This window comes from Cellulomonas sp. P4_H4, from assembly GCF_056400865.1.
Genome location: NZ_JBFUKL010000007.1, coordinates 1 through 114,466 on the forward strand (window position 1 = coordinate 1; position 114,466 = coordinate 114,466).

104 protein-coding genes, 3 tRNA genes, 1 pseudogene and 2 riboswitches (1 of these 110 cut by a window edge) are annotated in these 114,466 nt (G+C 70.7%); of the genes and pseudogenes, 43 read left to right on the plus strand and 65 right to left on the minus strand.

What is annotated here, in order from left to right; all coding sequences use genetic code 11:
* Positions 1–1,114 (minus strand): HNH endonuclease family protein (locus tag AC1DPN_RS17260; RefSeq protein WP_477086006.1); only part of this gene is annotated, 1,114 nt, incomplete at its 3' end.
* 102 nt (positions 1,115–1,216) lie between these two features.
* Here AC1DPN_RS17260 and AC1DPN_RS17265 point away from each other — a divergent pair.
* Both AC1DPN_RS17265 and AC1DPN_RS17270 read left to right on the plus strand, forming a co-directional pair.
* The gene (locus AC1DPN_RS17265; protein WP_477086007.1) at positions 1,217–2,659 is read left to right on the plus strand and encodes a multidrug effflux MFS transporter; all 1,443 of its coding nucleotides are present in this window, start codon (positions 1,217–1,219) and stop codon (positions 2,657–2,659) included.
* Positions 2,660–2,742: 83 nt separating this feature from the next.
* A complete protein-coding gene (locus AC1DPN_RS17270) occupies positions 2,743–3,159 on the plus strand; it encodes a hypothetical protein (RefSeq protein WP_477086008.1) in 417 nt (138 codons plus the stop codon).
* A gap of 27 nt (positions 3,160–3,186) precedes the next feature.
* Here AC1DPN_RS17270 and AC1DPN_RS17275 read toward each other — a convergent pair whose 3' ends face one another.
* The 3 genes from AC1DPN_RS17275 to AC1DPN_RS17285 are packed head-to-tail and all read right to left on the minus strand — an operon-like array spanning position 3,187 to position 7,773.
* Entirely contained in the window at positions 3,187–6,243 is a 3,057-nt protein-coding gene (locus tag AC1DPN_RS17275) for an AAA family ATPase (protein ID WP_477086009.1), read from the minus strand.
* Complete coding sequence (locus AC1DPN_RS17280; protein ID WP_477086010.1) at positions 6,243–7,391, minus strand: exonuclease SbcCD subunit D; 1,149 nt, start codon at positions 7,389–7,391, stop codon at positions 6,243–6,245. The genes AC1DPN_RS17275 and AC1DPN_RS17280 overlap by 1 nt, the downstream gene beginning before the upstream one ends.
* Positions 7,392–7,446: 55 nt before the next feature.
* The gene (locus tag AC1DPN_RS17285; RefSeq protein ID WP_477086011.1) at positions 7,447–7,773 is read right to left on the minus strand and encodes an STAS domain-containing protein; all 327 of its coding nucleotides are present in this window, start codon (positions 7,771–7,773) and stop codon (positions 7,447–7,449) included.
* A gap of 96 nt (positions 7,774–7,869) precedes the next feature.
* Between AC1DPN_RS17285 and AC1DPN_RS17290 the strand changes: the two genes are divergently transcribed.
* Positions 7,870–8,262: a PPOX class F420-dependent oxidoreductase gene (locus AC1DPN_RS17290; protein WP_477086012.1), complete on the plus strand. Its 393-nt coding sequence runs from the start codon at positions 7,870–7,872 to the stop codon at positions 8,260–8,262.
* Here AC1DPN_RS17290 and AC1DPN_RS17295 read toward each other — a convergent pair whose 3' ends face one another.
* Positions 8,263–8,748 carry an aminoacyl-tRNA deacylase gene (locus AC1DPN_RS17295; RefSeq protein WP_477086013.1) on the minus strand — a complete coding sequence of 162 codons (486 nt, stop codon included), beginning with the start codon at positions 8,746–8,748 and terminating at the stop codon, positions 8,263–8,265. It abuts the gene before it with no gap.
* A 74-nt stretch (positions 8,749–8,822) separates the two neighbouring features.
* Here AC1DPN_RS17295 and hrpA point away from each other — a divergent pair, with 74 nt between their 5' ends.
* Positions 8,823–12,980 (plus strand): ATP-dependent RNA helicase HrpA, encoded by a 4,158-nt coding sequence (hrpA, locus tag AC1DPN_RS17300; protein ID WP_477086014.1) that lies wholly within the window; start codon positions 8,823–8,825, stop codon positions 12,978–12,980.
* Positions 12,981–13,109: 129 nt separating this feature from the next.
* Here hrpA and AC1DPN_RS17305 read toward each other — a convergent pair whose 3' ends face one another.
* Together AC1DPN_RS17305 and AC1DPN_RS17310 are read right to left on the minus strand one after the other, a co-directional pair.
* A complete protein-coding gene (locus AC1DPN_RS17305; protein WP_477086015.1) occupies positions 13,110–13,895 on the minus strand; it encodes an ABC transporter permease in 786 nt (261 codons plus the stop codon).
* A complete protein-coding gene (locus AC1DPN_RS17310) occupies positions 13,895–14,794 on the minus strand; it encodes an ATP-binding cassette domain-containing protein (protein WP_477086016.1) in 900 nt (299 codons plus the stop codon). The genes AC1DPN_RS17305 and AC1DPN_RS17310 overlap by 1 nt, the downstream gene beginning before the upstream one ends.
* A gap of 83 nt (positions 14,795–14,877) precedes the next feature.
* Here AC1DPN_RS17310 and AC1DPN_RS17315 point away from each other — a divergent pair, with 83 nt between their 5' ends.
* From AC1DPN_RS17315 to AC1DPN_RS17340, 6 genes are all read left to right on the plus strand, one after another.
* On the plus strand, positions 14,878–16,098 hold the full coding sequence (locus tag AC1DPN_RS17315; RefSeq protein ID WP_477086017.1) for a TetR/AcrR family transcriptional regulator: 1,221 nt from the start codon (positions 14,878–14,880) through the stop codon (positions 16,096–16,098).
* Positions 16,095–16,715 (plus strand): DNA-3-methyladenine glycosylase I, encoded by a 621-nt coding sequence (locus tag AC1DPN_RS17320; RefSeq protein WP_477086018.1) that lies wholly within the window; start codon positions 16,095–16,097, stop codon positions 16,713–16,715. Before AC1DPN_RS17315 ends, AC1DPN_RS17320 begins: the two co-directional genes overlap by 4 nt.
* Before the next feature lie 202 nt (positions 16,716–16,917).
* Positions 16,918–17,133 (plus strand): hypothetical protein, encoded by a 216-nt coding sequence (locus AC1DPN_RS17325; protein WP_477086019.1) that lies wholly within the window; start codon positions 16,918–16,920, stop codon positions 17,131–17,133.
* A gap of 64 nt (positions 17,134–17,197) precedes the next feature.
* Positions 17,198–17,292: riboswitch (SAM riboswitch) on the plus strand.
* A 57-nt stretch (positions 17,293–17,349) separates the two neighbouring features.
* Positions 17,350–18,387 (plus strand): methylenetetrahydrofolate reductase, encoded by a 1,038-nt coding sequence (locus tag AC1DPN_RS17330; RefSeq protein WP_477086020.1) that lies wholly within the window; start codon positions 17,350–17,352, stop codon positions 18,385–18,387.
* Between the two features lie 5 nt (positions 18,388–18,392).
* Positions 18,393–20,717, plus strand: coding sequence for a 5-methyltetrahydropteroyltriglutamate--homocysteine S-methyltransferase (gene metE / locus AC1DPN_RS17335; RefSeq protein ID WP_477086021.1), 2,325 nt, complete (start codon positions 18,393–18,395; stop codon positions 20,715–20,717).
* A gap of 245 nt (positions 20,718–20,962) precedes the next feature.
* Positions 20,963–22,096 (plus strand): MalY/PatB family protein, encoded by a 1,134-nt coding sequence (locus AC1DPN_RS17340; RefSeq protein ID WP_477086022.1) that lies wholly within the window; start codon positions 20,963–20,965, stop codon positions 22,094–22,096.
* 17 nt (positions 22,097–22,113) lie between these two features.
* On the opposite strand, the gene AC1DPN_RS17345 is transcribed toward AC1DPN_RS17340, so the two are convergent.
* From AC1DPN_RS17345 to gcvP, 5 genes are all read right to left on the minus strand, one after another.
* A complete protein-coding gene (locus AC1DPN_RS17345; protein WP_477086023.1) occupies positions 22,114–22,545 on the minus strand; it encodes a (deoxy)nucleoside triphosphate pyrophosphohydrolase in 432 nt (143 codons plus the stop codon).
* 84 nt (positions 22,546–22,629) lie between these two features.
* Complete coding sequence (locus AC1DPN_RS17350; protein WP_028051171.1) at positions 22,630–22,863, minus strand: helix-turn-helix domain-containing protein; 234 nt, start codon at positions 22,861–22,863, stop codon at positions 22,630–22,632.
* Between the two features lie 281 nt (positions 22,864–23,144).
* On the minus strand, positions 23,145–23,519 hold the full coding sequence (gene gcvH / locus AC1DPN_RS17355; protein WP_477086024.1) for a glycine cleavage system protein GcvH: 375 nt from the start codon (positions 23,517–23,519) through the stop codon (positions 23,145–23,147).
* Positions 23,520–23,559: 40 nt separating this feature from the next.
* Positions 23,560–24,705, minus strand: coding sequence for a glycine cleavage system aminomethyltransferase GcvT (gene gcvT / locus AC1DPN_RS17360; RefSeq protein ID WP_477086025.1), 1,146 nt, complete (start codon positions 24,703–24,705; stop codon positions 23,560–23,562).
* Between the two features lie 10 nt (positions 24,706–24,715).
* Positions 24,716–27,622: an aminomethyl-transferring glycine dehydrogenase gene (gcvP, locus tag AC1DPN_RS17365; RefSeq protein ID WP_477086026.1), complete on the minus strand. Its 2,907-nt coding sequence runs from the start codon at positions 27,620–27,622 to the stop codon at positions 24,716–24,718.
* A gap of 272 nt (positions 27,623–27,894) precedes the next feature.
* Positions 27,895–27,999: riboswitch (glycine riboswitch) on the minus strand.
* Between the two features lie 122 nt (positions 28,000–28,121).
* Here gcvP and AC1DPN_RS17370 point away from each other — a divergent pair.
* Genes AC1DPN_RS17370 through moaA form a run of 3 tightly spaced genes read left to right on the plus strand, consistent with a single transcriptional unit; the run spans position 28,122 to position 30,123 of the window.
* A complete protein-coding gene (locus AC1DPN_RS17370; RefSeq protein WP_477086027.1) occupies positions 28,122–28,622 on the plus strand; it encodes a MogA/MoaB family molybdenum cofactor biosynthesis protein in 501 nt (166 codons plus the stop codon).
* Positions 28,619–29,035 (plus strand): molybdenum cofactor biosynthesis protein MoaE, encoded by a 417-nt coding sequence (locus AC1DPN_RS17375; protein WP_477086028.1) that lies wholly within the window; start codon positions 28,619–28,621, stop codon positions 29,033–29,035. Before AC1DPN_RS17370 ends, AC1DPN_RS17375 begins: the two co-directional genes overlap by 4 nt.
* On the plus strand, positions 29,032–30,123 hold the full coding sequence (gene moaA, locus AC1DPN_RS17380; RefSeq protein WP_477086029.1) for a GTP 3',8-cyclase MoaA: 1,092 nt from the start codon (positions 29,032–29,034) through the stop codon (positions 30,121–30,123). Before AC1DPN_RS17375 ends, moaA begins: the two co-directional genes overlap by 4 nt.
* Positions 30,124–30,132: 9 nt before the next feature.
* Here moaA and AC1DPN_RS17385 read toward each other — a convergent pair whose 3' ends face one another.
* From AC1DPN_RS17385 to moeB, 6 genes are read right to left on the minus strand one after another with little or no spacing between them, the layout of a single operon-like run.
* Positions 30,133–30,372, minus strand: a complete 240-nt coding sequence (locus tag AC1DPN_RS17385) for a MoaD/ThiS family protein (RefSeq protein WP_477086030.1) — start codon at positions 30,370–30,372, stop codon at positions 30,133–30,135.
* Positions 30,363–30,623 (minus strand): DUF6457 domain-containing protein, encoded by a 261-nt coding sequence (locus AC1DPN_RS17390; RefSeq protein ID WP_477086031.1) that lies wholly within the window; start codon positions 30,621–30,623, stop codon positions 30,363–30,365. Before AC1DPN_RS17390 ends, AC1DPN_RS17385 begins: the two co-directional genes overlap by 10 nt.
* On the minus strand, positions 30,620–31,210 hold the full coding sequence (gene mobA / locus AC1DPN_RS17395) for a molybdenum cofactor guanylyltransferase (protein WP_477086032.1): 591 nt from the start codon (positions 31,208–31,210) through the stop codon (positions 30,620–30,622). Before mobA ends, AC1DPN_RS17390 begins: the two co-directional genes overlap by 4 nt.
* The gene (gene moaC / locus AC1DPN_RS17400; protein WP_477086033.1) at positions 31,203–31,697 is read right to left on the minus strand and encodes a cyclic pyranopterin monophosphate synthase MoaC; all 495 of its coding nucleotides are present in this window, start codon (positions 31,695–31,697) and stop codon (positions 31,203–31,205) included. The genes mobA and moaC overlap by 8 nt, the downstream gene beginning before the upstream one ends.
* Positions 31,694–32,893, minus strand: coding sequence for a molybdopterin molybdotransferase MoeA (locus AC1DPN_RS17405; RefSeq protein WP_477086034.1), 1,200 nt, complete (start codon positions 32,891–32,893; stop codon positions 31,694–31,696). Before AC1DPN_RS17405 ends, moaC begins: the two co-directional genes overlap by 4 nt.
* 2 nt (positions 32,894–32,895) lie before the next feature.
* A complete protein-coding gene (gene moeB, locus AC1DPN_RS17410) occupies positions 32,896–34,017 on the minus strand; it encodes a molybdopterin-synthase adenylyltransferase MoeB (protein WP_477086035.1) in 1,122 nt (373 codons plus the stop codon).
* Between the two features lie 80 nt (positions 34,018–34,097).
* Between moeB and AC1DPN_RS17415 the strand changes: the two genes are divergently transcribed.
* Positions 34,098–34,826 carry a glutamine amidotransferase gene (locus AC1DPN_RS17415; protein ID WP_477086036.1) on the plus strand — a complete coding sequence of 243 codons (729 nt, stop codon included), beginning with the start codon at positions 34,098–34,100 and terminating at the stop codon, positions 34,824–34,826.
* A 19-nt stretch (positions 34,827–34,845) separates the two neighbouring features.
* On the opposite strand, the gene AC1DPN_RS17420 is transcribed toward AC1DPN_RS17415, so the two are convergent.
* Complete coding sequence (locus AC1DPN_RS17420; protein WP_477086037.1) at positions 34,846–36,006, minus strand: pyridoxal phosphate-dependent aminotransferase; 1,161 nt, start codon at positions 36,004–36,006, stop codon at positions 34,846–34,848.
* Between the two features lie 56 nt (positions 36,007–36,062).
* On the opposite strand from AC1DPN_RS17420, the gene AC1DPN_RS17425 reads away from it, so the two are divergent.
* Entirely contained in the window at positions 36,063–37,058 is a 996-nt protein-coding gene (locus AC1DPN_RS17425) for a magnesium and cobalt transport protein CorA (RefSeq protein ID WP_477086038.1), read from the plus strand.
* Position 37,059: 1 nt separating this feature from the next.
* Here AC1DPN_RS17425 and AC1DPN_RS17430 read toward each other — a convergent pair whose 3' ends face one another.
* Positions 37,060–37,545: a glutathione peroxidase gene (locus AC1DPN_RS17430; RefSeq protein ID WP_477086039.1), complete on the minus strand. Its 486-nt coding sequence runs from the start codon at positions 37,543–37,545 to the stop codon at positions 37,060–37,062.
* 110 nt (positions 37,546–37,655) lie between these two features.
* Between AC1DPN_RS17430 and AC1DPN_RS17435 the strand changes: the two genes are divergently transcribed.
* Positions 37,656–38,582: an NADP-dependent oxidoreductase gene (locus tag AC1DPN_RS17435; protein ID WP_477086040.1), complete on the plus strand. Its 927-nt coding sequence runs from the start codon at positions 37,656–37,658 to the stop codon at positions 38,580–38,582.
* Positions 38,583–38,592: 10 nt separating this feature from the next.
* Here the strand turns inward: AC1DPN_RS17435 and AC1DPN_RS17440 are convergent, their stop codons facing one another.
* Positions 38,593–39,084 carry a low molecular weight protein-tyrosine-phosphatase gene (locus AC1DPN_RS17440; protein ID WP_477086041.1) on the minus strand — a complete coding sequence of 164 codons (492 nt, stop codon included), beginning with the start codon at positions 39,082–39,084 and terminating at the stop codon, positions 38,593–38,595.
* Positions 39,085–39,212: 128 nt separating this feature from the next.
* On the opposite strand from AC1DPN_RS17440, the gene AC1DPN_RS17445 reads away from it, so the two are divergent.
* The 3 genes from AC1DPN_RS17445 to AC1DPN_RS17455 all read left to right on the plus strand — a co-directional run bounded on the left by AC1DPN_RS17445 (position 39,213) and on the right by AC1DPN_RS17455 (position 41,853).
* Positions 39,213–39,875, plus strand: a complete 663-nt coding sequence (locus tag AC1DPN_RS17445; protein WP_477086042.1) for a PadR family transcriptional regulator — start codon at positions 39,213–39,215, stop codon at positions 39,873–39,875.
* Between the two features lie 194 nt (positions 39,876–40,069).
* A complete protein-coding gene (locus AC1DPN_RS17450; RefSeq protein ID WP_477086043.1) occupies positions 40,070–41,071 on the plus strand; it encodes an ABC transporter ATP-binding protein in 1,002 nt (333 codons plus the stop codon).
* Complete coding sequence (locus AC1DPN_RS17455) at positions 41,068–41,853, plus strand: ABC transporter permease (protein ID WP_477086044.1); 786 nt, start codon at positions 41,068–41,070, stop codon at positions 41,851–41,853. Before AC1DPN_RS17450 ends, AC1DPN_RS17455 begins: the two co-directional genes overlap by 4 nt.
* Positions 41,854–41,907: 54 nt before the next feature.
* Here AC1DPN_RS17455 and AC1DPN_RS17460 read toward each other — a convergent pair whose 3' ends face one another.
* Positions 41,908–43,425 (minus strand): CoA-acylating methylmalonate-semialdehyde dehydrogenase, encoded by a 1,518-nt coding sequence (locus tag AC1DPN_RS17460; RefSeq protein WP_477086045.1) that lies wholly within the window; start codon positions 43,423–43,425, stop codon positions 41,908–41,910.
* 84 nt (positions 43,426–43,509) lie between these two features.
* Positions 43,510–44,274 (minus strand): type I methionyl aminopeptidase, encoded by a 765-nt coding sequence (gene map, locus AC1DPN_RS17465; protein WP_477086046.1) that lies wholly within the window; start codon positions 44,272–44,274, stop codon positions 43,510–43,512.
* Positions 44,275–44,592: 318 nt separating this feature from the next.
* Between map and AC1DPN_RS17470 the strand changes: the two genes are divergently transcribed.
* Positions 44,593–45,000 (plus strand): VOC family protein, encoded by a 408-nt coding sequence (locus AC1DPN_RS17470; protein WP_477086047.1) that lies wholly within the window; start codon positions 44,593–44,595, stop codon positions 44,998–45,000.
* Between the two features lie 187 nt (positions 45,001–45,187).
* On the opposite strand, the gene AC1DPN_RS17475 is transcribed toward AC1DPN_RS17470, so the two are convergent.
* The 4 genes from AC1DPN_RS17475 to aceA all read right to left on the minus strand — a co-directional run bounded on the left by AC1DPN_RS17475 (position 45,188) and on the right by aceA (position 49,525).
* The gene (locus AC1DPN_RS17475; protein WP_477086048.1) at positions 45,188–45,742 is read right to left on the minus strand and encodes a hypothetical protein; all 555 of its coding nucleotides are present in this window, start codon (positions 45,740–45,742) and stop codon (positions 45,188–45,190) included.
* A complete protein-coding gene (locus AC1DPN_RS17480; protein ID WP_477086049.1) occupies positions 45,739–46,407 on the minus strand; it encodes a pyridoxamine 5'-phosphate oxidase family protein in 669 nt (222 codons plus the stop codon). The genes AC1DPN_RS17475 and AC1DPN_RS17480 overlap by 4 nt, the downstream gene beginning before the upstream one ends.
* A gap of 168 nt (positions 46,408–46,575) precedes the next feature.
* Complete coding sequence (gene aceB / locus AC1DPN_RS17485) at positions 46,576–48,216, minus strand: malate synthase A (RefSeq protein WP_477086050.1); 1,641 nt, start codon at positions 48,214–48,216, stop codon at positions 46,576–46,578.
* Positions 48,217–48,229: 13 nt separating this feature from the next.
* On the minus strand, positions 48,230–49,525 hold the full coding sequence (gene aceA / locus AC1DPN_RS17490) for an isocitrate lyase (RefSeq protein WP_477086051.1): 1,296 nt from the start codon (positions 49,523–49,525) through the stop codon (positions 48,230–48,232).
* A 148-nt stretch (positions 49,526–49,673) separates the two neighbouring features.
* On the opposite strand from aceA, the gene AC1DPN_RS17495 reads away from it, so the two are divergent.
* Both AC1DPN_RS17495 and AC1DPN_RS17500 read left to right on the plus strand, forming a co-directional pair.
* The gene (locus AC1DPN_RS17495; RefSeq protein ID WP_477086052.1) at positions 49,674–51,125 is read left to right on the plus strand and encodes a helix-turn-helix domain-containing protein; all 1,452 of its coding nucleotides are present in this window, start codon (positions 49,674–49,676) and stop codon (positions 51,123–51,125) included.
* Between the two features lie 135 nt (positions 51,126–51,260).
* Positions 51,261–51,404, plus strand: a complete 144-nt coding sequence (locus AC1DPN_RS17500; RefSeq protein WP_477086053.1) for a hypothetical protein — start codon at positions 51,261–51,263, stop codon at positions 51,402–51,404.
* Positions 51,405–51,420: 16 nt separating this feature from the next.
* Here AC1DPN_RS17500 and AC1DPN_RS17505 read toward each other — a convergent pair whose 3' ends face one another.
* Both AC1DPN_RS17505 and AC1DPN_RS17510 read right to left on the minus strand, forming a co-directional pair.
* Positions 51,421–52,998: an AMP-binding protein gene (locus AC1DPN_RS17505; protein ID WP_477086054.1), complete on the minus strand. Its 1,578-nt coding sequence runs from the start codon at positions 52,996–52,998 to the stop codon at positions 51,421–51,423.
* Positions 52,999–53,116: 118 nt separating this feature from the next.
* Positions 53,117–53,461 carry a hypothetical protein gene (locus tag AC1DPN_RS17510; RefSeq protein ID WP_477086055.1) on the minus strand — a complete coding sequence of 115 codons (345 nt, stop codon included), beginning with the start codon at positions 53,459–53,461 and terminating at the stop codon, positions 53,117–53,119.
* Between the two features lie 264 nt (positions 53,462–53,725).
* Between AC1DPN_RS17510 and AC1DPN_RS17515 the strand changes: the two genes are divergently transcribed.
* Entirely contained in the window at positions 53,726–54,094 is a 369-nt protein-coding gene (locus AC1DPN_RS17515) for an HNH endonuclease (RefSeq protein ID WP_477086056.1), read from the plus strand.
* Positions 54,095–54,100: 6 nt separating this feature from the next.
* On the opposite strand, the gene AC1DPN_RS17520 is transcribed toward AC1DPN_RS17515, so the two are convergent.
* From AC1DPN_RS17520 to AC1DPN_RS17530, 3 genes and pseudogenes are all read right to left on the minus strand, one after another.
* Positions 54,101–54,538 carry a Rossmann-fold NAD(P)-binding domain-containing protein gene (locus tag AC1DPN_RS17520; protein WP_477086180.1) on the minus strand — a complete coding sequence of 146 codons (438 nt, stop codon included), beginning with the start codon at positions 54,536–54,538 and terminating at the stop codon, positions 54,101–54,103.
* 74 nt (positions 54,539–54,612) lie between these two features.
* A pseudogene (locus AC1DPN_RS17525) lies at positions 54,613–55,017 on the minus strand (SDR family NAD(P)-dependent oxidoreductase); the annotation flags it as partial.
* Between the two features lie 370 nt (positions 55,018–55,387).
* A tRNA-Leu gene (locus AC1DPN_RS17530) sits at positions 55,388–55,470 on the minus strand.
* A gap of 297 nt (positions 55,471–55,767) precedes the next feature.
* On the opposite strand from AC1DPN_RS17530, the gene AC1DPN_RS17535 reads away from it, so the two are divergent.
* From AC1DPN_RS17535 to pknB, 7 genes are read left to right on the plus strand one after another with little or no spacing between them, the layout of a single operon-like run.
* Positions 55,768–56,478 (plus strand): FhaA domain-containing protein, encoded by a 711-nt coding sequence (locus AC1DPN_RS17535; RefSeq protein ID WP_477086057.1) that lies wholly within the window; start codon positions 55,768–55,770, stop codon positions 56,476–56,478.
* Positions 56,479–56,487: 9 nt separating this feature from the next.
* A complete protein-coding gene (locus tag AC1DPN_RS17540) occupies positions 56,488–56,979 on the plus strand; it encodes an FHA domain-containing protein FhaB/FipA (protein ID WP_477086058.1) in 492 nt (163 codons plus the stop codon).
* Between the two features lie 3 nt (positions 56,980–56,982).
* On the plus strand, positions 56,983–58,221 hold the full coding sequence (locus AC1DPN_RS17545; RefSeq protein WP_477086059.1) for a Stp1/IreP family PP2C-type Ser/Thr phosphatase: 1,239 nt from the start codon (positions 56,983–56,985) through the stop codon (positions 58,219–58,221).
* A gap of 46 nt (positions 58,222–58,267) precedes the next feature.
* Positions 58,268–59,710: an FtsW/RodA/SpoVE family cell cycle protein gene (locus AC1DPN_RS17550; protein ID WP_477086060.1), complete on the plus strand. Its 1,443-nt coding sequence runs from the start codon at positions 58,268–58,270 to the stop codon at positions 59,708–59,710.
* Positions 59,707–61,158: a peptidoglycan D,D-transpeptidase FtsI family protein gene (locus AC1DPN_RS17555; RefSeq protein WP_477086061.1), complete on the plus strand. Its 1,452-nt coding sequence runs from the start codon at positions 59,707–59,709 to the stop codon at positions 61,156–61,158. Before AC1DPN_RS17550 ends, AC1DPN_RS17555 begins: the two co-directional genes overlap by 4 nt.
* Positions 61,155–62,465 carry a serine/threonine-protein kinase gene (locus AC1DPN_RS17560; RefSeq protein WP_477086062.1) on the plus strand — a complete coding sequence of 437 codons (1,311 nt, stop codon included), beginning with the start codon at positions 61,155–61,157 and terminating at the stop codon, positions 62,463–62,465. The genes AC1DPN_RS17555 and AC1DPN_RS17560 overlap by 4 nt, the downstream gene beginning before the upstream one ends.
* Positions 62,465–64,447 carry a Stk1 family PASTA domain-containing Ser/Thr kinase gene (gene pknB / locus AC1DPN_RS17565; RefSeq protein WP_477086063.1) on the plus strand — a complete coding sequence of 661 codons (1,983 nt, stop codon included), beginning with the start codon at positions 62,465–62,467 and terminating at the stop codon, positions 64,445–64,447. The genes AC1DPN_RS17560 and pknB overlap by 1 nt, the downstream gene beginning before the upstream one ends.
* A 71-nt stretch (positions 64,448–64,518) precedes the next feature.
* Here the strand turns inward: pknB and AC1DPN_RS17570 are convergent, their stop codons facing one another.
* The 4 genes from AC1DPN_RS17570 to AC1DPN_RS17585 are packed head-to-tail and all read right to left on the minus strand — an operon-like array spanning position 64,519 to position 66,919.
* Positions 64,519–65,157: an aminodeoxychorismate/anthranilate synthase component II gene (locus AC1DPN_RS17570; RefSeq protein WP_477086064.1), complete on the minus strand. Its 639-nt coding sequence runs from the start codon at positions 65,155–65,157 to the stop codon at positions 64,519–64,521.
* Position 65,158: 1 nt separating this feature from the next.
* Positions 65,159–65,317, minus strand: a complete 159-nt coding sequence (locus AC1DPN_RS17575) for a hypothetical protein (protein WP_477086065.1) — start codon at positions 65,315–65,317, stop codon at positions 65,159–65,161.
* A 13-nt stretch (positions 65,318–65,330) separates the two neighbouring features.
* Entirely contained in the window at positions 65,331–66,080 is a 750-nt protein-coding gene (locus AC1DPN_RS17580; RefSeq protein WP_477086066.1) for a class E sortase, read from the minus strand.
* Positions 66,077–66,919, minus strand: coding sequence for a DUF881 domain-containing protein (locus AC1DPN_RS17585; RefSeq protein ID WP_477086067.1), 843 nt, complete (start codon positions 66,917–66,919; stop codon positions 66,077–66,079). Before AC1DPN_RS17585 ends, AC1DPN_RS17580 begins: the two co-directional genes overlap by 4 nt.
* A 202-nt stretch (positions 66,920–67,121) precedes the next feature.
* Between AC1DPN_RS17585 and AC1DPN_RS17590 the strand changes: the two genes are divergently transcribed.
* The gene (locus AC1DPN_RS17590; protein ID WP_477086068.1) at positions 67,122–67,370 is read left to right on the plus strand and encodes a cell division protein CrgA; all 249 of its coding nucleotides are present in this window, start codon (positions 67,122–67,124) and stop codon (positions 67,368–67,370) included.
* A 134-nt stretch (positions 67,371–67,504) separates the two neighbouring features.
* Here AC1DPN_RS17590 and AC1DPN_RS17595 read toward each other — a convergent pair whose 3' ends face one another.
* Positions 67,505–68,158 (minus strand): rhomboid family intramembrane serine protease, encoded by a 654-nt coding sequence (locus AC1DPN_RS17595; protein ID WP_477086069.1) that lies wholly within the window; start codon positions 68,156–68,158, stop codon positions 67,505–67,507.
* A gap of 211 nt (positions 68,159–68,369) precedes the next feature.
* Positions 68,370–68,909: a peptidylprolyl isomerase gene (locus AC1DPN_RS17600; protein WP_477086070.1), complete on the minus strand. Its 540-nt coding sequence runs from the start codon at positions 68,907–68,909 to the stop codon at positions 68,370–68,372.
* A gap of 131 nt (positions 68,910–69,040) precedes the next feature.
* Here AC1DPN_RS17600 and AC1DPN_RS17605 point away from each other — a divergent pair, with 131 nt between their 5' ends.
* Complete coding sequence (locus tag AC1DPN_RS17605) at positions 69,041–69,895, plus strand: hypothetical protein (RefSeq protein WP_477086071.1); 855 nt, start codon at positions 69,041–69,043, stop codon at positions 69,893–69,895.
* Positions 69,896–69,965: 70 nt separating this feature from the next.
* Here AC1DPN_RS17605 and hisF read toward each other — a convergent pair whose 3' ends face one another.
* Genes hisF through AC1DPN_RS17630 form a run of 5 tightly spaced genes read right to left on the minus strand, consistent with a single transcriptional unit; the run spans position 69,966 to position 73,999 of the window.
* Positions 69,966–70,760, minus strand: coding sequence for an imidazole glycerol phosphate synthase subunit HisF (gene hisF, locus AC1DPN_RS17610; RefSeq protein ID WP_477086072.1), 795 nt, complete (start codon positions 70,758–70,760; stop codon positions 69,966–69,968).
* A complete protein-coding gene (gene hisH / locus AC1DPN_RS17615; protein ID WP_477086073.1) occupies positions 70,750–71,370 on the minus strand; it encodes an imidazole glycerol phosphate synthase subunit HisH in 621 nt (206 codons plus the stop codon). The genes hisF and hisH overlap by 11 nt, the downstream gene beginning before the upstream one ends.
* Positions 71,371–71,424: 54 nt before the next feature.
* Positions 71,425–72,243: an ABC transporter permease gene (locus tag AC1DPN_RS17620; RefSeq protein ID WP_477086074.1), complete on the minus strand. Its 819-nt coding sequence runs from the start codon at positions 72,241–72,243 to the stop codon at positions 71,425–71,427.
* Positions 72,243–73,076 carry an ABC transporter permease gene (locus AC1DPN_RS17625; RefSeq protein WP_477086075.1) on the minus strand — a complete coding sequence of 278 codons (834 nt, stop codon included), beginning with the start codon at positions 73,074–73,076 and terminating at the stop codon, positions 72,243–72,245. Before AC1DPN_RS17625 ends, AC1DPN_RS17620 begins: the two co-directional genes overlap by 1 nt.
* Complete coding sequence (locus AC1DPN_RS17630; RefSeq protein WP_477086076.1) at positions 73,073–73,999, minus strand: ABC transporter ATP-binding protein; 927 nt, start codon at positions 73,997–73,999, stop codon at positions 73,073–73,075. Before AC1DPN_RS17630 ends, AC1DPN_RS17625 begins: the two co-directional genes overlap by 4 nt.
* 101 nt (positions 74,000–74,100) lie before the next feature.
* Here AC1DPN_RS17630 and AC1DPN_RS17635 point away from each other — a divergent pair, with 101 nt between their 5' ends.
* Positions 74,101–74,754, plus strand: coding sequence for a GNAT family N-acetyltransferase (locus tag AC1DPN_RS17635; RefSeq protein WP_477086077.1), 654 nt, complete (start codon positions 74,101–74,103; stop codon positions 74,752–74,754).
* On the opposite strand, the gene AC1DPN_RS17640 is transcribed toward AC1DPN_RS17635, so the two are convergent.
* Both AC1DPN_RS17640 and AC1DPN_RS17645 read right to left on the minus strand, forming a co-directional pair.
* On the minus strand, positions 74,751–77,504 hold the full coding sequence (locus tag AC1DPN_RS17640; protein ID WP_477086078.1) for a cation-translocating P-type ATPase: 2,754 nt from the start codon (positions 77,502–77,504) through the stop codon (positions 74,751–74,753). The two genes, AC1DPN_RS17635 and AC1DPN_RS17640, sit on opposite strands and share 4 nt — an antisense overlap.
* 139 nt (positions 77,505–77,643) lie before the next feature.
* Positions 77,644–78,165, minus strand: a complete 522-nt coding sequence (locus tag AC1DPN_RS17645; RefSeq protein WP_477086079.1) for a DUF1990 family protein — start codon at positions 78,163–78,165, stop codon at positions 77,644–77,646.
* A gap of 87 nt (positions 78,166–78,252) precedes the next feature.
* Between AC1DPN_RS17645 and AC1DPN_RS17650 the strand changes: the two genes are divergently transcribed.
* On the plus strand, positions 78,253–78,963 hold the full coding sequence (locus AC1DPN_RS17650) for a copper homeostasis protein CutC (protein ID WP_477086080.1): 711 nt from the start codon (positions 78,253–78,255) through the stop codon (positions 78,961–78,963).
* Between the two features lie 65 nt (positions 78,964–79,028).
* Here AC1DPN_RS17650 and AC1DPN_RS17655 read toward each other — a convergent pair.
* From AC1DPN_RS17655 to dnaA, 11 genes are all read right to left on the minus strand, one after another.
* Positions 79,029–79,104, minus strand: a tRNA-Ala gene (locus tag AC1DPN_RS17655).
* Positions 79,105–79,133: 29 nt separating this feature from the next.
* Complete coding sequence (locus AC1DPN_RS17660; protein ID WP_477086081.1) at positions 79,134–79,253, minus strand: DLW-39 family protein; 120 nt, start codon at positions 79,251–79,253, stop codon at positions 79,134–79,136.
* Positions 79,254–79,276: 23 nt separating this feature from the next.
* Positions 79,277–79,350 (minus strand) — tRNA-Ile (locus tag AC1DPN_RS17665).
* Positions 79,351–79,423: 73 nt separating this feature from the next.
* Positions 79,424–80,320: a DUF3566 domain-containing protein gene (locus AC1DPN_RS17670; RefSeq protein WP_477086082.1), complete on the minus strand. Its 897-nt coding sequence runs from the start codon at positions 80,318–80,320 to the stop codon at positions 79,424–79,426.
* Between the two features lie 146 nt (positions 80,321–80,466).
* Positions 80,467–83,070 carry a DNA gyrase subunit A gene (gyrA, locus tag AC1DPN_RS17675; RefSeq protein WP_477086083.1) on the minus strand — a complete coding sequence of 868 codons (2,604 nt, stop codon included), beginning with the start codon at positions 83,068–83,070 and terminating at the stop codon, positions 80,467–80,469.
* A gap of 101 nt (positions 83,071–83,171) precedes the next feature.
* Positions 83,172–85,238, minus strand: a complete 2,067-nt coding sequence (gyrB, locus tag AC1DPN_RS17680) for a DNA topoisomerase (ATP-hydrolyzing) subunit B (protein ID WP_477086084.1) — start codon at positions 85,236–85,238, stop codon at positions 83,172–83,174.
* Positions 85,239–85,421: 183 nt separating this feature from the next.
* Positions 85,422–85,979 carry a DciA family protein gene (locus AC1DPN_RS17685; protein WP_477086085.1) on the minus strand — a complete coding sequence of 186 codons (558 nt, stop codon included), beginning with the start codon at positions 85,977–85,979 and terminating at the stop codon, positions 85,422–85,424.
* Positions 85,969–87,159, minus strand: a complete 1,191-nt coding sequence (recF, locus tag AC1DPN_RS17690; protein WP_477086086.1) for a DNA replication/repair protein RecF — start codon at positions 87,157–87,159, stop codon at positions 85,969–85,971. Before recF ends, AC1DPN_RS17685 begins: the two co-directional genes overlap by 11 nt.
* A gap of 10 nt (positions 87,160–87,169) precedes the next feature.
* A complete protein-coding gene (gene gnd / locus AC1DPN_RS17695; RefSeq protein WP_477086087.1) occupies positions 87,170–88,102 on the minus strand; it encodes a phosphogluconate dehydrogenase (NAD(+)-dependent, decarboxylating) in 933 nt (310 codons plus the stop codon).
* Between the two features lie 42 nt (positions 88,103–88,144).
* Positions 88,145–89,275, minus strand: coding sequence for a DNA polymerase III subunit beta (gene dnaN, locus AC1DPN_RS17700; protein ID WP_477086088.1), 1,131 nt, complete (start codon positions 89,273–89,275; stop codon positions 88,145–88,147).
* An 845-nt stretch (positions 89,276–90,120) separates the two neighbouring features.
* Positions 90,121–91,698 carry a chromosomal replication initiator protein DnaA gene (dnaA, locus tag AC1DPN_RS17705; protein WP_477086089.1) on the minus strand — a complete coding sequence of 526 codons (1,578 nt, stop codon included), beginning with the start codon at positions 91,696–91,698 and terminating at the stop codon, positions 90,121–90,123.
* Positions 91,699–92,281: 583 nt separating this feature from the next.
* Here dnaA and rpmH point away from each other — a divergent pair.
* The 8 genes from rpmH to AC1DPN_RS17745 all read left to right on the plus strand — a co-directional run bounded on the left by rpmH (position 92,282) and on the right by AC1DPN_RS17745 (position 101,263).
* Entirely contained in the window at positions 92,282–92,419 is a 138-nt protein-coding gene (rpmH, locus tag AC1DPN_RS17710; RefSeq protein ID WP_034620737.1) for a 50S ribosomal protein L34, read from the plus strand.
* Positions 92,420–92,430: 11 nt separating this feature from the next.
* Positions 92,431–92,796 carry a ribonuclease P protein component gene (rnpA, locus tag AC1DPN_RS17715; protein ID WP_477086090.1) on the plus strand — a complete coding sequence of 122 codons (366 nt, stop codon included), beginning with the start codon at positions 92,431–92,433 and terminating at the stop codon, positions 92,794–92,796.
* Between the two features lie 7 nt (positions 92,797–92,803).
* A complete protein-coding gene (yidD, locus tag AC1DPN_RS17720) occupies positions 92,804–93,100 on the plus strand; it encodes a membrane protein insertion efficiency factor YidD (protein WP_477086091.1) in 297 nt (98 codons plus the stop codon).
* Between the two features lie 25 nt (positions 93,101–93,125).
* Positions 93,126–94,175: a membrane protein insertase YidC gene (gene yidC / locus AC1DPN_RS17725; protein WP_477086092.1), complete on the plus strand. Its 1,050-nt coding sequence runs from the start codon at positions 93,126–93,128 to the stop codon at positions 94,173–94,175.
* Positions 94,176–94,197: 22 nt separating this feature from the next.
* Positions 94,198–94,710: a Jag family protein gene (locus AC1DPN_RS17730; protein WP_477086093.1), complete on the plus strand. Its 513-nt coding sequence runs from the start codon at positions 94,198–94,200 to the stop codon at positions 94,708–94,710.
* Between the two features lie 2,722 nt (positions 94,711–97,432).
* Entirely contained in the window at positions 97,433–98,110 is a 678-nt protein-coding gene (gene rsmG / locus AC1DPN_RS17735) for a 16S rRNA (guanine(527)-N(7))-methyltransferase RsmG (RefSeq protein WP_477086094.1), read from the plus strand.
* Between the two features lie 931 nt (positions 98,111–99,041).
* On the plus strand, positions 99,042–100,022 hold the full coding sequence (locus tag AC1DPN_RS17740; RefSeq protein ID WP_477086177.1) for a ParA family protein: 981 nt from the start codon (positions 99,042–99,044) through the stop codon (positions 100,020–100,022).
* Entirely contained in the window at positions 100,019–101,263 is a 1,245-nt protein-coding gene (locus AC1DPN_RS17745; RefSeq protein ID WP_477086095.1) for a ParB/RepB/Spo0J family partition protein, read from the plus strand. The genes AC1DPN_RS17740 and AC1DPN_RS17745 overlap by 4 nt, the downstream gene beginning before the upstream one ends.
* A gap of 60 nt (positions 101,264–101,323) precedes the next feature.
* Here AC1DPN_RS17745 and AC1DPN_RS17750 read toward each other — a convergent pair whose 3' ends face one another.
* The 8 genes from AC1DPN_RS17750 to AC1DPN_RS17785 form a co-directional block, all read right to left on the minus strand.
* Positions 101,324–102,274 (minus strand): D-alanine--D-alanine ligase family protein, encoded by a 951-nt coding sequence (locus tag AC1DPN_RS17750; protein WP_477086096.1) that lies wholly within the window; start codon positions 102,272–102,274, stop codon positions 101,324–101,326.
* A gap of 105 nt (positions 102,275–102,379) precedes the next feature.
* On the minus strand, positions 102,380–103,729 hold the full coding sequence (locus AC1DPN_RS17755) for an aminotransferase-like domain-containing protein (RefSeq protein WP_477086097.1): 1,350 nt from the start codon (positions 103,727–103,729) through the stop codon (positions 102,380–102,382).
* Positions 103,730–103,835: 106 nt separating this feature from the next.
* The gene (gene trxA, locus AC1DPN_RS17760; RefSeq protein ID WP_477086098.1) at positions 103,836–104,165 is read right to left on the minus strand and encodes a thioredoxin; all 330 of its coding nucleotides are present in this window, start codon (positions 104,163–104,165) and stop codon (positions 103,836–103,838) included.
* An 11-nt stretch (positions 104,166–104,176) separates the two neighbouring features.
* A complete protein-coding gene (gene trxB, locus AC1DPN_RS17765; RefSeq protein ID WP_477086099.1) occupies positions 104,177–105,157 on the minus strand; it encodes a thioredoxin-disulfide reductase in 981 nt (326 codons plus the stop codon).
* Between the two features lie 84 nt (positions 105,158–105,241).
* Positions 105,242–107,110 (minus strand): protein kinase family protein, encoded by a 1,869-nt coding sequence (locus AC1DPN_RS17770; protein ID WP_477086100.1) that lies wholly within the window; start codon positions 107,108–107,110, stop codon positions 105,242–105,244.
* 47 nt (positions 107,111–107,157) lie between these two features.
* A complete protein-coding gene (gene murJ / locus AC1DPN_RS17775) occupies positions 107,158–108,834 on the minus strand; it encodes a murein biosynthesis integral membrane protein MurJ (protein ID WP_477086101.1) in 1,677 nt (558 codons plus the stop codon).
* A complete protein-coding gene (locus AC1DPN_RS17780; protein WP_477086102.1) occupies positions 108,831–110,891 on the minus strand; it encodes a DUF6049 family protein in 2,061 nt (686 codons plus the stop codon). Before AC1DPN_RS17780 ends, murJ begins: the two co-directional genes overlap by 4 nt.
* On the minus strand, positions 110,888–111,442 hold the full coding sequence (locus tag AC1DPN_RS17785) for an NUDIX hydrolase (RefSeq protein WP_477086103.1): 555 nt from the start codon (positions 111,440–111,442) through the stop codon (positions 110,888–110,890). Before AC1DPN_RS17785 ends, AC1DPN_RS17780 begins: the two co-directional genes overlap by 4 nt.
* Positions 111,443–111,488: 46 nt before the next feature.
* Between AC1DPN_RS17785 and AC1DPN_RS17790 the strand changes: the two genes are divergently transcribed.
* Complete coding sequence (locus AC1DPN_RS17790; RefSeq protein WP_477086104.1) at positions 111,489–113,009, plus strand: CCA tRNA nucleotidyltransferase; 1,521 nt, start codon at positions 111,489–111,491, stop codon at positions 113,007–113,009.
* Here the strand turns inward: AC1DPN_RS17790 and AC1DPN_RS17795 are convergent.
* Positions 112,996–114,466 carry the 3' portion of a PP2C family protein-serine/threonine phosphatase gene (locus AC1DPN_RS17795; RefSeq protein WP_477086105.1) on the minus strand. The gene runs 179 nt beyond the window's last position, so only the last 1,471 of its 1,650 coding nucleotides appear in the window; its start codon lies beyond the right edge, outside the window — the gene reads right to left on this strand; its stop codon occupies positions 112,996–112,998. The two genes, AC1DPN_RS17790 and AC1DPN_RS17795, sit on opposite strands and share 14 nt — an antisense overlap.

A 114,466-nucleotide genomic window follows, 5' to 3' on the forward strand; every position in this document is an offset into this window, starting at 1 on the left:
CGGCTGGGGCGGGCGCGGCCGGCGCGGGGGCCGGCGCGGGCGCGACGACCGCGGGTGCCGCGGGTGCCTGGGCGACGGGAGCGGGCGGCAACGACGAACCGGTGGGCAGAGGCTCCAGCGGGCAGGTCGACAGGACGCGCACCATCGCGTCGCGCTCCGCCTGCGTGACCCACAGGCCGTAGGTGTACTTCACGCCGACCTGCCGCGCGACGTACGCGCACCGGTACGACCTGTTCGGCGGCAGCCAGGTCGCGGTGTCGCCGTCGCCCTTCTGTGCGTTGAGCGGCCCGTCGACCGCCAGCAGGTTCAGCCGGTCGTTCGCGAAGGCAGCACGTCGCGTCGCGTCCCAGCCCTGAGCGCCCTTCTGCCACGCGTCCGACAGTGCGACGACGTGGTCGACCTGGACCTGGGCCGACGTCTGCTCACCGCGCACGAAGGTGATCGCGCGGCCCGAGTAGGGGTCCTGCAAGGTCCCCCCGGCGATCACGCAGTCCTGGGTCCCCGGCTTCGCCACGAGAGACGTGAGGTCTCGGCGCAGGACGTCGTTGCGGGTGTCGCAGCCGTTGCGGTCCACGTCCTTCCACGCCTGCCCGAAGGCCTCACGGCTGTATCCCGTCTTGGGCGCCCGCCCCTTGACCTCGAGCAGGAGGGCCGCCGCGAGCGCGGTCTGCGGCTGGGCGGCGGACGCAACGGCGTCGACGTCGGCGACCGGGGCCGGCTCGGGCTCGGGCAGCTCGACGGCCTGTTCCTCGATCGACTTCCGCGTCTCGGTCGGCTTCGTCGCCGTCGGTGCGCTCGGAGCGAGTGTGCTCGGTGCCGCGGCATCCGGCGCAGCGTCGGGCGGGGTGGCCGTCGCGGCCCCGACGACCAGTCCGACGAAACCGGCCGTCAACAGCAGCACGCCGGCACGGCGGCCCATCGGCCCGAGCCACGACCGCTGACGCACGAGGGTCCAGACGGCGGTCGCACCCAGGTAGAGGGAGACGAACAGCAGGGCCCCGCCCGGGCCTCGGGACAGCCCGAGCAGCGCGGAGACCGCGAGCCCGACCAGTCCGGCGATGCGCCACCGGTCCCAGCTGCGGGCCGGCGCGTCGGCGTCCTCGAGGTTCGTCACAGGAACTGTTATCGGCATCTGAGCGCGAGACCTGACCCCTGGCGCGTCCCACAGAGTGGACGTCGCTGGAAGATCCTCGACGCCGACCGCCTTGCACCCCCTATGGCCCGGATCCCCGCGACGCGCGTGAGCGTCGGCTTCGTCCTCCTGCTCTCCGCGCTGACCGCGGTCGGCCCTCTGACGTTCGACACCTACCTCGCGGCGTTCCCCGAGATCGCCGACGACCTGAACGCGCCCGCGGCCGCCGTCCAGCTGACCATCGCCGCGTCGCTCGCGGGCCTCGCGCTCGGGCAGCTGACCATCGGGTCCATCTCCGACGCCTACGGCCGCCGACGCCCCCTGCTGGCCGGGCTGAGCATCTACGTCGTCGTGTCGGTCGCCCTCGCGATCGCCGACAACATCACGCTCTTCACCGGCCTGCGGTTCGTCCAGGGGTTTAGCGCCGCGGCCGGGATGGTCCTGTCGATGGCGATCGTCCGGGACCGGTACGAGGGGCTCGCGGTCTCCAAGGTGATGGCCCGACTGATGCTCGTCGTCGGTGTGGCACCGATCCTCGCCCCGACCATCGGTGCCCAGCTGCTCCGGTTCGGCTCCTGGCGGCTGATCTTCGTCTTCCTCGCCGTCGTCGGCGCGACCTTGCTCGTCGTCTCGATCTTCGCGCTCAAGGAGACGCTGCCGCAGGAGCTGCGGCGCACGGGCGGGACGCTCGGCGCGCTGCGTACCTACCGCGACCTGCTGACCGACCTGCCGTTCCTCGGCCTCGCGCTCATGTCCGCGTTCTACCTGGGCGCCATGTTCACGTACGTCGCGTCGTCGACGTTCGTGTTCCAGGACGGCTACGGGATGACGGCCCAGCAGTTCGGCTGGGTGTTTGCCGGCGGCGCGGTGGCGATCACCGTGGGCTCGCAGATCAACGGTGCGCTCGTCGGCCGGTTCACGCCCGAGCAGGTGCTCAGCGCCACCGTCCTCGTCGGTCTCGGCCTCTCGTCCGCTCTCTTCGCGACGACGCTCGCCGACGGACCGCTCTGGCTCGTCGTGACGCTGCTCGTGCTCACCCTCGGGACTGCGGGCTTCGTCCTGCCGTCCGCGCCGGCCATCGCCCTGGCGAACAACCCGCACCGCGCCGGGTCGGCGGCTGCGCTCCTCGGCGCGCTGCAGTTCGGGCTCGGTGCCCTGATCGCCCCGCTGACCAGCATCGGCGGAACCCCGACGGCCGAGTCGATGACCGCCGTCATGGCCGGCGTGATCCTGGTCTCGGCGGTGCTCCTGCTCGCCGTCCGCCGCTCGTGGAAGCGGGCGCCGGCCCCCTTCGACGAAGCGAGCCTGCGGGTCGGCACAGCCGGTGCCGTCGCGATCGGGGCAGCCTCGGTGGACGACGAGCTCGAGGCGCTCCTGCCCATCGAGTCGCTGGTCTCAGCCGACTCTGCGGTACCCGCGTTCGGGCTCGCTGCGCGCGGCCGCGCGAGGCTCGCGGAGGGCCCTCGGCCGGTCGACGACGTCGACTCCCTCGTCGACGTGTCCGACTCGGTGGCCTGCCCTGGGTGATCCTCAGCATTGGGTCGCCAATGCTGTGGCGTAGGTCACACCAGGCGACATAACCTGGCGGGAAGCGCGATGAAGGACGCTCCGTGACCTTGGTGCTCTTTGTCTTCCTGTTCTTCGTCCCGGCCCTGATCTTCCGACTGGCCTGGGGCATCATCGGCACGCCCGACGAGCCCGCCCGGTGGGAGCGGGCCGTGGCCGGCTGGCTGGAGCACGTCGCGTCGCGGCTCCGCCGGGAGCGGCCGCCGGTCTACGACCCGTTCCAGACCCTTCACCTGCAGACGCGCCTGAGCACGGTCGCGAACCACATGCGCGACCTCGAGCTGGACCCGCACACGTTCGCCCGTGCCGAGCGGCTCATCGCCTCGCAGCTCGCGTACGACCAGCTGCTCGCCGAGGCGTGCAAGATGGCCGGTGTCGAGGTCGAGGACCACCCGAAGGGCGACGGGGCCGAGCGGTTCCGCGAAGAGGTCGAGCTGGCCTCCCGCGGCTGGGCCTGGTGACGCAGACCGATCAACCCTGCGGACTGCTCAGCCCGCGCGGACCGTGAGCGTGCTCGGCCCTTCGGCGGTCTGACGGATCTCGATGCGGTCGGGGATCGCCTGCTTGAGCGTCTCGACGTGCGACACCACCCCGACAACCCGGCCACCGGCCCGCAGCCGTCCGAGCGCGGCCAGCACCTGGTCGAGCGTATGTGCGTCGAGCGACCCGAAGCCCTCGTCCACGAAAAGGGTGCCCAGGTCGATCCCGCCGGCCTCAGCCGTCACCACGTCCGCCATGCCGAGAGCGAGGCACAGCGACACGTAGAACGTCTCGCCGCCGGACAGCTGCCGCGGGTCCTGAGGGCGGCCGGTCCGGTGGTCGATGACGCGCATCGCCATACCGGTGTTCCGGGCCCGGACGTCCTCCTTCTCGTCGCTGCGCTCCAGCTCGAAGCGGCCGTCCGAGACCAGCAGCAGCCGGTCGTTGGCCGCCGCGACGACGTCCTCGAACCGGCGCATCAGCACGAACGTCGCCAGCGAGAGGCTGCGGGCGTTGTCGCTCCCCCCACCGGATGCGAGGTCAGCCAGCCGCGAGACAGGTCCGGCCTGCTCGATCCGCTCGGCCAGCACGCGGGCCGCGCCGACGACGTCCGCCCCTGCCGCCTGGGCCGCGGTCCTGCGTTCGTCGGCGACACGAGCGAGACCCGCGGCCTCGTCGGACGCGGCGCGTGCGATCCCCTCGGCGGACCGGCAGCTCTCGACGTCGACCACCAGGTCGTCGGCCAGCGCGAGGATCGTCGGCTCGGCGAGGCCGGTGGTCACGCGGTCCAGCTCGGTCGCGTACGCCGTCACGACGGCCTCGAGCTCGGCCAGCACGGCTGCCTCGACCAGCGCCGCCTGCGCCTCCTGCGGGGTGTCGAAGCCCTGCTCGGCGAGCCCGTCGGCCAGCTCGACCTGTCGACGGCGCGACTCGTCCCGCGCGGCCGTCCGTTCGCCGAGCGCCTCGAGCACCGCGTCCGCGGCGGCGGACCGCTCCAGCAGCTCGGAGTGCCGCGCGGCGACCGTCGGGTGCCCGCCCCGTGCGGTCACGACGTCGGCCTCCGCGGCGTCGAGATCGTGCAGCGTCACGTCGAGCGTCGCTGTGTCTCCGGCGAGCTGCGCCTGGTCCGTCGCCCGCTTTCGTTCGCGTGACCGCGTCTGCTCGTCGAAACCGTCGAGCACCGGCACCAGCCGGGTGACCTCCGCCTCGGCAGCCCGCGACTCGTCGAGCGCGGTCCTTGCCGCGACCAGCACGTCCTCGGCGTCCGCGGCGGAGCCCGATCCCACGCGCACGCCGAGCGAGTCGACGCGCTCCTGCAGAACGCTCACCTGCGACGACGCGGCGACGAGCACCGACTCGGCCCGGGTGCGCTCGCCCTCGGCCTGGTCGACCTGTGCCGCCGACACGTGGCCCGCACCGAGCACCGCCTTGTCCGGGTGCTCCGCCGACCCGCAGACCGGGCACGCGTCACCATCGGCCAGATTCGCCGCGATCTCCCCGGCCAGCCCGGCGATCCGTGCGCGACGCAGCGTGCTCTCCCGCTCATGCGCGGTCTTCGCCTGGTCCGCGGCGGCAGCGCGCGTCTCGACGGCGACCGCCAGCGCCGCTCGCGCGATCGTCAGCTCGGCGTGCGCGGCGACCACCGCAGACGCAGCGGTCACGGCGCCCGACCGGTTCCCGCGTTCGACCGCGAGCGCCCGTGCGGCCTCGAGCGACACCTGCAACGCCGCGCGCGCCCCCGGTCTGCCCGCCAGCCATGCGTCATCGACGGCGAGCGCCGCTGCCAGGTCGTCGAGCGCCGCTCGCGACGCCCGCAGGGCACGACGGCGCTTCTCCAGACCGGCCTCGACCTCGACCAGCCGTCCGAGCGCCGCGGCATCGTCGGCCGCGGCGCGTCCCACGGCGCGCACGTGCGTGCGCAGCTTGCCCTCGGGCGCGTCGCCGAGGTCGGCCGGTGCCGCGTCGAGTGCGGCGAGGACCGACTTCTCGGCGGCGTCCAGCGCTGTCGCAGCCCGGTCGACTCCGACGAGCAGCGGCCGCACGGCCTGCGCAGCGCGCGCGCGACCCAACCGGGTCACCGCCTGGGCGTTCAGGTCCGCGGACGCCTCGAGCTCGATGCGTCGCAGGCGCAACCGGTCACGGCGTGCGAGCAGCTCTGCCGCCGACACCGCCTCGTCGAGCAGACGACGCGCCTCGAGCCACACCGCCTCAGCGGCGGTAGCCGCCGACCGGGCCTCTGTGGCCGCCGACGCGAGGATCGACGTCGTCGACCCGACCACTCCCGTCACGGACTCGACCAGCTCGGCCGAGGCCATCGCGTCCTCGACCGCGGAGCGAACGACGGCGCCGTCCTCGGGTACCAGCCGTGCTGCGCCGACAAGCTCCGATGCCCCCGATCGGAGCATGGCGCGCGCGTGGTCGGTGCCGCGGTCGCTCTCGCGGCGCATCTCGACGAGGCGCTTCTGCAGCCGCTCGTACACCTCGGTGCCGAAGATCTTCTGCAGCAGGTCCTTGCGGTCCTCGGGCTTGGACTTCAGGAAATGCGCGAACTCTCCCTGCGGCAGGACGATCGTCTGCACGAACTGCGTCCGGTCGAGCCCGACCACCTTCTGGATCTCGGCGCCGATCTCGTCGAGCCGGTTGCCGAGCGGGATGCCGACGGAGTCCAGCGCGTCCGGGCCGGCCTCGACGTCCGCGTCGGCCGGCAGGCGCCAGGCCTTCACGGACGCCTGGGCGGTCGTCGTCCCGGTGCCACGACGCTTGGCCCGCTGGTAGGCGGGCGTGCGCCGCACCCGGAACAGCCCGGACGGGACCTCGAACACGAGGTCGACGACGCTCTCGGTGTCGTCGGCCGCATAGGCAGAGCGCAGCCGCTCCTCACTCGCGTCGACGGACGCGACCTTGCCGTACAGCGCGAACACGATCGCGTCGATCACGGTCGACTTGCCGGACCCCGTCGGGCCCTCCAGCAGGAAGAGCCCACCCTGCGCGAGCGCGGCGAAGTCGACGGTGTGGCGGCCGGCGAACGGGCCGATGGCCTGCAGCGTCAGGGAGCGCAGCTGCATCAGGCGCTCTTCTCGGCGTCGGCGATGTCCTCGTACGCACGCCGCAGCACGGCGACCTCGGCCGGCGTCGGGCCGTGGCCGGTGACGTGCGTGAGGAAGTCGGCAGTGACGTCGAGCGGGTCGTGCGCGGCGGTGACGGCCGCGGGACGGTGCGCACCCGGCGCGACAGCGGCGACGTGCTGGACCACGAGCGCGTGCGGGAAGCGCGCTCGGACGCGACGGAACAGGTCCTGCGGCCGGCGGGCGTCGGTCACCGTCACGCGGACCCAGTCGTCGGCATGCCGTTCCCCGGCGGCGCCGAGCACGTCCTCCAGCGTCCCGGTGACGTCCGCGAGCCGCCGTGGCACGGGTGCCGCGACGAGCTCGGTGGACACCGACGCCGCCGACACGTCCACCAGCACGGTCGACTTGGCGTGGTCCTTCTCCGAGAACGAGTACGCGAGCGGCGATCCCGAGTAGCGCAGCATCGTGCCCTCGGGTCCGGTCAGGTGCTGGGGTCCGTGCAGGTGGCCGAGCGCGACGTAGTCCGCACCCGCGAACACCCCTGCGGGCACATGGTCGACGCCTCCGACGCGGATGTCCCGCTCGGACTCGGTCGGCTGCCCGCCCATGACGAACGCGTGCGCAGCGACGACCACCTTCGCCGGCCTACGCGCGGCGGCGTCGACGCGGATCCGCCGCATGGCCGCAGCCGTGACCGCCTCGTGCGACCGCGCCAGGAGCTCGCCAGGTTCGTCGGCCAGCTCGGCGCGCGCGAAGTCCGGGTCCAGGTAGGGGATCCCGTACACGAGCACCTCGTCGGACAGGACGACCGGGGACGCCAGCCCCGCGACGCGCGTACGCAGCCGCACGGTGTCCTTCATCAGGCCGGCCCCGAACCCGAGCCGCGTGGCCGAGTCGTGGTTGCCGGACGTGACGATCACGGTGGTGTGCTCGGCCAGTTGCGCGAGCGTGTCGGACAGGAGCGTCACGGCCTCGACCGGCGGGATCGCACGGTCGTACACGTCCCCCGCGACGACCACCGCGTCGACCTTCTCGGCGCGCACGACGTCGACCAGGTGCGCGAGGTACGCCGCTTGGTGGTCGAGCAGATCGACCCCGTGCAGCGTCCGGCCCAGGTGCCAGTCCGACGTGTGCAACAACCGCATGCGGCGAACGTAGCCCGGCCCACCGACAGTCCGGCCGACCACGCGCCGGGACGGCTCAGACCGGGAGCTCCCCGGCCAGCCCGATCATGTCGAGCACGTCCAACAGCACGCGGTGCGGGTCCCGCAACGTGACGGCGATGCCCGCCTCCGACGCGGCTCTGGACAGCTGCAGCACGAACGCGAGCCCGGTGGAGTCGATGAACGTCGCGAGCGTGGTGTCGATGATCACGGGCGAGCCGGTGACCAACGCCTGCGACATCGATGCACTGGCCTCGTCGCGAAGCGCGCCGTCGATCTCACCGACCAGCACGATCACGGTGTGGCAGTCCTCGGACTCCACCCGGATCGCACCGGCGGCGGCGGAGTGCTCGATCAGATCCATTGCCTGCGCATTGCCTGGAGATTATTGGTGGTTGACACTACCTGGGCAACGGTGGTCGCCCGCGCAAGGTTCCCGGCGTCCCGCTAGCGTCGTCGGATGGCCACCACCGAGCTCCCCGCGAGCCACGCACACCTCCTCGAGCAGCCCACGTTCGCGCACCTCGCCACGATCGCTCCCGACGGCTCCCCGCACAGCAGCGTCATGTGGTTCGACTGGGACGGCGAGGTCCTGCGGTTCACGCACACGTCCAGCCGGCAGAAGTTCAAGAACATCGCGCACGAGCCTCGCGTCGCGATCTCGATCGCCGACCCCGACGACCCGTACCGCTACCTGGAGGTGCGCGGGATCGTCGAGAAGGTGGAGTCCGACGACGAGGTGGCGAGCTTCTACCAGTCGCTGCAGCGGCGCTACGGCGAGAGCTACGAGATCAAGGACGCCTACAAGCGCGTGATCCTCACGGTCCGCCCGACGACCTACGTGACGAAGTAGCTACTCGGGTTCCGTCACGTCCGAGACGGTGGCGTTCAGCGCCTTGACCAGCTCCGCACCGTCGACGTTCGCGGCGACGCCGTGCGCGCCGCCGCCGATCGACACGGTGCGCAGCGGCACGCGCGAGTCGGCGACGACCGGCCACTCGACGAGCGACCCGAACGGCGTGATCGTCCCGCGCACGTAGCCGGTGACGTCCTTGGCGGTGTCCGCGTCGGGCATGGACAGCCTGGTGACGCCGAGCAGGGCACGCAGCTTGGGCCAGGAGATCGTGCGGTCGCCGGGCACGAGGACGAACAGGAAGTCGTCGTCGCCTCGTCGGACCACGATCGTCTTGATGATCCCCGCCGGGTCGATGCCGCGTGCGGCGGCGGCCTCCTGCAGCGAGGACACGGGTCCGTGCCGCGTGATCTCGTAGGTGATGCCGGACGCCTCGAGGGCCGCAGCCGCCCGGCGCTCGCCCTCGCTGGCGGCGTTGTCAGTCATGGGGATCACCCTAGGACGGGCCGCCCCGGAATCACCGCGCGCACGGCCGCAGCCACCTGGGAGGATGGACCGTCGTGAGCACGCCGCCCCCCGCCCCCGCTGGCCCGTCCGGGTCCGGTCGGCGGCGACCCTCGAGACGGCGGGGCGCGCGCAACCCGAGCCAGAACCCGAAGAGCGCACGTCACGACGACGGCCGAGCAGCCGCACGTCGTGCGCGCGCCGCCGAGGTCCGCCGCGGCGTCGTCGTCCCGCCGATCACGTTCCCCGAGCAGCTGCCCGTCAGTGCTCGTCGCGACGAGCTCGCCGCGGCCATCCGCGACCACCAGGTGGTCGTCATCGCGGGCGAGACCGGGTCGGGCAAGACGACGCAGATCCCCAAGATCGCACTCTTGCTGGGTCGCGGGCGTGAGGGCCAGATCGGGCACACGCAGCCCCGGCGGATCGCGGCGCGCAGCGTGGCGGAACGGATCAACGAGGAGATCGCGGGCGACGCGCCGCTGGGCGGGATCGTCGGGTACCAGGTGCGGTTCACGGACACGTCGTCCGAGGAGACGCTCGTCAAGGTCATGACCGACGGCATCCTGCTCGCGCAGATCCAGCGCGACCCGATGCTGCGCGCCTACGACACGCTGATCATCGACGAGGCGCACGAGCGGTCGCTCAACATCGACTTCATCCTCGGGTACCTGACGCGGCTGCTGCCGCAGCGGCCCGACCTCAAGGTCGTCATCACGTCGGCGACGATCGACTCGGACAGGTTCGCGAAGCACTTCGCCGGACCGGACGGTGTCCCCGCCCCCGTCGTCGAGGTCAGCGGGCGCACGTTCCCCGTCGAGATCCGGTACCGCCCGCTGGTCGCCGAGGCGGTCGAGGGGCAGCGCAAGAAGCCCGAGGACCGGGACCCGATGACGGCGGTCGCGGAGGCCGTCGACGAGCTCATGCTCGAGGGCCCGGGCGACATCCTCGTGTTCTTCTCGGGCGAGCGGGAGATCCGCGACGCCGAGGACGCCCTGCGCAGCAGCCTGGGGACGCGCGTCACCGACCAGCGCCACCCGCAGGCGGTCGAGCTGCTGCCTCTGTACAGCCGGTTGTCGGCCGCCGAGCAGCACCGGGTCTTCGAGCGGCACCAGAACCGCCGCGTCGTCCTCTCCACGAACGTCGCCGAGACCTCCCTGACCGTGCCGGGCATCCGGTACGTGATCGACCCGGGCACCGCACGCATCTCGCGGTTCTCCAAGGCCACCAAGGTGCAGCGGCTGCCCATCGAGCCGATCTCGCAGGCGTCGGCGAACCAGCGTTCCGGACGGTGCGGACGCGTCGCGGACGGCATCGCGATCCGGCTGTACTCCGAGGACGACTTCGACGCGCGGCCGATGTACACCGAGCCGGAGATCCTTCGTACAAGTCTCGCGTCGGTGCTCCTGCAGATGATCGCGGTCGGCGTCGCGGCCACCCCGGAGGAGATCGGCGACTTCCCCTTCGTCGACCCGCCCGACACCCGAGCCGTGCGCGACGGCGTGCAGCTGCTCACCGAGCTCGGGGCTCTGGATGGCGCGCGCCTGACCGAGACCGGCAAAGCGCTCGCCCAGCTGCCGATGGACCCGCGGCTCGCGCGCATGATCGTCGAGGGTGGCCGCCGCAACGTCGCGCGCGAGGTCATGATCATCGCCGCCGCACTCTCCATCCAGGACCCTCGCGAGCGCCCGGCCGAGGAGCGCGACAAGGCCGACCTGTCCCACAGCCGGTTCACCGACCCGACGAGCGACCTGCTCAGCTACCTGAACCTCTGGCAGTACCTCAAGGACCAGCAGCGTGACCTGTCCGGGTCGGCGTTCCGCCGCCAGGTGCGCTCGGAGTACCTCAACTACCTGCGCATCCGCGAGTGGCAGGACGTGGTCACGCAGCTGCGCGAGCTGGCCAAGCCGCTGGGCATCGTCATGAATGCCCCACGAAACGAGACCGCCGCAGAGGCGGACCCGCTCAAGCTCTCCTGGGACGGCGACCGCATCCACGTCGCGATCCTCGCCGGGCTGCTGAGCCAGATCGGCATGCAGGAGGCGACGGAGGTCGCGGCCCCGTCGAAGAACCAGGGGCGGACTCAGAAGAACCGTCCGCGCAACGAGTACCTCGGCGCCCGCGGCGCACGGTTCGCGATCTTCCCGGGCTCGGGTCTCGCGCGGAAGCCCCCGGCCTGGGTCATGGCCGCCGAGCTGGTCGAGACGAGCCGGCTGTGGGGTCGTGACGTCGCCCGCATCCAGCCTGAGTGGGCCGAGGAGGTCGGCGCGCACCTGGTCAAGCGGACCTACTCCGAGCCGGCCTGGTCCACCAAGCAGGGCGCCGCGACGGCGTTCGAGCGGGTGCTGCTCTATGGCGTGCCGATCGTCACCAACCGGCGGGTCCTGTACGCCAAGGTCGACCCCGAGCACGCTCGGGAGCTGTTCGTCCGGCACGCCCTGGTGCAGGGCGAGTGGACCACGCACCACCAGTTCTTCCACGAGAACCGAAGGCTCCTCGCCGAGGCGGAGGGCCTGGAGGCCCGTGCCCGACGACGGGACCTGGTGGTCGACGACGACACGCTCTTCGCGTTCTACGACGAGCGCGTCCCGGACGACGTCGTCTCCGCCCGCCACTTCGACCAGTGGTGGAAGACGGCCCGCCGCACGGACCCGGACCTGCTGAGCTTCACGCGCGAGCTCCTCGTCGGCGAGGCCGGCGCGATCGACGAGTCGGCGTTCCCGTCGCGCTGGCCGCAGGGCGACCTGAGCCTGCCGCTGACGTACCAGTTCGAGCCCGGCACCGAGGCCGACGGCGTCACGGTGCACATCCCGCTGACCACGCTCGCCCGCCTGACTCCGGACGGCTTCGGCTGGATGGTCCCTGGCCTGCGCGAGGAGCTCGTCACCGCCACCATCCGCTCGTTGCCCAAGCCCGTGCGCGTCCAGCTGGTCCCCGCGCCGGACGTCGCGCGAGGGGTCGACGCGTGGATGGCGTCGAACACCGCGGACTGGGAGGACACGGTCCGCGCGGGGGACGCCGCCCCCTCCTTCAAGGACGTGTTCCGACGAGCCGTGAAGGCGCTGCGCGACGTCGACGTGCCCGAGGACGCGTTCGACGACGATCGGCTGCCCGCCCACCTGCGCATGACGTTCCGCGTGGTGGGCGATCGCGGGGGAGTGGTCGACGAGGGCCGGGACCTGCTCGTCCTGCAGCGCAGGCTGGCCCAGCAGACGCAGTCGGCCGTCGACGACGCGGTCCGCACGGCCGTCCGGGCCGCCATGGACGAGGCGCGGGCCTCCGGAAAGTCGCCCGTACCTACCCCGACGGCCGTCGCCGGAACTCCCGCGAGCATCGCAGCGGCCGCCCCGGCTCCGGTCGCGAGACCGCTCGTCTCCCTCGACCGCACCGGACTGCGCACGTGGCCCGCGGACCTGCCCGAGCTGCCCGAAGTCCTCGAGGCGGGGCCGGTCCGCGCGTACCCGACGCTGATCGAGGAGAAGGGCGGCACGGTCGCGGTCCGTTCGCTCGCGGACGAGTCCGAGCGGCCCGCCGCCGCGCATCGCGGGCTGCGACGACTGCTCCTGCTCGACGCGGGCCTCGCGACGGCCCGCATCACGAGCCGCTGGAACGGCACGCAGGCGCTCACCCTGGCGTCGAGCCCCTACGGGACCACGGACGCCCTGGTCACGGACGTGCAGCTGGCCGCCATCGACCGGCTGATCGGCCCGCAGCGCGAGGTTCGCGACGCCGGCACCTACGGCTCGCTGCGGTCGAAGGTCCGCGACGGCCTCGAGGACGCGGTGCACGCGATCGTCGGCGACCTCGTCGCGGTGCTCACCGCCGAGCGCGAGCTCGACGCCGAGATCCGGTCCCGCTCCAGCCTCGCGCTGCTGGCCACGGCCCAGGACGTCCGCTCCCAGGCGCAGCGCCTGGTGCACGACGGGTTCGTCAGCGAGGTCGGGGCGGACCGGCTCCCGCACCTGACGCGCTACCTCAGGGCAGCCCGGCACAGGCTGGTCAAGGCGGCCGAGAACCCGCAGCGCGACGCCGACCTCGCGTGGCAGGTGCAGGACGTCGAGGCGGCCTACGACGACGCGGTGGAGAAGGGACGGTCGGTCGACGACGTCCGCTGGCAGCTGGAGGAGCTGCGCGTCAGCCTGTTCGCCCAGCAGCTCGGCACCCCCACCCCCGTCTCGACGACCCGCATCAAGAAGGCCCTCGCGGCAGCCGGCTAGCTGGCGAGGCGGAGCACAGCACGCTCGGACGACGGATGCCGGAGCTCGGTCTCTGACCTCCGCAGGACGACACCAGGGATCCGCTCGGCCCGAGGGGATCCCTGGTTCTCGTCGCGAAGCCGTGCGGTCCTACCTCGACCGACGGAACAGCAACCCGGCCGCGAGGCGACCGACCAGGAAGATCCCGATGCACCAGAGCACGGCCGCGGGCCACGTGTCCCCGACCGGCTGGCCGAGGAGCAACCCGCGCAGGGTGTCCGACAGCGGCGTGATCGGGTTGTAGGTCGCGATGTTCTGGAGCACCGACGGCATCGACTCGGGCGGCACGAACGCGCTGGACACGTACGGGATGAACAAGATGATGAAGGTGAACCCGGACGCCGCCTCGGGGCCTGACGCGACGACGCCGATGGCCACCGCGATCCAGGTGAGCGCGAGGACGAACAGCGCGATCAGCCCGAGTGCGGCGATCCAGTCGAGGGCCGACGCGTGCGGCGTGAAGCCGATGACGAAGGCGATCCCGATGACGAGCGCGGTCGAGACGGCGTTGCGCACCATGCTCGCCACGACGTGCCCGGTCAGCACGCCCGTGGGCCGGATCGGCAGGGACCGGAACCGGTCGATGATCCCGCCGGTCATGTCGCTCGCGACGTCGACCGCGGTGTTGGCGGACCCGTACCCGGCGGTGAGCAGGATGATGCCGGGCACGACGAAGTCGACGTAGTCCATGCCGGCGTCGAGCGCCCCGCCGAACACGTAGACGAACATCAGCAGGAGCATCACCGGCAGCAGCACGGCGAGCAGGATCGTGTCGAGCTGCCGCAGCGAGCGGCGGACGGAGCGCCAGATCAGCGCGGCGGTGTCGTGGACGCCCCACCCGAGGGCTGGGGCCGTAGGCGCGGTGATCGTGGTCATCAGGACTCCTGGGTGGCGAGGACGCGGTCGTCGGTCGGACGTCCGGTGAGGGTCAGGAAGACGTCGTCGAGGGTGGGGGAGCGGACCTCCCAGGTGTCGACGGCGACGCCGCGACGCTCGACGTCGGCGAGGATCCGGCGGACGTCGGGGACGGTGCCGTCGGTCTGGATGCGCTCGGCCTCGCCGTCCTTCAGGCGGAGCTCGACGTGCGCGGACCCGACCGCGCTCTTGAGCTCGGGCGCGGTGCCGTTCGCGATGACGCGGCCGCCGTCGATGACCGCGATCCGGTCGGCCAGCTCGTCGGCCTCCTCCAGGTACTGCGTGGTCAGCAGGACGGTGGTCCCCTGGGCCACGACCTCCCGGATCACGTCCCACAGCCCGTTCCTGCTGCGCGGGTCGAGGCCGGTGGTCGGCTCGTCTAGGAACACCACCTGCGGCCGCGCCAGGAGTCCGACGGCCAGGTCGAGCCGCCGCCGCATGCCGCCCGAGTAGGTCTTCACGACCCTGCGGGCGGCGTCCGTGAGGTCGAACAGCTCCAGCAGCTCGTCGCTGCGGGTGCGGACCTCGCGGCGATCGAGGTGCGCCAGCCGCGCCATGAGCCGCAGGTTCTCGACGCCGGTCAGCAGCTCGTCGACGGCCGCGAACTGCCCCGTGAGGCTGATCGCCGCTCGGACGTCCGCGGGCTGTCGCACGACGTCCTTGCCCGCGACGTACGCGGTTCCGGCGTCGGGCTTCACCAGCGTGGACAGGATGCGGACGGTGGTGGTCTTGCCTGCCCCGTTGGGTCCGAGCAGCGCGAGCACCTCGCCCTGGGCGACGTCGAGGTCGACGCCGTCAAGCACGGTGAGGTCGCCGTAGGACTTGCGCAGTCCACGGGCGACGACGACGGGTGCGCTCATCGCAGGTTCCTCTCGTTTGTGTATGGCATAAACTGTGTGTGTACGTCATACACACTTGTAGGATCGACGGTCAAGGAGGTGTCGTGGACGACATCGAGGAAGCACGACGCGAGGCCGAGGCGCTCCGACGCGACCGGGAGAAGGCCGAGCGCGCCGAGGCGAAGGAGGCCGACCGCGCTCGTCGGGACGCCGAGAAGGCAGAGCGTGACGCTCAGCGGGACGCCGAACGCCGCGAGCGCGACCGGGTGCGCGCCGCCGCGGACCAGGAGAAGCGCGAGCGCGAGGCGCGCGAACGTCAGGAGCGCGAAGCACGGGATGCGGCGCGTGAGGTCGCGCGTCAGCTCCGAGAGGCCGAGCGTGCCGAGCGCACCGCGTCCCTCGCCCAGCAGCGGGCCGCCCGTGACGCCGAGAAGGCCCGCCGGCAGGCCGTCCGTGTCGCGCACTCGACGGCGCCCGACGACGAGCAACCCGCGCTCGCGGCCGACCTGCCACCGGGGATCGCCGTGCTGTGGCGCGCACCCGCCGTCGGTCGCCCCGGCCCCCGGCCCGGGCTCACGCTCGAGCAGATCGCCGATGCCGGCATCGCCCTGGCCGACGCCGAGGGACTGGACGCCGTCTCGATGGCGCGACTGGCCGAGTCGCTCGGGTTCACGACGATGTCGCTCTACCGGTACGTCTCGTCCAAGGACGAGGTGCTGAGCCTGATGTCCGACCGTGCCGGCGGTTCGCCGCCCCCCACCGGGCCCGAGCTGGGTGGCTGGCGCGAGCGGCTCGAGCTCATCCTCGCCATCCAGCAGCCGATCCTGCGGGCGCACCCGTGGCTCGCGCGCACCACGACCGTGCTGCACGCGATCGGTCCGGGTCGCCTCGCCTGGATGGAGGGCATGCTCGCCGCGCTGGAGGAGACGCCGCTGACGGAGCGGCAGAAGGTCGGTGCGATCGGGGTGCTGTCGACGCACGCGCTCGACCAGCTGCGGATCAGCGAGCAGCTGTCGTCCCAGGCGCGCACCGCCGCCGTCGGCCCCGCGGACGGCGAGGCCCCGGATCTCGGTGAGCTCATCGGCATGCTCGCCACACCGGCGTCCCACCCCGCCCTCGTGCGGGCCGCGTCGTCAGGCGCGTTCTCGTGGGGCCCGTCCGAGGAGCCCGGGGACGACTCCCTCGACTTCGGTACGCAGCTGATCCTCGACGGCATCGAGCGGCTCGTGACCGTCGCCGCGAGCCACCCACAGCCCCCGGCCCGGCGGGTGCTGCCGCCTGGACCCGTCCAGGTGTCGGACGCACCCGACAGACTCGAGGCATGACCTCTCCCGATGCCCCACCGGTAGACGCACCGCGAACCCTGCTGGTCGACGTGCCGACCCTGACCGGCCGCTGCTTCGGCGACGGCAACCCGCTCTACGAGCAGTACCACGACGAGGAGTGGGGCAAGTCGGTGCACGGCGAGCACGCCCTGTTCGAGCGGTTCGCGCTCGAGGGCTTCCAGTCCGGGCTCGCGTGGATCACCGTGCTGCGCAAGCGTCCCGCCTTCAGGGCCGCGTTCGCGGACTTCGACCCGGAGCGTGTGGCCGAGTTCGGTGACGACGACGTCGCACGGCTGATGGCCGACGCCGGGATCGTGCGCAACCGGGCCAAGATCGAGGCGACGATCGCGAACGGCCGGGCACTGCGCGAGCTGCACGCGTCCGGCGGATCGCTCGACGCCGTCCTGTGGTCGCACGCCCCCGACCGCACCGACTGGGTCCGGCCGTCCACCTGGACCGACGTCCCCGCGATCACCGCCGAGTCGAAGGCCCTGGCCAAGGAGCTCAAGTCGCTCGGCTTCCGGTTCGTGGGACCCACGACTGCGTACGCCGCGATGCAGGCGTGCGGCGTGGTGGACGATCATCTGGCGACCTGCCCGACGGTTCGGAGCGTGTAGACACCGCCGCTTCGCGGCCACAGCGTCCGCTGGCGCGATCCACCTAGACGCTTGACCAGGGCGAACGCCCGGGCACGCCGTAGAGGTCCGGCCGACGGCTCGAGCGACGTGCCGTGGGCCGCGGGTGAGATCTCAGCTTGTGGCGGGTGATGTGTCGGCGAGCGTCTCGGCAGGCGGGATTCTGCGCACTATCGTGCGGCGAGTGGCAGACGATCTCGAACCCGACGGGCGGCACGACGACGTGCGCGCCGCGGCAGAGGCGTTGGCCGGGACGGCCGAACCGGACGTCGAGATCCTCGCCGCGGTCCACGACGGGCTCCGCCTCGTGCCGGCCGGATCGCCCACGTCGTGGTTCGACGTGCCGTCACAGAAGCGCGGGCGCGACGACGGGTCGCTGGGGACGCGCCGAGAGGTCTGAGACACTCGCGTCTCACCCGTCGAACATGGTTGCTCACCATGTGGTCGCCGGTCTACCATCGCGGCTACCATCCAGAGCGGCCGAGAGACCTGGCTCCACGACGCCGCAGCAACCCCCCTCTCACGAGGGTGTGGGTGCTTCCGCCAGGGACGATGGAGAGAACCAGATGTCCCCGAACCACCGTTGTACCGGACGACCCGCCTCGCAGGGCCCACTGTGAGCGCCGCGACGGTGGAACCTCGCACGCCCGGACTGCACGTTGCGCCCGCCGCGCGCCCGCAGGCTGCCAACGACCGGCCCACCATCTCCTTCGAGCTCTTCCCGCCGCGCAATCCTGACGCGGCGCCGCGCCTGTGGGCCACGATCCAGGCGCTCGAGTCGGTGCACCCGGACTTCGTCTCGGTCACCTACGGCGCCTCGGGCAAGACGCGCGTCACCACGCGGCAGCTGGTCAGCCGCCTGCTGCACGAGACGACCCTGAACCCGATCGCCCACCTGACCTGCGTCGGCACGTCGCGCGAGGAGATCACGACGATCGTCGAGGAGTTCCTCGACGAGGGCGTCCGCTCGTTCCTCGCGCTCCGCGGCGACCCGCCCACGGACCAGACCGACTGGGTCGCGCACCCGGACGGGCTCCAGACCGCCGGCGAGCTGGTCGAGCTGCTGCGTCAGATCGAGGCGCAGCGCTGCGCGGACAGCCCGTCGCAGGCCGTGCGGGCTCGCGTCCGTCCGCTCTCGGTCGCCGTCGCCGCCTTCCCCCGCGGGAACCACGCCACCGGTGGCACGCGGGCCCAGGACGTCGCGTCGCTGCTGTCCAAGCAGGAGGCCGGCGCCGACTTCGCGATCACGCAGGTGTTCTTCGAGGCGGAGGACTACCTCGGGATCGTCCAGGAGGCGCGCGAGGCCGGCGTCACCATCCCGATCATCCCGGGCATCATCCCGACCACAGACCCGGCCCGCCTGCTGCGGCTGCAGGACCTCACCGGGGTTCCGGTGCCCGAGCGACTGTTCGACCTGCTCGGCTCCGCCGACGACGAGCTCGACCGGCACCGCCGGGGCATCCGTGCCAGCGTCGACCTGGTCAACGGCGTCCTGGACGGCGGGGCTCCCGGCGTCCACCTCTACACGTTCAACCAGCACCATGCCGTACTTGACCTGCTCGAGGGTGCACACCTCGACGGCGGAGCTCGGACAGCTCCCGACCTGGCCAGCGGGCCGCAGGTCACGGCAACCGCCCGACCCTCGAGGGACTGAAAACCATGAGCGAGACCCCGAAGTTCCCCGCCGGCTCCGTGCTCGGCTACCCGCGCATCGGACCGCGCCGTGAGCTCAAGAAGGCCATCGAGTCATTCTGGGCCGGCAAGTCGAGCGCCGACGACGTGGAGGCTGTGGCCGCCGACCTGCGTCGCCGCACGCGCAACCGCCTCGTCGAGCTGGGCCTGCCCAAGGACGTTCCCGCGATCCCGAGCGCCTTCTCGTTCTACGACCACGTGCTCGACGCGACCGCCGTCGTCGGTGCCGTCCCGGCCCGCTTCGCCGACGTCGTCGCCGAGGACGGCTCGCTCGACCTGGCCGGTTACTCGACCGTGGCGCGTGGCCGCGGTGACGACCTGCCGCTCGAGATGACCAAGTGGTTCGACACCAACTACCACTACCTGGTCCCGGAGATCGGCCCCGAGACCACGTTCCGCTACGCGAGCGACCGCCCCGTGCGGGAGTTCAAGGAGGCCCTCGCGGACGGCGTCCTGACGCGTCCGGTCATCGTCGGCCCCGTCACGTACCTCGCGCTGGCCAAGTCGACCGAGGGTGCGCCCGACGACTTCGCGCCGATCGACCGCCTCGAGGACCTGCTGCCCGTCTACGCCGCTCTGCTCCAGGACCTCGCCGCCGCGGGTGCCACCTGGGTGCAGCTGGAGGAGCCCGCACTGGTCTCCGACTCGATCGAGGTCCCGGCCGAGCAGCTGCTCGCCGCGGTCATCGAGGCGTACCGCGCCCTGGCCACCGACCTCACCGACCGCCCGGCGATCCTCGTCGCCGCGCCGTACGGCGACCTGGGCGCCGCGCTCCCGGTGCTCGCGGCCACCGACGTCGACGCCATCGGCATCGACCTCGTCCGCGGCAGCGCGCCCACCGAGTCCGTACCCGGCCTCGAGACCAAGACGCTGGTCGCCGGCGTGATCGACGGTCACAACATCTGGCGCGCCGACCTCGACGCCAAGCTCGCGATCCTGGAGCAGCTGGAGGGCCTCGGCGCCGCCGCGGTGACCGTCGGCACCTCCACGTCGCTGTTCCACGTCCCGCACACGACCACCGACGAGCCGACGCTCGACGAGACGCTGAAGAGCTGGCTCGCCTTCGCCGACGAGAAGGTCGCCGAGGTCGTGACGCTGGCCGAGGGTCTGACCGAGGGCCGCGAGGCCATCCACGAGCAGCTGCTCGCCGCCACCGACGCGGTCAACTCGCGTCGCACGGCGCCCGGCGTCGTCGTCCCCGCGGTCCGCGAGCGCGCGGCCGCCCTCAGCGAGGACGCGTTCAACCGCGGTCCGTTCGACGAGCGCAAGGTCGCGCAGGCCGCCCGCCTGAACCTCCCGCCGCTGCCGACGACGACCATCGGCTCGTTCCCCCAGACCGGCGAGATCCGCAAGGCGCGCGCCGCGTTCGGCAAGGGCGAGCTGACGGAGGCGCAGTACGACGAGGAGATGAAGGCGGAGATCCGCCGCGTCGTCGAGCTGCAGGAGCAGATCGGCTTCGACGTGCTGGTGCACGGCGAGCCCGAGCGCAACGACATGGTCCAGTACTTCGCGGAGAACCTCGACGGGTTCGCTGTGACGCAGAACGGCTGGGTCCAGTCCTATGGCTCGCGCTGCACGCGTCCCTCGATCCTGTGGGGCGACGTCTCTCGTCCGAAGCCGATCACGGTCGACTGGACGTCGTACACCCAGTCGCTGACCAGCAAGCCGGTCAAGGGCATGCTCACCGGGCCGGTGACGATCCTCGCGTGGTCGTTCGTGCGCGACGACCAGCCGCTCGGTGACACCGCCAACCAGGTCGGCCTCGCGCTGCGCGACGAGATCGCCGACCTCGAGGCCGCCGGCATCGCCGTGATCCAGGTGGACGAGCCCGCGCTGCGCGAGCTGCTGCCCCTGCGCGTCGAGGACCACGCCGCCTACCTGGACTGGTCGGTCCGCTCGTTCCGCCTGTCGACCGCGGGCGTCCGCGCCGACACGCAGATCCACACGCACCTGTGCTACTCGGAGTTCGGCCAGATCATGGGCGCGATCGACGGCCTCGACGCCGACGTGACGTCCATCGAGGCGGCCCGCTCGAAGATGGAGATCCTCGGAGACATCGCCTCGGCCGGCTACCCCCGCGCCGTCGGCCCGGGTGTCTACGATATCCACTCTCCGCGCGTCCCCAGCGAGGCCGAGGTCGAGGAGCTGCTCACCGAGGCCGTCAAGGCCATCGCCGTGGACCAGCTCTGGGTCAACCCGGACTGCGGCCTGAAGACGCGTCGCTACGAGGAGGTCGCCCCGTCGCTGACGCACATCATCGAGGCGACGAAGAAGGTCCGCGCGACGCTCTGATGCCCGCCACCTGTCCCGTGACCTCCGTGGCCGCGGGCGGGTGGTCCGCGCGACTCTCTGATGCCCGCCACCTGTCCCGCGACCTCCGTGGCCGCGGGCGGGTGGTCCGCGCGACTCTCTGATGCCCCGCCACCCGTCCCGTGACCTCCGTGGCCGCGGGCGGGTGGTCCGCGCAACCCTCTGACGTCAGACCGACAGCCCCCGACCTTCGCGGTCGGGGGCTGTCGTGCGTCTACGGTCGGGACGTGAGCACGATCTTCGACACGTTGACCATCGACCAGCTCCGCACGCGCACCTCGGAGAAGTGGCGGCACTACCCGCCACACGTGCTCCCGCTCTTCGTCGCGGAGATGGACGTCCCGCAGGCCGAGCCGGTGGTCCGGGCCGTGCACGACGCCATGCAGCGCGGAGACACGGGTTACCCGTCGGGCAACTCCTACGCCGAGGCGTTCGCCGGGTTCGCGGCGCGGCGGTGGGGCTGGGACGTGCCGGTCGACCGGACCCGCATGACGGCCGACGTGATGGTCGGGGTCACGGAGATGGTCCGGCTGCTCACCGATCCGGGCGACGCCGTCGTCATCAACCCTCCGGTCTACCCGCCGTTCACCACGTTCCTCACGCACGCCGCGCGGTACGTCGTGCACGCGCCGCTCGGGGCCTCCGGCCGCCTGGACCTCGACGCCCTCGACTACGCGTTCGGCCGGGCCGCCACCCATGGCCGCCGCGCGGCCTACCTGCTCTGCAGCCCGCACAACCCGACCGGCACGCTGCACAGCGCCGAGGAGCTGGCGGCGGTCGGCGAGCTGAGCCGCAGGCACGGTGTCCGCGTGGTTGCCGACGAGATCCACGCACCGCTCGTCCGGGCGCGCGGCTCCCGGTTCATCCCGGCCACCACGGTCATCCCGGACGCGATCGCGGTGCACTCGGCGTCCAAGGCGTACAACTTGGCGGCGCTGCGCGCAGCGATCGCGGTCCCCGGGCCGGAGACGACCGAGCTGGAGCAGCTGCCGCAGCCCGTGTCCGACGGGGTCATGCACCTGGGGGTCGTCGCTCAGACGGCCGCGTACGCGGACGGTGCCGCCTTCCTCGACGAGGTCCTGGCGGGGCTGGAGCACAACGGAGCTCTCCTGCAGAGCCTGCTGTCGCCGTTGGTCAGCTGGGAGCCCCCGGAGGCCACCTACTTCGCCTGGCTGAACCTCAGCGCGTTCTCGGACCAGCCGTCGCGCGCGCTGCTCGACGGCGGGCTCGCGGTCAACCCCGGACCGACGTTCGGCGCCGAGGGAGCCGGGCACGTTCGGCTCAACTTCGCCACGTCGTCAGCGATCCTGACGGAGGCGACGGCCCGCCTGCGCGCGACGTTCGACGCCACCCCCCGCTGAGCAGTGGGAGGCGGCCGTCAGCGCTGAGCGGCCTTGCTCAGGTGCGCCTGCAGTGCGTCGACGATGCGGATGTCTGCGTCGAGCCACGGGACGTCGTGCCACTGGCTCAGGGGCAGCCAGCGCAGCTCGTCGTGCTCGACCAGCGGCTCGGGAGTTCCCTCGACCACCTCGGCCAGCCAGATGCGCATCACGTACTCGTCGGAGAGGCGCCACATGCCGTCGTCCGGACCCACGAGCTCGTCGCCGAGGCCGACCCGCGCCCCGAGCTCCTCACGGATCTCGCGGTGCAACGCGTCCTCGGGCGGCTCGTCGCCGTCCACCTTCCCGCCGGGGAACTCCCAGCGGCCTGCCAAGCGGGCCGGGACTGCGCGTCGCGCGGCCAGCAGCTCACGCGGATCGTCGAGATCGTCCACGATGGCGGCGGCGACGACGAGTACGGGTGAGGTCATGCGGTGAGTCTGCCAGGCCCCCGGGAAACCGGGGCGGCGTTGGTGCGACGGCCACGCTGCTCGAGCCGTCGACGCCGGGAAGAGTCAGCGGATTCCGTGAGCCACGGCCCAGGCGACGGCCTCGGCACGCGTGGAGACGCCGATCTTGCGGTAGACACTGCGCACCTGCGACTTCACGGTGTTGCGCGTGACGAAGAGCCGCGTCGCGATCTCTTCCAGGGTCACGTCCTCGGCCAGCTCGGCCAGGACGACCCTTTCGCGGCGCGTCAGTGCGTCGTTCGAGACTCCGACGGTCCTGCTCGTCTCCACCATGCTCATGATGTCCTCCGGTGTGCTGCATGTCCCGGGACGTCCGGGTCACGCCTTGGGCTGCGTACCGGATGAGAGGGGGCAGGTCGTGAGCCATGACGCCACTTCTGCCAACTCTTCATGTTCGGGTTCCCCCCCGACATGCCGATCTCGCTAACCACCCACAATGAACGTCGCATCGGCACCCTGATACGCCGTACGTGTGGCCGGTCTCGAGGTTTCACCCGATCGGTGGACCATATTGCCCGCCAAAAGGGACGACTTGGTAACCCGGCCGTTTCGTCCGCGAGTCAGCCTGCGCTCTGCGCGGCGTACTCGTCGGACGTCAGGAGCGGACCGGTCGACGTGACGTCGACCTTCAGGAGCCAGCCCGCACCGTAGGGGTCGGAGTTGACGACGGAGGGGTCGTCGATCGCCGACTGGTTGATCTCTACGACAGTCCCCGTGACCGGGGAGTACAGCTCGGACACCGACTTGGTCGACTCGATCTCACCCACCACAGCGCCGGCCACGATGTCCTCGCCGACGGCGGGGAGCTCGAGGTAGACGATGTCGCCCAGGGCGTCCGCAGCGGTCGCGGTGATGCCGATGGTCGACGGGGAACCGTCCTGCAACCACTCGTGCTCCACGGTGTAGTGCAGGTCGGTGGGCAGATCCGTGCTCATAGGTTCTCCTGTCGAGGGGGGACGGGCCCTAGTGCTTGGTTTACCGGGCTCGGCGGTAGAAGGGAAGAGCAACAACCCGGACGGGTTCGAGGCGTCCGCGCACGTCAACAGCAAGATCGGTGCCCGGGGCGCTCACTTCGGGCGTCACGTAGGCCATCGCGACCGGGTGACCCAGGGTCGGTGACGGGGCACCGGACGTCACGACGCCCACTTCCTGGCCGTCCGGCGTGGTCACCGGGTAGCCGTGCCGGGCGGCCCGACGGCCCAGTCCCTGGAGCCCGACGAGCGTCTTGGTGGGCTCAGCGGCATCCCGCGCCTCGAGGGCTGCGCGGCCGACGAAGGGCAGCGGACCGCCTTCGGCGGTCGTCTTGTCGAGCTTCACGACGCGGCCCAGACCGGCGTCGTGAGGCGTCGTCGAACGGTCCAGCTCGTTGCCGTACAGCGGCATGCCCGCCTCGAGGCGGAGGCTGTCGCGCGCGGACAGGCCGGCCGGGACGAGTCCGAAGTCAGCGCCCGCAGCCAGGAACGCCTGCCAGAGGGCCGGGGCCAGGGCGGCGTCGAGGAAGAACTCGAAGCCGTCCTCACCCGTGTAGCCCGTGCGGGCGACGAGGACGGGTTCCCCCGCGAAGGTGGCGGGCAGGCACGCGTAGTACTTCGACTCGCCGATGTCGCCACCGGTCTCGTCGAGCCCCTGCGTCGCGTGGACGATGTCCAGCGCGTTCGGGCCCTGCACCGCGATGAGGGCCGTCTGCGGGGACCGGTCCTCGACGGTCACGTCGAAGCCGTCGGTCCGCTGGCCCAGGGCGTCGAGGACGACCGCGTGGTTCGAGGCGTTCGCGACGATCAGGTACGCGTCCTCGCGGTCCCGGTACACGATCAGGTCGTCGACGACCCCGCCGTCCTCCTGGCAGATCATCGTGTAGCGCGCACCCTGGAAGCGCAGCGCGCCCAGGTTCCCGACGAGGGCGTAGTCGAGGAACGCGGCCGCGTCCGGGCCGCTGATGCGGATCTCGCCCATGTGCGACAGGTCGAAGAGCCCGGCCGCCGTGCGCACCGCGACGTGCTCCGCGATGTCGGAGGTGTACCGCAGCGGCATCTGCCACCCGGCGAAGCTCGTGAGGGCTGCACCGAGGGCGAGGTGCTCGTCGTGAAGCGGGCTCAGGGTGTCGTTCACGTCGTCGCTCATTCCGTCCCTCTCACAAGTACGCCTCGATCGGAGGGCAGCTGCAGACCAGGTTGCGGTCGCCGTGCGCGCCGTCGATGCGGCGTACCGGCGGCCAGTACTTGCCCTCGCGCAGCGCTGCCACCGGGAAAGCGGCGAGCTCGCGCGGGTACTCGTGGGTCCACTCGTCGGCGGTCAGGCTCGCCGCCGTGTGGGGGGCGTTGCGGAGCGGCGACTCGGCGACCGACCAGCGGCCTGCGGCGACGGCGTCGATCTCGCCGCGGATCGCGACGAGCGCCTCCACGAACCGGTCGATCTCCGCGAGGTCCTCGGACTCGGTCGGCTCGACCATCAGCGTGCCGGCCACCGGGAACGACAACGTCGGCGCGTGGAACCCGTAGTCCATGAGCCGCTTGGCCACGTCCTCCGCGGTCACGCCCGTCTCCTTGGTGATGTCGCGCAGGTCGAGGATGCACTCGTGCGCGACCAGCCCGTTGGGGCCGGTGTAGAGGACGGGGTAGTGGCCCGACAGGCGGGTGGCCAGGTAGTTCGCCGCCAGGACGGCCGTCTCGGTGGCTTCCCGCAGTCCGTCGGGACCCATCAGCGCGACGTAGGCCCAGCTGATCGGGAGGATGCCCGCCGAGCCCCACGGCGCCGCACTGACGGGCGCGGTTCCCTCGTTCACCGCGCTCGGCGTCGGGTCGCCCGGCAGGTACGGCGCGAGGTGCGCCGCGACCGCGACCGGTCCGACGCCCGGACCGCCGCCGCCGTGCGGGATGCAGAACGTCTTGTGCAGGTTGAGGTGGGAGACGTCGCCGCCCAGCTCGCCCGGACGCGCCAGCCCGACGAGCGCGTTGAGGTTCGCGCCGTCGATGTAGACCTGGCCGCCGACCTCGTGCACCAGGTCGCAGACCGTGCGCACGCCCTCCTCGTAGACGCCGTGCGTCGAGGGGTAGGTGATCATGATCGCGGCGACCTGGGGACCGTGCTGGTCGAGCTTGGCGCGCAGGTCGTCGAGGTCGATCGACCCGTCGGACGCCGTCGCGACGACGACGACGCGCATGCCCGCGAGCGCCGCCGACGCCGCGTTGGTGCCGTGCGCCGAGGCGGGGATCAGGCAGATGTCGCGCTTCTCGCCGCGCGCCTCGTGGTAGCCGTGGATGGCCAGCAGCCCGGCCAGCTCACCCTGCGAGCCGGCGTTCGGCTGCACCGACACCGCGGCGTACCCGGTGATCTCGGCCAGCCAGTCCTGCAGCTGCGTCACCAGCTCCGCGTACCCCGTCGTCTGGTCGAGGGGTGCGTACGGGTGGATGCTCGCGAACTCCGGCCAGCTGATCGGCTCCATCTCGGCCGTCGCGTTCAGCTTCATCGTGCACGAGCCCAGCGGGATCATCGTGCGGTCGAGGGCCAGGTCCTTGTCCGAGAGCCGGCGCAGGTAGCGCAGCATCGCGGTCTCGGAGCGGTGCAGGTGGAAGACGGGGTGCGTGAGGTACCCGTCCGTGCGACGCAGGCCGGCGGGCAGCGCGGCCGTCTCGCCGACCGGCCCGGTCGGCGCACCCACGCCCACGAAGCCGAACGAGTAGGTGCCGTCCTCGTCGGACTCGAGCGTCGTCGTGCCGGCCGCCGCGAACGCCATGACGACCCGCAGCACGTGGTCGCTGTTCGTGCGCTCGTCGCAGGCGATCTGCACGTGGTCGCCGTCGGGCGCCCACAGGTTCACGCCCGCGTCCGCGGCCTTCGCGACGACGTCGCGAGCCTTGCCCGGGACGACCGTGCGGATCGTGTCGAAGTAGGTGCCGTGCTCGACGTCCACACCGATGCCGGTGAGCAGCTCGGCGAGGCCGGACGCGTGCGCGTGCACGCCCTCGGCGATCGCCCGCAGGCCGTCGGGGCCGTGGTAGACCGCGTACATCGACGCGACGATCGCGAGCAGCGCCTGCGCTGTGCAGATGTTGCTCGTCGCCTTCTCGCGGCGGATGTGCTGCTCACGCGTCTGCAGGGCGAGCCGGTAGGCCCGCGCGCCGTCGGCGTCGATCGAGACGCCGACGAGACGGCCGGGCAGCGACCGCTCGAGCCCGTTGCGCACCGCCATGAACGCGGCGTGCGGCCCGCCGCCGAACAGGGGGACGCCGAAGCGCTGCGCCGAGCCGACCGAGATGTCCGCTCCGAGCGTGCCGGGGCTGGTGAGGAGCGTCAGGGCGAGGAGGTCGGCCGCGATCGTCACGAGGCCGCCGCGCTCCTTGACCTGCGCGATGACGGGTGCGAGGTCGCGCACCTGGCCCGACGCGCCGACCTGCTGCAGCACGACGCCGATCAGGTCGCCCTCGATCTCGGGCAGGCCGTCCGTGAGGTCCGCGACGACGACCGGCAGGCCGATGGCGTCGGCACGACCGATCGTGACGGCGAGGGACTGGCTGAACAGGTCCTGGTCCAGGACGACGGTGCCGGCCTTGCCGCGGGCACCGCGCCACATGAGCGCGACCGCCTCGGCGACCGCCGTCGCCTCGTCGAGGAGCGAGGCGTTCGCGATGTCCAGGCCGGTCAGGTCGGTGACCATGGTCTGGAAGTTCAGCAGCGCCTCGAGCCGGCCCTGGGCGATCTCCGGCTGGTAGGGCGTGTACGCGGTGTACCAGGCGGGCGACTCGAGGACGTTGCGCCGGATGACGGCCGGAGTGATGGTGTCCGAGTAGCCCTGACCGATCATCGGCGTGAGCACCTGGTTGCGGCTCGCGATCTCACGCAGCGCGGCGAGCACCTCCTCCTCGGAGCGTGCGGCCGGCAGGTCGAGCGGACGGTCCGTGCGGATGCTCGCGGGCACGGCGGCGTCGACCAGGGCGTCGAGCGACTCGTAGCCGACGACCGAGAGCATGTGCGCCGTCTCGGTGCCTCGCGGGCCGATGTGCCGGTCGGCGAAGCTCTCGGCAGCCGGTGTGTGCTCCACACGCGTCGACGCGACGATGTCGCCTGACGTGTCGAGGTGGAGGACTGGGCCATCGAGCACAGCTGAGTGGAGGTTGGTCAAGAGCCGATCGGTCACGGGCTGCTCCGCAAGGGTCGTCCGGTAGGCACCGGGACGGTGGGTGGGCTCCCCGCTCTGTCATCCGCGCGTGAACGCGACCTGAGAGTTTTGCCGGTCCGCCTGTCGGGGCGCGCCGGCTTGCACCGTCGGTGGGGCTCGTCCGATGAAGGAGTCCGCCCGCTTTCCAGAGTTGCCTCGCCTCGGCGGTACAGGGGCCTGAGAGATTCCCGGGGAGGATTGCTCCTTCGGCGCCCCGCACGATCACGGTCGATCTGCGGGAGCTCTCCCGCCGTGGTTCGAGCAGCATGTGAAGTTGTGGGGACAGCGTACCCGCCGGATGTTTCTCGCATGGCGCTGCTCGGACGGTCGCACAGCGTCGTTCCCGTTCGGTCGCCCACCGCTCGATCGTTACGCTGGCGCGGTGTCCTCCTCGTCGACCGACCGCGTGCGTGCAGCGGTCGTCGTCGCCTCCGACCGGTCAGCGTCCGGGGAGCGCCACGACGGATCGGGTCCTGTCGCCGTCGAGCGGCTGATCGCCGCCGGGTTCGAGGTCGGGCCGGCGGTCGTCGTCCCCGATGGTGCAGCCTCGGTGGAGGCCGCGCTGCGTCGTGCGGTCGACGACGGCGCACGGGTGATCATCACCTCGGGCGGCACGGGCGTCGGGCCGCGCGACCGGACGCCCGAGGGAACGCGACACGTCCTGGCGCGGGAGCTGCCCGGCATCCCCGAGCTGTTGCGTCGCTCCGGTGCAGCGACCGTGCCGACCGCCGTGCTGTCGCGAGGACTGGCCGGGATCACGGTCGAGGGTGCCGTCGTCGTCAACCTGCCCGGTTCGCCCGGAGGCGTGTCCGACGGGCTGGACGTCCTGCTGCCGCTGCTCCCGCACCTGCTCGACCAGCTCGGGGGCGGTGACCACCGATGATCGCGCGGATCGTCGACGAGCCCCTCGACCTGCTGTTTCACGTGGAACACGTCAGCAGTCCTCGCGCGGGAGCGGTGGCGACGTTCGTCGGCCTGGTGCGCGACCACGACCCGTCGGTCTCCGGCCGCGTGGTGGGTCTCGACTACTCGGCGCACCCTGACGCTGCTTCGGTGATCGAGCGGATCGCCGCATCGTTCGCGGCGCAGGACGACGTGCTCGGTGTCGCCGTCAGCCACCGGATCGGCCACCTGGCGGTCGGCGAGGCGGCGATCGTCGCCGCCGTCGCCACGTCGCACCGCGCGGAGGCGTTCGACGTGTGCCGCGCCCTCGTCGAGACGGTCAAGGCCGAGCTCCCGGTGTGGAAGCGTGAGGTACTGGAGGACGGGTCGCACGTGTGGGTGGGGATGACATGACAGAGCAGCTGGTCGACCGGTTCGGGCGCGTGCACCGCGACCTGAGGATCTCGCTGACCGATCGCTGCTCGCTGCGCTGCACCTACTGCATGCCGGCCGACGGCGTCCCGTGGCTGGCCCGCTCGACCATGCTGACGACCGAGGAGATCGTGCACGTCGCGCGCGTGGGCGTCGACCTCGGGATCACCGAGATCCGGCTCACCGGCGGCGAGCCGCTGCTGCGCGTCGACATCGTGGACGTGGTGCGTCGGCTGACCGCCCTCCTGGGTCCGTCGGGTCGCCCCCCCGAGGTCTCGCTCACGACGAACGCGCTTCGCCTGCCCGGGCTGGCCTCCCCGCTCAAGGACGCCGGGCTCTCCCGGGTGAACATCAGCCTGGACACCCTGGACCGGCAGAAGTTCCTCCAGCTGACCCGCCGCGACAAGCTCGTCGAGACCCTGGCCGGGATCGCGGCCGCCGACGCCGCCGGGCTGCACCCGGTGAAGATCAACGCGGTCGCGATGCGTGGCGTCAACGACGACGAGGTCGTGGAGCTGACGCGGTTCGCGGTCGACCGCGGCTACCAGATGCGCTTCATCGAGCAGATGCCGCTCGACGCGGGGCACACCTGGGACCGCAACGAGATGGTGACGCAGGCCGAGATCCTCGAGCGCCTGCGTGGCGCCTTCGAGCTCACCGAGGTGCCCGGTCGGGGCGCCGCACCTGCCGAGCTGTGGACCGTGGACGGTGGCCCCGCGACCGTCGGCGTGATCGCGTCGGTCACCGCGCCCTTCTGCGGCGCGTGCGACCGGCTGCGACTCACCGCCGACGGGCAGCTGCGCGCGTGCCTGTTCAGCCAGGGCGAGACCGACACCCGCTCCATCCTGCGGGGCGGCGAGGCCGTTCCGGCCCAGCTCGGGGTGGGACCTGACCAGGCGCTGCGCATCGGGACGACGGCTGCGGACCGGCCCGCCCCCATCCCGGCCGACGTCGACGAGGCGCTCGCCGAGGCCTACCGCCGGTGCCTGGCGGGCAAGAAGGCCGGGCACGACATCGACGACCCGTCGTTCCTGCAGCCCGACCGCCCGATGAGCGCGATCGGCGGCTGACCTCGCCGGCTACCCGCCCGCGAACGGGGGGAGCACGTCGAGAGTCGAGCCGACGGGGACCTCGTCGGAACCCTCGACCCGCACGCCGTCCGCCAGGAGGGCGCAGCGGCCCAGGACCGCCGCCAGCGCCGGGTGCGTGCCGATCATCGTGGCGCGGACCTCGTCGGCGGTGCCCGACGTCAGGGACTCGGTGTCGACGCCCGCCGCCTCCGCGGCGGCCGCGAAGTACCGGACGGTGATCACTCCCACTGGCCCGCGCGCTCCTCGACCCGGGTCAGGAGGCGCTCGATCGCGGCAGGGTCGGTGCCCGCGGCGGCCAGGCCGGCGACGAACAGGCTGACCGGGACGGCCGGGCGTGCGACCTGGTGCGCGACGGTGCTGGCCACGTCGAGGATGCGGTCGATGTCGACGAGCGCCCGATCGACGCCGAGCTCCGTGCAGAGCTGGTCGATCCAGACGGGAAGGTCGGCGCCGGGGGCGCGGCGCGGGTCGTCGGTCATGGCTCGATCCTCTCAGCCGTCAGCTCGATGTCGAGGCGTTCGACGTCCGGCCAGGTGTCGGCGTCGGCCCCGGAGTCGTCCGTGTCGGCGACGTCGACGAGTGCCAGGTCGGCGACGAGCGCGCGCATCGACGCACCGTGCGGGTCGCCCAGCCGAGCGAGGGCCCCGCTCAGGGCCGACGACCGATAGACGGCCACGAGGTGCTGTGGATGCCCGTCGGCGCTGACCAGCCGCGCGCCGTCGATCTCGGGGGCCGACGACGCCGCCGCGACGAGTGCCGGCAGCGCGCGACCCGCGCGCGGGACGTCGCACGCGAGGACGACGACGAGGCCCGTCGGCTCCAGGGCAGCCAGTCCTGCGGCGAGGCCCGCGACCGGGCCTCCGTCCGGCGGGTCCTCGAGCACGGTCGCGATCCCGTCCCGCGCCACCGACGGAGGGCCGACGACCACGACGTGCTGGGCGTCGACGACCGCCGCGAGCGCGTGGTCGAGCAGGGCCCTGCCGCCGACGACGACCTCGGGCTTGACAGAGCCGCCCAGCCTCGAGCCCCGACCGCCGGCCAGGACGATCGCGTCGAACTCAGGCATCGTCCGACCGCAGCCAGTCGCCCGACTTGCCGCCGGTCTTGGCCTCGAGCCGCACGTCCGCGATGCGCACCGACTTGTCGAGCCCCTTGACCATGTCGACCACGGCGAGCGCGGCGACGGACACCGCGGTGAGCGCCTCCATCTCGACGCCCGTGCGGTCGGCGGTGCGGACGGTCGCGGTGATGGCGACACCGTCGTCGTCGATCTCCAGGTCGACGACCGCGCCGTGCACGCCGATGACGTGGGCGAGCGGAAGCAGCTCGGCGGTGCGCTTGGCCGCCGAGATCCCCGCGATCCGCGCGACCGCGAGCACGTCGCCCTTCGGCACGCCGCCCGAGCGCAGGGCCGCGACGACGTCGGGGCCGCACACGACCCTCCCGGAGGCGGTCGCCGAGCGGATCGTCGGTTGCTTGGCGGTCACGTCGACCATCCGGGCGTGCCCGGCGCCGTCGAGGTGGGTGAAGGGCTGCTCGGGCTGCTCTGTCATTGCTTCACTCTCATGACACGGATGCGGTCACCGACCGCGACGGACTCGGTCGTTGCGGGGATCACGGCGAGGCCCTCGGCCAGGGCGAGTCGCGCGACGAGGTGGGATCCCGAACCCCGACCGGTGGCGCGCACGACGTGCGGGTGGCCGCCGTCCGACACGTATCGCACGGGCATGATCTGGGCGCGGCCGGGCGGGGTGGACCAGGCGTCGTCACTGATCGCGGTCACGGTCGGGCGCTCGACGTCGGTGTGCCCGGCCATCCGTCGCAGCGCGGGACGCACGAACATCTCGAACGACGCGAACGAGCTGACCGGGTTGCCGGGGAGCGTGACGATGGGGGTGCCGTTCGGCAGGCGCCCGAGGCCCTGCGGCTTGCCGGGCTGCACCGCGACCTGCACGAACTCGACGCCCGGCTCGTCGGCCAGTGCGGCCTTGACCACGTCGTACGCGCCCATGCTCACGCCGCCCGAGGTGACGATCAGGTCGACGTCCTCGATCGCCAGCAGCATCGCGTGCAGCGCCTCGGGGTCGTCGCCGACGGGTCCGAGCCGGAGGGCGACTCCGCCCGCCTCCCGGACCGCGGCCGCGAGCAGCCACGAGTTCGAGTCGGGCAGCTGACCGCGCAGCAGCGGCGTGCCGGGGGTGACCAGCTCGTCGCCGGTCGAGATCACGGCGACCCGGGGCCGGCGGTGGACCAGCGCGCTCGCGCACCCGACCGAGGCCAGTGCCGCGATGTGCGCGGGCCCGAGCGCGGTGCCGGCTGCGACGACCAGGTCGCCGGGCACGGCGTCCTCACCCGCGCGCCGGATGTGGTCGCCGGTCGCCGGCGGGGTCGTGATCGTCACCGTCACGGTGCCGCCGTCGGTCACCTCGACCGGGACGACCGCGTCGGCACCGGCCGGCAGCGGGGCGCCCGTCATGATGCGCGCCGCGGTGCCGGGCTCCACCCGGGGCTCCTCGGCGGTCCCGGCGGCGAGGTCGGCGACCACCCGAAGCGTGCCTCCCGGCGTGACGTCCGCGGCCCGCACCGCGTACCCGTCCATCGCCGAGTTGTCCCAGCGCGGGAGGTACTCGTCGGTGCGGACGTCCTGCGCGAGGACCATGCCGTCGAGGTCGTCGAGCCCGAGCTCGACAGCGGGCAGGGTCGCGCCGAGCGCGAGGGCTGCGGCGCGGTGGTCGTCGAGTGAGCGCACGGTCAGCCGGCGGCGTACCAGGCGAGGATGCCGCCCTCGAGGTTGCTCGCGTCGTAGCCCAGCCCTCGCAGCACCCGCGCTGCGGTCAACGACCGGCCACCGACCTGGCACTGCACGACGATCTCCTGGTCGCGCGGCAGCCCGTCGAGCGCGGAGCCGTCCAGCACCGAGCCGAGCGGGACGAGCACGGCTCCGGGGATCGCGCCGGCCGCGAACTCCTCGGGCTCGCGCACGTCGATCAGCAGGAAGTCGTCGGTGCCTGCCTCGCGAGCGGCCAGCCGGCCGATGAGCTCGGGGGCGGTGGTGATGGGGACGTCGAACATGCGGATCTCCTCGCGAGGGGGCGGCGTGGGCGCCGCGTGGGCACGGTTGCCGATCAGCGGGACCTCCGACCAGCGGCCGCGCAGCGCGTCGATGACGAGCACACGACCGAGCAGCGATTCTCCCGTCCCGGTGACCAGCTTGACCACCTCGGTCGCCATGACGGAACCGACCTGCCCGCACAGTGCGCCGAGCACGCCGGCCTCGGCACAGGACGGGACCTCGTCGTCGGCCGGGGGCTCGGGGAACAGGTCGCGCAGCTGGGGGCCGTGCCGCTCCCAGAAGACGGTCGTCTGCGCGTCGAACCGCAGCACCGAGCCCCATACCTCCGGGAGCCCGAGTCGCACGCACGCGTCGTTGACGAGGTAGCGCGTCGGGAAGTTGTCGGTCCCGTCGACGACCACGTCGTACCCGCGAAGGATCCTGTCGACGTTCTCGCTGGTCAGCCGCTCGCGATGCTCGACGACGCGGATGTCGGGGTCGAGCGCCCGGATGGCGTCGGCGGCGCTGCTGACCTTCGGCCGTCCGACGTCGGCGGTCCCGTGGATGACCTGGCGCTGCAGGTTGCTGACGTCCACGACGTCGTCGTCGACGATCCCGATGGTGCCGACGCCGGCCGCTGCGAGGTACTGCAGCACGGGGGCGCCGAGCCCACCCGCACCGACCACGCAGACCCGCGCGCTGCGGAGCCGTTGCTGCCCGACCACACCGATCTCCGCGAGCAGAAGGTGGCGCGACCCGCGCGCGAGCTGCTCACGGGTCAGCGGCGGTCCCGGAGGGACCAGCGGAGGAAGGAGCGGCACGACGACAAACCTACGTCGTCGCGCCGAGGCTGGGGCCCCGCAGGTAGCGCTCGGTGCTCGCCAACTGGGAGCCTGCAGAGATGAAGCCGTTCGTGCTGCTCGCGACGCGCGCAGAGGACGGCGCGGCGGACGCCGAGTACCAGGCGTTCCTCCGGTTCGGCGGGCTGGCGCCGGACGAGCTGCGCCGGGTGCGCCTCGAGGCCACTCCCATGCCCGACCTCGATCTGGACGACCTGTCGGGCGTCTTCGTCGGGGGCAGCCCGTACGACGCGAGCGCGCGGACGAAGTCCGAGGTGCAGGTCCGGGTCGAGGCGGAGATGTCCGCGCTGCTCGACGACCTGGTCGCGAACGACGTCCCGTTCCTCGGCGCCTGCTACGGCGTCGGCACGCTCGGTGTGCACCAGGGCGGGGTCATCGACACGACGTACGGCGAGCCCATCGGCGCCGTGCAGATCTCGCTCACCGACGAGGGCGTGCACGACCCGCTGCTCGCCGGCCTCCCGCCGGTGTTCGACGCGTACGTCGGGCACAAGGAGGCGTGTCGTGTGCTTCCTCCCGCCGCGACCTTGCTCGCATCCTCGCCGACGTGCCCGGTCCAGATGTTCCGCGTCCGGAACAACCTCTACGCGACCCAGTTCCACCCCGAGCTCGACGTCGACGGCATCGTCGTGCGCGTCCGCACGTACTCGGGCTACGGCTACTTCCCGCCGGCAGAGCTCGAGGCGGTGATCGCGCGGGTACTGGCAACTGACGTCTCGGTGCCGCCGCGCATCCTGGCGGCGTTCGTGCGGCGCTACGCCCGCGCGTGATGCGGGGACCGACGCAGGGCTAGAGCGTCGCCTGCCAGCGGACGATCCGGTCGACCGCCTCACGCACCACCTCGACGGACGACGCGAACGACAGCCGGATCCAACGAGTCCCGTCGACCGGGTCGAAGTCGGTGCCCGGCGTCAGCGCGACGCCCGCCTCGTCGAGGAGCCGCGCGCACCACGTGATCGAGTCGAGGCCGCTCGCGGAGATGTCGGCGTAGAGGTAGAACGCGCCGTCGGCGGGTGCGATGCGCGTCCAGCCGAGCTCGGGCAGGCGTTCGAGCAGGAGCGCGCGCGAGGATGCGTACCGTTCGACGTTCTCCCGAGCGGCGGCGTACCCGGCCTCGCTGAAGGCCGCGACGCCCGCGTGCTGGGCCAGCGCCGGCGGGCACAGGGCGACGTTGCCGGCGAGCGCGTCGACGGCGGTGACCAGGTCGTCCGGGAGCACGAGCCAACCGAGCCGCCAGCCGGTCATCGCCCAGTACTTGGAGAACGAGTTCACGACGACGGCGCCCTGGGCGAGGTAGGCGGCGGCGGTGGGCGGGGTCGAGTCGTCGTAGGTGATGCCGTGGTAGATCTCGTCGCTGATCAGCCGGACGCCGTTCGCACCGCACCAGGCCGCGAGCGCGGCCAGCTCAGCGGGATCGATCATCGTTCCGGTGGGGTTGGCGGGCGACGCCACGACGAGCCCGTCGATCGGGGCCTCGAGGGCCTCCAGCTGCGCGACGGTCGGCTGGTAGCGCGTCTCGGGACCGCACGGCAGGATCACGACCTCGCACCCGAGCGCCGCCAGGATGTTCGCGTACGCGGGGTACCCGGGAACGCCGAGCGCGACCCGGTCGCCCACGTCGAACGCCGCCAGGAACGCGAGCATGAAGCCGCCCGACGAACCCGTGGTGACGGCGATCCGGCCCGGGTCGACGTCGACCGAGTACCAGTCCCGGTAGTGCTGGGCGATCGCGGCGCGCATCCCGGGGGCACCCAGCGCCTCGGTGTAGCCGAGGTCGCCGGCGGTCAGCAGGTCGATCGCTCGCTGCCTGACGACCTCGGACGCGCCGGTCGAGGGCTCGCCCGCGCACAGGTTGAGGATGCTCTCGCCGGCGGCCTTGCGGGCGTTGGCCGCGGCGAGGATCTCCATGACGGCGAACGGAGGGACGTGCGCACGGGTTGCGACCTTCATGGGCACATCGTGTCGCACGTCGAGAGCAGGAGAGCAGGACGCCTACCCTCGGACACGTGATCGTGGACTGCGCCCTGTACGCCGGTGGCCGACGCCTCCACCGGCTCGACGACCTCCAGGTCGCGATGCGGGAGGCGGAGAAGAAGGACGGCTTCGTCTGGATCGGGCTGCACGATCCGACCGCCGAAGAGTTCGACGCGCTCGCCCTCGGGTTCGAGCTGCCCGCCCTGGCCATCGAGGACGCGGTCACGTCCCACCAGCGCCCGAAGCTCGAGCGGTACGGCGACCTGACGTTCGCCGTGGTCAAGCCGGTGTTCTACGTCGACCACGTCGAGGTGGTCGAGGTGAGCGAGCTGGCGATCTTCGTCGGCGAGCGGTTCGTGATCGTCGTGCGGCACGGGATCACCGCGATCCCCGCGCAGGTACGGGAGGCGCTCGAGGCCGATCCGGAGATGCTCCAGCACGGTCCTTCCGCGGTGCTGCACGCCATCCTCGACAGGTCCGTCGACCAGTACCTCGAGGTCACGGCCGCGATCGACATCGATCTCGACGAGATCGAGGACCAGGTCTTCGGCGACGACGCCGGCAGCGACCACGCCGAGCGCATCTACAAGCTCAAGCGCGAGGTCCAGCAGTTCCGCCGGGCCGTCGTCCCCCTCGTCGGACCCCTGACGCGGCTCGCCGAGGGCGACGTCCCGAACGTCCCCGTCGACGCACGGCCCTACTTCCGCGACGTGCAGGACCACGCCCTGCATGCCGCCGAGCTCGTCGAGGCCGCCGACACGCTGCTCGCCAACATCATGCAGGCCAACCTCGCCCAGGTGAGCGTCGAGCAGAACCGCGTCGGCGTCCAGCAGAACTCCGACATGCGCAAGATCTCCGCGTGGGCGGCGATCGCGATCGTGCCGACTGCGATCGCCGGCATCTACGGCATGAACTTCGACGTGATCCCCGGGGCGCACGTGACGGCCGGGTTCTACGTCGTCGTGGCGGCGATCGGTGTGATCTGCGGGGTGCTCTACGTGGCGTTCCGGCGCAACCGCTGGCTGTAGGTCATCGCACCGGTAGCGACGCCGTGATCAGGTCGACGATCTCCGGCGCGTCCGGCTCGGTCGTCGGACGGAAGCGGTGCACGGACCCGTCCGGGGTGACCAGGAACTTCTCGAAGTTCCACGTGACCCGGCCCGCCTTGCCCGAGGCGTCCGGCGCCTTCGTCAGCTCCGCGTAGAGCGGGTGCTGGGAGCGGCCGTTGACCTTGACCTTCTCGAACATCGGGAAGGTCACGCCCCACGTCGTCGAGCAGTACTCGGCGATGGCCTCCTGCGAGCCGAGCTCCTGCAGGAACTGGTTGCTCGGGAAGCCGAGGACCGTGAAGCCACGGTCGCCGTAGGTCTTCTGGAGCTGTTCGAGCTTCTCGTACTGGGGCGCCAGGCCGCAGCGGGAGGCGACGTTGACGACGAGCTTCACCTTGTCGGCATAGGCACCGAACGTGGTCTCGTCGCCGTGCAGGGTCGTGAGCGGGATCTCGTTCAGGGACATGCCTCGGTCAACTGTGTGTGGTGAGCCGCGCATTCCCCAAGGGCACGACTGTTCCGAGGTGCGACCGACGTCACGGAACACAGGCCGTGGGCGCCTGGGTTGTGCGAGGCATGCGTGCCATCACCTTCTCCCGCTACGGCGGCCCCGACGTCCTCGAGCTCACCGATCTCCCGACCCCCAAGGTCGGCCCCGACAGCGTGCTGGTGCGCGTCCGGGCGGCGTCGGTGAACCCGGTCGACTGGAAGGTCCGCGCCGGGTACCTGGACCAGATCATGGACATCCAGTTCCCCGCCGTTCCCGGCTGGGACGTCGCCGGCGTCGTCGAGCGCGTCGGGCTCGACACCCCGGAGCTGCAGGTCGGCGACGAGGTCTACGGGTACGTCCGTCGGGACTGGCTGCACGGCGGGACGTTCGCCGAACTGGTCGCCGCCCCCGTCCGGACCCTGGCCCACAAGCCCGCGAACCTCTCGTTCGAAGAGGCCGCTGCGGTCCCGCTGGCCGGACTGACCGCGTTCCAGACGATCCGCCGGACGGGCCTGCACGCCGGGCAGACCGTGCTCGTGCACGCGGCGGCCGGTGGGGTCGGGGCCTTCGCGGTCCAGATCGCCGCCTCGCTCGGCGCCCGGGTCATCGGGACGGCCTCGTCGCGCAACCACGAGCACCTGCGCGAGCTGGGTGCCGAGCCGGTCGAGTACGGCGAGGGTCTCGCCGACCGCGTGCGCGCGCTCGCTCCGGGTGGCGTCGACGTCGTGCTCGACTACGGGAGCGACGACCTGGTGCCAACGACCCGCGCGGTGCTCGCCGACGGCGGCACGGTGGCCTCGATCGTCGACGCCGCCGCACGCGACCAGCTCGGCGGGCACTATGTGTGGGTGCGACCCGACCGCGCGGACCTGGAAGCGCTGACCGAGCTGCTCGAGGCCGGCACCCTGAAGGTCGACGTCGCCCAGGTGTTCGAGCTGGCCGACTCCGCTGCGGCCCACGAGCTGAGCCAGACCGGCCACGTGCGCGGCAAGGTCGTCGTCCGCGTCGACTGACCGCGCTGCTCTACAGGGCCCTGCGCACGTGGGCGATGATGCCGTCCGCGGCCGCCTCGACCTGCGCAAGGCACGCCTCGAAGTCGGCGGCCCCGCCGTACCAGGGGTCGTCGACGTCGAGCGCGTGCTCAGCCCGACCCACCGGAGCGTCGGGGTCGAACGACCGGTACATCTGGACCCGCTCGTCACCGCCGAGCCGGCGCAGGGCCTGCGCGTGCGCTGACGTCATGGCCAGGACGAGGTCGTGCGACGCCAGGTCCGACGCTCGCACCCGACGGGCCCGGTGGTCCGGCGCGGCCGGGTACCCGCGCTCGACGAGCGCCGTGCGCGCGCGCCGGTCGATCGGGTTGCCGCTCTCCTCGTCGCTGATGCCCGTGGAGTCGACGACCACCTGGTCGGCCAGGCCGGCGTCGGCGAACCGCTCCCGCAGCACCACCTCCGCCATCGGCGAGCGGCAGATGTTCCCGGTGCAGACGACCATCACGGCGTAGGGCTGGGCCACTCTCGCATCGTCGCACGTGCACCGGGCGGCGAGGGTCGACTCGAGCCCACCACTAGCCATCCGCTCCACACGCGATATACTCTGAATCGAGCATTCGGGTTCGGACGATACGCGTTGGAGGTGTTCCGGTGGCCGCACGGTCGCGCAGCAACCCTCTCGCGCTCGCCGTGCTGGCGCTGCTCTGGGAGCGTCCCATGCACCCGTACGAGATGTCGCTGACCCTGCGCGAGCGCCGCAAGGACGAGTCGGTGAAGCTCAACTTCGGGTCGCTCTACTCGGTGGTGGACTCGCTCGCGAAGCACGGGCTGATCGAGACGGCGTCGACCGAGCGCGACGGCAACCGGCCCACGCGCACCGTCTACCGGCTCACCGACGCGGGCGCGACCGAGGCCATCGACTGGATGACCGACCTGGTCCGGACGCCCGCCAAGGAGTTCCCGCAGTTCGAGGCCGCGCTGTCGTTCCTGCCTCTGCTGGGCCCAGACGACGTCGTCCGGCTGCTCCGCCTGCGTCAGGCCACCCTCGAGCGGACGCTCACGGCACTGCGCGCTGGGGTCGACGAGGCCCGGGCAACCGGTCTGCCGGCCATCTTCACGCTCGAGAGCGCGTACGAGATCGCGATCGTCGACGCGGAGCTGTCCTTCGTGGTCGGCCTGTCGACGAGCATCGCCGACGGCTCCTTCGAGGGCGTCGCGCTGTGGCGCGACCTGCACGGGCGCGTCGCCGAACGCGGTCGCCTCGACCCCGACGAGATCGCCGAGACGCTCGCCGGCTACATGCCACCGCCCTAGATCTCGCGCTCCTCGCGAGCGCGAAAAGGTCGGCCCGGGTGCAGGAACACCCGGGCCGACCACCACGAACCGACCGACACCCCGCGAGGGGCACCTGTGCGATCCGCTGCACGTTCAGCATAGGTGGCACCTCGGTCGGCCCCACAGCCGTCGTCCGACGACGGCACGACCGAGAAGGCGGAACTGTGCCTGCCATGTCTGCACCACCCGTGGTCGAGGCTCTCGACCTCGTCAAGACCTACCCCGGAGGCCGCGGCCGACCGGAGGTCCGGGCCCTCGACGGGCTCACCCTGTCCATCCCGGCCGGAACCGTGCACGGGATGCTCGGCCCGAACGGCGCCGGGAAGTCCACGACCACCAAGGTGCTCACGACCCTCGCGAGGGCCACGTCCGGCACGGCCCGCGTGGCCGGGCACGACGTGGTCCGTTCAGCGGCGGCGGTTCGACGAGCGATCGGCTACGTCTCCCAGGGCACCGGGGCCGACCCGCTGCTGACGCCTCGCGAGAACCTCGTGATGGCCGCTCGGCTGCGCGGGATGTCGCGGTCGTCGTCCGCCGAGCGGGCGGCCGCCCTGGTGGACCGGTTCGGGCTCGCCGAGGCCGCCGACCGCGGCGCGGGCAAGCTGTCGGGCGGCACGCGCCGTAAGCTCGACGTCGCCCTGGGCCTCGTCGGGACGCCGTCCGTGCTCTTCCTCGACGAGCCCACCACGGGGCTGGACCCTGAGGCCAGGTCGGCGATGTGGGCCGAGATCCGACGCCTCTCCGGCGAGGACGCACTGACCGTCGTGCTCACCACGCACTACCTGGAAGAGGCTGACCGCCTTGCCGACGGCCTCACGATCGTCGACCGCGGCCGCGTCGTGGCCGCCGGGTCACCGGAGGCCCTGAAGGCCACTCTCGAGGGCGACACCCTGTCGGTCGACCTGGTCGAGCCCGACGAGCAGCTCGTGGTCTCCGTGGCATCGTCGGTCGGTCTCCTGCGGGACGTCACCGTGCACGTCGAGGGACCGACCGGTCGGCTCGTCGCCCGCACCTCCGACGGACCCGCCGCGGTCGGCGCCGTCATCGCCGCACTGCAGGCCGCGGGCGTCCGGCACGGCGCCGTCGGCGTCTCGCACCCCACCCTCGACGACGTCTACCTGGCCCACGCGGGCCGGTCGTGGACGTCCGCACCCGAGAAGGAGCTGGTCCGATGAGCACGGTCACCTTCTGGGGTTCCCAGACCGCGCAGGTCGCCCGCCGCTGGACCGTCGACGGCTTCCGTCAGCCGTGGGGCCTGGGCGTCGCGGTCCTGCAACCCGTCATCTGGCTCCTGCTGTTCGGGAACGTGTTCTCGTCCGTCGCCACCGTCCCGGGATTCGGTTCCGACGACTACATGACCTTCCTGGTCCCCGGGATCCTGATGATGACCGTCCTCTACTCGGGCGCCTGGGCGGGGACCGGCTTCATCGACGACATCTCCTCCGGGGTCATGGACCGCATGCTGACGTCGCCGGTGCACCGTTCGTCCCTGGTGGCCGGTCAGCTGCTGCAGCAGCTCGGGCTCTGCTTCGTGCAGGGGCTGTGCGTCCTCGGGATCGGCGCGCTCGCCGGTGCCTCGTACGAGGGCGGTGTCGTCGGGCTGCTGGTGGCGCTCGCCGGGTCGATGCTCCTGGCGGCCGCGTTCTGCTCGCTGTCCGCAGCCGTCGCGCTGCTCGCCCGCGACCAGACCGCCCTGATCGGCATCTCGACGATGATCGTGCTGCCGGCAACGTTCCTGTCGACCGCGCTCATGCCCGCGACGCTGCTCCCGGACTGGGTGCAGACGGTCGCCCGCTACAACCCGCTGACCTGGGCCACCGACATCGCCCGCACCGCGCTGTCGCCGTCGATCGACTGGTCTCTCGTCGGAACGCGCAGCGCGCTGCTCCTGGCCCTCGCGGCCCTGGTCGCCTGGTGGTCGGTCCGCGCGATGCGCACGTACCAGCGCTCCCTGTAGCGCACGTCGACGTCCGCACTCGCGAGGGAGCCTCGCGGGTGCGGACGTCGTGCGTCAGTGGGAGGTGGTGCGGCCGAAGTGGAAGCGGGCCGTCGCCGGGGAGCTGGGCCAGCGGCTCGTGACCACCTTGTTGCGCGTGTAGAAGCGGACCGCCTCGGGGCCGTAGATGTGGCTCTCCCCGAACAGCGAGTCCTTCCAGCCACCGAACGAGTGCCAGCCGACGGGCACCGGGATCGGCACGTTGATGCCGATCATGCCGACGTGCACGGCCCGCTGGAACGTGCGGGCGGCGTCGCCGGAGGACGTGAACAGGGCCGTGCCGTTGCCGTACGGGTTGGCGTTGACCAGGGCGATCGCCTCGGACAGGTCGGCCACCCGCAGCACGACCAGCACCGGCCCGAAGATCTCCTCGGCATACGCGCGCATGTCGGTCGTGACCTTGTCGAGCACCGTGGGCCCGACGAAGAACCCGCCCTCGAAGCCGGTGACCTTGTGCCCGCGCCCGTCGACCAGCGCCCGGGCGCCCCCGTCGACCGCCGAGGTCACGATGTCCTCGATCCGCTCCTGAGCGGCCTTGGTGATGACCGGTCCCATGTCGGACGACGGGTCGTTGCCCGGAGCGACACGCACCTTCTGCGCCGCGGACGACAGGCGCTCCAGGAGCGCGTCGGCCACCTCGTCGACCACCAGGGCCACCGAGATCGCCATGCACCGCTCGCCGGCGGCGCCGAACGCCGCACCGGTCAGGTGCGTCGCGGCGAGGTCGAGGTCGGCGTCGGCCAGCACGACGGCGTGGTTCTTCGCGCCGCCGAGGGCCTGCACACGCTTGCCGTGCGCGGTCGCCGTCGCGTGCACGTGCTTCGCGATCGGTGTGGACCCGACGAACGAGACGGCCGAGATGTCGGGGTGCGTGAGCAGTCCGTCGACGGCCACGCGGTCGCCCTGCAGCACGGAGAAGACCCCGTCGGGGAGCCCAGCGTTCTTCCACAGCCTGGCCAGCAGGAGCGACGACGAGGGGTCGCGCTCCGACGGCTTGAGCACGAACGTGTTGCCGGTCGCGATCGCCATCGGCGACATCCACAGCGGGACCATCGCGGGGAAGTTGAACGGGGTGATGCCGGCGACCACACCGAGGGGCTCCCGGAACGAGAACACGTCGACGCCGGTTGCGGCCTGGTCGGTGTACTCGCCCTTGAGCAGCTGCGGGATGCCGCACGCGTACTCGACGACCTCGAGCCCGCGGGCCACCTCGCCGAGCGAGTCCGCGATGACCTTGCCGTGCTCCGCGGTGATCGTCGCCGCGAGCTCGTCGGTGTGCTGGACCAGCTGCTCACGGAACGCGAACAGGACGCCCGCGCGCTTGCCGATCGGTGCCTGCGCCCACTCGGCCGATGCCTCGAGGGCACCGGCGACGACCGCGTCCACCTCCGCCTGGTCGGCCAGCAGCACGCGTCCCGAGACCTCGCCGGTCGCGGGGTTGCGGACGTCTTGGGTGCGGGACCCTTCAGGCGTCGTCACCTTGCCCCCGACGACGTGTCCGATGAGCGGTGCGGTATCGACGAGCGCGGACATCAGAGCCCTCTTTCGTGCCAATGGCGACGGGGTATGCCGGACCCGGCCAATCTAACCCCGCGCGCGACGTCCCAGCAGGGCACTTCAGTCGCGGGCTGTGAGGACCACGGGGCCGTCCGGGGTGATGGCGATCGTGTGCTCGGCGTGGGCGGCCACGGAGCCGTCCGCGGTGCGGATGGTCCAGCCGTCGGCGTCGATCGTGTAGTCGTCGCCGCCCGCCATGAACCAGGGCTCGATCGCGATGACCAGGCCGGACTTCAGCTTGGCACCCGTGCCGGCACGACCGAGGTTGGCCACGTGCGGGTCCTCGTGCATCGTCCGCCCGACGCCGTGCCCGCCGAAGTCGGCGTTGATCCCGTAGCCGCCGGCGCGCCCGATGGTTCCGATCGCCGACGAGATGTCGCCCATCCGCCCACCTGGGACCGCGGCCGCGATGCCCGCAGCGAGCGCACGGTCGGTGGTGTCGATCAGCGCGGTCACGGCCGGATCGACCGTGCCGATCTGGAAGGTCAGCGCCGAGTCGGCCACCCACCCCTGGACCTCGGCCGCGAAGTCGATGGACAGCACGTCGCCGTCGGCGAGCACGTAGTCCGACGGCAGCCCGTGCAGCGCGGCGTCGTTGACCGAGGTGCACAGCACACCCGGGTACGGCATGGCGCCGAACGACGGGTGGTAGCCCAGGTAGACCGAGCGCGCGCCGGCGGCGTCGATCATCTGGTGCGCGTGCGTGTCGAGCTGCTTGAGGGTCATCCCCTCGCGGGCGATGTCACGCAAGGAGGACAGGACGCCGGCGACGAAGCGACCGGCGGGACGCATGGCGTCGATCTGAGCAGGGTTCTTGAGGGCCACACCCCCAACCCTGCCACGGGCAGGCAACAGCCCGTGGGCCGGACCCCTCGAAGGGTCCTGCCGCGAGGGACGAGTTCGCGGCTCCCACGGGCTGCGGTGACTGCCATAGATTCGCTCGCCGACCTGAAGGTCTGCGGGCGGATGCAATCCGTCCTAGAGCTGCCGGGCGACTAGCCGGCAGTCACCTCACGCGTCCAAAGAGAAATCATGTCTTGGACCACCTCCTTCCCGTGTGTCATGAACGTACGTCCGGTTCTGCCGGTATGCCAAGGCTTTTCTCCGCTGGCGAAGCGGCGGGCTCCGCACGACCCTGGATCGATGAGCACCCCTCCGACCGCTCCCTGGAACGAGCACGCAGGTCGCCGGTTCTCGCTGTCGGCGACCGTCCTGGAGGCGCGAGACGCCAACCAGCTCGCGGACTTCTACCACCGGCTCCTGGGGTGGCCTGTGATCGCCGAGGAGGACGGCTGGGTCATGATCCGGCCGCCCGGCGGCGGCAGCGGCCTGTCGTTCAGCTCGGACCCGCTCTACCGGGAACCGGTCTGGCCGGCGACGACGGACCACAACCAGATGCAGCTCCACCTCGACATCCGCGTCGACGACCTGGCCAAAGGAGTCGAGCACGCGCTGGCCGCGGGCGCGCGGCTGGCCGACTTCCAGCCCCAGGACGACGTGCGCGTCCTTCTCGACCCCGCCGGCCACCCGTTCTGCTTCTTCGAGAACTGAGCCGCGGGCGTCCGGTCGTGGCGGCTCAGGACCCGAGCTGCTCGCCCTCAGTCGAGGAGCGTGTGCACCAGGGCGCGTCCGAGGGTTCCGGTGCCGCCTGTGACGAGCACCGGGCGATCGTCGTCGTCGGTCATGCGTCGATCCTGGCCGAGCCGGCTGCACCGTCGCGAGCCGGGGCTGGGCTGGGCTACACGGTGGGGCGGGCCGCCGTGATCTCGGCAGCCAGCGCCGGGACGGCCGGTGCCTTGACGAGGACGGCGACGTCCTGCGTCGCGCCCTTGACCAGCGTGATCCGCAGACCGGTGGTGGTGCGCTTCTGCCAGGTCCGGACGTCGGAGGCCGCGCTCACGTCGGTGACCTTGGCCCACGGGAACGCGCACACCTTCTGCTCCGACTTCTTGCCGGACCAGATCTCGATGCCGCCCGGCCCGTAGGCGAGAGTCGCGGCGACACCCGTGGTCTGCTTCTCGCCGGCGGCCTTCAGGAAGACCTCCTGCGTCGGTCCGGTGACGCACGGGACGAACGACCAGCCGGGGTGCGTCGCCTCGAGGGCCTGCGCGCGGGTGCGGTTGGCGCGCTCCGAGGCGACGATCGTCGCGGCGAGCACCGAGGGGCCGACGACGAACGCGACGATGAGCAGCGCGGCGGCCGTGGTGTTCCCGTCGGGCACCGTCAGTGCGAGACCGACCGCGAGCAGGACGAGGTCGATCGCGATGAAGAGGATCCAACGGCGCTTGGTCACAGGCGGGACGGTACCGGAAACCTTGCGGCCGACGCCGTGACCGAGGACGGCACCGGGACACCGGCCAACGGCGACGGCTCGGCGGGACCTGCGACCAGCGACAGCGGAAGCACGCCCGCCCAGACGGCGCGGTCCTCGCCGTCGTCGGGCTCCTCGGACGCGCCGTACGCCCGGACCTTGACGCTCGCGCGGTCCAGGCCGATGCGCAGGATCGAGGTCGCCGCGAGCTCCTTGCGGGTCGACGGCCGCACCTCGTCCCACCGGCCCGGCATGAGGTGCTCCGAGACGACGAGCAGCGCCGCCTCCTTCTCTCCGGCGGGCACGGGGACCGCCCGCCCGTGCACGACGACGCTGCGGTAGTTGGCCGAGCTGTCGAACACCGTCCGGGCGAAGACCAGGCCGTCGACGTGCGTGACGCCGACCGACACCTCGACCCCCTCAGGCGACAGGAACAGCCCGCCGCCCGTGGATCCGTGCAGCAGCAGCGAGTCGCCGTCGCGCGCGTAGAGGAACGGGATCACGACCGGTCGCCCGTCCCGCACGAACGCCACGTGCGCGACCAGGCCGGCGTCGAGGATCGCGTACAGCTCCGCGCGCTCGGTGAGCTGCCGCTCGGGGATGCGGCGGATGCGGGTCTGGTCGTCGACGACGAGCGGCTCGGTCATGCGCCGAGGGTACTGACGGGTGAGCGGAAGGTCGCCGCCATTCCGCGGCCGCCCCCGACGCTCGCCCGAGACCGTCAGCTCGACACGAGACCGGCAGCTCACACTGCCGGTCTCGTGCCAGAGTGCCGGTCTCGCCACCACGGCGACAGCGCGACGCGGACGCAGACCTCAGGTGCGGTCCACCAGGAACTGCGTGTACGCGGGCACCGTGAGGAAGGTCGGGAACTCCTCCGCCAGGGCGACCTGCCGGAACAGGTCCGCCGCGTCGTCGTACCGGTCGCCCGGCTGCCGGGGCAGGTCGGACAGGACAGCGAGCAGGACGGCACGGACCCGGTCGGTGTCGATGCGGGTGCCCTCGGCCGTGACCACCCCGTGGTGCACCCACTGCCACACCTGCGAGCGCGCGATCTCCGCGGTCGCGGCGTCCTCCATGAGGTGGTCGATGGCCACCGCCCCGCTGCCGCGCAGCCACGCCTCGAGGTACCGCACCGCGACCGAGACGTTCCCGCGCAGACCCGCGTCCGTGACGGCACCGGGCTCCCCGCCGCCGGCCGACGCGATGTCGAGCAGGTCGGCCGCCGTGACGTGGACGTCGGGACGCAGCACGTCACGCTGGTCGACGCGGTCACCGAGGGCCTCGTCGAAGACCGCCTGTGCGACCGGCACGAGGTCGGGGTGCGCCACCCACGTGCCGTCGTAACCCTGCCCGGCCTCCCGCTGCTTGTCGGCCGTGACCTGCGCGATCGCCTTCTCGGTGACCTCCGGGTCGCGGCGGTCCGGGATGAACGCGCTCATCCCGCCGATGGCCTGCGCCCCGCGCTTGTGGCACGTGGCGACGAGCAGCTCGGTGTACGCCTTCATGAACGGGACGGTCATGGTGACGGCCGACCGGTCGGGCAGGATGAAGCGCGAACCGCGGGCACGGAAGTTCTTGATGACGCTGAAGATGTAGTCCCAGCGCCCCGCGTTCAGGCCGGCACAGTGGTCGCGCAGCTCGTAGAGGATCTCCTCCATCTCGAACGCGGCCGTGATGGTCTCGATGAGGACCGTCGCGCGGATAGTCCCGTACCGCAGACCGAGGTAGGTCTCGGTGTAGCGGAACACCTCGTCCCAGAGGCGGGCCTCCAGGTGACCCTCGAGCTTGGGCAGGTACAGGTACGGGCCACGGCCCGCGGCGACGAGGGCCTGGGCGTTGTGGAACAGGTACAGCCCGGCGTCGACCAGGCTTGCCGACGAGGGGCAGGGCTGCCCGGTGCGGTCCGTGAACTCGAGGTGCTTCTCGGTCAGGTGCCAGCCGCGGGGCCGCATGACGATCGTCGGCGTCTGCGCGCCGACCCGGTACTCCTTGCCCTCGGGGCTCGTGAAGTCGACCTGGCCGCGCACGGCGTCGAACAGGGAGTGCTGGCCGCCGACGATGTTGGTCCAGGTCGGGCTCGTGGCGTCCTCGAGGTCCGCGAGCCAGACCTTGGCGCCCGAGTTCAGGGCGTTGACCGTCATCTTGCGGTCGGTCGGTCCGGTGATCTCGACGCGACGGTCCTCGAGCCCGGGCCCGGGTCCGGCCACCCGCCACGACGGGTCGGCGCGGATGTGCGCCGTGAGCGGCAGGAAGCCCGGGTCGGCGCCGTTGGCGATGCGACGGCGGCGGTTCTGCCGGCCGAGCAGCAGGTCCTGGCGTCGACCGGCGAAGTGCGCGTGCAGGTCGGTGAGGAAGTCGAGGGCCTCGTCGGTGAGGATCTCGTCGGAACCCGGCACGTCCGGGCCGACGACGGTCGTGCGGGGTCTGGTCAGCGTGCTCGTGGTGAGGGACATGGTCGCTCTCTCCTCAGTGCGTGAACTGGGCAGTCTCGGTGGACCCGGCGAGCGCGAGGGTGGCGCTCTGCGGGGAGATCGCGGTGGCGACGCGGTCGAAGTAGCCGGTGCCGACCTCGCGCTGGTGGCGCGTGGCCGTGTAGCCGGCCTTCTCGGAGGCGATCTCGGCCTCCTGCAGCTCGACGTACGCGCTCATCCCACGCTGGGCGTAGCCCTGGGCGAGGTCGAACATCGAGTGGTTCAGGGCGTGGAACCCGGCGAGCGTGATGAACTGGAAGACGTAGCCGTGGCCCGCGAGCTCGCGCTGGAACCGGGCGATCTGCGCGTCGTCCAGCTGCGAGCGCCAGTGGAACGACGGCGAGCAGTTGTAGGCCAGGAGCTTGCCGGGGAACCGGTCGTGGATCCGCTCCGCGAACTCGACGGCCAGCGCGATGTCCGGGGTCGACGTCTCCACCCAGATGAGGTCGGAGTGCGGCGCGTACGCCTCGGCGCGGGCGACGACCGGATCGAGGCCGTTCCGCACCCGGTAGTAGCCCTCGACGGTGCGCTCGCCGGTGAGGAACTGCTCGTCCCTCGGGTCCACGTCCGAGGTCAGCAGGTCCGCGCCGAGCGCGTCGGTCCGCGCGACGATGACCGTCGGCACCCCTGCGACGTCGGCCGCGAGCCGTGCCGCCGACAGCGTGCGCACGTGCTGCGACGTCGGGACGAGCACCTTGCCGCCCAGGTGACCGCACTTCTTCTCGGCCGCGAGCTGGTCCTCCCAGTGCACGCCGGCCGCACCGGCCGCGATCATCGCGTGCATCAGCTCGTAGGCGTTCAGGGGTCCCCCGAAGCCCGCCTCGGCGTCGGCGACGATCGGCGCGAGCCACTCGCGGGTCCGGTGGCCGTTCTCCGCGAAGTCGATCTGGTCGGCCCGAAGCAGCGCGTTGTTGATGCGGCGCACGACTGCCGGCACCGAGCTGACCGGGTAGAGCGACTGGTCAGGGTACGTCTGGCCGGCCTGGTTGGCGTCGGCCGCGACCTGCCAGCCCGACAGGTAGATGGCCTCGAGCCCGGCTCGGATCTGCTGCACGGCCTGGTTGCCGGTCAGGGCGCCGAGCGCCGGCAGGAGCGTCCGGCTGTGCAGGAGCTGCCACAGCCGGTCGGCGCCACGGAGGGCCAGCGTGCTCTGCTCGCGGACCGAACCCCGCAGCGCGACGACGTCCTGCGCCGAGTGGACGCGCTCGATGCCCGCCCAGCGCGGGTCGAGGGCCCAGCTCGCCTCCAGCTCGTCAGCAGTCTGGGTCTGGTCGCCGTGGGTGGTGCTCATCGTCTCCTCCATCTTTCGCGTTTCTTCTCGGCTGTTCGGCCTGACCTCTACGTTCCCTGGTGGCGACCGGTTCTTCCCCCGCGAAGTCCGCAGAAGATCGGCGTTCCTTCTCCTGGACAGAAGGAGTTGGCCGGGAGACGGTGGAGTCATGACGACAACGGCCGACGGCGGCCTCGACACGCTGGTGCTGGGACGACGGATCCGGCACCTGCGCACGAGCCGGAACATGACGCTCGACGACCTCGGCCAGGCCATCGGGCGGGCACCCTCCCAGGTGTCGATGCTCGAGAACGGTCACCGCGAACCCAAGCTCTCGCTGCTCGCGCAGGTGGCCGAGGCTCTGGACGTGCCGCTCGCCGAGCTGTTGCGCACCGAGCCGCCGACGCGACGGGCCGCGCTCGAGGTCGAGCTCGAACGGGCGCAGCGCGGCCCGCTGTTCGCGTCGCTCGGCGTGCCGACCGTCAAGGTCGGGCGGACGCTCCCGGCCGACGCCCTCGAGGCGCTGGTCAAGCTGCAGGCCGAGGTGCAGCGGCTCCTGACAGAGAACGCCGCGACCCCGGAGGAGGCCCGCCGGGCCAACGCCGAGCTGCGGGCACGGATGCGTGCGCAGGACAACTACTTCCCCGAGCTCGAGGAGCACGCGCGCCGCCTGCTCGCCGCGATCGACCACCCCGGTGGCCCTCTGTCGCAGCGCGCCACCGCGGACATCGCGGCTCACCTCGGCTTCGGCCTGCACTACGTCACCGACCTGCCGCACTCGACGCGCACGGTGACCGACCTGGCCCATCGACGCATCTACCTGCCGCAGGGCAACCCGGGGACGAGCGACGCGCGCTCACCGCTCCTGCAGGCGATCGCCAGCCACGTGCTCGGCCACGCTGAGCCTCGCGACTACGGCGACTTCCTGCGCCAGCGGGTCGAGGCCAACTACCTGGCGGCGGCTCTGATGCTGCCCGAGGACGGCGCGGCCGCGTTCCTCCAGGAGGCCAAGGCGGAGCGTCGGCTGTCGGTCGAGGACCTCCGCGACGCGTTCGCCGTGCCCTACGAGACGGCCGCGCACCGGTTCACCAACCTGGCGACGCGTCACCTGGGCGTGCCCGTGCACTTCATGAAGGTCCACGAGGGCGGCACTCTGCACAAGGCGTACGAGAACGACGGCGTGGTCTTCCCGTCCGACGCTCTCGGCGCGATCGAGGGTCAGCCCGTCTGCCGGCAGTGGACGGCCCGGGTCGTCTTCACGTTGGCCGACCGGTTCTCGCCGTACTACCAGTACACCGACACGTCGTCGGGAACGTACTGGTGCACGTCCCGAGTACAGCCGTCGTCGCAGGGCGCGTTCTCCGTCAGCGTCGGCGTGCCGTTCGCGCACGTGCGCTGGTTCCGCGGTCGTGAGACCACCGAACGCTCGGCGTCGCGCTGCCCTGACCCGATGTGCTGCCGGCAGCCACCGACCGAGCTCACCCAGCGCTGGTCCGACAAGGCCTGGCCCAGCGCACGTCCGCACGCGTCCCTGCTGGCCGCGCTGCCCGTCGGGGTGTTCCCGGGCGTCGACACGACCGAGGTCTACCGGTTCCTCGACCGGCACGCGCCGACCGACTGACGGCGACTTCCGGGGCCGCGTCGGCCCTTGTGCGCTGCGGTCACACCGTGCTCAAGTCCGCCCTCGCACGTGCCGTTGAGTCCAGTGCGGGGGTCCAGGTGGCATGCGAGTTACGACGACGTAGCGGAGGTAGACATGACGAAGTGCGACGAGTGCAGCTCTGCTGTGCAGATCTGCGCGAAGTGCGACGGCGCGGGCAAGAAGCGCTGGTCAGGCGAGTGCAGCTACTGCCGCGGCACCGGCCACCTCTGCATGAAGAACTCGAACCACCGCTGGTGATCTGAGGACCGCCTGACTAGGCAACCGCGGTTCGCGCGCGGAGGTCCTTGCGCAGGATCTTTCCCGACGAGGACTTCGGGATGGACTCGACGAACTCGACCTGCCGGACCTTCTTGTGCGGGGCGACGCGCTCGGCCACCCACGCCATCAGTGCGCCCGCATCGAGGTCGTTACGCCGGACGACGAAGGCCTTCGGCGTCTCCTGCCCCTCGTCGTCGGGAACCCCGATGACGGCAGCGTCCTGCACGTCGGGGTGCGAGAGCAGCAGCGCCTCGAGCTCCGCGGGTGGGACCTGGTAGCCGTGGTACTTGATCAGCTCCTTGAGCCGGTCGACCACGTAGAACGCGCCTGCCGCGTCGACCGTCACGATGTCGCCCGTGTGCAGGAAGCCGTCGGCGTCGAGCGTCGCGGCGGTCGCCTCGTCGTCACCGAGGTAGCCGACCATGACGTTCGGGCCCCGGCACCACAGCTCGCCCTGCTCGCTGCGGCCCGTCGTCGGGACGACGATGTCGTGCCCGTCGACCGGGTCGATCACGCGGCACACCATGTTCGGCACCAGCACCCCGATGGACCCGCGGGGCAGGTCGTCGCGGTCCGCGGGCACGGCGTGGGACACCGGGCTCATCTCGGTCATCCCGTACCCCTGCACCACACGGCACCCGAGCCGTTCCGCGACCGCGTCGGCGAGCGTGCCGTCCAAGGGTGCGGCCCCCGAGAGGATCGTGTGCACGCTCGACAGGTCGTGCTCGGCCACCGCGGGGTGCTTGGCCAGCGCGACGGCGATCGGCGGTGCGATGAACAGATACGTGCAGCGCTGCTCCTGGACCGTCACGAGGAACTGTGCGAGGTCGAACCTGGGGAGCGTCACCAGCCGTGCCCGAGCGCGCAGCGACAGGTTGAGCAGCACGGTCATGCCGTAGATGTGGAAGAACGGCAGCACGGCCGCGACCACGTCGTCGGGGTTCAGCCGGATGAGCCGACGGGACTGCGCGACGTTGGCGACGAGGTTGCGGTGCGTGAGCATGACGCCCTTGGCCAGCCCGGTGGTCCCCGACGAGTACGGCAGGACGGCCAGGTGAGTCGCCGGGTCGATCGTCACCTGCGGGGCGTCCCGGCCCTCGGCGAGGAGGTCCGCGAAAGACGTGAAGCCTTCGAGCCCGTCGGCCACCACGATCCGGTCGTCCGTCAGCCCTGACGCGCGCGCCGCCGCGAGCATCGGTGCGCCCAGGACCGAGACCGTCACGACGAACGACGCCCGCGAGTCGGCGAGCTGCCGGCCGATCTCGTCGGCCGTGTAGAGCGAGTTCACCGTGGTGACCGTCGCACCAGCACGCAGGATCCCGTGGAAGATCGCCACGAACGCCGCCGAGTTGGGTGCGTGCAGCGCGACGACGTCACCCGGCCGAACCCCGCGCGCCGCGAGCGCTCCGGCCACCCTGCGCACCTGGTTCACGAGCTCGCCGTACGTCAGCGCTGCGCCACCGTCGACGACCGCGACCGCCCGCAGCTCGTCAGGTGACAGGCTCCCCAGGACGTAGTCGAACACCGACAGGTCCGGGATCTCGACGTCGGGATACGGACTGACGATCGCCACGCGCAGCTCCTTGCACCGGGACCGCGCACGCCGGTGTGCGCAGCCGCCCTCGGCACGCTACCCGGGCCGTCCGGATGACGCGCGGCGCGCCCTCGTACCCGTCGCCACGTCTCGTCGGCTACGTCGTGAGCGCCGGGATCGTGGCCGCGCCGCACGCACCGCAGAAGGCGTCCGAGACTGCCAGGTGGTACCGGACGCACCCGTCGGTCACGCAGGTACGCGTCTCGACGCCGACCGGCCGAGCCTCGGGGGCCTTCTTCGAGGCCTTCTTCGATGCCTTCGGGTCTTGCGCGGGCATCGGCGCCGTGTAGATGGGACCGATCACCTTCGACGCGCCGGCGGGCGGGACGCGCAGCACCGACCAGGAGGTCGGCTGGTGGCACACCACGCAGGTCTTGCTCGTCTGGACCTCGCCCTGCGCGGCGCACGCCGGGTTGGTGCACCGCAACGCTGTGTTGGCCATCGCACCAGCGTAGGGGCCCGTGCACCGGGGAGGCAGGCCGTGCTCGATCGGGTGAGCAGGGTGAGAAAGGGTGTCCCGCCATCCGAACGGCCGGGGCTGAAGGTCCTGTGTTCCAGGGAAGCGGTCCGGAGCGGGACCACGGTCCCGACGGGGCGACATCGCGATGCTGCACGTGTCCGACTGCCTGGCGGGTGTTGCCGCCGTCCGCGCACTGCTGGTGGTTCGCTCCACGACGATCGCACCGGCGCTGCCTACCCTGACGGCATGCCCGCTCCCCGCAGTCGCCAGGCGCGCTACGCCCAGCGGCGCAAGCGTCGGATGGCGGCCGTCGAGCACGACCTGAGCACCGAGCAGTGGGCCGGCCTCGTCGCGGCATGGGGCGGCTGCGCCTACTGCGGGGCCGCCGGCGTGCCGCTCCAGCGCGACTGCGTGCTGCCGATCTCCCGGGGTGGCCGCTACACGCTCGACAACATCGCGCCCGCCTGCGGCTCGTGCAACGCGAGCAAGTGCAACGACGAGGTGACCGGCTGGCTGAGGCGCAAGAGGCTCGACGAGCGAACCTTCCTCGAGCGGCACGTCACGATCCAGGCGGACCTGGCCACGCGGTTCCCCAGACCCGCCACCACCGGTTGACGTCCGTCACGCGGGCAGCGTGGTGCTCGTCAGCTCCTGCGCGACGGCCCACAGACGGGCTGCCGTGTCGGCATCCCGCATCCGACGGTTGAGCCGCGCCGGACCGGTCGGGCCGACGAGGCCGAACCGCCCGCTCGGGCCGTAGTAGCCGCCCGGAACCGCTGCCGGGTCCGCCGCGGCGAAGAGCATCGGCTCCGCCCCTTCCGGGGGCAGCTGCGACGGCACGAACGGGACGCTGCCGATCGGTGAGCGGTGGGTCGACGCCCGACCCAGCGACGCACCGGCCGTCTGCAGGTTGGTGCGCGTGAAACCGGGATGGGCGGCGTTGCTGCGCAGCGACCAGCCCCGTTGCCCCGCGACCGTCGCGAGGTGCCGCGCAAGCAGCAGGTCGGCGAGCTTCGACTGCGCGTAAGCGCGCGTCGGGCTGTATCGCCGACGGCCCACTGCAGGTCGTCGAAGTGGATCCGTCCGGCGTTCGCCACGCCACTGCTCATCGTCGTCACCCGCGGCATCGGGGCCTCGAGCAAGAGCGGGAGAAGGCGGGTCGTGAGCGCGAACGGGCCCAGGTAGTTGCTTCCCATCTGTAGCTCGAAACCGTCCTCGGTCTCGAAGCGACGCGGCGGCGCCATGACTCCTGCGTTGTTGATCAGGGTGTCAAGACGGCCGAGGTCGCGTTCGAGCCCCTCGGTGAACGCGGCGACAGAAGCCAGCGAGGCGAGGTCGACGATCCGGACCTCGACCGAGGCTTCCGGATGGGCGGCGGTGATCTCCGCGAGCGCAATCGCACCCTTCTCCGGGTTGCGCACCGCGAGCACGACGTGCGCACCGGCCGCGGCAAGACGTTCGGCCGCCTCCCGACCGGTGCCACTGTTGGCGCCCGTGACGACCACCGTCCTGCTGGACTGGTCCGGGACCTGGTACATGCGGCACTCCTCGCGTCGACGACCACTCCATCATCGAAGAGCGATGCAGCACGTCGAAGTCTGCGACGTCGCTCCCGCCTGCGGCTCGTGCAACGCGAGCAAAGTGCAACGGCGAAGTGACCGGCTGGTGCGGCGCAAGCGCCTCGACGAGCGGGCCTTCCTCGAGCGGCACGTCAGGATCCAGGCGGACCTGGCGGCGCAGTTCTCAGCCCCCGGGGCGCCCTGGAAGGCGACCGGCAGCTCGACCTCGAGGTCCGACCACAGGTGCGGCCCACGAGCACGGACTGCCGACGCTGGGCCCGGAACGACGAAGAGCCGGGAACCCTGAGGTCCCCGACTCTCTGTCTCCCCGGGACATCCCGAGGATCTGTGCGCGAGGGGGGATTTGAACCCCCACGCCCTTTCGGACACTGGCACCTGAAGCCAGCGCGTCTGCCGTTCCGCCACTCGCGCGCGCCGGAGAACATTAGCACGGTGCGAGGGGCCTCCAGAACACAGCCACGACCGCCGCCGCGCACCACGGGCGGGGTCCGCAGCGGTGGTCGCCTGGAGGTGCGCGACGCCCCATCTCGCGTGCGAGGGTCCCGCGGGTGCAGGCTCCCGGCGCACCCGAACGGGGGTTCACCCGGGCCGCCGCGCGCGTAGGTGCCCACATCCGGGACCCGACGCGCGCGGCCCGGATACCATCAACTCGAAACGTGTGCAGGTCAACCGGCAGTCAGCCGCCAGAGCTTGGTGAAGGAGGTGGGCGTGGGCATCCTCGACAGGTTCGAGAACGGCGTGGAACGGGTGGTCAACAACGCGTTCGCCAAGGCCTTCAAGAGTGAGCTCAAGCCGCTCGACCTCTCCAGCGCGCTGCGGCGCGAGGTCGACGACCGGGCAGCCGTCGTCGGCCGCGACCGGACCGTCGTCCCCAACGAGTTCACGATCGAGCTCGCGACCGCGGACTACGACCAGGTCGAGTCGTGGGGAGCCGAGGCGCTCGCCGACGAGTTCGCGGCGAACGTCACGGACTACGCGGCGAGTCAGCGGTTCGCGTTCGTCGGACCCGTCACGGTGCGGTTCAGCGAGGACACCGAGCTCGAGGCGGCCCGCTTCCGGGTGGTCAGCGCGACCGTGCGCGGTGCTGTTGCACCCGCCGCGGCGACCGCGATGCCGAGCGCCCGCCACCCGCTGGTGGACATCGACGGCCAGCGGTACATCCTCACGGGCCCGGTCACGGTCATCGGGCGCGGCTCCGAGGCGGACATCATCGTCGACGACCCGGGCGTCTCCCGGCGGCACCTCGAGATCAAGGTGACGCCCGACGGGGTCGTCGCGTCGGACATGGGCTCGACCAACGGGCTCTTCGTCGAAGGCCACCAGGTTCCGGCGGCGACCCTGCTGGACGGCAACACGCTGACCATCGGGCGTACCCGGATCCTGTTCTGGACAGGCGGCGACCCGGACCCGGATGAGTGACGCCGGCGCATGAGTGAGCTGACGATCACCCTGCTGCGGCTGGGTTACCTGGCCTTGCTGTGGGTGCTCGTGCTCACGTCCATCGGTGTCCTGCGACGCGACCTGTACGGCACGCGCATCACGGACCGGCGTCGCAAGGCCAAGGCCCTGCAGCCCGCCGGGGTCACCGCCCAGCCGACCCCAGCCCCGCCCCGGCAGTCCAGGTCCACGGGCCCGAGCCGGCTCGTGGTCACCGATGGGCCTCTGCGTGGCACGATCATCCCGCTCGGGTCGTCGGCGGTCCTGCTCGGTCGCGCCCCGAGCTGCACGCTCGTCCTCGACGACGACTACTCGTCGTCGCGGCATGCACGGATCTACCCGCAGGGTGGCCAGTGGTTCGTCGAGGACCTCGGATCGACGAACGGGACATTCGTGGCGGACCAGCGCGTCGAGAGCCCAACTCCGCTGCCGACCGGTACACCGGTCCGCGTGGGACAGAGCGTGCTCGAGCTGCAGAGGTAACCGGTGACCGTCGCACTGAGATATGCGGCACGGTCCGACGTCGGGCTCGTGCGTTCCAACAACCAGGACTCGGCCTATGCCGGGCCGCACCTGCTCATGGTCGCGGACGGCATGGGCGGCCACGCGGGCGGTGACGTCGCGTCCTCGGTCGCGGTGGCCGCGTTCGCGCCGCTGGACGGCGAGTCGCACGGTTCCGACGACGCCCTGGACCAGCTCGAGACCGCGCTGGCCGACGCGCGCGAGGAGATCATCCAGCGCAGCGAGACCGACCCTGAGCTCTCCGGCATGGGCACGACCGTGCTGGCGATCCTGCGCGCGGGCAACAAGCTCGCGATGGTGCACCTCGGCGACTCGCGCGGGTACCTCATGCGCGACGGCGTGCTCAGCCAGGTCACCACCGACCACACGTTCGTGCAGCACCTGGTGGACATCGGGCGGATCACGCCCGAGGAGGCCGAGGTACACCCGCAGCGCTCGGTCGTCATGCGGGTGCTCGGCGACTTCGACCCCGACGTCGCGCCGGACCTGTCGGTGCGTGAGGCGCGCCCGGGCGACCGCTGGCTGCTCTGCTCGGACGGCCTGTCGGGCTTCGTCAGCGCGGACACCATCGAGGAGACGCTCGCGACGATCGACGACGTCGACTCGTGCGCGGACCGGCTGGTCCAGCTCGCACTGCGTGCGGGAGGCGGCGACAACATCACCGTGGTCCTCGCCGACGTCATCGAGCTGGACGACGTCGCGGACGGCCAGGGCCCGACGACGCACGCGTCGATCGTCGGTGCCGCCGCGATCACCCGCAACGACCCCACGGCCGCCGACGACGGCCCGGCCGCACGTGCTGCAAGCCTGACCAAGGCGCCGCGCGAGACCGAGGACGAGCCCGAGGAGTCGTCGGTCGAGGACGACGACGAGGACGAGCCCGAGCCCCGACGGCGCTGGGGCCTCGTGGTCGGCTGGGTCGTCGGCATCGTCGTCGTTCTCGCCGGCATCGGCCTTGCTGTCGCGTGGATCAACACGCAGTACTACGTCGGGGTCGACGGCAACGAGATCACCATCTTCCGCGGCGTGCCGCAGAGCCTGGGACCGATCGAGCTGTCGTCGCCGATCGAGCACTCGGGCACGGACGTCGACGACCTGCGCTCCGCATACCTGCGCGAGCGCGTCCTCCAGACGATCCAGGCCGACTCCCTGGACGACGCCCGCGAGCAGGTCGTCATGCTGCAGGACGACACGAGCTCGTGAGCATGCACTCGAGCACGCGCACGAGCCGGACCGTGGGCCGGCGCTGATGGCCACCGTCCAACCGCACCGCGTGCGTGCTGGTCGCGGTGTCGAGCTCGGGCTGCTGGTCCTCGCGCTCGCCATCGGTGTGGCGTCGTACGCGCTCGTCGGCATCGGGACGACGGACAAGGTCCCGCCCGACGTCATCGAGTACAGCATCGGGATGGCCGTGCTCGCGTTCGGCATCCACCTCGTGCTGCGCTGGCGCGCACCGTTCGCGGACCCGGTGATCCTGCCGATCACCGTCGCGCTGAACGGCATCGGCCTCGCCATGATCTACCGGATCGACTTCGCGTACGAGGCGCGCGGTCGTGACCACGGCTTCGCCGACCGGCAGCTCGTCTGGACCGCGATCTCGGTGGTTCTCGCAGCCGCGGTCCTCATCCTGCTGCGCGACCACCGCACCCTGCGGCGCTACACCTACACCGCAGGCATCGCCGGTCTCGGCCTGATCCTGCTCCCGCTCGTCCCGGGCATCGGCGTGCTGATCAACGGCGCGCGCATCTGGGTGCGCGTGGGCGGCGTCGGCTTCCAGCCCGCGGAGTTCGCCAAGATCGCGTTCGCGGTGTTCTTCGCCGGGTACCTGGTCACGCACCGCGACGCGCTCGCGCTCGCCGGTCCCAAGATCCTCGGCCTGCAGCTGCCCCGCGCGCAGGACCTGGGCCCGATCCTCGTCGTGTGGGCCGCGTCGGTCGCGGTCCTCGTCCTCGAGCGGGACCTCGGCACGTCGCTGCTGTTCTTCGGCCTGTTCGTCGCCATGCTCTATCTCGCCACCGAGCGACTGTCCTGGGTGGTCATCGGCCTCGGCCTGTTCGTCGCCGGGGCCGTCCTGGCTGCGAGCGCGTTCTCGCACGTCGGCGCCCGGTTCGACGCCTGGCTGCACGCGTTCGAGCCCGAGGTGTTCGACAAGGCCTACGGCGGCTCGGGCCAGCTGGTGCGTGGCCTGTTCGGCATGGCGAGCGGCGGGCTGTTCGGCACGGGCTGGGGCGAGGGCCGCCCGGACCTCGTGCCCTTCGCGGAGTCCGACTTCATCGTCGCGTCGCTCGGCGAGGAGCTCGGCCTGACCGGTCTGATGGCGATCCTGCTCTGCTACCTGATCCTCGCCCAGCGCGGCTTCCGCACCGCGATCGGGGTACGCGACGGGTTCGGCAAGCTCCTCGCCGGCGGCCTGGCGTTCATCGTGGCCCTGCAGACGTTCGTCGTCGTAGGCGGCGTCACGCGCGTCATCCCGGTGACCGGTCTGGTGACCCCGTTCATCGCGTACGGCGGCTCGTCGCTCGTCGCCAACTGGATCATCGTCGCGCTGCTCCTGCGGATCTCCGACGAGGCCCGGCGGCCGGCGTCGAACGTGCGCGTCCCCACGCCGATCTCGGGTGTGCCGGTCGTCAGCGGGCGCAGCTCGGGCGGCGGCGGGGACCAGCCCACCGAGGTCATCGGCAGGCAGGGATGAACACTCCTCTGCGCAGGCTGGCCACGGTCGTGATGGTCATGTTCGTCGTGCTCATGGGAAGCGCGTCGTGGGTCCAGTACGTCAAGGCGGACACCCTCAACAACGACAACCGGAACGTGCGTGGCCTGTACCGCGAGTACGGCAACGCACGTGGACCGATCGTGGTCGGTGGCGAGGCCATCGCGTTCTCGACGCCCGTCGACGACCCCTACGGCTACCTGCGCCAGTACACCGGTGGTGCCACGTACTCGGCCGTGACCGGCTTCTACTCGATCGTCAACGGCAAGTCCGAGCTCGAGAACGCGGCCAACGCCGAGCTGACCGGCCGGGGCGACCGGCTCTTCTTCAGCCGGATCCGGGACCTCATCACGGGTCGCAAGCCGGAGGGCGCCGCGGTCGAGACGACGATCAACGCGGCGGCTCAGGCGGCCGCGGTCGCCGGGCTGGGTGACCAGCAGGGCGCGGTCGTGGCGATCGAACCGTCGACGGGCCGCATCCTCGCGCTGGTCAGCACGCCGGGCTTCGACCCGAACACCCTGGCGACGCACGACACCACGGCCGCGAGCGCGGCGTACCAGGCGCTCGCCGCGGCGCCCGGCAACCCGCTGCGCAGCAACGCGATCAAGGAGCGGTACGCACCTGGCTCCACGTTCAAGCTGGTCACCGCCGCGGCGGCCCTCGAGAGCGGGCAGTACACGTCCGAGTCGACGCTGCCCGCACCCCACGAGCTCGACCTCCCGCAGACCTCCGCGACGATCGGGAACTTCGGCGGGGGCGGGTGCGGGTCGGACCCGGTCACGCTCGCGAACGCTCTGCGCATCTCCTGCAACACGGCCTTCGCGCAGCTCGGGATGGACCTCGGTGCGGACGCGCTGCAGGCGCAGGCGGAGAAGTTCGGGTTCAACGACCCGGGCCAGACGATCCCGATGCTCGTCGTCGAGAGCGTGTTCCCCGACGACCTGAACGCACCGCAGACCGCGCAGTCGGCCATCGGCCAGCGTGACGTGCAGGCCACGCCGTTGCAGATGGCGATGGTCTCCGCGGCGATCGCCAACGGCGGGAAGCTGATGACGCCGTACGTCGTGCAGACGGTGCGCTCGGCGGACCTCAAGGTGGTCACCGAGACCAAGCCGACCCTGTACTCGACGGCGGTCTCTCCGGCGACGGCCGCGTCGCTGACGCAGATGATGATCGGCGTCGTCGACTCCGGCTCCGGCACCGCCGCGAAGATCCCGGGTGTGCAGGTGGCCGGCAAGACGGGCACCGCCCAGACCGGCACCGACCAGGCGCCGCACGCGTGGTTCACGGCGTTCGCGCCGGCCGACAACCCGCAGGTCGCGGTCGCGGTCCTCGTCGAGCACGGCGGCAGCCTCGGCAACGAGGCCACCGGCGGGCGCGTCGCCGCCCCGATCGCCAAGGCCGTCATCGAGGCGGTGCTGGGCTCATGAAGACAGCCGCCGGTGTGGCCCTGGGAGAGCGGTACCGCCTCGTCCGACAGATCGCGGTCGGAGGCATGGGCGAGGTGTGGGAGGCGCACGACGACGCCCTCGCGCGTCCGGTCGCCGTGAAGGTGCTGCGCTCGGAGTTCGCGGGCGACCGCGGGTTCCTCGAGCGGTTCCGCACAGAAGCGCGCAACTCGGCGTCCCTGTCGCACCCCAACATCGCGCAGCTCTTCGACTACGGCGAGCAGGACGGTTCCGGGTTCCTCGTCATGGAGCTCGTGGTCGGCGAGCCGTTGTCCGACCTGCTCGAGCGCGAGCCCGTGCTGCCGACCCGACGCCTGCTGCCGATCCTGGCGCAGACGGCCCGCGGACTGCACGCGGCGCACGTCGCCGGCGTCGTGCACCGCGACGTGAAGCCCGGCAACATCCTGCTCGGCCGTGGCGGCCGCGTGAAAATCACCGACTTCGGCGTCTCCCTGGCCCGCAACCAGGTCACGATGACCGCCACCGGCATGGTCATGGGCACGGCGCAGTACCTCTCGCCCGAGCAGGCGGTCGGTCATGCCGCGACCCCGCTGTCCGACCTGTACTCGCTCGGGATCATCGCGTACGAGGCGCTCGTCGGGCACCGCCCGTTCACCGGTCCGACGGCGGTCGACATCGCCGTCGCGCACGTGAACAACCCGGTCCCGCCGCTGCCCTCGAGCGTGGACAAGTCCTTGGCCGATTTGGTGCTGCGGCTCCTCTCCAAGGAGCCGAGCAAGCGCCCGCAGTCGGGCGAGGAGCTCGCGTCACTGCTCGACAAGCTCGTCCCGCGGACGCCGCCCACGGGCGTCCCGGTGCTCGTGGTGCAGCCGACGCGGCCGCCGGACGCCTTCGCGACGGCCGCGACCTCGTCTGCACCGGCCGTGCCGCCCCCGTCGTACCCACCGCGGCGGACCCGCAGGCTCGAAGAGCCGGCGACGCCGCGCAGGTCCCACCCGGTTCCCCCCAGTCCGCCCGGCCGTCGCTGGACCTGGCCGTTCCTCGTCCTGTTCCTGCTGCTCATCGCCCTGCTCGGCGCGTTCGTCGCGGACAGGATGCTGCAGGCGGACGCCCCCACGACCGGGACGACGGTGCTGGTGGCGGGCGCACCGCCGGGCGACACCGACCCGCGCACGAACCTCGCCCGATACGCTCCTGACGAGGGTGAGGATGCGATGATCGGCCAGAACGGTCGTGCCCAGAACCGTCAGGACGATGGTGCGACGTATGACCTCGCCGCGTCGGCAGCAGTAGTCGGCCCGGTATCAACGGAAGCAGAGGACGCCTAGTGGTGGACGACGGATCCCGGATCCTCGCCGGTCGGTACGAGGTCGGCGAGCTCATCGGGCGTGGTGGCATGGCCGAGGTGCACATCGGCCACGACACGCGACTCGGTCGCACGGTGGCCATCAAGATCCTGCGTTCCGACCTGGCCCGCGACCCCAGCTTCCAGAACAGGTTCCGTCGCGAGGCACAGTCCGCGGCGGCGCTGAACCACCCGGCGATCGTGTCGGTCTACGACACCGGCGAGGACGTGTTCACCGAGCCGACCGGCGTCGTGGCGCACGTGCCGTTCATCGTCATGGAGTACGTCGAGGGCCACACGGTCCGGGACATCCTCCGCGACGGTCACGCCGTGCCGATCGAGGAGGCCGTCGACATCGCGGCCGGCGTCCTGTCGGCGCTCGAGTACTCGCACCACGCGGGCATCGTGCACCGTGACATCAAGCCCGCCAACGTCATGCTCACGCCGACGGGCGCGGTCAAGGTCATGGACTTCGGCATCGCCCGGGCCGTGGCCGACTCCGCCGCGACGATGACGCAGACGCAAGCCGTCATCGGCACCGCGCAGTATCTGTCGCCCGAGCAGGCGCGTGGCGAGACCGTCGACGCCCGCTCCGACCTGTACTCCACGGGCTGCCTGCTGTTCGAGCTGCTCACCGGCCGCCCTCCGTTCACGGGCGACTCCCCGGTGGCCGTGGCCTACCAGCACGTCCGTGAGGCCGCGCCGGTGCCCAGCTCGTTCGCGTCCGACGTGCCCGACACCCTGGACCGGATCACGCTCAAGGCGCTGGCCAAGGAGCGCGACTCGCGCTACTCGTCCGCCGCCGAGTTCCGTGCCGATCTCGAGGCAGCCGTCCGCGGCGGCGTCGTCACGGCACCCGCAGTCGGAGCCGCGGCCGCCGCCGCTCTCGTGGCTGCGTCGGCCGGCGAGACGACGCAGATCATGGCGCCGCCGCCCGCGCAGACCCAGACGCTCCCGGCCGCGGTCACACCGTGGGCAGCAACCGGGACGCCGACGGACCCGAACGAGGACGAGGAGTCCCGCAGCAGCAAGGTCTGGCTGTGGGTGCTCATCGGGGTTGCCCTGCTGGCCGTCGCCGGAATCCTCTACCTCCTGCTCAACCAGGACGACGAACCCAAGACGGTCGCGGTCCCCGACGTGACCAACCAGCTGGCGGCAGCAGCGCAGGGTGTGATCGAGGGGGCGGATCTCGTGTGGGGGACGCCTGTCGAGGCGGCCAACCCGACGATCCCCAAGGGCGCCGTCATCAGTACGGACCCCGCAGCCGGCGAGCAGGCTGAGGTCGGCTCCACGGTCGTTCCGACGATCTCGTCGGGACCGGGCACGGTCCCGGTTCCCGACGTCTCCGGGAAGACGGAGCAGGAAGCCACGACCGAGCTCACCGCAGCCGGGTTGACCGTGAACCCGACGCGGCAACCCGAGGACAGCCCTGACTTTGCGCAGGGGCAGGTCACGAAGACGGACCCGCCCGCCACGACCGTCCTCGAGGAAGGTGCGCAGGTCACGCTCTTCGTGTCGACGGGCAACGTCGCGGTCCCGGACGTCGTCGGCAAGACCAAGCAGGAGGCGCTCGACCTGCTGAACGCGCAGAAGCTGACCGGCAACACCTCCGAGGTGCCGTCCACACAGCCGGTGGGAACGGTCATCGCGCAGGACCAGGCACCGGGCACACCGGTCAAGCAGGGGCGCACCATCAACCTGCAGATCGCGATCGCGCCGACCACGACGACCGTCCCGGACGGCCTGGTGGGCATGACCTTCGGCGAGGCCGTCCAGGCCCTGGCCGCGGTGAACCTGACGAACGTCAACCGGATCGACGACGCGTCCGACGAGCCCAAGGACCAGGTGCTCTTCACCGACCCGACGTCGGGCACCGAGGTGCCGTTCGACCAGCAGATCGACATCCACGTCTCGCTGGGTCCGCCCGACAAGAACAACAACGACAACGGGGGCACCAACCCGTAGCGCACGCACGACGAAGGGGCCGTCCCACGCCGGGACGGCCCCTTCGTCGTACTCGAGCGCCGGGCCGCTGCTCAGAGACGGACGAGCGGGTGCAGCCCGGCGGATCGCGCGACGGCCTCGTCGTCGCCGCAGATCTCGAGCCAGTTGGCGAGCAGCCGGTGGCCGCCCTCGGTCAGCACGGACTCGGGGTGGAACTGCACGCCGTACAGAGGGAGGCTTCGGTGCTGCAGGCCCATGATGATGCCGGGGCCTTCGTGCGAGGCGACGGTCGCGGTGACCTCCAGCTCGTCCGACACGGTGTCGTTCACGACCGCGAGCGAGTGGTACCGCGTGGCGGTGAACGGGTCGGGCAGGCCGGCGAGCACGCCCTCGCCCTTGTGCTCGATCTGGCTCGTCTTGCCGTGCATGAGCTCCGGCGCGTGCGTCACGACCCCGCCGTAGACCTCACCCAGTGCCTGGTGCCCGAGGCAGACTCCGAGCATCGGGATCCCGGACGCGGCACAGTCACGGATGACCTGCAGGCTCTCGCCGGCTTCACCCGGGTTGCCCGGGCCGGGAGACACGAGGACGCCGTCGAAGCCAGTTCGCTCGGCGAGCGGGGGGACGGCGTCGTTGCGCACGACGACCGTCTCGGCACCGAGCTGGTTGAGGTATCCGACGATCGTGTAGACGAACGAGTCGTAGTTGTCGATCACCAGGATGCGCGTCATGTCACTCACCTACGGTCGTCTCGTTGAACGGCATGTGCGGCGCCAGCGCGGGGAACACCCAGACGAAGCAGACCGCGAGGACGGCGAACGCGGCGACCGCGAGGATCAGCACGCGCACAGCCCAGGGTCCCGGCAGGTGCCGCCAGAGCCATCCGTACATCAGCAGGCTCCCATCATGATGCGCCGCCGGCGGTTTCTGAAACGAGTTCCGCGGGAACCCCGTCCGAGGCCGGAGCCCAGTAGTCCAGGACGCCGTGCACGATGAACCGCTGGCGGGCCGAGAACATCGGGTGGCAGGTGGTCAGCGTGATCATCCGCTCGGTCGGTGTCGCGCCTGGTTCGTTCGGGACCGGCGCGATCACCTGCACGTCCGAGGGCGCGACGATCTGCGTCGACGTCACGCGGTAGACGTACCAGATGTTGTCCGTCGTCCGGACGACCAGCGGGTCGCCCACCTGCAGCTCAGCCACCCGGTTGAACGGCTTGGCGTACGTCGTGCGATGGCCCGCGATCGCGAAGTTCCCGATGCCGCCCGGCATCGCGGTGCCCTCGTAGTGACCGATGCCGAGCACGTCGAGCACGGTCGCCCGGTCGGTGCCCTGGCTGATGGGACGCTCCGGCTCGCCCGTCCAGCGCGGCACCTGGAGCGTGGCGAACGTCGTCGCATGGGCCGGCTCGGGCATCACCGGCGGCTCGTCGTGCCGTGGGGTCGCGATCACCGGCCCGGCGGTCGCTCCGTCGGTCGCCGTGGGCAGCGGTTCGAAGGGCAGCTCGGCGACGATCTCGGCCTGCGCACGGTTGCCGACGACGTCGGTCCACCAGAGCTGCCAGACCAGGAAGGCGAACAGCAGGACTCCGACGGTGATGAGGATCTCGCCGATGACACCGATCGTGCCGAGGACAGCGCTGCGCGTCCGGCTCACGACACCTCGTCCTGACCGGACCGCTCGCGAGCGCGGCTCGACCGTTCGCGCTCGCGCGCCGCGGCAGCGTCGAGCCCGGGCAGGATCTCGGTCCCCTCCGGAACCTCCGCCTGCTCCAGGTCCGTGGCACCCGAGTACGCCGAGAGCTGCAGCGGGGACGAGCCGCTCGACTCCGAGACCGACCAACCCAGGCCGAGCAGGCCCGCGTCCCGCACGAAGTAGCGCACCTGGGGCGACGCGTCCAGCGCCCTGCGGAGCCGGTCCGGGTCTCCGATCGCACGGATGTCGTACGGCGGCGAGTAGATCCGTCCGTGCAGCCGGAGCACGTTGCCGGCGCAGTGGATGGCGCTCGTCGACACGACCCGCTGGTCCATGATCTCCATCGCCTCGGCGCCACCGGCCCACAGCGCGTTCATGACGGACTGGATGTCCTGCTGGTGCACCACGAGGTCGTCCGGGCTGACGTCCTCACGACGAGGCGAGTCGGCCGGCGCGTCGTTGAGGCGAACGGTCAGGCCCGGTCCCTGCACAGCGATCTGGCCGCCCTCGACCAGGTAGCCGAGGCTCGGGTCGGCCACGTCGGCGCCGGTCTGCGAGTTCTCTGCGTCCGTCAGCTCGGCCACGTCCGCGTGCAGGTCGTCGACCTCGGCGGACAGTCGCTCGACTCGGCTCTCCTCGACCTTCGCGAGGTCCGCCAGGTCCTGCGGGTGTCGCTCGCCCGAGCCGTGCGCGAACTTCGCGTTGGCGGCGAACAGCGCACCCGAGAGAGCGAGCACGAGCGCCACCGACAGGGTCCCGCGCGCGATCAAGCGCCGGGCCCGGTGCGGATGGTCGTTCACGTTCGGCTCCTGAACGGTCAACAAGCGGCGCCGAGCGGGGAGAGGAGGTGCCGGCGACCACTACGCTAGGTCACGATGTGCCGACTCCGTGACGATGCGGGGCTCGACGCACCAATGATCGCCCGCCCGCCGACCGCCGCGTCACCGCCCGGTCTCCCCGTGGTTCACCGCCACGCACCCCGTTGGACAGGAGTACCCCGACGTGCCTGAGTCGAGCTCACGCAAGAAGGCCACGTACATCCCGCCGCCTGAGAAGTCGTCCGGGCCGAAGGTCAACCCGCCGTGGTTCCTGCCGGTCATGGTCGGCCTGATGATTCTCGGGCTGGTCTGGATCGTCGTCACCTACCTGACGCAGTCCCAGTACCCGATCCCGGGCATCGACCAGTGGAACCTGCTCATCGGCTTCGTGTTCATCATCGCCGGGTTCGGCATGACGACGCGCTGGCGCTGATCCACAGACTTCCGACAGGCGCCGTCCACAGCCGTGGGCGGCGCCTTCGTCGTCCCCAGGGGTGTACAACCCTGTGGATAACTACAGGCGTGTAACTTACACCGCGCGGTCAGACGACAGGGGTGGCGTCGAGGTCAGTAGAAGACGTCGAACATCGAGTACTTGACCAGCGCGGCGCCGACCAGGACGACTGCCAGGACGGCCGGTGCTGCGAAGGCGACGACTCGTCGACGCTCCTTGGGCGCGTACGCGTAGGCGGCCGCGAGCAGACCACCGGTGACCAGACCGCCCAGGTGCGCCTGCCAGGCGATGCCCGTCGCGAGGAAGCCGATCGCGAAGTTGATGACGATCAGGGTGATGATCCCGCGGTAGTCCCCGCCGAGCCGGTGGGTGACCACCAGGGCCGCGCCGAACAGTCCGAACACCGCACCCGACGCTCCGACGCTGAACTGCGCCATAGCGGACAGGTCGGGAGCGAGCAGCACCGACCCGACAGAACCGCCGACGGCACTGAGCACGTACAGCGTCAGGAAACGGGCACGGCCCAGCGACTGCTCCAGCATCGGTCCGACGATCCACAGCGCCACCATGTTGAACACGATGTGCATGTAGTTCGTGGTCGAGTGCAGGAACGCGACCGTCAGGAACCGCCACGGCTCGAAGTAGCCGACGGCCGGCGAGAAGATCCAGCGCGCGGTCCAGTCGGGGCTCACCAGCTGCAGGACGAAGCTGACCACGCACATGCCGATGAGCGTGAGCGTGACCACCGGCCGGCCCGGTCGGTTCACACCGCCGAAGACGGTGCGTGTGCTCGGGACCGCACGAGCCGCCTCGGCGACGCAGTCGACGCAGTGCACGCCGACGGAGGCCTGTCGCTGGCAGTCCGGGCAGGTGGGCCGGCCGCACCGCTGGCACCGCACGTACGACACCCGGTCGGGGTGGCGCGGGCAGACCGGCGGTGCGGCCTGCGCACCGTAGGGGGACTCGCTGATGGTGGTCTCAGTCCTCGATGTCGATCGAGTGCAGGACGACATCCTCGACCGGACGGTCACCGGGACGCACCCGGGTGGTCGCGATCTTGTCGACGACGGCACGGCTCGCGTCGTCGGCAACCTTGCCGAAGATCGTGTGCTTGCCGTTGAGGTGCGGGGTCTTGGTCACGCTGATGAAGAACTGCGAGCCGTTGGTGCCGCCGACCGTCCCGGTGGTCGGGTTGAGGCGCTTGCCCGCGTTGGCCATGGCCAGCAGGTAGGGCTCGTTGAACACGAGCTCGGGGTGGATCTCGTCGTCGAAGGCGTAGCCCGGGCCGCCCGTGCCGGTGCCCAGCGGGTCACCGCCCTGGATCATGAAGCCGTCGATCACCCGGTGGAAGATGACGTCCTTGTACAGGGGGTCGGTGCGCGGCTCGCCCGTGGACGGGTCGGTCCACGGCTGCGTGCCGGTGGCGAGGCCCACGAAGTTGGCCACGGTCTTCGGCGCGTGGTTCGGGTAGAGCTCGATCCGGATGTCTCCGGCGGTCGTGTGCAGGGTTGCAAACATGCGCCCAGTCTGGCATGCGGCACCCACGGGTTCGGCTGTGAACCGCAGATGCGCAGACCAGCGGGCCTGCAACGGAGCCCGCACGGTGGCAGAGTGGGAGGTCAGTGCAGCCGACGAGCCTGGAGCCTGATATGCCCTTCACCACGCGCCGCCCGAACATCGATGTCGATACGGAGAGGATCAAGGACCAGGCAGCCGACCTGGGCGCCGCGATCGCCGACGCGGCGAACAGCGCGAAGGAGACCGCGAGCGTCGCGGCCGGCAAGGCCGGCGAGGCTGCCGTGCAGGCGAAGGAGTGGACGGGGCCGAAGGTGGAGGCGTTCGTGGACTGGCTCCTGCCGCGCCTCGACCATCTGTACAAGGAGTCGGTGAAGGCGGCCGCACCCAAGGTCGAGGCCGCCGCCGACGCCGCGGGTCCGGCGATCGACAACGCGCACGAGAAGCTGGTCGACGACGTGCTGCCCAAGGTCGTCGAGGCGCTGCACCAGGCCGCCTTCAAGGCCGGCGAGCTGGCGGAGCGTGCTGCGGACCTCGCCGCCGACAAGGCTGCGGTCGCGAGTGCGGCCGTAGCCGCCGCGGCAGCCGAGCAGACCAAGAAGAGGCACACCGGTGCCAAGGTCTTCTGGTTGGTCACCGCCCTGCTCGCGATCGGTGCCGGCGTGGTCGCCTGGAGCCGGTCCCGGTCGAACGTGGACCCGTGGGCCGAGCCGTGGGAGCCCGTCGACTCGACCTCCGACGTCCACGGTCGGGTCGCCGAGGCCGCGGACGCCGTGGGTGAGGCGGCGGGTTCAGCGGTCGCCGGAGCGCGCAAGGCTGCCAGCAAGGTGAGCGACGCGGCAGGCTCGCTCACCGAGAAGGTCACCGACGCGACCGAGGACCTGACCGAGAAGGTCGCCGACGCGACCAAGAAGGTCACGCGCCGACCGGCCAAGCCGAAGGAAGAGCCGACGGTCGAGCCGGAGGAGCCGACGACTCCGGAGATCTGACGCTCAGATTTCAGGACGACCCCCGGATCCGTCGGACCGGGGGTCGTTCTGTGTCTGGAGGCCCGAGGGCTCAGGCGCTGTGCACGGGCCGGACGCGCTCGCCCATCTCGCCCAGCTGTTCCTTCATCTCCTCGACGCTCAGGTTGTGCTCGACGCGCGGCGAGTAGAGCATCGAGCTCACGATGGCGCCCGTGGCGCCGATCGCGAACGCGTCGCTCACGTGGCTGACCAGGCCGGCGCCGCCGGAGGCGATGACCGGCAGCGAGACCGCCTCGGTGATCATCCCGGTGATGTCCAGGTCGTAGCCCGCACCCGTGCCGTCACGGTCGATGCTGTTCACGACGATCTCGCCGGCACCGAGGTCCTGCCCGCGACGCGCCCACTCGACCGCGTCCATCCCGGTGAAGGTCCGGGCGCCGTCGATCGCGATCTCGTAGCCGCTGGGGATGCTCGCCGTCTTCTCCACACGCTTGACCTGCATGCTCAGCACGATGCACTGGCGGCCGAACTCCTTGGAGCCCTGCGTGATGATCTCGGGATTGCGCACGGCCATCGAGTCGATGCTGATCTTTTCGGCGCCGGCCCGCAGCACCAGGTGCATGTCCTCGAGCGAGCGGATGCCACCGCCCACGGTCAGCGGCACGAACGTGCGGTGCGCGATCCGCCGCACCATGTCGAGGTCGATTTGCCGCTTCTGCGCGCTCGCCATGATGTCGTACGTGACGATCTCGTCGACGTCGTCCCGGTAGAGCCGGTCGGCGAGCTCCGCGGGGTCGCCGACGTCGATGTTGTCCTGGAACTGCTGCGCCTTGGTGACCCGACCGTCCTTGACGTCGAAGCAGGCGATCAGTCGGTTAGCGAGCATCGGACACCTCCAGGTCGCAGAAGGCCTTGAGCACCTGCAGGCCCGCCCGCGCGCTCTTCTCGGTGTGGAACTGGGTGGCCATGATGTTGCCGCGCGCGACGGCCGCGGCGAACGGCCGGCCGTAGGTCGTGACGCCGACGAGCGTGTCGTCGTCGGTGGGCACGGCGTAGTACGAGTTGACGAAGTAGTAGTAGCCGCCCGGCGTGAACGACCGCGCGAACGGGTGGTCGCCGCGCACCTCGACCGTGTTCCAGCCCATGTGGGGAACCCGGACCTCGGTGTTGTCGAACTGCCGGACGGTGCCCTTGAGCCAGCCGAGGCACTCCTGGTCGTCCTCGGCGCTGTGCTCGAAGAGGACCTGCAGGCCCACGCACACGCCGAGGAAGCCGACGCCCTCACCGACGACCTTCTCCGTCAGGTGCCCGATCCAGCCCTCGTCGCCGAGCGACTCCATGGTCACGCCGGCCGAGCCGACCCCGGGCAGGACGTACTTGTCGACGTCGGCGCACTCGGAGGGCTTGGTGACGAGCTTGTGCGGGACGCCGAGATGACCGAGCGCGTAGGCGACGCTCTGCGAGTTCCCGGTGCGGTAGTCGATGATCCCGATCACTGCTCGATCCTAACGTCGCAGGTCGACGCCACCGGGTGGGCGTCCATGACCGCCTCACCCCAGGAACAGGGCGCGCAGCCGTCTCGTCGTGAAGGTCAGGCCGAGCGTGATCATGACGAGGAAGTACGCCACGTGCTCGAGCATCTGTGGGTCGACGACGCCGAGCGTCAGTCCGCGCACGAGCTCGACAGCCTGGTAGAGCGGGAGCGCCTTGACGATGCCCTGCAACCACCCGGGGTAGACGGTGACCGGGTAGAACGTCGCGGAGAACAGGAACATCGGGAGCATCACGAAGTTGATCCAGTCCATCTGCTGGAACGTCTTCATGTAGCTGGTGACCGCCATGCCGAGGCTGGCGAACCCGAAGGCCACCAGAAGCACGGCGGGTACGGCCAGTACGGCCGACCAGGCCAGGTTGAGGCCCATGACCTGCATCACCGTGAGGAAGCCGACCGCGTACGCGCCACCCCGCAGGAGGGCCGTGAGGATCTCCCCGAACGCGACGTCGAGCGGTCCGAGCGACGTCGTGAGCATGGCGTCGTACAGCTTGCCGAAGTGCATCTTGAAGAACACGTTCCACGTGGAGTCGTAGACCGCGCCGTTCATCGCGCTCACGGCCAGCAGGGCGGGCGCGATGTACGCCGCGTAGGGGACCGAGCCCCCCGTCGGCAGCTCGACGTCGCCGATGTACGTGCCGAGCCCGACGCCCATCGCGAACAGGTAGAAGACCGGCTCGAAGAAGCCCGAGAGCATCACGAGCCAGTTGGTGCTCCGCGTCGCCTGGAGCCCTCGCGCCACCACCGACCGGGCGTTGCGGGCATAGAGCGCCCCGACGCTCCCGGCTCGGCGGGGCGTGAACGTGTCGACGGCCATCAGCGCAGCCTCCGTCGGAAGATGCGGTGCGCGAGCACCCAGCCCACGACCGTGTACGCGACGAGGACCGCGTAGTGCCAGCCGACGGGCCATGAGCCCGGGGGCAAGCCGTACGACAGGGACCGCCCGATCTCGCTCGCGTGCCAGAGCGGCGAGATCCAGCCGATCCACTGCAACCAGACGGGCAGCGTCGCGAGCGGGAAGAACGTCCCGGAGAACAGGAACATCGGGGTGAAGATGAACCGGCCGACGAGCGCGAACTGCCCCTTGTCCTCGGTGATCGTGGCCGCATAGCTCATCAGCGGGAGCCCGAACGCCATGCCTCCGAGCACCCCGACCAGCGGCATCCACGCGGCGCCCCACGGATCACCGACCGCCCCGAACGCGACCATCAGCACGTAGTAGGCCGTCGTCGTGAAGATCATCCGGAAGAAGACCGCGAGGATCAGGCCCGACGCGATCTGACCCGGCTCGACCGGGGACGCGTTCATCCCCCAGAAGATCCGACGCCACTTGAAACCCGCCATCACCACGAACGTGAACTCGTCCTGAGCGACCGTCAGTCCGGCGGTCGCGAGCAGGGCCGGTGCGACGAACAGCAGGTAGCTGACCGGACCGTTCGCGCCTTCGGCGATCGGCTGGTCGAGGAACGTGGCCAGGCCGAGACCGATGCCGAGCAGGTACAGCGTGGGGCTGCCGACGCCCGTCATGAGGATCGTCCAGCCATATGCCCGCATGGCACGGAACTGGTGCTCGGCGATGTACCAGGCGCCGAACCGCCGGACCCGGATCGCGCTCGCGAGCTCCGTCTCGCGCTCGGAGACCGCCGTCATTCGATCAGGCTCCGTCCCGTGAGCCGCAGGAACACGTCCTCGAGGCTGGACCGCCGCACCAGGCTCGTCGTCGGGTGCAGCCCGAGGTCGGCGACGCGTTCGAGCACCGCCTCACCGTCGTCGGCGTAGAGCAGCACGCGGTCGGGCAGCAGCTCCATCCGGTCGGTCAGGCCGGCCATGCGCTCCGAGGCCGACTTGTTGTGGTCGGAGCCGAACCGCAGCTCGACCACCTCACGGGTCGAGTACTCGCGGATCAGCTGGGACGGACTCCCCTCGGCCATGATCCGGCCCTTGTCGACGACGACGAGGCGGTCGCAGAGCTGCTCGGCCTCGTCCATGTAGTGCGTGGTGAGCACGAGCGTCGTGCCGCGCTCCTTGAGCCGGAACAGCCGGTCCCACAGGACGTGGCGGGCCTGCGGGTCCAGGCCGGTGGTCGGCTCGTCGAGCATGAGGATGCGCGGCTCGTTGATGAGGGCCCGGGCGATGGTGAGCCGGCGCTTCATGCCGCCCGACAGATCGTCCACCTTGGCGGTCCGCTTGTCGTCGAGCTGCGCGAACGTCAGGAGCTCGTCGGCCCGCGTGCGGCACACCGCGCGCGGGATGCCGAAGTAGCGGCCGTAGACGATCAGGTTGTCCCGGACGCGCAGCTCGGTGTCGAGGTTGTCCTCCTGCGGCACGACGCCGAGCCGGGAGCGGATCTCCGGTCCGTGGGTGTCCGGATCAAGTCCGAGCACGCGCAGGTCACCCGCCGTGCGTGCCGAGACGGCGCCGATCATCCGCATCGTCGTCGACTTGCCCGCGCCGTTGGGGCCGAGCAGCCCGAACGACTCTCCCGGCGGGACCTCGAAGTCGATCCCGTCCACCGCCGTGAAGTCCCCGAACCGCTTGGTCAGGCCGCTGGCAGAGATGACGGGAGCGCTCACGTCGCACCACGGTAGACGCGACCCCCGACACCTGCTGCACGAATACTCGCCGACGGGCATTCCCTTTGCCCTCGCCCGGCCCGACCGGCACGCTTCGACCCATGACCACCCTCGAGGACCTCTGGCCGCTCGCTCGGCTGCGTGTCACCTGCGGAGACCTGTCCCTGGAGTTCCTCGACGACGAACGCCTGGTCGCGCTCGCCGCGCTCGCGGGCGAGGGCATCCACGGGGACACCCTCCCGTTCACGACGCCGTGGTCGGTGGGGACGCCGTCGGAGGTCGCCCAGCGGGTGCTCGCCTACCAGTGGGGGCTGCGCGGCCGGCTGGTGCCCGAGGACTGGAACCTCGAGCTCGCGGTCGTCCGCGGCGGCGAGGTGCTGGGCGTGCAGGGCGCGATGGCCAAGGACTTCGTCGGGGCCAGGACCGCCGAGACCGGATCCTGGCTCGGGCGCCGGCACCAGGGCAAGGGTCTCGGTACCGCGATGCGGCAGATGATCCTGCACCTGTTGTTCGAGGGGTTCGACGCCGAGGTCGCGACGACGGCCGCATGGTCGGACAACCCCGCGTCGCACGGGGTCACCCGGAGGCTCGGCTACGTCCCCAACGGCGTCGACCGTCTGCTGCGGGAGGGACAGCTCGTGGAGAGCAACCGCTTCACGCTGACGCGCGCCGGGTGGTCCGCGCAGAACCACCCGGCGATGACGATCGACGGTCTCGACGCCGCCCGTGAGCAGCTCGGGATCCCCTCCGCCTAGCTGGCCAGGGCACGATCCGGCGCGACCGCGTGCGGTGCGTCGACCGGAGGAGCACCCGCGGCGCGGCGGCGGCGGATCCACTTGTCGACCTCGACCACGATCGGCAGGACCAGCGCGAGCCCGAGGCACGCGAGCCACTCGCCGCCCGAGAGCGACTGTGTGAGCAGCCCCTTCTGCATGAAGGGGAGCTCGGTGGACGCGATGATCAGGATCACGGGGATCACGAGCACCTTGAGCGCCGGGATGATCGGGGCACTGAGCCCGCTCGTCGGCTCGCGGCGCATGACGAGTCCGCTGAACACGGTTCCGAGGCCGAGCACGACGTAGCACATGGTCATCGACGCGCTCGCGACGTCCGTGTGCAGCTCGTCCGGTCCGGCCACGAGCGGGATGAAGCTGATCACGAAGAGGACCAGGCCGTACATGAGCCAGCGGATGATCGCGGGCCGGTTGGTGATCGGCACCTTCGGGTCGCGCGGCTTGCGGCTCATGATGTGCGGGTCGCCGGCGTCGAGAGTGATGGCGATGACCGGGAAGATGGCGATGAAGAAGTTGAGGAACAGGACCATCAGCGGGGTCAGGGCGACGCCGTCGTTGACGTCGAACGCCGTGGCTGCGAGGAACAGGATCACCAGGGAGAGCAGCTGGCTCATCTGGTACCTGATGTACGAGACGATCTTCTCGTAGATGGTTCGCCCGAGCTCGACCGCGTGCACGAGCGTCCCGAAGTTGTCGTCGGTGAGCACCATGCGGGCGGCCTGCTTGGTCACCTCGCTGCCGGTGCCCATCGCGACACCGATGTCTGCCTGCTTCAGGGCCGCGGCGTCGTTGACCGCGTCACCGGTCATCGCGACGATCATGCCCTCCTCCTGCATGACTCGAGCCAGCCGCAGCTTGTCCTCGGGGGAGACGCGGCCGAACACGTGCAGGTTGGGCAGCAGGCGTCGCAGCTTCTCGTCGGTCATGGCCTGCAGCTCGGCTCCGCTGATCGCGCCCGGCCCCAGCCCGAGGGACTCGCCGATCGCGTTGGCCGTCACCGCGTGGTCGCCGGTGATCATGCGGACGTCGATACCGGCCTTCAGCGCGATCTCGACCGCGGCCTTCGCCTCGGGGCGCAGCGGGTCGATGATCCCGACGAGCCCGACGAAGCCCAGTCCCTGCGTGAGTGACATCGGGTCGCTCGTCATGGTCTCGAGCTCGCTGTCCTCGACGAACCGCGCGGCGAACGACAGGACCCGCAAGCCCTTCGCCCCCATCCCCGCGTTCACGGCCTCGATCTCCGGAAGCACGCCGGCCAAGGGGACACGCTTGCCGCCGGCGAGCGCGCCGGCCTCGGTGCAACGGGCGAGCACCACGTCCGGGCCACCCTTGACCAGCAGGACGACCCGCGACGTCCCGTCGACGTCGATCCTGTGGAACGTCGCCATGAACTTGTACTCGGAGTCGAACGGCACCTCGGCCAGCCGCGGGTACTCGCGACGCGAGCTCTCGGCGTCGACCCCCAGCTTGGCCGCCAGCACCACGAGCGCGGCCTCGGTCGGGTCGCCGACGACATCGCCCTCGTCGGACACCGTCGCGTCGCTGCAGAGCACGAGACCGTAGGCGAGCCTGCTGAAGTCGGGAACGGGGTCCCCGGCGACACCACGGATCTGACCGGACTTGCGGTATCCCTCGCCCTCGACCGCGTAGGTCTTGCCGCCGGACCAGAGGGTGGAGACCATCATCTGGTTCAGGGTGAGCGTTCCGGTCTTGTCGGTGTTGATCGCGCTCGTCGCGCCGAGCGTCTCCACGTCCGTGAGGTTCTTGACCACGGCCTTGGCGTTGGCGAGCTGCTTCGCGCCGTACGAGAGCATCGCCGAGACGAACGTCGGCATCCCCGTCGGGATCGCCGAGATCGCCATCGCGATACCGAGGAGCAGAACCTGCTCGCCCGGAACCCCGCGCAGGAGACCGACGACGACGATCACCGCGACCGCGCTCCACGCGATCACGCCGAGCACCTTGGTGAGCGAGTCGAGCTCACGCTGCAGCGGCGACCGGGTGCGGGTGACCGAGGTCAGCATCGTCGCGATCTGACCCATCTGCGTCTGCATGCCGGTCGCGGTGACCACCATGCTTGCCGTGCCGCGCGTGACCGACGTGTTCTGGAAGACCATGTTGGTGCGGTCGCCAAGGCCGACGTCAGGAGACGACAGCGCTGAGGCGTCCTTGGCGATCGGCGCGCTCTCTCCGGTGAGCGCCGCCTCCTGCGTCTCAAGAGTCGCCGAGCGCAGGATGCGCCCGTCCGCGGGGACGATGTCGCCGGCCTCGACCTGGATCAGGTCGCCCACGACCACCTCGGTCGCCGGGATCAGCAGGAGCGTCCCGCCACGGACGACCTTGCACTGCGGCACCTGCATCTTCGAGAGTGCGTCGACGCTGGCCTGGGCCTTGAGCTCCTGGCTGGTACCCAGGACCACGTTCAGGACCACGAGGAACACGACCACCAGTCCGGTCGACACCTGGTCGATGAGGATGCTGACCAGCGCGACGGCCACGAGCATGATGTTCATCGGGTCGCGCAGCTGCTGGAGCGCCACGGTCCACACCGAGGGCGGCTTCTCGCCCTTGATCTGGTTCGGCCCGTCGGCCGCCAACCGCTGCGCTGCCTCGTCGACGCTCAGCCCTTGGTCACCGTCCGCCCCCAGTGCCGCGAGCACCTCCGCCGCCTCGGCCGCGAACGGCGCCTCCACAACCCCAGTTGCACCCATGGACCGCTCCGTCTGAATTGTCGAGAACGCAAGTCTCGCTCAGCCTGCCACACGGACCGGCTTCCGGGGCGCGCCGCTCTGTCGCTGGATCGGTGCATCCGTGCAGGTCGGGCCCACAGCCCGGCGAGGTCCGCGCGCCCTAGGGATGCAGCGCCCGCACGTAGCGACGTCGGTAGAGCCGCTGGGCGACGAGGGCCAGCGGATACGCGGCACGCCAGGCACCTCGGCCGGGACTGGTCAGCGACCTGATCGTCAGCCACACAGATCCGTCCGGCCCGCGCGTCACGATGAACGCCTCCTCCCCGGTCACGGGATGCCCGTCGAGCGTGCCGTAGGCGAACCCGCGACGGTCCGACCGGTCGACGACCGCGATGACCTTGACCGGCTCCCGCACGCGGAACGGGCCGAGCCTCGCCGTCAGCCATCGTCGGTCGGCACCGACCGCGACGCCCGGCGGCTCGACTGTGAACCCGGACCGTGTCTTCACGACCCACTCGAGAACCGCGGTCGAGGCGTCCTCCCAGCAGATCGGCCCGTCCCCGATGCGGACGACGGACTCGTGGCGGCGGAAGCCTGCGGGGTGGTCCCTCCACACGACCTGCCCCGGGCGCGTGGCACCCACCGTGGTGTAGGTCAGGGCGCGGTCCGCGAGCTGCGTCATCGACGCCACTCTCCCAGATGAGTGCCGAGCGCAACGGTCGAGACAGTACGGTGAGCGTTGCACTCGTCAACCCGACCCAGGAGGCGCATGACCCTCCTCGAGATCGCCGTCCAGGACGTCGCGGGCGCGCTGATCGCGGTCGACGGCGGCGCCGATCGTCTCGAGCTGTGCGTGGCCCTGGCCGAGACCGGTGGGCTCACGCCGAGCGTCGGGCTGCTGGACGCCGTCCTCGGCGCGGTGCCTGGTCACGTCGGCGTGCACGTGCTGGTCCGGCCGCGGCCGGGAGGCTTCACGTACTCGCCCGACGAGCTGGGCGTGCAGGTGAGGGACGTGCGGGCCGCCGTCGCAGCGGGTGCTGCCGGTGTCGTCGTCGGTGCGCTCACCCCGGTCGGCGACGTCGACCGGGACGCCATCGGCGCGCTCTCCGACGCCGCCGACGGCCGCGAGGTGACCTTCCACCGGGCTCTGGACACCGTGGTGGATCTGCAGCCAGCGATCGACACGGTGGTCGAGCTCGGCGTCGTCCGGGTGCTCACCTCAGGGGGTGCGCCCAGGAGCATCGACGGCGTCGACCGACTCCGCCGCACCGTCGCCCTGGCCGCCGGCCGCATTCAGGTCATGGCCGGGGGTGGGGTCCGGCCGCAGGACATCCCCGCGCTCGTCGCCGTGGGGGTGTCAGCAGTCCACCTGTCCGCGAGCCGTCAGCTGACGGGTCCGGGCGGTGCGCTCGGCATCCACGCGACCACCGACCCGGAGCTCGTCGCGGCCGCAGCTGCGGCCCTGGGGCGGACGGCCTGAGGCGGCCGACGTCCGGCTCACTCGGTGAGCGTCGGAGCGTGTCGATGCAGGTGAACGACCTGCTGTGGTGGAGCCAAGGGGACTCGAACCCCTAACCCCCTGCTTGCAAAGCAGGTGCGCTACCAATTGCGCCATGGCCCCTCACCCCTCGAACGAGGGGGCGGCACCGGTCACTCGAAGGTGTCGGTGACCTCGGCCCACAGGTCTCGCTCATCGCGGTCCTGCGTGTACTTCTGCCAGATGACGAACGCGGCGGCGGCAGCAGCCACCAGGATCAGGAGCTTCTTCATCGGGTTCCCCCACGGGTCGGGAGTGGGCCTAACAGGACTTGAACCTGTGACCTCTTCCTTATCAGGGAAGCGCTCTAACCGTCTGAGCTATAGGCCCGTGCAATGCCGGATGAGACTACCTCAGGGCTGGGGTCTCACCAAAACCGGCGACCTGACCCGGCGACGTCAGATCAGTCGTCCGTCATGGTCACGTGCACGCCGCCCACCAGCGCGGCGACGATGTTGTACAGGAATGCGCCGATCGTGGCGAGCGCGGTCAGGATGAAGACGTCGACCACCGCGATGAGCATCGAGCCCGAGACGATGCGTCGGAACTCGACGTACTCCTTGACGTTGATCGTGCTCTCCTGGCCCGTGATCTGGGTGACCAGGTCGTCGATCTGGGCGAAGACGTGCATCCGGTCCAGCGTCAGCCACACGACGATGACGGCGACGACGAGCATGATGCCGATGGCGACCGACAGCAGCAGCGACAGCTTCATGACGGACCAGGGGTCGACACGTGAGATCGCGAGCCGGACCCGGCGCGGACCACCGTGCGCGGAGACCGTGGGGATCCGACCCGTCGACGGGCGCGGGTTCTCGGTCGTCGCCGTCGGCCGCGGGGTGGGCTTGGCCGTGGGGGCCGTAGCCGGGGTGGCTGTCATGGTCGGTTCCTCGGTACGGGGACGGGTCATCGACGCGAATGCTGCGGTGGTCGCGACGCCGGCCTTCTTGAACCAGGCGGTCGTCGCATCCACTGCGACCATCATCGGGGACGGGACGGTCTCGTCAGCCTCGTCTGCGGGTGATTCAGCATCCGGCTCGGCCTTCTCCGGCTTCTCGGACTTCTCCGGCGGGACAGTCACACCGTCACCGAGCCGGACCGAGGACTTCGTCGGTCCGGGCGACTTCGGCGGCGGCGCAGCCGACTCGCTTCCTGAGGGCTTGGTCGAGGGCGACGTCGACGGCGCGGTCGAGCTCGTCGACCGGCTCGAGCCGTTGCCCGACGAGCGTCCGCTCGAGGCCGACGTCCGAGGCGGCGGGGTCACGGTCGGAGGCAGGACGGTCGCGGACGAGCCGTTCATGCTCGGAGCCTGGACGGAGGTGTCCTCGGATCCGCTCCACGCGGCGTTCGTCCCGGTGCGCACAGGGGACGACGTCGTCTGCCGGCCTGCGGTGGCCGGTGAGGTAGGTCGTGAGCGCGGGGGGATCGACGGTGGCGTGGAATCGGTCATGCGTCCTCCGGTGACGGGTCGGTCACGGTCTCGTCGGGGTCAGGCGACACGCTCGTGTCGCCGGGTTCGTCCGAAACCTGGCCATTCTCGCCGCCCACGGTACCTGCATCGTCGGCCAGGTGTCGCTCCGTGTTCCGCGCGACGGCGATGATCTTGTCCCCGTTGTCCGGCTTCGCGAAGATGACTCCCTGCGTGGTGCGTCCTGTCGCGTTCACCTCGGACGTGGCGGATCTCACGATCTTTCCGCGCTCCATGATGACGAGAACCTCGTCCTCGGCGTCCGCCACGATGGCTCCGACGAGGTCACCGTTCGCCTCGGGCAGGTTGGCCACCTTGATGCCCAGACCGCCGCGGCCCTGCTGCCGGTAGTTCTCCACGGTCAGCGCGGTGCGCTTCGCGATGCCCCCCTCGGTCACCGTGAAGAGGAACGCGTCCTCGCGCACGACGTCCATGGCGAGCAGCTCGTCGTCGTCGCGGAACTTCATGCCGGTGACACCCGAGGTGGCGCGGCCCATGGGGCGCAGCGACTCGTCGGACGCGGTGAAGCGGACCGACTGACCCTTGCGGCTCACGAGGATCAGGTCCTGGTGGGAGTCGACCAGACGCGCGGACACCAGCTCGTCCGGACGGCCCTCCTCGTCCTCGCGCAGGTTGATCGCGATGACGCCGCCGGACCGGTTCGAGTCGTACTCGGTCAGTCGCGTCTTCTTGACGAGACCGCGCTGCGTGGCCAGGACCAGGTACTCGACCGTCGTGTAGTCGCGGATGTCGAGGACCTGGGCGATCTTCTCGCCCGGCTGGAACGCGAGCAGGTTGGCCACGTGCTGACCCTTGGCGTCGCGCCCACCCTCGGGCAGCTCGTACGCCTTCGCCCGGTAGACGCGTCCGAGGTTGGTGAAGAACAGCAGCCAGTGGTGCGTCGTCGTCACGAAGAAGTGGTCGACCAGGTCGTCCTCGCGCAGCTGCGCGCCGCGCACGCCCTTGCCACCGCGCCGCTGTGCCCGGTAGTTGTCCGACCGCGTCCGCTTGGCATAGCCGCCACGGGTGATGGTGACGACCATCTCCTCCTCGGCGATGAGGTCCTCGATGCTGACGTCGCCGTCGAACGGCAGGATCGTCGTGCGCCGCTCGTCGCCGTACTTGGCGACGATCTCGGCGAGCTCCTCGGAGACGATGTCGCGCTGACGCTGCTCGCTGGCGAGGATCGCCTGGTACTCGAGGATCTCGGCCTCGAGCTTGGCGTAGTTGTCGAGGATCTGCTGTCGCTGCAGCGCGGCCAGGCGCCGCAGCTGCATGTTGAGGATCGCGTTCGCCTGGAGCTCGTCGATCTCGAGCATCTCCATCAGGCCCACGCGCGCCTCGTCCGCGTCGGGGGAGCGGCGGATCAGCGCGATGACCGCGTCGAGCGCATCGAGCGCCTTGAGGTACCCGCGGTAGATGTGGATCTCCGCCTCGGCCTCGCGGAGCTTGAACTTGGTCCGGCGGACGACGACGTCGAGCTGGTGCGTCACCCAGTGACGGACGAACGCGTCGATGCTCAGCGTCCGCGGGACGTCGTCGACGAGCGCGAGCATGTTGGCGCCGAACGTGTCCTGCAGCTGTGTGTGCTTATAGAGGTTGTTCAGCACGACCTTGGCGACGGCGTCACGCTTGAGCACGATCACGAGGCGCTGGCCGGCGCGGCCGCTCGTCTCGTCGCGGATGTCGGCGATGCCGCCGACCTTGTTCTCGCGCACCAGGTCCGCGATCTTCTTGGCCAGCGTGTCGGGGTTGACCTGGTACGGCAGCTCGGTGACGACGAGGCAGATCCGGTTCTGGATCTCCTCGACCTGGACGATCGCGCGCATCGTGATCGAGCCGCGGCCCGTGCGGTACGCCTCCTCGATGCCCCGGTGGCCCAGGATCGTCGCGCCGGTGGGGAAGTCCGGGCCCTTGATGCGCGCCAGGAGCGCGTCGAGCAGCTCCTCGGTCGACGCTTCCGGGTGGTCGAGGTACCACTGCACGCCCTCGGCAACCTCGCGCAGGTTGTGCGGCGGGATGTTGGTGGCCATGCCGACGGCGATGCCCGCCGAGCCGTTGACCAGCAGGTTCGGGAACCGCGACGGCAGGACCGCGGGCTCCTGGGTGCGGCCGTCGTAGTTGTCCTGGAAGTCGACGGTGTCCTTGTCGATGTCCCGGACCATCTCCATGGACAGCGGCGCCATCTTGCACTCGGTGTACCGGGGCGCGGCCGCCGGGTCGTCGCCCGGCGAGCCGAAGTTGCCCTGGCCCGAGACCAGCGGGTAGCGCAGCGACCAGTCCTGGACGAGCCGGACGAGCGCGTCGTAGATCGCGGTGTCACCGTGCGGGTGGTACTTGCCCATGACGTCGCCGACCACGCGGCTGCACTTGGAGAACTGGCGGTCCGGCCGGTAACCGCCGTCGTACATCGCGTAGAGCACGCGGCGGTGCACGGGCTTCAACCCGTCGCGGACGTCGGGCAGCGCGCGCCCGACGATGACCGCCATGGCGTAGTCGAGGTAGGAACGCTGCATCTCGAGCTGCAGGTCGACCTGCTCGATGCGGCCGTGCTCGATCTCTCGACCGGGGGTCTCGCTCAACGAATTTCCTTACGTTCGGTGCTACGCGCCTGGAGTCTGCGTATCGGACTCGATGGCTCTACTTGTTGTCGACATCTTGCGGGGCTCGCTTCGCTCACTCCTCAGATGTCGAGGAAGCGGACGTCCTTCGCGTTGCGCTGGATGAACGAGCGGCGGGACTCGACGTCCTCGCCCATGAGGACCGAGAAGATCTCGTCGGCCGCGGCGGCCTCGTCGAGCGTGACCTGCAGCAGGGTGCGGTGCTCGGGCGACATGGTCGTCTCCCACAGCTCCTGGTAGTCCATCTCGCCCAGACCCTTGTAGCGCTGGATCTGGTTCTCCTTGGGCAACCTCTTGCCGGCGGCCTGCCCGTCGGCGACCACTGCGTCCCGCTCACGGTCCGTGTACACGTACTCGTGGTCCGCGTTGGTCCACTTGATCTTGTACAGCGGGGGCTGCGCCATGTAGACGTGCCCGTGGGTGATGAGGTCCGGCATGTAGCGGAACAGCAGGGTGAGCAGCAGGGTCCGGATGTGCTGGCCGTCGACGTCGGCGTCGGCCATCAGGATGATCTTGTGGTACCTGAGCTTGGTCAGGTCGAAGTCCTCGCCGATGCCCGTCCCGAAGGCGGTGATCAGCGCCTGGACCTCCTGGTTGCCGAGTGCGCGGTCCAGGCGGGCGCGTTCGACGTTGAGGATCTTCCCGCGGATCGGCAGGATCGCCTGCGTCCGAGGGTTACGGCCGCGGACTGCGGAACCGCCGGCGGAGTCTCCCTCGACGATGAAGACCTCGCACTCGTCCGGGTGGTTCGACTGGCAGTCGCGCAGCTTGCCAGGCATGCCGCCGGACTCCAGCAGGCCCTTGCGACGCGTCGCCTCGCGGGCCTTGCGGGCGGCCATACGGGCAGCGGACGCCTGGATCGACTTCCGGATGACGTCCCGCGCCTCGGTCGGGTGCGAGTCGAGCCAGTCGCCGAGCTGGTCGTTGACCACCCGCTGCACGAAGGTCTTGGCCTCGGTGTTGCCCAGCTTCGTCTTGGTCTGACCCTCGAACTGCGGCTCGCCGAGCTTGATGGAGATGACCGCCGTCAGGCCCTCGCGGATGTCGTCACCGGTGAGGTTCTCGTCCTTCTCCTTGAGGATGCCCTTGTCGCGCGCGTAGCGGTTGATCAGCGAGGTCATCGCCGCGCGGAAGCCTTCCTCGTGCGTGCCGCCCTCAGTGGTGGAGATCGTGTTGGCGTACGTGTGCACCGACTCCGAGTAGGCGTTGGTCCACTGCATGGCGATCTCGAGCGAGAGCCGGCGCTCGGTGTCCTCGGACTCGAAGTCGATGATGTCGGGGTGCACGACCTCGACCTTCTTCGCACCGTTGAGGTGGCGGACGTAGTCGACGAGCCCCTGGTCGTACTTGTAGACGACGTTGCGGAACGGGGCCGGCGCGCCCTCGGCCAGCTCGTCGGCCGAGCCCGCCACCTCGTCCGCAGTACCCAGGTGCTGCGGGCGCTCGTCCGTCAGGGAGATCTGCAGCCCCTTGTTCAGGAACGCGTACTGCTGGAGCCGGGACCGCAGCGTCTCGAAGTCGTAGTCGGTCGTCTCGAAGATCGCGGGATCCGCCCAGAAGGTCTGCGAGGTGCCGCGCTCGTCGGTCGGCTCGCCCTTCTGCAGCTCACCGAGCGGCTTGCCGCCGTCGGAGAAGTCCTGCTGCCACGTGAACCCGTCGCGCTTGACGACGGTCTCGACGCGCGTGGACAGCGCGTTGACCACCGAGATGCCGACGCCGTGCAGACCACCCGAGACCGCGTAGCCGGCACCGCCGAACTTGCCCCCGGCGTGCAGGATCGTCATGACGACCTCGACTGTCGGCCGGCCCTCCGTCGGGTGGATGGCGACCGGGATGCCACGGCCGTTGTCCACCACGCGCACACCGCCGTCGGCGAGCAGCGTCACCTCGATGTGGTCGCAGTAGCCCGCGAGCGCCTCGTCGACGGAGTTGTCGACGACCTCGTACACCAGGTGGTGCAGACCGCGCTCGCCGGTCGAGCCGATGTACATGCCCGGGCGCTTACGGACCGCCTCGAGCCCTTCCAGAACCGTGATCGCGGAGGCGTCGTACCCACCGTTGCCAGTCTTCGTGCCGTTCCTGCCTGCGGTCTCCGTCGCTGCTGACGGGGTCGTGCTCTGCTCGGCCACGGGCGGTAGTACTCCTCAAGCTCTCACACGCGACGGAGGGCGCCCGCCGCGGTTCTTCGGGGCGGATCACTCCATGACGCTGGAGTTCCGGGCACAGATGCGCCGGGAATGACCTTTGCAGTCTACCTGGTGGAGGGTCTCGGACCCTCTTTTACACACCTCAGGCGGCGAGGGGTTTCCCGCTCAGCGGAACGTGTCGCGCTCGCCTCGCCCTGGCACGCGCTTCGGCCCGGTCCGGAACCGTGGTCCGCCGGGGTTGAGCACGGTGATCTCGACGACGACCCCGTCGCCCAGGTCGGCGGCGAATCGGCCGAGCATCGAGGGCACCAGGAACCGGAGCTGCGTCGCCCACGAGGTCGAGCTTGCACGCACCGTCAGCGCGCCTCCCGAGAAGGAGACGTACTCGCAGTGCTCCGCGGTCTCGGGTCCGACGAGGTCGGCCCACTTGTGCTTGAGCACGCCGGCGACCTGGTCCGAGCTGCCGCCGAGCTGGTCGAGCAGCCCGCTGACCGTCGACCCGATCAGCTGAGGGTCACGTACTCCCGGGCCCGCCGACCCTGTGGTGTCGACCAGTGGCCGACGGCGAGCCGGGTCACCTGGGCGGTATCCCCGCTGCGCGGCCGCCTTCTTCGCGCGCGCGAGTGCTGCGGCGGCGACCTGACGGGGTGGCGTGAGGTCGACGAGGCCGCGAAGCGGCCCCTCGAAATTTCTTGCTCCGACAGCGGGCTGGTCAGAGGACACGCGCGACCTCGCCACCCATGACGTCGACCCGTGCGCCGGCCAGGGGTTCTGGCACGTCGCCCGGCACGGCGGCGGTGATCAGGACCTGTCTCGCGGGGGCGACCAGCTCGGCCAGGCGTTCGCGCCGCCGGAAGTCGAGCTCGGCGAACACGTCGTCGAGGATCAGCACCGGCTCGCCGTCCGGACCCCAGTCACCGGCCTCGTCGTAGCCGTTGGTGAGGAGCTCGTACGACGCCAGGCGGAGCGCGAGCGCAAACGACCACGACTCCCCATGGCTCGCGTATCCCTTGGCCGGCAGCCCCCCGAGGGTCAGGACGAGGTCGTCGCGGTGCGGACCGACCAGGCTCACGCCCCGCTCGATCTCCTTGCTCCGCAACCTGCCGACCGCCTCGAGCAGCTGCGCCTCGACGAGCTCGACACCGGCCCCGTCATCGACGGGCTGATCACCCAGGGCTCCTTCGAGCGACGCCTTGTAGGTGATGACCGCCTCGCCCTGACCCGAGCTGACCTGCGCGTACGACTTCTCGACGTGCGGCGCCAGGGCCCTGACCAGCGCACGTCGGGCGACCATGATCTGCGCCCCGGTCTGCGCGAGCTTGGCATCCCAGACGTCGAGCGTCCGTAGGTCCGCGCCCGTGCGGCCACCACGCATCGCGGCACCGGCGGACTTGAGCAGCGCTGAGCGTTGTCGCAGCACCCGGTCGTAGTCGGCGACGACTCCCGCGATCCGCGGGGTCAGCTGCACGAGCAGGTCGTCGAGGAACCGACGGCGCCCGTCCGGGTCGCCCTTCACGAGGGACAGGTCCTCGGGTGCGAACAGCACCGTCCGGACGATGCCCAGGATGTCGCGCGCCCTGGTCGGCGAGCCGCCGTTGACCCGTGCACGGTTCGCCTTGCCCGGCGTGACCTCGACCTCGACGAGCGTCGGCCGCGGGTTGCCCGGATCGAGCTCGCGGATCACGCGTGCCCGCACCACGGCTCGGCTGCAGCCGGCCCGGACGAGCGCGGCGTCGGTCGGCACCCGGTGGCTGCCGAGCGTCGCGATGTAGCCGAGCGCCTCGACCAGGTTCGTCTTGCCCTGCCCGTTCGGCCCGACGAGGGCCGTGATCCCGGGCTCGAGCGCGAGCTCGACCTGCGCGTACGAGCGGAAGTCGGTCAGGGAGAGGTGCGCGACATACATCTGTGGCCGGTCAGGATCCTGCGGGCTTCACAGCGTGCCCACCGAACTGCTGGCGCAGGGCCGCCACCGCCTTCATCGCCGGCGACTCACCCTGACGGGACGCGAACCGCGCGAACAGCGCCGCAGAGATGACGGGCGCCGGGACGGCCAGGTCGATCGCCTCGTCGACGGTCCAGCGACCCTCGCCCGAGTCCTCGACCCAGTCGTCGATCGCCGCCAGGCCGGGGTCCTGCTGCAGCGCCTGGACCAGAAGGTCGAGCAGCCACGAGCGCACGACCGTCCCGCGCTGCCATGCCTTCATCGTCCCGTGCACGTCCGTGACCAGGTCCTTCGCCGCCAGCAGCTCGTACCCCTCGGCATAGGCCTGCATCAGCCCGTACTCGATGCCGTTGTGCACCATCTTCGAGAAGTGGCCGGCGCCGACGGTCCCGGCGTGCACGAATCCCTCCTCACGCGGACCCTCCGGACGCAGCGCGTCGAACACCGGCATCGCCTTGGCGACGTCCTCGGGCGCACCGCCGACCATCAGCCCGTAGCCGTTGGCCAGACCCCAGACGCCACCCGAGACGCCGGCGTCGACGAACCCAACACCCGTCGTGGCGAGCAGCTCCGCGTGCGGCAGGTCGTCCTGGTAGTACGAGTTGCCGCCGTCGATGAGGAGGTCCCCGGCTGTCAGCAACCCGGCCAGGTCGTTGATCACCGCGTCGGTGATCTCACCCGAGGGCACCATGACCCACACGATCCGCTCGCCGGCCGGCAACGCGTCGACCAGCGCAGCCAGCGACGGGACGTCGGTGACGTCCGGGTTGCGGTCGTACCCAGTGACGTCGATGCCCGCGGCACGGATGCGCTCGCGCATGTTCGCGCCCATCTTGCCCAGACCCACCAGACCGATGTGCATCGCGTACGCCTCTTTCGTCTCGCTCGTGGGTGCGTTCAGCACGCACCGACCTCACTCTGCCGCAGCCGGGCCGCGTTCGTGCTGTCAGCTGGCGAAACGGATGGGCACCAGCAGGTAGCGGTACTCCTGCTTGTCCTCACCGTCGACGGCTTCCTGGCCGGTGAACTCCACGGGCTTGTTCGGGTGCGTGAACGACAGGCGCACGAACGGCGTGCTCAGCGCGCCGAGGCCGTCGAGCAGGAACTGCGGGTTGAACGCCACCGAGATGTCGTCACCCACGAGGGTCGACTCGATGGCCTCCGAGGCCTGCGCGTCGTCGCCCTGCCCGGCGTCGAGGACCACCTGGCCCTCGCTGAACGTGAGACGGATCGGCGTGTTGCGCTCGGCCACGAGGCTCACGCGCTTCGCCGCATCAGCGAGGGCATGAGTTCCGACGACGGCGTGGATGGGGGTCTCGTCGGGGAAGAGCCGACGGACCGCGGGGTAGTCGCCGTCGACGAGCAGGCTCGTGGTCTGCCGGCCGGCAGCCTCGAAGCCGATCATGTCCACGCCCGTCCCGGTGGCCAGCGCGACCGTCACAGAGCCGGCACTGCCGAGCGACTTCGCGGCGTCGAGCAGCGTGCGTGCACGGACCAGCGCCACCGTCGAGATGTCAGGGCTGGACGGCTTCCAGGTCAGCTCGCGCAGCGCGAGCCGGTAGCGGTCCGTGGCCAGGAGCGTGACCTTCTCGCCCTCGATCTCGACACGCACTCCCGTGAGCAGGGGCAACGTGTCGTCACGGCTGGCCGCCACCGACACCTGCGCCACCGCGTGCGTCAGCTCGTCACCGTCGACCGTTCCGGTGACCGGCGGCATGACCGGAAGGTTCGGGTAGTCCTCGACGGGCATCGTCAGGAGCGTGAAGCGGCTTGCGCCACACGTCACGATCACCTTGGTGCCCTCGAGCACGACGTCGACCGGCTTGTCGGGCAGGGCGCGTGAGATCTCCGCGAGCAGGCGGCCGCTGACCAGGACAGAACCGGGCTCCCCGACGTCGGCGGGGATCTGCGACCGCGCCGAGACCTCGTAGTCGAAGCTCGAGAGCTGCACGGTGCCGGTCGTGTCGGCCTCGAGCCGGACACCTGCCAGGACGGGAACCGGTGGCCGTGTGGGAAGGCTACGTGCCGTCCACGTGACGGCGTCCGCGAGAACATCACGGTCGACCCGGAACCTCATGCCTCAACCTCTCGTCGTACGGGCGCTGCTGTCGGCAGCTCGTTGCGTGCTGTGGTCCTCACCGCTCTCGTCGTCACACGTCTGCTGTGACCTCCGACGACGGAGATCCCAAGACTTGTGAGCCGGGCAGGCGGACAGGCTTCCGGCGAACACTACGCGTTTGGTCCGACGCTCGGTACGGGGCACGACACGGTTGTCGTTCGATCGTGGAGAGTCGGCGCTCTGTTGGTCGCCGGCTTGTCGTTCGTGGACCGCCCGGAACGTTTTGGCGGTGTGTGGATCCATCACATAGAGAGTTGTCGTCATCGTCATCGGGGCTGTGCATCATGTGGACGAGGCTCGTCCCTGCAGGTCAGGTGCCAGATGCCATGTGCACGCCGCTTGTGGGCCGATCCGGACATCCGGTGGACGGCCGTGCACACCTCCGGACGGAGCTTTGTGCGTCCACCGCGAGCAGGTGTGTAGTACACACCTCCAAGGGCCTCGTCCACCGCTGTCCACAGGTGTACGCACAGGTGTGGAGATTCGTCCCATGGTTCTCTCAGGTTTGGCCTGAAGGTTCGCGTCAAGCGGGTCGAATCGTTTTGACGGTGAGAGTTGCCTCATGAAGTTCACCCACCATTTGCGTGGTTTGGCGCGATTCTGGCGTCCGAAATGGACCGATCTGCACCATCGGTGCAGGTCAGCGAGTCATTCGGAGTCCGAAGCACCTGAAGTAGGCCGATCAGGTGAATCCCGTCACAAGCATCCCCAGGTTCCTGTGGATGGCTGTGGATAACTATGGGGAACAGGGTGGTCAAGACGGGTCAGGTCGGGCAGCACGGTCGCCGTCCGTGGTGCCCCGTTCAGCCGCGGTTCTGCTGCTTGATCCTGTTGGTCAGCTCGGTGACCTGGTTGTAGATCGAGCGACGCTCAGCCATGAGCTCGCGGATCTTGCGGTTCGCGTGCATCACGGTCGTGTGATCGCGGCCACCGAATGCCTGACCGATCTTCGGCAGGGACAGGTCCGTCAGCTCGCGGCACAGGTACATGGCGATCTGGCGCGCGGTGACGAGGACTCGTGAGCGGCTCGAGCCGCACAGGTCGTCGATGCTCAGACCGAAGTACGCGGCCGTCTGGCCGATGACCTGTGTCGCGGTGATCTCTGTCGTCTGGTCGTCGGTGATGAGGTCCTTGAGGACGATCTCGGCGAGCGACAGGTCGACCTGCTGCCGGTTGAGGTTCGCGAAGGCGGTCACGCGGATGAGCGCACCCTCGAGCTCACGGATGTTGGTCGAGATCTTGGAGGCGATGTACTCCAGGACGTCCGGCGGTGCCTGGAGCCGCTCGCTGCCGGCCTTCTTTCGAAGGATCGCGATCCTCGTCTCGAGGTCGGGGGGCTGGACATCGGTGATGAGGCCCCACTCGAAGCGAGACCTCATCCGGTCCTCGAAGCCGTTCAGCTGCTTGGGCGGCAGGTCGGACGTGATCACGACCTGCTTGTTCGCGTTGTGCAGCGTGTTGAAGGTGTGGAAGAACTCCTCCATCGTCTGTTCCTTGCCCTGCAGGAACTGGATGTCGTCGATCAGGAGCACGTCGACCTCGCGGTAGCGGCGCTGGAACGCTCCGGCCTTGCCCTCGGAGATCGAGTTGATGAAGTCGTTGGTGAACTCCTCGGAGTTCACGTAGCGCACGCGGACGCTCGGGTAGAGGTTCTGTGCGTAGTGGCCGATCGCGTGCAGCAGGTGCGTCTTGCCCAGGCCTGAGTCGCCGTAGATGAAGAGCGGGTTGTAGGCCTTGGCGGGTGCCTCGGCCACCGCGACGGCAGCGGCGTGCGCGAACCTGTTCGAGCTCCCGATGACGAAGGTTTCGAACAGGTACTTCGGGTTCAGGCGCGCCGGCTCGGCAGGCTGCTTGCGGTTCGACTGCCGGTCGTCGTTGCGGCCAGGGAACGGGCGCTCGTTGCGCTGCTGGTCGCGGCGGACGGGCGCAGGAGCGTCGCCGTCGTTCGGCACGAGCGACAGATCGGCGCGAGAGTCACGGCGCTCGTCGTTCTCGTACCCACCGTCGTAGTCGGCTCGCGGCTCGCTCCGCGTCTCGTTGGCGCGCTGGTCCGACCGCTGGTCGTCGTACCGCTGCTCCGTACCCACGACTCGCAGCGCGGGCGGCGCGTCCTCGGCCAGCTCGGGGTCGACGGTGATCGCGAACCGTGCCTCGCGGTCGAGGGCGGTGCTCAGCGCGTCCGTGACCTCGCCGCGCACCCGTGACTCGAGGTAGTCCTTCGTCAGGTCGTTGCCGACCGCGAGGAGCAGGGTGCCGTCCAGCAGGCCGAGCGGGCGGGCCAGGCGGACGAAGGCGATCTGGCGCGGAGTGATGTCCGGGCTCTGCTCGAGGGTCGACACGACGTGGCCCCAGACCCGTGCGAGCTCTTCGTCCTGTGACACGTGCTACCTCGGCTGTTCGTTCGCGTGGGTGGTCGAGTCTCGCATGACCGAGCGTTGTCCACACACTTGTCCACACCTGTGAGTGGCTGATCTGGTCGGCCTGCACCGTCGTCTCCGACGATGAGGACGGGGAAGATCCGGTGTCGTCCGCGTCAGTGCAGGAACCCGTCCCCAGCCCAACGGAGTGCGCTCGGTCCACAGGCCTCTGCTTCTCGCGACGAGGTACGAGCGTAGTGGCCGACCTCGGGCTGTGGCAGGTATCGACTGGGTGACGTCCGATTCGACCGTTCTGGGGGGCTTCACGTGACCAGCGGAGCTGCCTGAGTCTGCTCTGGCTCGCGCTCAGGCCGCTCGGGCTCCGACTCGTCGGCCGAGTCCCGGGCATGAGAGGCTGGGTTCGCGACTCGCGCGCATTTGACCGGCCATGACGGCGGGAAGTACGGTATTGCAGCCTTATCGATGGCCTCCTGCTGGCGCGCCCAGACGCCGCACGCTCTGCGTGTTCGTGGAGCATTCGATCTCGGCAGCCCGAACCTGGTCGCGCGGTACATGCGAGGCCCACCCGATGTAGTTGGAGACTCTCGTGACCAAGCGCACCTTCCAGCCGAACAACCGGCGTCGCGCCAAGACCCATGGCTTCCGTCTGCGCATGCGCACCCGCGCGGGCCGCGCGATCCTCGCGGGTCGTCGCCGCAAGGGCCGCGCGGAGCTCTCGGCCTGACATCAGCGTCGGTGTTGCCCGCTGCGCACCGGATGCGCCGAGCTGCCGACTTCGAGCAGGCGGTGCGCCGAGGCGCGCGTGGCGGACGGGACACCCTCGTGGTGCATCTGACGACTAGGACCGATCACTCCCCCTCGGGGCCGGTGGTCGGTCTTGTCGTGTCCAAGGCCGTCGGAACTGCCGTGACACGCAATCTGGTGAAGCGGCGCCTGCGGGCCCTGGTGCGTGATCGCCTCGGTGTCTTCCCGTCGGATGCAGGCGTCGTCGTCCGCGCTCTGCCGCCGGCCGCGACCAGCAGCTATGTGCAGCTCGGGAATGATCTCGACGCCGCGCTTGCCACGGCTGCTCGCCGTTCATCCCGACGAGTCGGTGCTTAGTCATCCCATGACTGTTCACTCGGTGCTGCACGCCATCGCGCGGATCCCGGCGCGGATCCTGCTCCTGGCGATCCGTGGCTACCAGCTGGTGATCTCACCGATGACTCCGCAGACCTGCCGGTTCTATCCGTCCTGCTCGCAGTACGCGGTGATCGCGGTACAGCGCCACGGTGCGCTGCGCGGCACCTACCTGGCGGTGTGGCGCGTCCTGCGTTGCAACCCGTGGAACCCGGGCGGCGTCGACGACGTTCCACCTGCGCACTCGTCCCACCGTCATCTCGACGCGGCCACGTCCGCACACTGACTTACGAACTGAGGAGCACTTCCGAATGGACTGGTTCGACGGTCTGCTGATGCCGATCATGGTGGTCGTCAGCTTCATCATGGTGCAGTTCCACGCGCTCTTCGAGGTGCTCGGGCTGGACCCGGACGGCGGCGCGGCCTGGTCGCTCTCCATCGTCGGCCTGGTGATCGTGATCCGGATCGCGCTGATCCCGCTCTTCTTCCGTCAGATCAAGGCATCACGCGGGATGCAGCTGCTCGCTCCCGAGATGCAGGCGATCCAGAAGAAGTACAAGGGAAAGTCGGACCCGGCGTCTCGTGAGGCGATGAGCCGCGAGACGATGGAGCTGTACCGCAAGCACGGCACCAACCCGTTCGCCTCGTGCCTGCCGATCCTGCTGCAGTCCCCCATCTTCTTCGCGCTCTTCCGTGTGCTGAACTCGCTGCCGCAGGTCGCCTCGGGCGAGATGGACCCGATCGGCCCGATGACGAAGTCCCTTGCCACGTCGTTCGACGACGCGACGATCTTCGGTGCTCCGCTGTCTGGCACGTTCATGAAGGCCGACGGCAACATCCACATCCAGATCGTGTCGGTCGTCCTGATCATCGCGATGTCGGCCACCACGTTCCTCACACAGCGTCAGCTGACGATGAAGAACATGCCTCCCGCCGCGCTTCAGGGACCGATGGCGCAGCAGCAGAAGATCCTGCTCTACGTCCTTCCGCTGATCTTCGCCTTCTCCGGCGTGAACTTCCCGATCGGTGTCCTCATCTACTGGACCACGACGAACCTCTGGTCCATGGGCCAGCAGTTCTACTCGATCCGCCGGATGCCGGCGCCCGGCTCTCAGGCCGAGATCGCGATGAAGGAGCGCAAGGCCAAGAAGAAGGCGGCCAAGGGCCTCATCGAGGAAGCCCCTACCCCGCAGATCGAGGACAAGCCGCGTACCGGGCAGCGCCAGCAGCCCAAGCGCAAGGACCGTGCCAAGCCTCTCCCCAAGCCCGGCGACGTCAGCCCGAGCACGGCAGGGATCGAAGACGATCCCGGTCCATCGGACGCAGCGCCCGCCAAGCCGCCCACCAAGCCCAAGAAGTAGACGTTGATCGGAGTACGACTTCATGACTTCAACTGAGCCTGAGGCCCCCGTCGAGACCGCGAGCACCAAGCGCCTCGAAGAAGAGGGTGAGATTGCTGCCGACTACCTCGAGGAGCTGCTGGACATCGCAGACCTCGACGGTGACATCGACATCGACGTCGACCACGGCCGCGCCGCGGTAGAGATCGTGTCCGAGGACCCCGCAGACAAGTCGCTCAGCCGCCTGGCTGGTCCCGACGGGGAGGTGCTCGACGCTCTCCAGGAGCTGACCCGTCTGGCTGTGCAGGCCAAGACCGGTGAGCGGAGCCGCCTCATGCTCGACGTCGCCGGCTATCGGTCGGCTCGACGGGCGGAGCTCGTTGCGGTTGCGACAGACGCGATCGCCACCGTTCAGTCGTCGGGTACTGCGGTCGCGCTCGGCGCGATGAACCCGTTCGAGCGCAAGGTCGTTCACGACACCGTCGCGGCCGCTGGTCTGTCCAGCGACTCGGAGGGTGTCGAGCCCGACCGTCACGTCGTCATTCGGCCCGCCTGAGCGGAGTTGCGAGACGGATGTGCTGAGGGGCGGGCCTACGGGCCCGCCCCTCAGTCGTTGTTTCACGTGAAACGAACGAGCGCTGCTGCGCCGCCGGGTGGTCGTACCGGTGGACCGGGGCACCGCGCCGCGACTGTCGACCGGTCGGTCTGGTCGGTGGCTCGAGTCTCAGCCTGCAGTCCGACACATAACGGAAGGCTCCCGCGCTCTGGCCACGCCGACCAGGGAGGCGACGCGGCGGCGGATTCACGGAACCCGGGGGCGACTTGTTTCACGTGAAACAGGCGCGGGACCCCGGAAGCGATCGGGTCGGCAATTGGCCGACCGGCGCAAGCCTGGAGCCTGCGCGCGGTCGCCAACACGGCGTCAGTGGTGGCGCCGGCTGTTTCACGTGAAACGGTCGAGTGGACTACGAACCGCCAGGTACACGAGGCCGTGCTTCTGGGAGCACACCGCGCCACCCTTGGGGCCGGCTGAGCCTGGCCGGAGCCAGTAGGGAAGGCCTACGACTGCTCGATGAGAGTGGCGCACCGACGGCTCCTGGCAGACCCAATCTGAGCCGCCTCGGGTGAAGGTCGAACCGCGGAGAACGCGAGACTTGATTGAGGACGTCGGAGCACAGCCCCGCGGTTTCGAGCGCGATGCGGAACCCTACTGACGTGTTTCACGTGAAACATCCGCTGGCCGGTGTCCACCGGTCCCTCCTGAGGGGAGTCGGACGATCCACCGGGTGTCCACCCGGGCACAGAGGCTCGTTGCCTTGGACTCACGTCGCCGTGTCGCCGTAGCCCACCGATGGGTCGGGTGTCGTCGGAAGAACTCACGTCCACCTTGAAGAGTTGATCCGCCTCCCAGGGGTAGACCATCCAGGATGGTGGCGTCGGTTGGTCGGACTCCGACGGGAGACCACCACACGAGACTCCGGTGGTCGGTCGATCGGTCTCCCAGGTAGACGATCCGGAGGATCAAGTGGCGTCGGTTGGTCGGGCTCCGAAGGGAGACCACACGCGACTCCGGTGGGTTCGGTTCGATCGGCCCCTCTGGGATAGACCATCCGAGGATCCTGGGGTCGATGGGTCGGCCTCCGAGGCGGAGATCACCGAGACTCCTGTCGGGTCGGGCAGACGTGCCGGCACTGGCGGTCGGGGTGTCGACGGTCGCGGTTGCCAGGCTCTCGTGCGGCGCTCGCCTTATGCACCTGGCCGCCGCCGCAGGTCGGTCGCCCCAGTCGAGGGTCACCAGGATCACGGGTCACCGACCCTGTGGCGCTCCAGGCGATGGGCCACGGGATCGACGACGTCGGATGAGGAGGCACTGCGGCCGGTGGTCTCTGTTGTGGGTGGCCGCGGTTGGATGACGACTCGAGGCCCTCGCTGCTTCAGGTTCCGTGACGGTTTCACGTGAAACATGAACCCGGCCGGAGCGCGTCGTCTTGAGGAGCGTCGTGAACGCGTTTGAATCGGCGCGCGCGTGAGGCTGGTCTCGAGCTGCCACGTGCTCGCCGGGAGGCAGTGTGGGTTCGAACACGTCCTGAATTGCGATAGGAAGAGCAGCTCCGCAGAGAAAATCGGGCCTCCGCAGGCTTGGGCTACGGGCGCCCACCGCTGATCACCGATGAAGTACAGCGGAACGCCACACTCAGTTTGTCGATGGAGCCGCCACCCATGAACCCTGTCTGAGAAGCGAGCGGATGCTCCGGCGTGGCCTGAGCCTGGAGGTCCACACCGACGACTCAGCTCAGCGAGCCCTCGTGAGCTTTCGCTCGAGAGCTTCCAGTAAGGGGAGTGCTCGCCAGACGGCAGACCTCGGGCGAGGCCAGCGTCGGCCAGCGTCGGGCGGCTGCGATCGCGTTCGACGGGCGAGCCGTACCGTTGGTCCCTGGTCAGCCGCCGTCCCTTCTGGGCTGGACTCCCAAAGTCCAGGTTCCGGAGGTTTGCGCGAAGTCCGGGTTCCTCGTGTCTGCGTGAGCGGACTACGTCGCTGGACGGCACAACAGCTCATGTCACAACGGCACGAGGGCTCACGGCACAGCGGCACGACGGCAGACGGCACGACGGCGAACAGCACAACGGCTCAGGGCACAACGGCACGGCGGCTCACGGCACGACGGCACGACGGCGCGACGGCACGACGGCGCGACGGCACGACGGCACGACGGCACGACGGCACGACGGCACGACGGCACGACGGCAACGCGGCATCGCACGCCTAGTGTCTCTGTTTCACGTGAAACATGAGGGCGCCGCTGGCGCATGCTTGGCGGGACGAGTCTGCGCCGACAGAAGCCACCCGACACAACAGACCAGCGGCCCCCGGGTGAGGAGAGCCCGACCGTCGCCCGTCGGAGACGGTGGCGCACGTCTGGCCGTACGGTCAGTGGCACGAGTTCGGCGGTTGGACGCGTTCACCAGACCACGTACGCCGATCGGCGCAGCCTGTGCGTGGCGACCGTCCGAGGTCCAGTGGACCGACTTCGAGGTGAACTGGTCGAGCGTGTGCACCACGTTCGCCCGGCGATGCGGGCGAGTCCCTGACCGGTGGCTACGGCGGATGAGGGTCCATCGGGGTGTGTCGGGGGGTGTGTGGATGGCGGGGCGGCGCGGCTGCGCGCGATACCGTAGGCCCCGCGCTCGAGGATGGCTCGTTCGCCGCGACGTAGTTACTGAATGCCCTTCGCTGACGGCCCTCCGGGGCTGTTTCACGTGAAACGAGGAGATCAGCCGTGACGGAAGCTCAGTCGACGAATGTCGACGGAGCCGACCCTCTGATCGACGATCCTCGGTTGCCGTCGTACTTCGGCTCCTCGTGGCCCGCAGTCCTTGGCTTCCATGACCTGCTGGTGAGTGAGGGCGAGCTACGAGGCCTCGTCGGGCCGCGCGAGCTCCCACGTCTCTGGGAGCGCCACCTCCTGAACTCTGCAGCGGTCGTGCCCTTCCTGCCGACATCGGGCCGGATCATTGACCTCGGCAGCGGCGCGGGTCTGCCGGGAATCGTCGTGGCGGCGATGGTTCCGGACGCGGAGGTCGTCCTGCTCGAACCGATGGAGCGGCGCACCGACTGGCTGTCGGAGGTCGCTGAGACCCTGCACCTGGACAACGTCGTGGTTCGGCGTGGCCGCGCGCAGGACGTTCAGGGTGACCTGGTCGGCGATGCCGTCACTGTCCGTGCCGTCGCATCGCTGGACAAGCTCTATCGGTGGGCACTTCCACTGCTCCGGGCCGGCGGGACGCTCGTCGCACTCAAGGGCGGCAAGGCGGAGGCGGAGGTCGAGGAGGCCAGACACGTCGGTCGAAAGCTCGGAGCCAGCAAGGCCGTGGTGCTGGAAGCACCGACGATCGAGGGAGTCGACGTGACGAGGGTAGTCCGGGTCGTACGGGAGGCTGTGCCTGGTGTTCGGTAGGAAGAAGAGTCGTGCAGACGAGGTCGACGCACCGGAGGTGCAGACCCCTGACGCGCCGAGCCACACCGTTGGGCGGCCCACGCCGCAGTTCGGTGGGGGACCCGCCACCGTGACGCCACCGAGCACGCCCTTCCCCACCGCTGGAAGCGCGAGCCAGGCCGGCAACGACGACGGGCGTGCATCAGGTCCGGCCGAAGTGGTCGCCACTGCGGCCGAGCAGGAGTGGACATCCCCTCCGGTCGTCGTGACACCCGGCGTCAGCAGCAGCTACCCGGCGGCCCCGACTGGTCCCGCTTCGTCTTCCACCCCGGCGGGTGCATGGGCCAGTCAGGTTCGCTCGATGACGCTCGCGAACCAGGGCCAGGCGGACCGCGCGCAGCAGGCCGTCACTGCGGGCCAGGCGGCAACGGCCGATGGCGTTGACCGCGCACCGGTCGCCGCCGCGCAGACGGGCATCGCGACACCCGTCGAGAGCCGAACGTGGGCGGAGGTCGCGACGCCAGCACCGGCGACGCCAGTACCGGTCACGGAAGTGCCGCTCACGGAAGTGCCGGTCACGGAAGCACGGGTCTCGGCAGCGCCGGGCGCAACGCCCACGACCGCCACACCGACTGGTGGAACACGGCCAGCTCCTGAGTCAGTGGCTGCGGCGGTAGCCGGAGCCACGTCGGGCGTCGCGTCGACCGGGCTGGCATCGGGACCTCCTCACGCGGCCAACGGAGTATCGACGCAGGTCAGCGGCACGCAGACCCACGAACCACTCCCAGCAACCCACCCCACCGAGTCATGGGATGACCGATCGGCAACGCACGACGGACAGGATGGCGGCGCCCCGGTGATCACCGACTCGAACGATGAACTCGACCCGGACGACCGCAGGCGGGCCGCCCTGGTGGAGTCCCTGCCGGAGGCGTCGGACGACACCCCGCTGATGGCGCAGCTGCAGCAGGACGCTCGCCGGCGCATCGAGCTGCGTGGCCGGCGGTTCCCGAGACCACCGAGCACGCGAGTGATCACCGTGGCGAACCAGAAAGGCGGCGTCGGCAAGACCACTACCACCGTCAACCTTGCTGCCGCACTGGCGCAGGCCGGGCTCAACGTGCTCGTGCTCGACAACGACCCGCAGGGCAACGCCTCGACCGCCATCGGGATCGAGCACCGCTCGGGAACTCCGTCGATCTACGAGGTGTTGGTCGACGGCGCGCCGATGTCCGAGGCGGTGCAGGAGAGCCCCGACATCCCGAACCTGTTCTGCCTGCCTGCCACGATCGACCTCTCGGGTGCGGAGATCGAGCTCGTCTCCATGGTCGCGCGGGAGACGCGTCTCCGGAACGCCCTCGACACCTACCTCACGTGGCGGATCGAGACCGGGCGGGAGCCGATCGACTACGTGTTCGTCGACTGCCCTCCGAGCCTGGGGCTGCTGACGGTCAACGCGTTCGTCGTCGCGCGCGAGGTCCTGATCCCGATCCAGTGCGAGTACTACGCACTCGAAGGACTCAGCCAGCTCCTCAAGACGATCGAGCTCATCCAGGCGCACCTGAACCCGAACCTGCACGTGTCGACGATCCTCCTGACGATGTACGACGCACGCACGAACCTGGCGCAGCAGGTGGCCAACGAGGTGCGGACGCACTTCCCGGACCTCACGCTGCGCACGACGGTGCCGCGGTCGGTGCGCATCTCCGAGGCGCCTAGCTACGGGCAGACCGTGATCACGTACGACCCCGGATCCTCAGGCGCGCTCGCGTACCTCGAGGCGGCACGCGAGGTCGCTGAGCGTGGCGCGGCACCGGCCGACAAGGCGACGAATTCCACGGCTCCGGCGCGGGACACCCGCAGCGAGCCGCCGGCCGACCAGACTATCCATGAGCAGTCAGCGGCAATGGCCGCGCACCAGGAGGAACAGTGAGCGAGAAGCGACGCGGTCTGGGCCGGGGCCTCGGGGCCCTCATCCCGACCGGTCTGGACGGCCAGCGGCCGACGGGTGCCGAGCGCCCGGTCGACGTGTTCTTCCCGGACCCGAAGCGTGAGGCGGCCGCCACCGAGGCCGCGGCGCAGGCGGCGGCGATGGCGACCGAAGCGCCCGAGTCCGTCCAGGTCGTCGACGCGACGGTGAACGGTCTGGAGACGCGTCCGTCCGACGAGGCACTGGTAGGCGCGACGTCGACGACCGTCGTCGAGTCGCCGTCGACCGTGACGCTGGCCGCCGAGGGGAGCTCCAGCGTGGCGACGCTCGTGCAGAGCCCACCGACGAGCCCCGGCGGCGGGTCGGTGACGAACGGAGTTCCGACGCCGAACGAGAGCATCGACGACGGCTCGGGCCTCCTGCCGGTCCCCGGCGCGCGGTTCGCCGAGCTGCCCGTGCTGTCGATCCGCCCGAACCCGCGCCAGCCGCGCACGGTGTTCGACGAGGACGCGCTGGACGAGCTGGTCGGGTCGATCCGGGAGATCGGTGTCCTGCAGCCCATCGTGGTGCGCGACGTGCGCGATGGCTACGAGCTCATCATGGGCGAGCGGCGGTGGCGTGCCACGCAGCTCGCAGGTCTGGCGACCGTGCCGGCGATCATCCGGGACACCGATGACGCGGACCTTCTGCGCGACGCGCTCCTGGAGAACCTGCACCGCTCGCAGCTCAACCCGCTCGAGGAGGCGGCCGCCTACCAGCAGCTTCTGGACGACTTCGGCTGCACGCACGAGGAGCTGGCGACCCGCATCTCGCGATCGCGGCCCCAGATCTCGAACACCTTGCGCCTGCTGAGGCTCCCTCCTCTGGTCCAGCGGCGGGTGGCGGCCGGCGTGCTGTCGGCAGGGCACGCACGCGCTCTGCTCGGGCTGCCGGACGCGGCGGCGCAGGAGCGGCTCGCGCAGCGGATCGTCGCGGAAGGTCTCTCGGTCCGTGCGGTCGAGGAGATCGTGTCCCTCGGAGGAGACGCCGAGCCGGCGGCCCGTCGTGCCGCGCCCCTCGCTGGGCATCGCAACGAGGCGCTCGACAACCTCGCGGCCCGGTTGTCGGACCGGTTCGAGACCCGCGTCAAGGTCAGCCTGGGCAAGTCCCGCGGGCGCCTCACGGTCGAGTTCGCGTCGGTCCAGGACCTCAACCGCATTCTCGCGAGCCTCGCTCCGGAGGACCCGGGCCTCCTCAAGGGCTGACCTCGGCAATCTTGTACTTCAGAAACGCGCGATTTCGTACAGATCGCGCGTTTCTGCTGTTCAGCGCGCTAGAGCTGCGTCCACCATGGACCGATACAGAGCGCCGAGCGACAGACCTGCGGCCTCGGCGGCCTGAGGCAGCAGCGACGTCTCGGTCATGCCGGGTGCGACGTTGACCTCGAGGAACCAGTTGGTACCGGCCTCGTCGATGATCAGGTCGGTCCGGGAGATCCCGTCGAGCCCGAGCGCGCGGTGCGCCGCCAGCGCGGTGCCGATCACGGACCGCGAGACGTCCTCGGTCAGCCGCGCGGGCGCGAAGTACTCGGTACGGCCAGGGTTGTAGCGGGCGTCGTAGTCGTACGGACCGTCGGTGACGATCTCGACCGGCGGCAGTGCGAACGGGCCGTTGCCGAGATCGACGACGCTCACGGCGACCTCCGTGCCGATGATGGCCTTCTCGACGAGGGCGGTGTCGCTGTAGGCGAAGCAGTCGACCATCGCCTGCGGGAGCTCGTCGGCACGAGTGACGAGCGTGACGCCGAGTGCCGAGCCGCCGCGTGACGGCTTCACGACGAGCGGGAGGCCGAGCCGGTCGACGATGACACCGAGCACCTGCTGTGCGCCGAGCTCACGGAACAACGACTGGGGCAGGGTGACGAAGTCCGGTGTCGCGAGACCGGCGCGCGCGACGACGGTCTTGGCGATGGGCTTGCTCCACGCGACCCGGCTCTCCCGCGGACCCGCACCGAGCAGACGCAGGCCGAGCATCTGGACGACGTCACGCACCGAGCCGTCCTCGCCGCTCGTGCCGTGCAGCAACGGCCAGACGAGGTCCGGCTTGAGCTGCGTGAGCGCGGGGACCAGGTCCGAGTCCACATCGTGCACGCTGACCTCGACCCCGACGGAGCGCAGTGCGTCGGCGACCCTGCGTCCCGACCGCAACGAGACGTCCCGCTCGTGGGACAGGCCCCCGGCGAGCACGACGACGCGGGGGGACGGACTGGTGGTCACGAGGGATCGGCTCCGGTGGTCAGAGAAGCGACGGATGAGGTCAGGGGGTGCCGGGCAGGACGAGCTCGGCAGAGGCGGGGAGAAGCAGCCGGAAGGTCACGCGGGTCAGGCGACGTCAGGGGCGGGCGACTGGACGTCGTCGGGACCCGAGGAGCCGCTGGTGCCGAACAGCTCGACGAGCTCGCGTTCGCCTGCGACGACCCCTGCGAGCCGGCGGACGCCCTCCCGGATGCGCTCCGGCGTCGGGTAGCAGAACGAGAGGCGCATGTGGTCGGCGCCGGTGCCGTCGAAGTAGAACGCCGTTCCGGGGACGTAGGCGACCCGGGCAGTCACGGCCCGCGGCAGCATGTCCTTGGCGTCGAGCCCCTCGGGCAGCTTGACCCAGGTGTAGAACCCCCCGTCCGGGACGTTCCACGACGCCTCGGGGAGGTGCTCGTTGAGCGCGGAGACCATGGCGTCGCGGCGTTCGCGGTACTGCTCGCGGTAGTTCTTGATCTGCCCACGCCAGTCGCACGTCGACAGGTAGGTCGAGATCGCGATCTGGGAGGCGTTCGACGGGCACAGGATCGCGGACTCGCTGGCCAGGACCAGCTTCTCGCGGACGGCGTGCGGCGCGACCACCCAGCCGACGCGGTAGCCGGGAGCGAACGTCTTGGAGAACGAGCCGAGGTAGAGAACACCCTCGTCGTCGAGCGAGCGCATGGCGGGGAACGGCTCGCGCGAGAAGCCGAGCAGCCCGTACGGGTTGTCCTCGAGGACGAGGACGCCGTAGCGGCGGGCGATCTCGAGGATCTGGGGCCGACGAGGAACGGAGATCGAGACGCCGGCCGGGTTGTGGAAGTTGGGCACGGTGTAGAGGAACTTCACGCGGCGGCCGGTCCGCGCCAGGGATGCCAACGTCTCTTCCAAGGCGGAAGGGATGAGCCCGTCGGCGTCGATCGGCACGTGCACGACGTCGGCCTGGTACGCCCGGAAGACGCCGAGCGCGCCGACGTACGACGGCGCCTCCGCGACGACGACGTCGCCCGGGTCGATGAAGATGCGGGTCACCAGGTCGAGCGCCTGCTGCGAACCGGTCGTCACGACGACGTCGTCGGGGTGCGCCTCGATGCCCTCGAGGGCCATGACGTCGAGGATCTGCTCGCGCAGCACCTCGTCGCCCTGGCCGGAGCCGTACTGCAGGGCCTGCATGCCGCGCGTGGCCACGACGCGCTGCGCGAGCTCACCGAGGATGTCGAGCGGCAGCCCCTCGAGGAACGGCATGCCCCCCGCGAGCGAGACCACCTCGGGGCGGTTGGCGACGGCGAACAGGGCCCGGATCTCCGACGAGCGCATGCCGTGGGTGCGCTCGGCGTAGGAGCCGAGCCATCGGTCGAGGCGCGTTCCCGTGCCGGCGGCGGAGGACGTGGGGTGCTGGCCCGACGTCTCGCCGGGGGGCACGGGTGTCTCGTTCATGCCCCCGAGTTTCGCACGGCGGACGACGAGGACTGCGCACCGTCCCGCGTCCGGACGCGCGAACGCCCCCGGCACGATCGTGGCGGGGGCGTTCGACGCAGCGACGTCAGACCGAGGCGAGCACGCCCTCGATGTCTTCGGCGATCATCGACTTCGGGCGGGCACCGACGCGGGACGCGACGAGCTCACCGCCCGCGTAGATGTTCAGCGTCGGGATGGAGACGATGTTGTAGTCGGCCGTGACCTGGGGGTTCGCGTCGGCGTCGACCTTCACGATCTTGACGCGGCCCTCGTACTGGGTCGACAGCTCCTCGAGCACAGGTGCCACCATGCGGCACGGGCCGCACCAGGTCGCCCAGAAGTCGACGATCACGGGGATGTCGGACTCGAGGACCTCGGACTGGAACGTGGCGTCGGTGACGGTGCTGGTGCTCATGCAACTACTCCTCAGACGAGGGCGGGGGTGACGGCGTCGCCGAGCGACGCGAGGAAGTGCTGGGCGTCCAGCGCGGCGGCGCAACCGGACCCGGCAGCGGTGATCGCCTGCCGGTAGGTGTGGTCGACGAGGTCGCCGCAGGCGAAGACACCGGTGACGTTCGTGGCGGTGGAGCGACCGATCACCTGCACGTAGCCCTCGTCGTCCAGGTCCACCTGTCCGACGAGCAGCTCGGAGCGCGGGACGTGACCGATCGCGACGAAGACGCCGGTCGCGGGGTGCTCACGGGTCTCACCGGTGATCGTGTCGCGCAGCGTCACGCCGGTGACCTTGGCGTCACCGTGGATCGCGACGACCTCGGAGTTCCACGCGAACTCGATCTTCGGGTCGTTCGCGGCGCGGTCGGCCATGATCTTCGAGGCCCGGAGCTGGTCGCGGCGGTGGACCATGGTGACGCGCTTGCCGAACCGGGTCAGGAACGTGGCCTCCTCGACGGCCGAGTCGCCGCCGCCGACCACGAGGATCTCCTGGTCGCGGAAGAAGAACCCGTCGCACGTGGCGCACCACGAGACGCCGCGGCCCGACATGCGCTTCTCGTCCTCGAGGCCCAGCTCGCGGTACGCCGAACCGGTGGCCAGGATGACCGAGCGGGCGCGGAACGTGTCGCCGTTCAGCGTCTCGATGACCTTGACGTCACCCGTCAGGTCCAACGACGACGCGTCGTCCCACAGCACCTCGGCGCCGAACTTCTCGGCCTGCTTCTGCAGCGACTCCATGAGCTCGGGGCCCTGGATGCCGTCGGGGAAGCCGGGGAAGTTCTCGACCTCGGTGGTGTTCATCAGCGCACCGCCGGCGGTCACCGAACCCGCGATGACCAGCGGGGCCAGGCCCGCACGGGCGGCGTAGATCGCGGCCGTGTAGCCGGCCGGACCCGATCCGACGATGACGAGGTCGCGCACGGAGTCGGACGCTGCAGTGGGCTGGTCGGTCACGATGTGAGGTCCTTGCGAGTCGGCTGTTGAGGCTGTCGGGATCAACAGATCCTAGGCGCCAGATGTTCCGGCTCCAGCACCGGGTCAGGACAGCGAGACCTCGGTCAGCTCGAGCCGGAACGACCCGTCGCCCGTCGTGGGCAGCTCCGTGATCCACAGGACCAGGGACTGGGTCTCGGTCGGTGGCACGAGCGTGAAGGCGCCCTCCGGACCGAACGACCCGGACGCGAGGACGGGCCCGTCCGTGGGGTGCGCCGCGTCGGTCGCGCGTATCTCGACGTGGCCGCCCATGCTGTTCGAGCGCAGGGTCACGACGTTCACGGTCGTCTTGGTGGCCAACGTGATCGCGTAGCCGACGGCGGGCTTGAACCCCGCGAAGTCGGCCCGCTTGTACGTCTGGGTGTACCAGAACGTCGCAGGGTCGCCATCGACGGCCTTGCCTGCGTCCTCCTCGTGCTCGCCGTCGGTGTCGGACGGGTCGATCGTGGTCACCGAGGCGATCACGGGCGGTCCACCTGCCGCGGCGGGGGGCGGAGCCGCCGACTCGGAGGGAGTCTCGGCGCTCGCACTCGTGCTCGGTGCGGGGACGGACTCGTCGTCGGCGAACGGGGAGCGCGGGTCGAAGCCGGAGAAGAGGGTGTTGACGGCGAAGATCACGCCGATGACGACGCCGATGACGACGAGGATGAGAACCAGGGCGGTCGGGTCGAAGCGGCGCACGGCGATCGGAACCTCCTCGGTGCTGGCACCCATCACGTCGTCGAAGTCCGAGGCCGCGGTCGCCTGCGCGATCGGTCGACGCGACACCGTCGGCGCAGGTGCAGGCGACGGGGCCACAGAAGAGGCAGTCGGGATCGCGACCGTCGGAGCAGGCGGGGCTGGGGTCGCGGGAACGCCGGTCTTCGGTGTCGGGGTGTCCGTCGGGACCGTGGGCCCACCGAGCGCGTTTCCCTTGGCCGGGATCGCGGGCGGCGGGGTGCCGGGCCGGTTGGCACCAGGAGGTTGCTGCTGGTGGTCCTGGAACGCGGTGCGCACGGACTGGCGCTGCACGACGGCGGGTGCGACGACGCCGAGTCCGAGGTCCTCCAGGAGCTCAGGAGCGGCCTCGCCGGTCGGCGGGAACTGCGGCTCGAGCGCCGTGGTCGCCTCGGCGGAGTCGTCCCCGAGCCCGGACGTGCGGATCTCGCCCCATGGCTCCAGCTCGCGCACGACCTCGCCGGGGCTGTGCGGCCCGTCGTCGTGGGGACCGAGCGTCACGACGCACAGCGTGTCGAGGTCGTTGGGGATGCTGGGCACCAGCTCGGCCGGCGGTACGGGCGAGCCGTTCACGACGGGTGCGAGCGGAAGGGTGTCTCCGCCGGTCGGGAGCAGCGAGTCCGGGTCACCCGGCCAGTACCCGGTGAGGGCGGCGTAGAGGAGTCGGACGAGGCCCACGGCGTCGGCGCGCGTGGTCGACCGGGCGTCACCGCCGGCGTTGCCGAGCAGTGCTGCGTCGAGGGCGAGGCCACCGACCAGCACGCGGCCGTCCGGACTGACGTGCACGACGGACGGACGCAGGGCGAGGTGGTGGACGCCGCGTCGGCGGGCCACCTCGAGCGCTGCGGCAGCCTCTCCGACGACGGCGCGGGCCTGGTCCGCGGTCAGCGGAGACCGGGCGGCGAGCTCCGCGAGGGACATCCCGACGAGCTGCTCGGAGACGACGTAGCCGTAGCCGTCGTGCGAACCGACGTCCAACACGCGCACGAGGCGCGGATCAGTGACGAGGGCCGCCCTGCGGGCGGCGTCGAGCGCGGGCGCGACCGCGCCGGTCTCCAGCACCCTGACGCGGACGGCGCGGTCGAGGATCTGGTCGGTCGCCCGCCAGGCGCTGGCGCCCTCGAGGTCCGAGTCCACCGGGGCGAGCACCCGGTACCGGCCCGCGAGCACCGTGCCACGTGCGACAGCCTCGCTCACCAGCACCTCCGCTCGCAGACGGTGAGACCTTTCAGGACTCCTGCATGCTAGCCGCGTCGCCGGGGAAGCCTTCGCAGGATCGGACCCAGGAGGCTGTCGAGCTCACGCACGCGCAAGAGCCGCAGACCTCCGACGTACACCAACCCCATCAGGGTTCCGACGACCGCGCACTCGATGAGCGACGCGACGAACCCGCTAGACAGGACCCGTGCGAGCAGCCAGAGCGCGGTGATCCCGACGGCGGCCGAGACGAGGGCGGCAAGCCCGGCGCGCGCGTGCATCCGCAGGACGCGGGCGCCGTCGAGCGTTCCGACCCGCCGGCGCAGGACGAGCTGGGCGTAGACCATGCCGACCACGTACGACAGGCTCATGGAGAGCCCGATGCCGACGACCCAGTCGGTGGCAGGCAGGAACAGCCGCGACGCCCAGGACCCGGCGGCGACGACGCACGCCATGGCGATCTGGACGGGAACCATCGATCGGGCGTCCTCGTAGGCGTAGAACACGCGCTGGTACAGCGACCAGATGCCGAACGCGGGCAGGCCGACGATCATCGCCAGCACGACGGGTGCGATCGCTGCGGCGGACTGCGCGGCCGACGTGAACAGCAGCACGCGTGTCAGCGGCAGGGCGAGGACCGCGATGGCCGCCGTCGCGAACACCGTGAACACCCCGACCAGCCGCATGCTGTAGGAGACGTTGCTCCGGACGCGCTCGACGTCGTTGTCGTGTGCGTGCCCGGACAGACGCGTGAACATGGCCGTGGCCAGCGACACGGTCACCAACGAGTGCGGCAGCATGAACAGCAGGAAGCCCATGTCGTAGGCGTTGGTCCCCGCCACCGAGGCGTCGATCGAGCCGGCCGCCTTGGGTGCTGCGGACGAGACCCGGGACACCACGAGGTACCCCAGCTGTCCGATGCCGAGCCCGGCCAACGTCCAGGTGGCCACCCGACCGGCCGTCCCGAGGCCCGACCCGCGCAGGCCCCAGCGCGGCCGGTAGCGGACGCCCGCACGCCGCAGGGCGGGAACGAGGATCGCGGCCTGCGCGACGACACCGAGGGTCGCAGCCAGCGCGAAGAAGACGGCCTGACCGTTGCTCAGGTCGTCGGCCTGCACCGGGCCGTTCCGCTTGACGCCCTGGAACAGGACGATGAAGGCGAGGAACCCGACGATCGAGACGACGTTGTTGACGACCGGCGCCCACATGTACGGCCCGAACGAGCCGCGCGCGTTGAGCACCTGGCCGAGCAGCGCGTAGGCGCCGTAGAAGAAGAGCTGCGGGATGCACCAGAACGCGAACGTCGTCGCCAGCGACGTCTGTGCCGCGTTGCCGAAGTCGGAGTACAGGTTCACCAGCAGCGGTGCCGCGAGCGTGAGCACCAGGGTCAGCGCGGCCAGGATCACGAAGCCGAGGGTCAGGAGCTTGTCGACGTACTCCTGCCCGATGTTGCGCTTGTAGGCGCGCACGACCTGCGGGACGAGGATCGCGTTGAGCACGCCGCCGATGAGCAGCATGTAGAGGATGTTGGGCAGCTTGTTCGCCACGGCGAAGGCGTCGACGGCCTGCCCTGTACCGCCGATCGCGGCGGCTAGCACCATGACCCGCAGCAGGCCGAGCACGCGGGAGGCCGCGGTGCCCGACGCCATGACGGCGGCCCCACGCCGGATCCCGCCGTCCGAGGGCTCGTTCGCCGACGGTCCGTCGTCGGTGGACCCGGTCACGACTTGTCCTCGCTGCCGCCGAGCACGGGCAGCGGCGGCACCTTCTCGGCGTCGATGCGGGCCCCGCGCCGACCGCTCTGGCCGCGACGGATGGTGCGCACGATGCCGAGCACGAGACCGACGGCCAGCAGGACCCCGACCACGATCGTGCCGACGTTCTCGATGGTCGGCGCCACGCGCGCCGTGAAGGCGACCGGCTCGGCGACGGGAGTCCCGTCCTTCGAGGTCAGCGAGGCGACGACCACGACGTCGCAGTTGGCCCGCGCATGCAGGGTGACGGGGACGACCAGCTCGCTCTTCGGGTCGACCTTGACCGACGGGACGTCCTCCGCCTCGAGGCACGACTTGGCAGGTTCGACGTTGAGCGCCACGTCGACGGGGACCGACAGGTCGTTGGCCACGGTGAGCCGGATCTCGCCGGTCGAGCTGATGACGTTGACGTCGCTCACCTCACCGATCGACAGCCCGGTCGTGCGCGAGCCGAGGTCTGCGAGGACCCGGGTCACCAGGTCGGCGCGGCCCACGGGGTCGGCACGCCACGCGACGGCCAGCGGGGCGACGACCTCGGCATCGACGCCGTCGAGCAGCAGGTCCGGCTCGCTCGTGACGTTGGCGAAGGCGACGGCCTGGTCCCGGGCGCCGGCGAGCGCGCGCACGAGATCGACGGCGAGCGCCTCGGGGTCGTCCGCGCTCGCGGGCACGGATCCCTTGCCTGCGGTCTCGTCCGGGTCGAGCAGCGAAGAGGCCTGGGCCAGGTCGACCCACGGCGCGTCGTCGAGGGCGTCGAGCAGGGACGACACCGTCGCACGGTCCGGGGTCCAGTCCCTTCCGGCGGTGAGCAGCAGGTGCGGCTGGTCCGACTCGGTCTCCCGTGTCACGACGGCCAGCTCCGCGAGCGCACGCTGCGAGGTCGTCGCGGGCGTCGCCTGGGGGTCGATCACGGTCGGGTCCGTGAGCAGCGCACTGAGCCGAGCGTCGGGCACGAGCGCATGTACCGACCCGGCGGGCGTGCGCACGGTCGTGCTGGCCGGTGGCGTCGTGCCGTTCTTCGGGTCGTCCACGTCGACCGAGCCGGGTGCGACGACGATCGCGGGCTGGTGGACCTGCTCGGTGACGGCGACGGCGGTCTGGTCGAGCGAGGCGGAGGGGGCCCACAGGATCCCGGCCCCGTCGAGCCCGGCGGTCGCGGAGCCGTCGACGGCGAGCTGCACGAGCGGGACCTGCTCGGCGCGTGCGGCCGCGCCGACGTCGGGGTCGGACCAGGGCAGGGAGAGCACGTCGTGGTGCGCGAGGTCGTCGTCGAGCGACTCGGCCCACGCCTGTGCGCGGTTGCTCCCGACGGAGGCGGACGCGAGCAGAGCGGGATCGACCGCCACACCGATCCCGGGATTCGCCGCGAGGACGGACCTCAGGTCGTCGAGACGCCCACCGGCCGCGACGAGCGGGTCGAGGTCCGGGGACTGCGGCGTGAGCGGGTCCGCACCCGGGCCGGTCACGGGGACGAGGACCGACACGGGCGTGCGGGGGACCTTCGCGTCAGTGGTCATCCAGAGCAGGAACGTGCGCTCGAGGCCGACGCGTGTCCGGTTGTCCAGCGCCTCGACGGACAACCCGCGCGGACCCCAGACGTCCGGGAGGTCGAGCAGCCGGATCTTGGACGCGGGCACCTTGAGCTCGACAGAGACGGACTTGCCGACGCCGAGCGGCTCGGGCAGGACGACAGTCGCCACCGGAGGGCACGGAGCCCGCGAGGTGCAGGTGTCCGACGAGGTCCAGTCCTCCAGGCCGTCGCGCGTGCTCACGTTGAACCGGCTGAGGCGCAGGGTCGCGGTCGGCGTCTCGATGACCTCGGTGCCGGTGTTGCTCAGCGTGGCCACGACGGTCAGGTCCTCGTCGGGGCGCAGGATCGACGGCGTGATCGACTCGACCTCCACGGTGACCGGCAGCTGAGGTTCGTCGTCGTCGGTCGCCGCACCCGCCGGTGCCGCGAACGCGAGTGCCGCGCCCAGGGCCAGGGCCGCGCAGAGCATCCGGCGCAGCGTCGAGCGGGCTCTCATGCCTCGTCGTCGAGCACGAGCAGGGCGGCCTCGGCGAGCCGACGCTCGTTGGGGTAGGCCAGGACGCTGTGCAGCTCGGCCACGGGGATCCACGCGGCCTCCTCGGCCTCACCGTCCGGGTCGCCCTCGACCGAGAGCTCACCGCCCGTCGCGCCGAGCAGGAAGTGGTGCACCACCTTGTGCACGCGGCGGTCGTCGCCGCTGAACCAGTAGTCGATGACGCCGAGCCGCCGGAGGACGTGACCTTCGATGCCGGTCTCCTCGGCGATCTCCCGGACCGCGGCCTCCTCGGGGGTCTCCTCACCCTCGAGGTGCCCCTTGGGCAGGCACCACTCGAGGCGGCCGGCGCGGTTGCGGCGGGCGATCACGGCGGCGTGGTCGACCCCGTCGCGACGGCTCACCATGATGCCGCCGGCCGAGGTCTCGTCGACCACCGGGAGCGGAGGCGGCACCGGTCTGGTCGGCGTGAGCCGTGGGTCGATGCGCAGCGCGTGCCCACCCGGTGGCGCTGGCACGCCCCCGGGGAATGATGGGCGCGCCGGGCTGGACATCCCGCCACTGTAACGACTCGGCAGACCGCAGACGGCCCGCCGTGCGATGGAGCGGGCCGCCGAGTCTGGCAGGCTTGGACGAGTGCCCGCCGAACAGCCCGACCCGTCTGCCCTGGACGCCCTGCGTCGACGCGCCCTCAGTGTCCTGAGCAGCCTCCCGCCCGACGCCCTCGAGCTGGGTGAAACGTTCCGCGCTGCGGGCCACGAGCTCGCGCTCGTCGGAGGTCCGGTTCGCGACGCCTTCCTCGGACGTGCGTCGGCAGACCTGGACTTCACGACCTCCGCGTCGCCGGACGAGACCCTCGCCCTGCTCGCGCGGTGGGGCGACGCCCACTGGGACATCGGCAAGGAGTTCGGCACGATCGGCGCGCGTCGGTTCGCCGGACGCCGCTCCGGGACCGCGCAGGACGTCGTCGTCGAGGTCACGACCTACCGCACCGACGAGTACGACCCGACGAGCCGCAAGCCGCAGGTCGCGTTCGGCGACTCGCTCGAAGGGGATCTCTCCCGGCGCGACTTCACCGTGAACTCGATGGCGGTCCGGCTGCCCGAGCTGACGTTCGTCGACCCGTTCGACGGGTTGAGCGACCTCGCCGCCGGAGTGCTGCGCACGCCGGTGGACCCTCGGCAGTCGTTCGACGACGACCCGCTGCGCATGATGCGGGCCGCACGGTTCGCCGCACAGCTCGGGTTCGCGGTGGACCCGGCTGCACACGCGGCGATCGTGGACATGGCTGACCGCATCGCGATCGTGAGCGCCGAACGGGTGCGCGACGAGCTGAGCAAGCTGATGGTCTCGTCGGCACCACGAGGCGGTCTCGAGCTGCTCGTGGACACGGGACTGGCCCAGCACGTGCTGCCCGAGCTGCCGGCACTGCGCCTCGAGATCGACGAGCACCATCGGCACAAGGACGTCTACGAGCACTCGCTGACCGTCCTGGACAAGGCGATCGCCCTGGAGACCGATGCGGACGGTGCTGTACCCGGCCCGGACCTCGTGCTGCGCCTCGCTGCCCTGCTGCACGACATCGGAAAGCCCAAGACGCGTCGCCACGAGTCGGGCGGTGGCGTGAGCTTCCACCACCACGAGATGGTCGGAGCGAAGCTCGTCGCCAAGCGGCTCAAGGAGCTCCGGTTCGACAAGGCCACCGTGCAGGCAGTCGCCCGGCTCACCGAGCTGCACCTGCGCTTCCACGGCTACGGCGAAGGTGCGTGGACCGACTCCGCCGTCCGGCGCTACGTGACGGACGCCGGACCGCTGCTCGAGCGCCTGCACCGGTTGACCCGGTCGGACTGCACCACCCGGAACGTGCGCAAGGCGGCCCGGCTGTCCGCGGCCTACGACGACCTGGAGCGCCGGATCGCTGCCCTGCAGGAGAAGGAGGAGCTCGACTCGATCCGCCCCGACCTCGACGGCACGCAGATCATGGCGGTCCTCGACCTCGCACCCGGTCGTGAGGTCGGCGAGGCGTACAAGTACCTGCTCGAGCTGCGGATGGAACGAGGACCGCTCGGACCCGACGCCGCGCGCGAGGAGCTCCTCGCCTGGTGGGCTAGCCGCTCCTGACCACCAGCAGGCACACGTCGTCCTCCTGCTGGGTGCCGACGAGGCCCGCCACGAGTCGGTCGCGGATCGTCGCGGCGGACGCCCCTTCGGGGGTTCCGGCGAGCTCGTCCGACAGCGCGGCGATGCCCTCGCGCAGCCCCCGGTCGCGACGCTCGACGAGGCCGTCGGTGTAGAGCACGAGCACGGCGCCGTCGGGAACGCGAACAGCCGCCTCGGGGCGATCCGTGCCGGCGAGCCCGATCGGGGTGGACAGCCCCTGGTCGAGCTGGACCACGGCGCCACCTGGCAGTCGGAGCAGCGGCGGAGGGTGCCCGGCCCGCGCGTAGGCGACGTGAGCGCCGTCCGCCTGGGAGGTCCAGCGAACGTAGACGCAGGTGGCGATGTCGGCGATGTCGAGCCCGCGGACCAGCTCGTCGGCCCGGGACAGGACCGCGGCCGGGGACGAGCCCTCCCATGCGTAGGAGCGCAGCAGCGAGCGGAGCTGTCCCATGGACGCCGCGGCACGCAGGTCGTGCCCGACCACGTCACCGACCGCCAGGCCGACCGTCCCGTCGGGCAGCGGGAGCACGTCGAACCAGTCACCGCCCACCTGCGCACGCCGACCCGACGGCACGTAGGCGGTCGCGACGTCGAGGCCGGGGATCTCGGCGATCGTCGGCAGCAGGCTCTGCTGGAGGGTCAGCGCAGCGGAGCGCTCGGCCAGCAGCAGCCGGACGTTGTCGAGGGCGAGACCGGCGCGGCGGCCCAGGTGCGCAGCTGTCACGACGGCGTCGACGTCGAACTCGTCGGAGTGCACCAGGCAGAGCACTCCGATGACGCGGTCGCGGGCGCGCAGCGGGACGACCATGGCGGAGCCGAGACCGAGCCGGCGCAGGAGGTCGAGCTGCACGGGGCTCGTCCGGTCGGGGAGCCCGGCGGTGTCGATCCGGTACGGCGTCGCGACGAACCCGGGCGGGCTCGTGAGGGCCTCGGTCACCTTGGGCGCACGCGACAACCAGCCGACGTCCTCGTTCGCGAGAAGTCGGGCGAGCTCACGGTCCGTCGGGTCGGCGACGACCAGGTGGATGCGCGAGAACCGGCCCCGCTCGTCGGTCATCGCGACGAAGCCCCAGGTGGCCAGCGCCGGGATGGTGATGTCAGCCAGGGCGTCGACCGCCGCGTCGTAGTCGAGGTTGCGCGCGAGCTCGTCGCTGACCCGGGCGAGCAGGTCGAGCCGGGCCGTGGCCCGGGCGTCGAAACCGGCCTCGAGGTCGTGCGTGTGCTCGGGGGGCAGCTGCTCGGTGAGGCGAGCCTGGATGCCGACGTGGTGCGTGACGGTGCCGGTCTCGTCGGCGACCGGGCTGATGACCACCTGGTTCCAGAACGGCGTGCCGTCGCGGTGGTAGTTCCGCACGACCGTCGCGATCGTGCGGCCCGCGTCGAGCGCGGTACGGATGCGTGCGACCGTCCGCGGGTCG

Coding starts and splice junctions, on each gene's coding strand:
- AC1DPN_RS17550 (WP_477086060.1), top strand. CDS start 58,268: ATGGCCACCGTCCAACCGCACCGCGTGCGTGCTGGTCGCGGTGTCGAG.
- yidD (WP_477086091.1), top strand. CDS start 92,804: ATGACTGTTCACTCGGTGCTGCACGCCATCGCGCGGATCCCGGCGCGG.
- AC1DPN_RS17265 (WP_477086007.1), top strand. CDS start 1,217: ATGGCCCGGATCCCCGCGACGCGCGTGAGCGTCGGCTTCGTCCTCCTG.
- AC1DPN_RS17275 (WP_477086009.1), bottom strand. CDS start 6,243: ATGCAGCTGCGCTCCCTGACGCTGCAGGCCATCGGCCCGTTCGCCGGC.
- yidC (WP_477086092.1), top strand. CDS start 93,126: ATGGACTGGTTCGACGGTCTGCTGATGCCGATCATGGTGGTCGTCAGC.
- AC1DPN_RS17730 (WP_477086093.1), top strand. CDS start 94,198: ATGACTTCAACTGAGCCTGAGGCCCCCGTCGAGACCGCGAGCACCAAG.
- AC1DPN_RS17560 (WP_477086062.1), top strand. CDS start 61,155: ATGAAGACAGCCGCCGGTGTGGCCCTGGGAGAGCGGTACCGCCTCGTC.
- hisF (WP_477086072.1), bottom strand. CDS start 70,760: ATGCTCGCTAACCGACTGATCGCCTGCTTCGACGTCAAGGACGGTCGG.
- AC1DPN_RS17790 (WP_477086104.1), top strand. CDS start 111,489: ATGGAGCGGGCCGCCGAGTCTGGCAGGCTTGGACGAGTGCCCGCCGAA.
- AC1DPN_RS17670 (WP_477086082.1), bottom strand. CDS start 80,320: ATGAACGGCTCGTCCGCGACCGTCCTGCCTCCGACCGTGACCCCGCCG.
- AC1DPN_RS17645 (WP_477086079.1), bottom strand. CDS start 78,165: ATGACGCAGCTCGCGGACCGCGCCCTGACCTACACCACGGTGGGTGCC.
- AC1DPN_RS17740 (WP_477086177.1), top strand. CDS start 99,042: ATGGCGCAGCTGCAGCAGGACGCTCGCCGGCGCATCGAGCTGCGTGGC.
- AC1DPN_RS17460 (WP_477086045.1), bottom strand. CDS start 43,425: ATGTCCGCGCTCGTCGATACCGCACCGCTCATCGGACACGTCGTCGGG.
- aceB (WP_477086050.1), bottom strand. CDS start 48,216: ATGTCCCTCACCACGAGCACGCTGACCAGACCCCGCACGACCGTCGTC.
- gcvT (WP_477086025.1), bottom strand. CDS start 24,705: ATGAGCGACGACGTGAACGACACCCTGAGCCCGCTTCACGACGAGCAC.
- AC1DPN_RS17450 (WP_477086043.1), top strand. CDS start 40,070: ATGTCTGCACCACCCGTGGTCGAGGCTCTCGACCTCGTCAAGACCTAC.
- AC1DPN_RS17640 (WP_477086078.1), bottom strand. CDS start 77,504: ATGGGTGCAACTGGGGTTGTGGAGGCGCCGTTCGCGGCCGAGGCGGCG.
- AC1DPN_RS17625 (WP_477086075.1), bottom strand. CDS start 73,076: ATGACGGCGGTCTCCGAGCGCGAGACGGAGCTCGCGAGCGCGATCCGG.
- AC1DPN_RS17540 (WP_477086058.1), top strand. CDS start 56,488: ATGAGTGAGCTGACGATCACCCTGCTGCGGCTGGGTTACCTGGCCTTG.
- AC1DPN_RS17430 (WP_477086039.1), bottom strand. CDS start 37,545: ATGTCCCTGAACGAGATCCCGCTCACGACCCTGCACGGCGACGAGACC.
- AC1DPN_RS17555 (WP_477086061.1), top strand. CDS start 59,707: ATGAACACTCCTCTGCGCAGGCTGGCCACGGTCGTGATGGTCATGTTC.
- AC1DPN_RS17470 (WP_477086047.1), top strand. CDS start 44,593: ATGAGCACCCCTCCGACCGCTCCCTGGAACGAGCACGCAGGTCGCCGG.
- AC1DPN_RS17305 (WP_477086015.1), bottom strand. CDS start 13,895: ATGACCACGATCACCGCGCCTACGGCCCCAGCCCTCGGGTGGGGCGTC.
- AC1DPN_RS17320 (WP_477086018.1), top strand. CDS start 16,095: ATGACCTCTCCCGATGCCCCACCGGTAGACGCACCGCGAACCCTGCTG.
- aceA (WP_477086051.1), bottom strand. CDS start 49,525: ATGAGCACCACCCACGGCGACCAGACCCAGACTGCTGACGAGCTGGAG.
- moaA (WP_477086029.1), top strand. CDS start 29,032: ATGACAGAGCAGCTGGTCGACCGGTTCGGGCGCGTGCACCGCGACCTG.
- AC1DPN_RS17480 (WP_477086049.1), bottom strand. CDS start 46,407: ATGACCGAGCCGCTCGTCGTCGACGACCAGACCCGCATCCGCCGCATC.
- AC1DPN_RS17785 (WP_477086103.1), bottom strand. CDS start 111,442: ATGTCCAGCCCGGCGCGCCCATCATTCCCCGGGGGCGTGCCAGCGCCA.
- AC1DPN_RS17350 (WP_028051171.1), bottom strand. CDS start 22,863: ATGAGCATGGTGGAGACGAGCAGGACCGTCGGAGTCTCGAACGACGCA.
- AC1DPN_RS17575 (WP_477086065.1), bottom strand. CDS start 65,317: ATGTACGGATGGCTCTGGCGGCACCTGCCGGGACCCTGGGCTGTGCGC.
- moaC (WP_477086033.1), bottom strand. CDS start 31,697: ATGACAGAGCAGCCCGAGCAGCCCTTCACCCACCTCGACGGCGCCGGG.
- AC1DPN_RS17600 (WP_477086070.1), bottom strand. CDS start 68,909: ATGTTTGCAACCCTGCACACGACCGCCGGAGACATCCGGATCGAGCTC.
- AC1DPN_RS17660 (WP_477086081.1), bottom strand. CDS start 79,253: ATGAAGAAGCTCCTGATCCTGGTGGCTGCTGCCGCCGCCGCGTTCGTC.
- recF (WP_477086086.1), bottom strand. CDS start 87,159: ATGTATGTCGCGCACCTCTCCCTGACCGACTTCCGCTCGTACGCGCAG.
- AC1DPN_RS17295 (WP_477086013.1), bottom strand. CDS start 8,748: ATGACTGACAACGCCGCCAGCGAGGGCGAGCGCCGGGCGGCTGCGGCC.
- AC1DPN_RS17455 (WP_477086044.1), top strand. CDS start 41,068: ATGAGCACGGTCACCTTCTGGGGTTCCCAGACCGCGCAGGTCGCCCGC.
- AC1DPN_RS17755 (WP_477086097.1), bottom strand. CDS start 103,729: ATGAACGAGACACCCGTGCCCCCCGGCGAGACGTCGGGCCAGCACCCC.
- AC1DPN_RS17620 (WP_477086074.1), bottom strand. CDS start 72,243: ATGGCCGTCGACACGTTCACGCCCCGCCGAGCCGGGAGCGTCGGGGCG.
- metE (WP_477086021.1), top strand. CDS start 18,393: ATGAGCGAGACCCCGAAGTTCCCCGCCGGCTCCGTGCTCGGCTACCCG.
- dnaN (WP_477086088.1), bottom strand. CDS start 89,275: ATGAGGTTCCGGGTCGACCGTGATGTTCTCGCGGACGCCGTCACGTGG.
- AC1DPN_RS17285 (WP_477086011.1), bottom strand. CDS start 7,773: ATGGATCTGATCGAGCACTCCGCCGCCGCCGGTGCGATCCGGGTGGAG.
- AC1DPN_RS17280 (WP_477086010.1), bottom strand. CDS start 7,391: ATGCGGTTGTTGCACACGTCGGACTGGCACCTGGGCCGGACGCTGCAC.
- AC1DPN_RS17515 (WP_477086056.1), top strand. CDS start 53,726: ATGCCCGCTCCCCGCAGTCGCCAGGCGCGCTACGCCCAGCGGCGCAAG.
- AC1DPN_RS17570 (WP_477086064.1), bottom strand. CDS start 65,157: ATGACGCGCATCCTGGTGATCGACAACTACGACTCGTTCGTCTACACG.
- AC1DPN_RS17650 (WP_477086080.1), top strand. CDS start 78,253: ATGACCCTCCTCGAGATCGCCGTCCAGGACGTCGCGGGCGCGCTGATC.
- gcvH (WP_477086024.1), bottom strand. CDS start 23,519: ATGAGCACGGATCTGCCCACCGACCTGCACTACACCGTGGAGCACGAG.
- AC1DPN_RS17390 (WP_477086031.1), bottom strand. CDS start 30,623: ATGACCGACGACCCGCGCCGCGCCCCCGGCGCCGACCTTCCCGTCTGG.
- AC1DPN_RS17780 (WP_477086102.1), bottom strand. CDS start 110,891: ATGAGAGCCCGCTCGACGCTGCGCCGGATGCTCTGCGCGGCCCTGGCC.
- trxA (WP_477086098.1), bottom strand. CDS start 104,165: ATGAGCACCAGCACCGTCACCGACGCCACGTTCCAGTCCGAGGTCCTC.
- AC1DPN_RS17420 (WP_477086037.1), bottom strand. CDS start 36,006: ATGAAGGTCGCAACCCGTGCGCACGTCCCTCCGTTCGCCGTCATGGAG.
- AC1DPN_RS17510 (WP_477086055.1), bottom strand. CDS start 53,461: ATGGCCAACACAGCGTTGCGGTGCACCAACCCGGCGTGCGCCGCGCAG.
- AC1DPN_RS17635 (WP_477086077.1), top strand. CDS start 74,101: ATGACCACCCTCGAGGACCTCTGGCCGCTCGCTCGGCTGCGTGTCACC.
- mobA (WP_477086032.1), bottom strand. CDS start 31,210: ATGCCTGAGTTCGACGCGATCGTCCTGGCCGGCGGTCGGGGCTCGAGG.
- AC1DPN_RS17290 (WP_477086012.1), top strand. CDS start 7,870: ATGGCCACCACCGAGCTCCCCGCGAGCCACGCACACCTCCTCGAGCAG.
- AC1DPN_RS17605 (WP_477086071.1), top strand. CDS start 69,041: ATGCCCTTCACCACGCGCCGCCCGAACATCGATGTCGATACGGAGAGG.
- AC1DPN_RS17375 (WP_477086028.1), top strand. CDS start 28,619: ATGATCGCGCGGATCGTCGACGAGCCCCTCGACCTGCTGTTTCACGTG.
- AC1DPN_RS17495 (WP_477086052.1), top strand. CDS start 49,674: ATGACGACAACGGCCGACGGCGGCCTCGACACGCTGGTGCTGGGACGA.
- AC1DPN_RS17415 (WP_477086036.1), top strand. CDS start 34,098: ATGAAGCCGTTCGTGCTGCTCGCGACGCGCGCAGAGGACGGCGCGGCG.
- AC1DPN_RS17435 (WP_477086040.1), top strand. CDS start 37,656: ATGCGTGCCATCACCTTCTCCCGCTACGGCGGCCCCGACGTCCTCGAG.
- AC1DPN_RS17500 (WP_477086053.1), top strand. CDS start 51,261: ATGACGAAGTGCGACGAGTGCAGCTCTGCTGTGCAGATCTGCGCGAAG.
- AC1DPN_RS17310 (WP_477086016.1), bottom strand. CDS start 14,794: ATGAGCGCACCCGTCGTCGTCGCCCGTGGACTGCGCAAGTCCTACGGC.
- AC1DPN_RS17345 (WP_477086023.1), bottom strand. CDS start 22,545: ATGACCTCACCCGTACTCGTCGTCGCCGCCGCCATCGTGGACGATCTC.